The following is an 89742-nucleotide window of genomic DNA, read 5'->3' as shown; positions in this document are numbered from 1 at the left end:
CACATCACCGCCGCGATCGCGGAGCGTGACCGGAACCGGTCCGCCTGACCGCCCGCCCGGGGTGCTAGCGCTCGCGGGCCCACCCCGCTAGCGCTAGCACCCCCGCTAGCACCCCAAACCCCGCCCCACCAGTGCGCTAGCGCATAGCACCCCACCTGCACAAACCCCCGAAACCGGCCCCGGAGGCCCCCCGTGACCCTCCTCTTGCTCGCTCTCGCCTGCCTGACCGTCGTCACGCTCGGTTACGCCGGGCTGTGTGCGGTCCAGCCGTTCGGCCCCTGCCGCGCCTGCCACGGCATCGGCTTCCAGACCACCACCGACCGCAAGGGCCGCCTCAAGCGCGGCAAGGACTGCCGCCGCTGCAAGGCCACCGGCCACCGCATCCGCACCGGCCGCCACCTCTACAACGCCTGGCGCCGCACCTACCACGCCGGCACCCGCTGACCCCCCGCCCGCCCACTGCCTTCGGGAGCACCCGCCCATGATGCTCAGCATCTCCGCCGTCGCCCTGCTCGGTGCCGCCGCGTTCTTCCTCCTCAAGTCCCGCGCCGTCTCCGTCGGCGCCGCCGCGGTGCTGTTCCTCTTCGGCTTCTTCGCCGCCGGAACCGGCGCCTACGGCCCCATCACCCAGCTCTGCGCCGCCCTCGCCCACTCCCTCGCCGGCCTGCGCCCCTGAAGGAGGAACCCACCATGCCCGCCCTGCCCGCTCGGCCCACGCCGCCCAGCGTCCGGCCGCTGGCCGCCGCCCACTTCAAGGACGCCCTGCGCGCCCTGGAGAGCGGCAACCGGCCCGCCGCCGTCCGCGCACTGCTCGACATCGACCCCGAATCCTGGACCGGCATCGAACACCGCCTCGCCCTGCTCGGGGAGGACCTCGCCGTCCTGCTCACCCTCGCCGCCACGGACGTGACCCGGTGACCGGCGACGCGGTGTTCCTCGCCGCCGCCACCGCCCCCGCCGTCCTCCTCCTGCCCCCGCTTGCCGTTGCCTGGCGGCGCTCCGCCCGGCAGGGGGACGCGGTGCTGGCCATGCTCGCCGACGAGCGCGCCAAGCGCGCCACCGGCCCGGACGACGACGGCCCGCCGCCCCCCGACGGCGGACAGCCCCAGGGGGCACCCGCGCACCTGGCCCCGGTCATCCCCCTGCACACCCGCACCGCCCCTGTGGCTGCTCGGATGCGGCGCGCGATCTGAAGGCAGCCCCCGTGTCCGGTAGGGGAGGACCGGGGTGCTCGGTGGCTCAGTGCAGCGTCCGTTGCCTCCACCACCGCCCTATGTCCCACCCGTTCACCGTGCCGATGAACGGGCTTGTACGCCGCCGTAGCCGATTGTCCAGAGGCTCCAGAAGACGTCCGAGGTCTGTTCTGGCCCGCGGTGGCAAGCGGTGCAGCACTACGTCCAGTCGGTCTCGCGCTGTGAGCCAGTCACACCCCGGACACGGACAGGGAAAGAGATCCATACGGCCGGGCTCGCAGACCGCTTCCCGGTAGCGGGCCAGGTCTGCCGCGACGTCACCCGGCAACAGGCCGTCGCTCTGCAACTCGACACGTCGGATGGCCACTCTGGTGGCGGCAGACACCCCGGCGACCTGCCGTAGGGGTCTGCCAAAGCTCAATCTCCGCTGCTGAGCGCGGAGCAGGTCCGGGCGCCTACGCGGCATAGCCCTTTCGGTTCGCAGTCACAGCGTCATCCTTCCACGCTCACCGCAACCCCCGCTGCTCGATTAACCCCGTCCACGCACGAGCCCCGGGACCGGTCGGCGTCTCCCGCCAAGGTTCCGCCGCCCGCCCCGGGGCCCTACCTGATCCCGCAGCAACGAGACAGGAGATCCCAGGATGCACCCGCCCGCGCTGCCCGCGCAGCGTCACCTGCCGGCCATCCTCGCCGCGAGTGTGCCGCTCGCCGGATGGGCCGCCACCACCACCGTCCTGGCCCGCCGCCTGGACGCCGCCCGCCGCGACCCGCTCACCGGGCTGATGACCCGCGACGCGTTCACCGCCCGCGCCACTCGCCTGATCGCCCGCCGGCCGGTGCTGGTGGTGCTGGTGGACCTGGACGGCTTCAAGGCCCTCAACGACACCCGCGGCCACGCCGCCGGAGACGCCGTCCTCGCCCACACCGCCCACCGCCTGGTCGCCGCCGTCGGCCCCACCGGGGCGGCCGGCCGGTTCGGCGGGGACGAGTTCACCACCGCCCACCCCTGTCCTCGCGCCGAGGCCGCCGCCGTGCACCTGGCCCGGCTGCATGACCGCCTCACCGAACCCGTCCCGTTCGGGCCCGACCTGCTGCCGCTGGGCGCCTCGCTCGGCGGCCACCTCGCCACCCCCGGCACCCCGCTGGCCGACGCCCTGACGGCGGCGGACGCCGCGATGTACGCGGCCAAACGTGCGGGCGGCGGATGGGAGCTGTCCGAGCACCCCGCTCGCACCTACGCCGCCGCCCCCCGCCGCTGGCGCCGCCACCGCCCCGCCGCGGCCGCCTGACGCTCGCTCCGGTGCCGCCGCTACCCAGCAGCGGCACCCCCCTCTGCCCCTCACCGAAGGGAGCCCCGCCCGCATGACCGCACCCCCCGACCCCGCCCTGACCGCCGCCGCGCTGGCCTGCGCCGGCCGCGGCTGGCACGTCTTCCCCCTCACCCCCGGCGCGAAGAAGCCCGCCGTCCGCGACTGGGAGCACCGCGCCACCACCGATCCCGGCCGCATCCGCCGCTGCTGGCAGGCGGGCCCGTTCAACATCGGCCTGGCCTGTGGCCCCTCCCGGCTGCTGGTGGTGGACCTGGACACCCCCAAGCACCCCGGCGACACCCCGCCCGAGGCGTGGGCGCTGCCCGGCGTCACCGACGGCGCGGACGTGCTCGCCGTGCTGTGCGAGCGCGCGCACCTGCCGTTCCCGGACGCCACGTTCACCGTGCGGACCCGATCCGGTGGGCTGCACCTGTACTTCGCCGTCCCCGAGGCGGTGCCACTGCCGCCGTCCACGGTCGGCACGCTCGGGTGGAAGGTGGACACCCGCTGCCGCGGCGGCTACGTCCTCGCCCCCGGCTCCGTGGTGGACGCTGTCCCCTACCGCGTGGAGCGCAACGATCCGCCCGCGCCCCTTCCCTCCTCGCTGATCAGCAAGGGGGCCCCGGCCCGGCAGACGCCGCGCATCACCCCCGCCCGGTGGCGGGACCGGATGAGCGACGCCGACGCCTACAGCCGCGCCGCCCTGGACGGCGAGACCGCCCGCGTCCGCACCGCCCCGGAGGGGCAGCGCAACCACACCCTGTTCCGCGCCGCCGCCGCCCTCGGGCGCTTGGTGGCTGCTGGCACCCTGCCGCGGGAGGCCGCCGAAGGCGCTCTGGCCGAGGCCGCTACTGCGGTCGGGCTGGGGGAGGCGGAGATCCGCCGCACCCTCGCCTCCGGCCTCGCCCGCGGCGCCCAGCTCACGATCCCGGGAGTCGCGGCATGACCATCCCCCACCCCCTGGACGCCTCTTCGTCCCTGTTCGCGGACTGGGACAACACGCTCCCCCCGCCCCCGGAGATGCAGCCCGAGGCAGAGGTGTGGGAGGACCCCATCCCCCTCGGACAGGCCCGCGCCCTGCCCCCGTTCCCCACCGACGCCCTGCCCGAGTGGCTGGCCGACATGGTCGCCGCGGTGGCGGAGGAGACCCAGACCCCGCCGGACCTGGCCGGCTGCGTGGCCCTGTCGGTGCTGTCCACCGCCGCCGGCGGCCGCGCGCAGGTGGCGGTGCGCGGTCGGTGGCGGGAGCCGGTGAACACCTTCATCGCCGTCGCCCTGCCGCCCGGCAACCGCAAGAGTGCCGTCTTCTCCCTGATGACCGCCCCCCTGCTCGCGGTCGAGAAGGCCATGGTCGAGACCTCCGCCGCCACCCGCGCGGAGGCGGAAACCACCGCCCGCCTGGCCCGGGCCGCCGCCGACAAGGCCGCCGCCAAGGCCGCGAACGCCGCCCCCGACGAGCGCGACGCCCTGACCGCCGAGGCGATCGCCCTGGCCCAGGCCGCCGAGGCGGCCACCGTCCCCGAGCGGCCCCAACTGGTGGCCGACGACGTCACCCCCGAAGGGCTCGCCACGCTGCTGGCCGAGCAGGGCGGCCGGATGGCCGTCCTCTCCCCGGAGGGCGGCATCTTCGACATCATCGCCGGCCGCTACTCCGGCACGCCGAACATGGACGTCTTCCTCAAGGGCCACGCCGGGGACGTGCTGCGGGTCAACCGGCAGGGAAGGGACCGCCAGTACATCGAGGCCCCCGCCCTCACCATGGGCTTGGCCGTGCAGCCGTCGGTGTTCACCGACATCGCCAAGGTCAAGGGGTTCGAGGGCCGCGGCCTGCTCGCCCGGTTCCTCTACTGCCTCCCCGCCTCCCTGGTCGGCTACCGCAACCTCACCCCCGACCTCATCCCGGAGGCGGTGGCGGAGGCGTACACCCGGCAGGTGGCGGCGCTGACCCTGGCCCTGGCCGGCTGGACCGACCCGGCAGTACTCACCCTCACCCCCGAGGCGGACGCCGCGATGCTCGCCCACCAGCAGGACACCGAACCCAAGCTCCGCAAGGGCGGCGCCCTGGCCCACATCGACACCTGGGCCAGCAAACTCGACGGCGCCGTCGCCCGCCTCGCCGGACTCCTCCACCTCGCCGCCCACCCCACCGACGGCTGGACCCGCCCCATCCACGCCGACACCATCCGGTCGGCCGGCCGCCTCGGGCACTACTTCACCGCCCACGCCCTGGCCGTCTTCGACGCCATGGGCTCCGACCCCGCCCACACCGGCGCCCGCACCGTCCTGGACTGGCTGCGCGCCAACCCCGCCGACCGCATCTCCCGCCGCGAGCTGTTCAACAAGCTGCCCCGCGGCGAGTTCCCCACCGTCGCCGACCTCGAACCCGCCCTGACCCTGCTCGAAGAACACGGCTGGATCCGCCAGGAACCACCGCCCCCGCGCACCTCCCGCGGCGGCCGGCCACCCGCACCCCGCTACACGCTGCACCCCGCCATCACCCACCCCGGCCCCTGACCGGACCCCAGGAACCACCCGCACAACCCGCAGAACCTGCAAAACCCCACACCTGGCCGCTGACCAGCACCGACGCCACCGGTCGCACCCGCCGCAGAACCTCCGGAAACTCCCGCACAACCCCACCCGCCCACGGCCCGCCCTGGCGGCCGGGAGGTTCTGCGGGAGTTTCCCCCAGGTTTTGCCGCACCCCACCGCAGACCCGAACCTGCAGCTCAGCCGCCACGCCCCGGGGTTCTGCAGGTTTTGCGGGTTCTGCAGTGCCACTCCACGCCCCTAACCATCTGGAGCCGCCCGTGCGCATTCGCCTGCACGGCACCGAAGACGAGTGCCGCCGCACTGCCGACACCCTTGTCACCGTCTTGGACGTGCTCGACGTCAGCCGTCCCTACCCCTACCGGTCCCAGTCCCGGCTGGTCCGCCTCTACCTCACCGCCGCCCTGCCCGACGCCACCGAGGAGAAGCCGCAGTGACCATTGCCAAGCCCAAGCTCCGCCTCCGAGGAATGCTGACGCTCCCGGAGGTCTGCGAGGAACTGCAGATCTCCCGATCGACCTTCTACGACTGGCGACAGAAGAAGCGGGCGCCCCGCTGCATCAAGCTGCCCAATGGAGACCTACGGGTGCGTCGAAGCGACCTGGACGACTGGCTCATGGAGCACGAGGACGCCGCCTGATGACGACCACCTACGACGTCCGCATCTGGAGGATCCGCCCCTACAAGGGCAAGCGGGGCACGACCTACACCGTCCGGTGGGTCGTCGCCAGCGAGGAGAAGCGGGAGACCTTCGCCACGGAGGCACTCGCCGACTCGTTCCGCTCGGAACTGGTCAGTGCCGCCCGGAAGGGTGAGGCGTTCGACGTGGAGACGGGTCACCCGGTCTCCCGAAAGCCGAAGGGCGCGGGATTGAGTTGGTACGACTTCGCAGTCCAGTTCGTGGATGCCAAGTGGGCCCGCGCGTCCGCCAACAACCGCAAGAACATCGCGAAGACGCTCACCGCAACCACTGTGGCCCTGTTCCGTAGGGAGCCGGGGGAGTTCGAGCCGGTTGAGGTCCGCACCGCGCTCCGGGAGTACGCCTTCAACCGCAACCGCCGGGACAGTGCGCCGCCGGACGTCGCCGCAATCCTGCGGTGGGCGCAGCGGAACACCCTCCCCATGACGGCGTGGGCGGACACGGCGTGGGTGGACGCGGTGCTGAACGCCCTTGCCACCAAGCTGAACGGCAGGCCCGCCGCTGCGTCCACGGTGAAGCGGCACCGCAGAGTACTGAACATCGCCCTCGACCATGCCGTGAGGCATGGAATCCTGTCGGCCAACCCCTTGCCGAAGGGCAGGGGGAGCAGCCCGAAGACGGCGGCCACAGTGGACCGGCGGTGCCTGCTCAACCCGGAGCAGGTCGGGCGGTTGCTCGGGTGGATCCACCCCCGCCCGCGGACCGGGACCCGGCTGCACGCCTACTTCGCCACCCTCTACTACGCGGGGCCTCGTCCCGAGGAGGCAGTGGCGATGCGGGTCCGGGACGTCACGCTGCCTGCCGAGGATGCTGCGGACCAATGGGGGGAACTGGTCTTTCACACCGCTACTCCGGAGGTGGGTAAGCACTGGACTGACTCCGGAGAGATCCACGACACCCGGCACCTCAAGGGCCGGGCTGAGGGGGAAACTCGGATCGTGCTGGCGCATCCCGCCCTGGCGAGGATCCTCCGGGAGCACATCGCGGCCGAGGAGTTGAAGCCCGGCGACCTGCTGTTCCCGGGGGAGAAGGGCGGCCGGTTGTCGGGTTCCGTCTTCCGCCGGGCGTGGGACAAGGCTCGGCGGGCGGTGCTCACCGATGAGGAGTACGAGTCCCCGGTGGGACGGCGGGTCTACGACCTGCGGCACACCTGTCTCACGACCTGGCTCAACAGCGGCGTGCCGCCGGCGCAGGTGGCCGCATGGGCGGGCAACAGCGTGCCGGTCCTGCTCTCCACCTACGCCCTGTGCATCTCCGGCCAGGAAGCCGATCTGAAGCGCCGCATCGAGGCGGCCATGCAGGTGGGTGGGGAGGTGTCGGCGGGCGGCGGCGCCTGGTGAACTTCGCCGTGTATTCGCCGTGACCGCCCGCAGACCCCCGGTGCCAGCCGGACACGACCGGACTGCCTCGGCGCCCGTACGGACGCCGGGGCCGCCGTTGCCAAACCGAAGGAGTGAGCCGCTGAGCAGCAAAAACGCCCCGGAACCTTCACTGGTTCCGGGGCGTTGCGCGTGGGGGAGAGGTGGTGCCCCCGGCAGGACTCGAACCTGCGACCAAGTGCTTAGAAGGCACCTGCTCTATCCGCTGAGCTACGGGGGCCGGACAGGAGCCGGACGGGCTGCCGTGAGCGGCGCGGGTGCGGCACGCGGCGGCGGTGGCCGGCCCCGGGCGGATGCGCGGTGCACGGGGCGGGCCGTTGTCCTGTCGGGGACAGGATAAGGGTGTCCGGGGTGTCTCCCTGGTGTTCCACGGGTGCGCCGTGCGGTGCGGCGCGGGTGAAGCGGTCCGATAATCGCAGGTGGGCGGCGGGTGCGCATCGGTATTGGCGGGCGTCCCGCCGGACGTTGTGCACTCGTTACGGCCCTGCGGCCCCACCCGTTATGGACCCGGTGGGTATCGGGGGGAGGTGTCCTTTTCGTCCGCACAGGGGATCCGGGCTGGTGGGGGCGTGGCGTCCGGAGAGAGGAATGGCAGGCAAAGAATTGTCATGCACTCAGCGGAATGGTCAACGGGAAGGGGGAAAACCCGCTCGCCCGAGGGATCGGAGTTTTCCCCATGCCGCGGTTGTCCACAGGTTTCCGGGGGCGGCTGGTGCGGGTGCTCCGGTCGGCGGCACTCTCGCCACAACGCAACCAACGACGGGGAGTGTCCGTGAACGAGACCCTGGTGACGATCGTCGGCAACGCCGCCACCGGCGTCCGCTACTCCACCACGTCTGCCGGAGTGCCGCTCGCCAGCTTCCGGCTCGCCTCCACCGAGCGCCGCTACGACCGGCAGCGGGGCTCCTGGGTGGACGGTGAGACCAGCTTCGTGACGGTGTGGGCATGGCGGTGGATGGCCGAGAACGTGGTGAGCTCGGTGAGCAAGGGTGATCCGCTGGTCGTGACCGGCAAGATGCGGGTGCGCGACCGCGAGCAGGACGGGAAGCGGACGATCACGGTCGATGTCGACGCCTGGGCCCTGGGTCACGACCTGGCGCGCGGCACCTCCGCCTTCCGGCGGGCGGTGCGGGCCCGGCCGGAGGCGGCGGGAGGTCCGGCCTGGGGGCCGTCCGAGGTCGTCGGCGGCAGCGGCGGCACCGGCGTCGGCGGGGTCGACGGGGTCGCTCACGGAGGCGGCGCAGCCCGCGGCGGCGGTGCGGTGGTCCGTGAGCGGATGACCGCCCCGGTCTGACCGGCCCGGCGCGGTGGCCGCGTCGCCAGCCGGGGAGGACCGCCGCCGGTGCCCGGATTTGCTGACTTGTCGACAGTCTCCGCTGGTTGAAGGGGGTTTGGTAACAGAAGCGAAACAGGATCGTCCTGGTTCCGTACGGGGGTTTAGGGCCCGTTCTGGATCAATAGGATGCCTCGGGTAAGGAACGGCCGCGCTGGGGGGCTGCGGCAGTGTGCGGTGTCGCGCCGTCGTGCGCGACCGCTCGGAGGAGACATCTATGTTCCGTGTTCGCGGGCGGGTCATACCCCGCGTATCAACTGTCATGCTCGCGTCGAGCATGCTCGTCGTCGGCGGTCTCGCCGCGGCCGGGTCCGCTGCCGCCGAGGACGGCTCGGGTGACGCCGGCGCCACCGCCACCCTGGAGCAGCACCTCTACCACGGGGGTCCCGTGGTGGTCGACGGCAGCGAGCGGGTGGCCGGCGGGCTCTTCACGCTCGACACCGGCAAGGGCAGCGTCTACACCTACTGCATCGACTTCGGCCACTACACCAAGAACGGCGCGAAGTACCAGGAGGCCGGCTGGGACGCCACCTCCCTGGCCAACAACCCGAACGCCGGCCGGATCAAGTGGATCCTGGAGAACTCCTACCCGGCCAAGGGCGTCGCCGAGCTGCCGGTCAAGGGCCTCAGCGAGGACCAGGCCGCCGCCGGCACCCAGGCCGCGATCTGGCACTTCTCCGACGGCAAGGACGCCGTGCCGAAGGACCCGGCCGCGGCCGGGCTCACCACGTACCTGGAGGAGAACGCCGCGGTCCAGGAGGAGCCCAAGCCCTCCCTGGAGCTGACGCCCGACGCCGTCTCCGGCAAGAGCGGCGACCTCATCGGCCCGGTCAACGTCTCCGCCAACGCCACCGTGCAGCTCCGGCTGGACGACGCCGCCGCCAAGTCCGGCGTCAAGCTGGTCGACCGGGACGGCAGGCCGGTGACCGAGGCGTCCAACGGCAGCGCCGTGTACTTCTCCGTCCCGGCCGGCGCCGCCCCCGGCACCGCGACCCTCACGGCCTCCGCCACCACCGAGGTGCCGGTCGGCCGCGCGTTCACCAGCCTCGGCTACACCCCGCAGGAGCACAGCCAGACGATGATCCTCGCCGGTTCCGGCAAGGTCGACGTCTCCGACACCGCCACCGCGACCTGGGCCCGCAAGGGCGCCATCCCGGCCGCCGAGGCCCGCGAGTACTGCCAGAGCGGCAAGGTCGTCGTCACCGTCTCCAACAACGGCGACGAGGACTTCACCGGCACCGTCGCCGGCCGGCCCGTCACCGTGCACCCGGGCGGCAAGCAGGAGGTCGCCGTCCCGGTCGCCGAGGACGCGCACTACGCGATCGAGATCAAGGGCTCCAACGGCTTCTCGAAGACCTTCGAGGGCGTCCTGGACTGCCGGACCAGCAGCAGCACCGGCGGCGGCACCGCGGGCGGCACCGCCCCGAGCGCCTCGCCGAGCCCGACCCCGAGCAGCAGCGCCACGGGCGGCACCACCGGCACCGCGGGCGGCAGCACCACCGGCGCCACCACCGGGGGCGGTCTGGCCGAGACCGGCAGCAGCAGCGCCACCCCCGTGATCGCCGGCGTGGCCGCGGTCCTCGTGGTCGTCGGCGGCGGCGTGGTCTTCTTCCTCCGCAGGCGCCGCTCCTCCTGATCCCGGATTCCGCCGATCACGGATTCCGCCGATCACGGATTCCGCTGATCACGGATTCCACCGGTCCCGGATCCCGCTGGTCCCGGACCGCCCCGGAGCGGCACCGCCCGGCCGTCGGCCGCCCCGCCGGGGCGGTCCCGCCGGACCGGCGGCGCCGCCCGGAGCAGCACCGCACCGGACCCGGTCCCCGTCCGCGGGGGCCGGGTCCCGGCATGCGGGGCGGCGCTCCCGGGTGCGGCACAATGGAGGGTCGTAACCCCGTAAGCCATTCCCGACGACGCCGGAGCGATTTCCTTGGCTGAGTTCATCTACACCATGCGCAAGGTGCGCAAGGCGCACGGCGACAAGGTCATCCTTGACGACGTGACGCTGAGCTTCCTTCCGGGAGCGAAGATCGGCGTCGTGGGCCCCAACGGCGCCGGCAAGTCCACCGTGCTGAAGATGATGGCGGGCCTGGACCATCCGTCCAACGGCGACGCCTTCCTCTCGCCCGGCTACACCGTGGGCATGCTCCTCCAGGAGCCCCCGCTCGACGAGTCGAAGACCGTGCTGGAGAACGTCCAGGACGGCGTCCGCGAGACCAAGGCCAAGCTCGACCGGTTCAACGAGATCGCCGAGCTCATGGCCACCGACTACTCCGACGAGCTCCTCGACGAGATGGGGAAGCTCCAGGAGCAGCTGGACCACGCCAACGCCTGGGACCTCGACGCCCAGCTGGAGCAGGCCATGGACGCCCTGGGCTGCCCGCCCGGCGACTGGCAGGTCACCAACCTCTCCGGCGGTGAGCGCCGCCGCGTGGCGCTGTGCAAGCTGCTGCTGGAGGCCCCCGACCTGCTGCTGCTCGACGAGCCCACCAACCACCTGGACGCCGAGTCCGTGCAGTGGCTGGAGCAGCACCTGGAGAAGTATGCCGGCACCGTCGTCGCGGTCACCCACGACCGGTACTTCCTCGACAACGTCGCCGAGTGGATCCTGGAGCTGGACCGCGGCCGCGCCTACCCGTACGAGGGCAACTACTCCACGTACCTGGAGACCAAGCAGGCCCGTCTCAAGGTCGAGGGCCAGAAGGACGCCAAGCGCGCCAAGCGGCTCAAGGAGGAGCTGGACTGGGTCCGCTCCAACGCCAAGGGCCGCCAGGCCAAGTCCAAGGCCCGCCTCGCCCGGTACGAGGAGATGGCGGCCGAGGCCGAGAAGATGCGGAAGCTGGACTTCGAGGAGATCCAGATCCCGCCGGGCCCGCGCCTGGGCAGCATCGTGGTCGAGGTCAAGAACCTCCACAAGTCGTTCGGCGACAAGGTGCTCATCGACGACCTGTCGTTCACCCTGCCCCGCAACGGCATCGTCGGCGTGATCGGCCCCAACGGCGCCGGCAAGACCACGCTCTTCAAGATGATCACCGGCGACGAGAAGCCCGACTCCGGCGAGATCAAGGTCGGCGAGACCGTCAAGATCTCGTACGTCGACCAGAACCGCGGCGGCATCGACCCCAAGAAGACGCTGTGGGCCGTCGTCTCCGACGAGCTGGACTACATCAACGTCGGCCAGGTCGAGATGCCCTCGCGGGCCTACGTCTCCGCCTTCGGCTTCAAGGGCCCGGACCAGCAGAAGCCGGCCGGCGTCCTCTCCGGCGGCGAGCGCAACCGCCTCAACCTCGCGCTCACCCTCAAGCAGGGCGGCAACCTGCTGCTCCTCGACGAGCCGACCAACGACCTCGACGTCGAGACCCTCTCCTCGCTGGAGAACGCGCTGCTGGACTTCCCCGGCTGCGCCGTCGTGGTCTCCCACGACCGCTGGTTCCTGGACCGGGTCGCCACCCACATCCTCGCCTACGAGGGCGAGAGCAAGTGGTTCTGGTTCGAGGGCAACTTCGAGTCGTACGAGAAGAACAAGGTCGACCGGCTCGGCGCCGAGGCCGCCCGGCCGCACCGCGCCACCTACAAGAAGCTCACCCGCGGCTGAGACGCCGCACCAGGCCGCCGGGCCCGCGGGACACACCGCGGGCCCGGCGGCACCCGGCCCGGGGGGCCGCCGGTGCGGCGGCCCGCCGGGCCGGTGCACGTAGGCTTGCGGGACGACGGGGCTCCGGTACGGCTGCGGGCCTCCCGTAGGACGAGGACGAGGAGAGCACCACCCGTGGCACGCCACATCTACGCATGCCCGATGCGCTGGTCGGACATGGACGCCTTCGGCCACGTGAACAACGTGGTCTTCCTCCGCTACCTGGAGGAGGCCCGGATCGACTTCATGTTCACCCAGGCCGCCGAGGCCGGGGCCGGGGAGTTCGCGGGCGGATCGGTGGTGGCCCGCCACGAGATCGACTACCTCAAGCCTCTGGTCCACCGGCCCGAGCCGGTCACCGTCGAGACCTGGGTGACCCGGCTCGGCGCGGCCTCGCTGCACGTCTCCTACGAGGTCAAGGACACCGACGCCGCCGGCCGCGAGACGGTGTACGTCCGGGCGTCCACCGTGGTCGTCCCCTACGACCTGGCGGCCGGCCGCCCCCGCCGGATCTCGCCCGTGGAGCGTGCCTTCCTCAGCCGCTTCATGGACGGCGCCGACGACGACGCCGGCGTGCGCGCCGGTGCGGCCGAGGGGGCGGCGGCCTGAACACCGCACCGGCCCCCGCCGTGTCCGACGCGCGCACACCCGCCGCCTCGGGCGCCGCCGCCTCCGCGGAAGCCCCGCGGACGGGCGGCAGGCCCGCCGTGACCGCACTCCGTCTCGCGGACGCCGGGGAGGGTGCCGACCTGGCGTCGTTCCTCCAGCGGCTGCTCCGCTACGACCGCGCGGCGGTGGTGCGGCTGCAGGCCGCCCCGGTACCGGCTCCCGGGCCCGTGCCCGGTCGTACCCCCGTCCCCGGTCGTACCCCCGCCCCCGCTCCCGGGTCCGCCCCCGCTCCCGGGTCCGCCCCCGCCCCCGGGTCCGGCTCCGCACCGGGCGGGGACGCCCGCCCCGGCGCCGCCGGAACGCCCACCGGAACGTCCGCCGGCGTGCTCGCCGTCTTCGGGCGCCTGCCCCTGGGGGCCTCGGGCACCGTGGCCGTCCGCGCCGTCCGCCTCTCCGGGCCCGTCGAGCCGCTGGACGCCACCGTCTCCGCCGGGCAGCTGCTGGAGGCCGTCGACGAGGCCGGCGCCTCGCTGGCCGTCCCCCCGGGCGTCACCGGACCGGCCTGGGCGGGCATGCTGCCGCCCCGCGGCGGCTGGCGGCCGCTGGGCGGTCCGCTGCCCGGTGAGCGGATCGCCGCGTCCGTCGCGGCCGCCGTCGCCGAGTTCCGCGCCCGCAGCGAGGCCCTGGCCCCGGAGGACCGGACCCGCCCGGCACTCGACGCGCTGGCCGACGAGATCTGGTCCCGCCCGCTGGAGGACGCCCCCGAGCTCCCGCTGCGGGCCGCACACGCCGCCCGGGTGCTGGGCTTCGTCCGCCCCGGGGCCCCGCTCGGCGCCTTCGCGTCCGGCGCGTGGCTGCGTCTGAGCGCCCCCCACGGGTCGGTCGCGCTGCGCCGCGCCCCCGCCCCGGGCAGCGGCCTGGGCCTCACCCCGCTGGGCTGACCCCGCCGTCCCGGCCCGCAGTCCCGTCCCTCTCTCCCGCCCGCCGTCCCCCGCCTGCTGGAGCCGCCGGGTGCCGCCGGGTGCCGCCGGGGGAGGGCCGAGGGTGCCGGGGCCGCCCCGGCGCCCGGCTCGGCCGGCCGCACCCGCCCGCTCCGACCGGCCGCCGGGCGGGTCCGGGCGGCCCGGTGCGTCAGCCGGGGGTGTTGACCATCGAGGCGGCCGCGTAGGTGAGGTAGTCCCACAGCTGCCGCTCCTGCTCCGGGGCGAGCCCGAGGCCGTCGAGGGCGGTGCGCATGTGGCGGAGCCAGGCGTCGTGGGCGGCGCGGTCGACGCGGAACGGCACGTGCCGCATCCGCAGCCGCGGGTGGCCGCGGCGCTCGCCGTAGGTGCGCGGGCCGCCCCAGTACTGCATCAGGAAGAGGGTCAGCCGCTCCTCGGCCGGGCCCAGGTCCTCCTCCGGGTACATGGGCCGGAGCAGGGGGTCCTCGGCGACGCCCTGGTAGAAGCGGTGCACGAGGCGGCGGAAGGTGTCCTCGCCGCCGACCGCGTCGTAGAAGGTCTCCTCGCCGGTGGTGCCGCGCCCGATCTCTGTCACCCCACCATGGTCGCAGAAGCGCCGGGCGGGCTGGCGAGGGCGTCCCTCCCCGGCCCGCCCGCCCGTGCGGCGGTACCGGTCAGGCGTCCTCCCAGCTGAAGAGGCGCCAGGCGATCCCGGTGAGTACGGCCGCGAACAGCAGCAGGCCTCCCATGGTGGGCAGGGCGTCGCCGAAGCCGCCGCCCCGGGTCAGCACGCTCTGCACCGAGGTGACCAGGTGCCGCAGCGGCAGCACCTCGGAGATCCCCTTGAGCCAGGAGGGGGCGTCGTCCATGGAGAAGAACGACCCGGACAGGAACGACATGGGGAGCACGATGCTCTGCGCCATGCCGTTGGCCGCCTCCTCGGTCTTGGCCACCGCGCCGACCACCAGGCCGATCGACATGAACGCGATGATGCCGCAGACCACCAGGGGGACCGCCAGCCACCAGTGCCCGGTGAGCCTCAGCCCGAAGAAGGGCAGCGTGGCCACCGAGATGAAGATCGCCGTCTGCACCAGCCCGGTGAGCAGGCTGACGCCGACCCGGGAGGCGACGATGGCCCCCGCGCTCACCGGGGCGAGCCGGAGCCGGCGCAGCAGCCGCTTCTTGCGCCAGGAGACCAGGGTGAGCGCGGCGCTGAAGACGGCGCCGGTGGCGATCGCCCAGCCCAGCAGGCCCGGGGTGAAGAACTGGATCGCCTTGATCGACTCGTCCTCGACCTGCGCGCTGCGGAGCCGGTACGCCGGGGGCCTCCCGCTGGCGTCCTGGTTGGCCTGCTGGACGAGGGCGTTGACGACGCCCTGGACGGCGCCCGCGCGGACCTGGTCGGCGGCGCTGAAGCGGAGCACCACGGTGCCGGAGCCGTCCTGCTCGATCAGGGCGTCCAGGTCGCCCTTGCGGACCTTGCGCAGCGCCTCCGCCTCGTCCGGCATGCGGGTCACGGTGAAGACCTTGTCCAGGTCGTCCCTGGCCGGACCCTTCAGCGAGTCGACCACGGCCACCGGGCCGACCTGGGCGACCTTGGCGTGGGGGCTGGAGGCGCTCTTGAAGAGGGTGCCGAAGAGCACCAGGAACATGAGCGGGAAGAGCACCACGAAGAAGAGCGCCGACCGGTCCCGCAGGAAGGCGACGACCATCACCTTCGAGAGGCTCCCGAAGGCGCTCACGCCACCGCGTGAGGCGCGCGGCGCGTGCGGGTCGCGCGGGGCGGGCGGGGTCGGGGCGGCGGTCCGGCCGTCGGGGGCGGGCGCCCCGGGGACGGGCGCCCCGGGGGCGGTGGCGGCGGGTGTGCGCGCGGCCGGGAGGCCGGCCGCGCCGCGGGGGACGGCACCTCCGGGGGCGGCGCCGTCGGGGGTGTCCCCGCCGGGCGCCGTGCCGTCGGGGGCGGCCCCGTCGGGCGCCGTGCCGTCGGGGGCGGCCCCGTCGGGCGCCGTGCCGTCGGGGGCGGCCCCGTCGGCGGGGCCCCGTACACCGGTCCGGTCGTCGGTCATGCCCGGTACTCCCGTCCGGTGAGGTGGAGGAAGACGTCCTCCAGGGTGGCGCCGCGGACCTCGAGCCCGCGCAGGGCGTTGCGCTCGGCCAGGGCGGAGAGCACCGGTGCGGGGGTGCGGGTCGAGGCGGAGAGGGTCGTGCCGTCGTCCTCGACGGTGACGTCCCCGGCGCCGGCCGCGGCCAGCGCCTCGCGCAGGGCGTCGGCGCCGACCACCCCGGACTCCACGCTGACCCTGACCTTGTCGTCCAGCTCCCGGACGAGCGCGGCCGGGGCGCCGGTCCGCAGGATCCTGCCGTGGTCCATGACCGAGACGCGGTCGCAGAGGATCTCGGCCTCGTCGAGGTAGTGGGTGGTGAGGACGACGGTGCGGCCCTCGGCGTTGATGCCCCGCAGCAGGTCCCACAGGTTGCGCCGGGCCTGCGGGTCGAGGCCCGTGGTGGGCTCGTCCAGGAAGACGAGTTCCGGGTCGTGGACCAGCGCGCAGGCGATGGAGAGGCGCTGGGCCTGGCCGCCGGAGAGCTTCTCGGCGCGCACGCTCCCGAACCCGGCCAGCCCGACGCGGTCCAGCATGGTGTCCGCGGTCCCGGCCCCGACCCCGTAGAGGGAGGCGAAGGTGCGGATGGTCTCACGCGCCGTCAGGCGCTCGAAGAAGGCGGAGGCCTGGAACTGCACGCCGATGCGCGGCAGCAGGCGCGGGTTGCGCGGCCACGGGCTCTCGCCCAGCAGCTCGACGCGGCCCTCGTCCGCCTCGCGGATCCCCTCCAGGATCTCCAGCGTGGTGGTCTTCCCCGCTCCGTTCGGCCCCAGGATGCCGTAGAACTCGCCCGACTCGACGGTGAGTGACACACCGTCGACGGCCTGGATGTCCCCGTACCGCTTCCGGATTCCCTCGGCGGCTATTGCAGCTGTCATGACACACCACCCTAGGGGCGCGAAGTGACCACCGATGGCTTTTTGCCCGGCCTTCGGGACCACTTCGCGGCAACGCGCCGCCGGGCAGCGCGGCGGGCCCCCGGAGGTGCAGAGTAGGGCCCATGAAGCAGCGGTCAGGGGAGGCCGGCGGGGTGCGGGAGCCGTGGGCGGGGCTGGTGGCGGAGCTGGCGGCGCAGGGCGCCCTGGACGATCCGGCGTGGCGCACGGCGTTCGAGGAGGTGCCCCGCCACGCCTTCGTGCCCGCCTTCCACCGGCCCCTGCCCGGGCAGGGCTGGGTCCGGGCCGCCGCGGACGACCCCGACCCGCGGCGGCGCGCCGACTGGGCGCGGGGGGTGTACGAGGACACGGCGCTCGTGCTGCGCCTCGACGGGGGCGCGGCGGCGGCGTGGTGCCGGAGGCCCTCGCAGACCGCCCGGCTCCTGGACGGCATGCAGGCCGGGGAGGGGCAGCGGGTGCTGGAGGTCGGCACCGGCAGCGGGTACGGCGCCGCGCTGCTTGCGCACCGGCTCGGCGCGGAGCGGGTGTTCACCGTCGGCCCCGGGCCGGCCGAGGAGCCGGCGCGGCGGCTGGCCGACGCCGGGTACGGCGGTGTGACCGCCGTGTCCGGGGACGTGGCCAAGGGGTGGCCGGCCGGCGCCCCGTACGACCGGGTGGTGGTCGCGGGCGACGTGTCCGGGCCGGCGGCCGTCTCCGCCGACTGGGTGGCGCAGTGCCGCCCCGGGGCCGCCGTCCTGGTGCCGGTGGGCGGCGCGCTCGTCCGGCTGCGGGTGGCGGCCGACGGGACGGCCGCCGGGCGCTTCCTGCCCGTACCGGTGCGGCTGGGGCCCCTGCACGGACCGCCGGGTGCGGGCGGCGGCGCGGGTGCGGGCGGCGGCCGCGACGGAACGAGGGCGGCCCGCCGGACCGGCTGGCTGCGGGCGCGGCGCTCGCGGACCGGCATCCGCCCCGAGGGCCCGGCCTTCCTCTTCGCCCTGGCACTCGCGCTGCCGGAGCTGGAGGTGTGGGCCGCGTACGACCGCGGGCGGCGCAGCACCTGGCTCACGGTGGCGGCGCCCGACGGCTCGACGGCGCGGGCCGCGCCGGACGGCGCGGTGAGCCGGACCGGCCCGCAGGAGGTCTGGCCGGCCGTGGAGGAGCTGCACGACCGGTGGACGGCCGAGGGCCGGCCCGGGTGGGAGCGGTTCGGGCTCACCCTGGCCGGGGACCGGCAGTGGGCGTGGCTGGACCGGCCGGACCGCGCGTGGGCGGCCCCGGAGCGGCCCGGGGCGCCCTGAGGCGCCCGGGCTCCCCGCCGTCCCCGGCCCGTCCCGTGCCCCGGCCGTCCCCCCGTGGCCCCGGTCCGTCCCGTGCCCCGGCCGGCCGGGGCACGGGGCCGGTCAGACGCGGTGGACGGTGATGGTCGTCCAGGCGCCCACGTGGATGCGGTCGCCGTCCCGGAGCGGGACCGCGGTGTGGGGGGACACGGGATCCGCGCCGCCGTTGACGGTGGTCCCGTTGGTGGAGTCCTGGTCGACCAGGATCCAGCCGCCGTCGGGCTGCTCCTGGAGCAGGGCGTGCTGGTGCGAGGCGCCCGGGTCCTCCGGCGGCACGGAGAGGTCGATCTCGGGCACGGTGCCGCGGTGGTGGCTGCGGCGGCCGATCCGCAGCTGCCCCCGGCCCGTCATCGGGATGCGGCGCTCGGGGCAGTAGGGCGGGAAGTACAGGCCCTGCGCCTCGGGGCCGCTGCGGGCCATCATCTGCTCGAAGTACTCGCGGTCCGCGCTCACGACCGCGACCCACGCGGTCCTCGCGGGCTGCGGGGGCTCGGGGGTGTGCGCCGGGCGGTCCGGGCGGGACGCCTCCCGGGGCTGCCCGTACTGCCCGTAGCCGTCGGACTGCCCGTACCGGTCGGACTGCCCGTACGGCTCCGGCCGCCCGTACGGCTCCGGCCCGCCGTACGGGTCGGCCTGCCCGTACTCCCCGGGCCGGCGCGTGGGCGGGACGAGGCGGAAGTCGGTGTCGTGGCCGCCGTAGGAGGGGGCGGGCCCGGGCGCGCCGGGGCCGCCGGCCCCCGGGCCGCCCCGGGATCCCGCGCCGGGCGCCTGCGCCGGTGCGGCCGGCGCGCCGCGGTCCGCGTAGGGGGCCGCGCCGAACGGGTCGGCGGCGGGGTGCCCGGGCTGCCCGGGCTGCCCGGGGTGGCCGGGCTGCCCGGGGTGGCCGGGCTGCCCGGGGTGGCCGTAGCCGTACTCCGGCCGCTCCTGCCGCCGCGGGGGTTCGGCGGCGGGCTGCCGCGGCGGCGAGGAGAGGTCGTAGTCGTAGCCGCACTCCTCGCAGTACCGGCCGCTCTGGGGCGTCCGGCAGATCGGGCAGGTGGCGAGGACGTCGGTGGCCTCGGGCTCGGCGAACGGAGGGGGCGCCATCGCCCCGGCGGACGGCTGCGGTGCGGCCGCGTAGGACGGCCCGCCCCGGCCGCCCTGGGCCATGGGGAAGCCGCAGACGTCGCACCAGTCCTCCGCGTGCGAGTCGTGGCCCCGCGGGCAGATCGGCATCAAGGCCCCCTGTTGCTTCTTCACACGTACGGTCTTCGTCGAGCGGATGCCGGGACCCCCGACCGGTCCCGCCCGCATGCTTCCGGAACCGAACGGTACCTTCCCGGCCCCCGGCCGCGCCGACCAGCTCGGACGGTGGGTGGAAGGCGTGCCCGCCGCCCGGGGCGTCGCCGGGCCCAACCCCTCCGCCCGCAGGGCCGGTTGGCGGATCCGGGCCACCGCGCCCGTGCGGCCCGGCGCCCCGCGGACGCCGCCCCGGCCGGGACCCCGTCCCGGGTCCCGGCCGGAGTCCGTCCCGGGCCCCGGCCGGGGCCGCCGCTCAGGCGGTCGGCGGCTCCGCGACGGGGAGGTCCACCAGGGTCGGCTCCGGCGGCGCCTCGGGACGGCGCCCCGGGGCGGGCGGGAAGGGCAGGACGGCCACCGTGATGTTGTCGTGCCCGCCGCCCGCGAGGGCGAACCGCACCAGCTCCCGCGCCGCGTTCAGCGGCTCGGTGCGGGCGTCGGCGGGGACGGCGTCGGCGAGGTCGGTGGCGGCCTCGGCGTAGTTCCACAGGCCGTCGGTGCAGACCAGCACCACGCCGGGGACGTGCGGCGTGAAGCTGACGGTGTGCGGGTCCGGCTCGCCGGCGTCGGCGCCGAGCCAGCCGGTGATGGCGTGGGCGCGGGGGTCGGCGTACGCCTCGGCCTCCTCCATCAGCCCGGCGGCGACCATGCGCGCGGCCCACGAGTCGTCCTCGGTCAGGCGGTAGGGCTCGGCGGACTCGCGGTCGTCCGGGATCCAGTAGGCGCGGCTGTCGCCGACCCAGCCGATCGTCACCGCGCCGCCGGCGGCGACGGCGCTCACGCAGGTGCAGGCGGGGGAGTTGCGGCCCGGTTCGGGCGCGCCGCCGTCACGGGCCAGGGCGTCGACGGCGCGGGCCGCGTCGAGGAGCGCGTCGTGCATGGCGCGGACGGGCCCGGTACCGGACTCCAGGGCGGTGAGCAGGGACTCCGATGCGGTGTCGGCCGCGGTCCGTGACGCCTCGTCGGGGCGGGTGGCGGAGGAGACGCCGTCGCAGACCACGGCGACCACGGCGGAGCCGCCGTCGGGCAGCGAGGTGGCGGCGACGGCGAAGGAGTCCTCGTTGCGGTGGTGCCGCAGGCCGCGGTCGCTGACCCCGGCCACGCCGTCCAGCGCCTGCTCCGTGCGGTCCCCGGAGCTGCCGGGCGCGGTGCCGCAGGTGCCGCACCGGCCGTCGGCGGCGGCGCGTCCGCCGCACCGCGGGCACGGCGGCCCGTCCGCGGCCTCCTCCCGGTCCGGACCGGGCGCCGCGGCCCCGCCGTCCTCCCCGTGCGCGGCCTCGCCGTGCGCCGCCTCGAGGTCGCGGTCGTGGTCCCCGCCGCGGCCGCCGTCATCGTCGTCCTCGTCGTCCTCGTGGTCGAGGAGCAGCCGGGCGGGCGCGGCGAGGACGAAGTCCCCGGTGCCGCCGCCCCGGGGCGCGGCCGGGGGCGCGGACGGAGGCGCGGCGCCGGCCAGTTCGGCTCCGCACGCGCCGCAGAACGCGTCGTCGGGCTCCAGCGGCTCCGCGCAGGAGGGGCACACGGTCATCTGCGGCATCCTTGTCACACCCACGTCCTGGGCCGGGTACGGTCCGTGCGCTCCACGAGGACGGACCGGGTCTCCTGCCGGTCCGCCAACCGGGCCGGCACCCGGTAGGAGTCCTCCGGGGCCCTGCGCAGTTCCCGCCGCGGGGCGGAACCTCCCCGCAGAGCGGGGGGCGTGCCCCGGCCGGGGGCTGCCGGAGGCGCGGCCGCCGCACCGGCGGCGGCCCGGCCCGCGGCCCGGGCCGGATGCCCGATGCCGGGGTGCCCCATGCTGTGGTGCCCGGTGCCGGGGTGTCCTGTGCCGGGGTGTCCTGTGCCGGCGTGCCCGGGGCCGCCGCGCACGGCGCCCCGGGGGGCAGGCCCGCGCCCGGTGCGGCACCCGTCCGTGCCGGCCCCGTGCGTGCGGCCCGCCCCTGCTCCTGTCGCGCCCATGTTCTCCTTCCCCCTGTTCCCCCTGGTCCGGGCGGTTCCCCTGCCCCGAACGCCGTGCGGCCAGTCCCGTGCGCGGCCGGCCCCCCGGGTGCCGTCAGTCCGCCGGCCCGCCCGCACCGTGCTCCGCGACAGGCTCCGCCCTGTGCTCCGCGGCGGGCTCCGGCACCGGCCGCAGCGCCTGCTGGTAGCGCGCCACCGCCGACTCGGCGGCCCGCAGGTCGCACGGCGCGCTCCACAGCAGCCGGCGCGCCTTCTCGTACCGCTCCACGATCTCCGGGTCCCCGGAGAGCCCGAGCCGGGCGGCCACCGCCCGGTACGCGTCCAGCCGCCCCCGCAGCTCGGCCCGGACCGCCAGCGGCCCGGTCACCGCCGTCAGCGCGTGGCGGGCCCGGACCAGCTCCTTGGCCGCCGCGTCCTCCAGCGCGTCGAGGAGCGGCGCCAGCCGGTACCACTGGCCCTGGCGGCGCAGTCCGGCCGCTGCCGCCACCCGCTCCCGGAGCGCCGACGCGGGGCCGGGCACCGCGGGCACCTCGGCCCCCGCGATCCGGGCCAGCACCTCGCCGCGCGCCCGGCGGGCCTCCGCCAGCGTCGCGTCCGCGCGGACCAGCAGCTCGGCGACCTGCTGCAGGCGCTCGTCGGCCTCGTCGCGCACCCGGAGCAGGCCCTCCAGCTCCACCCGCAGGTCGTCCAGCGCGCGGGCCGCGCGGTCGAAGCGGGAGGTGTCCACGGTGCCCGGGAGGGCGCTGCGGGGGTCCCCGGGCCGGGGGCCGCCCGGTGTCCACAGCGCCAGCGGGTCGCGGGCCACTTCCGCCCGCAGGGAGGCGAGTTCGGCGCCGAGGCCGTCCAGGGCGTCGCCCGCGGGGTGCGTCCCCGGCAGCACCCCCACGGAGCGGGCCAGCGCCTGGACCCGCTGCAGCTCGGCCGCGAGGAGGTCGATGCGGGCGGCCAGCGCGGACCGGACGGCGTCGGCCGCGGACACCACGTCCGCGACGGCCGCACACCAGGCGTTCATCCGCTCGACCAGCCCGTCGAGGGTCAGCTGCTCGCTCGGCCGGGCGGAGCCGGCCAGGGCCCGCGCCGCGTCCGCCGCACTGCCGGGCGGCACCTGGCCGGCCGGGACGGCGACCCCGGCGCCCCGGAGCAGTCCGGTGAGCTCCACCAGTTCGGCCTGGCCCGGCCTGCCGCGGCGCGAGCGCACCGCGCGTGCGGCGGCCAGCGCCTCCGCGTACCGGTCGAAGAGCGACCAGAGCAGGACCAGTCCCTGCTCGGCGACGGCCCACCGCTCGGCGGTGCGGCCCTCCAGGACGGCGCCCTCGAGCAGGCGCCTGCCCGGATGGTCCTGCAGCGCGAGCAGCGCCGCCTCGACGGCGTCGCGCTCCGCGCCGAGCCGCACCAGGGCGCGGTCCGCCTCCTCCCGGTTCATCACCGGGCCCGCAGGTCCCGTCAGCGCCATGCCCCGCCTTCCTCGTCCGTCCGTCCGACCCGGAGCCGTCCGGCCCTACGGACGGTACCGTGCCGCCGGCGGCACGGCGGACGGCCCGGGCGGGGAGGGGGCGCCGGCGGGACACGCCGACGGCCGTGCGCGGTCCGCCCCCGCCCCCGCCTCCGTGAGTGAGGACCGGTCGGGCCCGCCGGCCGCCCGCAGGAGGGCGCCGGCGTGCCCGAGGGCATCCTTCTCCACCGCATCCCGCGCCGTCGAGCCCCCGGGCGGGGCGTCCGGCCCCCGCCGGACGCGCGGGGCGCCCGGCGGGACGCGGACGGCCGGCCGCGGGTCGCCCGGTTGCTCAACGGAGCCGGGAGGCCACCCTGCCCCCGGCGATGTGCGACAGCTTCGCGATCTCGTAGGCGCTGTAGGAGCCACCGGCGAGCAGGGAGAACTTCACGCCCTCCCGCCCCTCGGGCCGCCGGTGCCCGGCCGGCAGGTACCGCCGGTGGTGGTCGGCCGCCGCCCGGAAGAACGCCTGCCGGGACGCCCGCGGCACGCAGCCGCCGAGCTCCAGGACGAACAGGCAGTGCCGGACCATCCGGTCGAAGAGGTGGACGCGCACCGGCTCCGCCGCCGGACCCAGCGCCTCCACGTGGGCGAAGGCGCGCTCGTACTGGCCGAAGATGTCGAAGTGGCTGCTCCCCGGCGACCCCGCCGGGTGCAGGGTGTGCCGCCGGTGGAGCTCGACGCACTCGCGGGGGAGGACCGCGGCGCTCCGCGCGGCCAGCATCGCCCGCACCACCACCGGCACCTCCTCGTACAGGCCCTCGGGGAAGCGCAGGCCCTCGCGCACCCACAGCTCGCGGCGGACGAGCCGGTCCCAGCTGTGGGCGGGCGCCCCGAACAGCTCGGGCCGCTCCAGCGGGGCGAACGTGCCGGACGCCGCCGCTTCCAGCAGTTCCGCGGCGGCTCCGGGCCGGCGGCCGGCGTGCAGGTGGGCGTGGCCGAACAGCAGGACGTCCGGGTCGCCGGCCTCCCGCAGCCGGTCGGCCAGCGCCTGCAGGGCGCCGTCGGCCAGGGTGTGGTCGGCGTCGAGGAAGAGCAGGTGGCCGCCGCGCGCCCGGTCGGCGCCCGCGCTGCGGGCCTGCCCCACGCCCACCGCCGCACCGAGCCTGAGCACCGCCACCCGCGGGTCGCGGGAGGAGGCGGGGAGCGTCTGCGGTGTCTGGGGGGAGCGGTCCTGCACCACCAGGACCTCGACGTCGGCGAAGGACTGCCGCAGGACGGATTCCAGGCAGTCGCCGAGCCGTCCGGACTCGTCGTGGGCGGGGACGACGATGCTGATCAGCGGTGCGTGCACGGTCGACGACCGTAGGCCGAGGCCCGCCGTCGGGCAAGTGCGCGCAGGCCGGCGGCGGGCGTTCCGCGCCGAACGTGCCAGCGGCGGGCACGGGACCTTCACCGGTGGCGGGGCGCGGGGGCGGGGGGAACCGGCGGCGGGCCGGCCCCCGCCGAGGCGGAAACCGGCCCGTGAGGTGCCGTCAGGTGCGCGGGCGGCAGCCCGCGCCGCCCGGTCACATGTGCCAGTACAGACCGTTGCCGCTCATGGCGGCGATGCCGACGATCGCCAGCACGGTGGCGATCGCGCCCAGCACCAGGCCGACCACGGCCATGGTGTGGTCGCCGCCGCGCGCCCCGCGGGTGCGGTTCATCGCCAGGTAGCCCGTGACCACGGCCACCGGGCCGAGCACGATGCTGAAGACGATCAGGCTGAGGATGCCGGTGATGAGACTGGCGAGGGAGAGCGCGTGCGCGTTGCCCCGTGTGACGTGGTTGCGGTGCCCGTAGCCTGCCATGTCGTGCTCCTCCCGGAGGTTCTGCGGGACCGGGCCGCCGGTGGGGCGCCTGATCCGCGGTCAGGTGGTGTCCTCCACGCGGCTGCCCCGGGAGCGCGGCCGTATGCCTGCGCCGCCGCGCCGGCCCCGGCCCCCTGCTCCTCCCGGCCGCCCCGCCCGCCCCCGCCTGCGCCGCCCGCCCGCCGCTCCGCCTGCCCCGGCCGCCCCGTCCGCCCTGCCCCGCCAGCCGCCGGAGGCTCCCCGTGACCACCCGGCGACGCACGGTGAAAATGTGCCGCGGGTCACACTCGCTGACTCTCCGTCACGCATCGCGTGCGGAGGGTGCGGAAAATGCGGGGAGAAGGCATTCGGGAGCGCATTCACCGCTACCCAACGTCATGGATTCTTCAGGATTGAACATATGACCAGGAAGGTCGGTTTGACGGGGGACCGTCAGCAGTGAAGGATCTCCGTTGTGCCGCCCGCCGGACCAGTCCGGAAGCGGCACGAGGAGTGCGGACGGTCGTACGGGAAAGCCCCTCGGGCCCCCGGCCGCGTGTATCCCCGGGCAGTTTCCGGCCTGCCCGGTGACAGCGCGGTAAATACGGCAGACCGCATATCCGGGAACCGGCGCGGCGGAACCCGGGAAAGGGGTGGATACGGCTGCCGCCGCCGCTCCGCACTCCGACCGGTCGCGCGGCGGTCCAGTTCCGGGCCCGCCGCACGGCCGGCGCGGCGCCGACCGGGGGGCCGGGCGGCGCCGCACGCCTCCCCGCTCGCATCGAGCGGACAGCACGCGGCCCCGGACCCCTCCACGGGGTCCGGGGCCGCGTCGCACGCCTCCGCACGCCTCCGCGCGCCTCTCGGGCCGGCCGGGCTCAGCCCTTGCCCGCCTCCTGGCCCGCGGACGACTCCGCGCGCGGCACGGGGGCGTCCCCCGCGGGCACCGCCTCCGTGACCGCCACCGCCGCCGCCGCTGCGGCGGCCCCGTCCGCCGCGTCCGCCGCCGGCACCGCGGTCACGCCCTCGTCCTTGAGCCGGATGCCCGCCGCGTCGAAGGCCGCCTTCAACCGCGCCCGCAGCGTGCGGCCGACCAGGCCCGCCCGGCCCGGCATGGTGCGGGCCTCCACCCGCAGCACCACCGAGTCGGCGGCCACCTCCTCCACGCCCAGCACCTGCACGGGCTCCCAGAGCATCTCGTCCCACGGCGCGGACTTCGCCATCTCCTCCGCCGTCGCCAGGATGACCGCCTGCACCCGGTCCAGGTCCTCGCGGTAGCCGACCTGCACGTCCACCGCGGCGGTCGACCAGCCCTGGCTCATGTTGGCGATCCGCTTCACCTCGCCGTTGCGGACGTACCAGATCTCGCCCCCGGCGCCGCGCAGCTTGGTCACCCGCAGGCCCACCTCCAGCACGGTGCCGCTGGCCACGCCCGCGTCGATCTCGTCGCCGACGCCGTACTGGTCCTCCAGGATCATGAAGACGCCGGAGAGGAAGTCGGTGACCAGGTTCCGGGCGCCGAAGCCGATGGCGACGCCCGCCACGCCGGCGCTGGCCAGCAGCGGGGCGAGGTTGACCCCCAGGGCGGACAGCACCATCAGCGCCGCGGTGCCGAGGATGGTGAAGGACGCCACGCTCCGCAGCACCGAGCCGATCGCCTCGGACCGCTGCCGCCGCCGCTCGGCGTTGACCAGCAGCCCGCCCAGGCGCCCGGCGCCCGCGGCGCTCTCCTCGGCGCCCCGCGTCATCCGCGCGATCAGCTGCGTGATCATCTTGCGGACCACGGCCCGCAGCACCAGGGCCAGGACCACGATGAAGATGATCTTCACGCCGCCCGCGACCCAGCCCTGCCAGTTCTGGTCCACCCAGCTCGCCGCCTGGTCGGCGCTCTGCTGGACCTGGGTCAGGCTGGGGGAGGTGTTGCCGAGCGGCCCGCCGGAGGAGGGGCTCGGGGACGGGGACGGGGACGGGGACGGACCGGCGCCTGCGGCGAGAAGGCCGGCGCTACCGGACGGTGGCACGGTGGAGACCCTTCGGTTCGGGGGCGTTGGGACCCCTCACCCTACCGGCGCAGCCCGCACCGCCCGCCCGGACCGGGACGCTCGGTGAGCGTCCGGGTGCGGAACGGCGCCGGTCGGGGGCGATCGGGGGTGAACCGGGCCGCCCCGCGGGGCATACCGCCTGTGGGAGAACACACACCTGGTCCGTTACACGGGATTGGTGGCGCCGTGGCCAGGCATGCGGCGACACTGAGGGGAGATCGCGCAGCGATGCGCGACACCCGCTCGTCCCGGCGCGAGCCACGCGCCGTAGGCGTACAAGGAGGCATCCGTGCCGCATGTCCTCGTCCTCAACGCGTCGTACGAGCCGCTCGGCGTCGTCTCGATGCGCCGCGCGCTCATCCTCGTCCTCAACAACAAGGCCGTCAGCCTGGAGGACTCGGGGATCACCCTGCACAGCGCCACCAGCGCCGTCACGGCGCCGTCCGTCGTCCGGCTGACCCGCTTCGTGCGGGTCCCTTTTCGAGGTCCCGTCCCGCTGACCCGCCGCGCGCTCTTCGCCCGCGACAACGGCCGGTGCGTCTACTGCGGGGCCGCCGCCACCAGCGTGGACCACGTGGTCCCGCGCAGCCGCGGCGGCCAGCACCGCTGGGACAACGTGGTGGCGGCCTGCCGCCGCTGCAACCACGTCAAGAGCGACCGCCACCTCTCCGAACTCGGGTGGCGGATGAAGCGACCACCCGCGCCACCCACGGGCCTCGCCTGGCGCATCATCGGCACCGGGCACCGGGACCCGAGGTGGCGCCCCTACCTGGAGCCGTACGGCGGCCGCGAGCAGTTCGACGCGCCCGACCGCCCCGGCCTCCCCGACCGACCCGACCTCCCCGGCCTCGCCGACCCCTCCGGCCGGCCGGCCGTCCCCCTCGACCGCTCCCCCCACGGGCGGACCCTCCACGACCACCGCGGCGAGCCCGCACAGCAGCTCTCCGCCTGACCCGCTGCCGTCCCCCCGCCCGGCGGGTCACGGCACGGCACGCCTCATGGGCCGGCGGCGCGTCCCCGACGGACGCGCCGCCGGCCCTCCGCGTTCCGGCCCGGTCCCGGTCCCGGGCTGCACCCCCGGCCGCTACGGCGTCCGCGGCAGCTCCGTCGCCTCCGGCGACGGCGCGTCCGCGTCCGGCGACACGGAGGCGAACGGCGAGGCGGGGACGGACGGCGTGGCCGCGGCGTACGGGGGCGCGGGCACCGCCGGGGGAGCGCCGTCCCGCTCCGGGGCGGCCGGCTCCCGGCCGGCCGGCGCCGCGGCCCCGTACACCTCCACCGAGGAGAGCGAGCAGCCGAACCGGTTGGCGGCCAGCACCCCCTGGACCCGTACGAAGCGGGCGTCCGAGGCGTCCAGCCGCACGGTCTCGGTGCCGCCGTGGCCGTCCTCCACCGAGGCGGCGGTGGTCCAGGAGACACCGTCGGGCGAGGTCTCCACCCGGTAGGCGACCGCGTAGGCGTTCTGCCAGCGGAGGACGGCGTCGTCCTGCCAGTGCAGCACCACCGAGCCGAGCCGGGCGGCCTGCGGCAGCTCCAGCTGCAGCCAGGAGTCGTCGCCGCCGGAGGAGGCCCAGCGGGTCGCGGGGTCGCCGTCGACGGCGGCCGAGGCCGGGTGGCCGTCGCGGTCGCCGGACGAGGTGGCCGCGGCGCCGCGGGCCAGGTCCGGGCCGGAGACCGGTGGCACCACCCTGACCTGCAGCTCCTCGCGCACCGTGCGGCCGTCCGCGGTGAACTCCACCGGCACCCGGTACACCCCGCTCGGCGTGTCCGCCGCGGCGGACACCGCCAGCGGCACGGCCAGCCGGCCGCCGCGCGGCACCGTCACGGTGGCCGGCGCGGAGGCGGTCAGCCCCTTCGCCCCGGCCGGGAGCCGCACGGTGAAGCGCCCGGAGGCCGCACCGGCCCGGGTCGCGCTCAGGACGGCGCCCGCCGTGGCCGGCCGCGGGTCGCCCGCCACCACGTCGAGCGCGCTGCGGGACACCTCCAGCCGGGCGACGGGCGTGTCCGCGTACCAGGGCACGATCTCGTTGACGACCGGCGCCTCGCTGCCGTCGGTCCAGGTCAGCCGGACCGCGTCGGCGCGCTCGCCCCCGGCGGCCAGCTCGGTGTAGCCCGGCCGCAGCGACCCCAGCCGGGTCCAGGCGCCGCCCGGCCGCCGCACCTCGACCTCGGCCTCCGCCCGGACGGAGGGGTCGGTGAGCACCGAGACCCGGTCCAGCGGGCGGTCGGCGCCGAGCTCCACCACCAGCCGGCGGTCGGCGGGGGTCGGGGCCGCGGCCGCCCGGTAGGCGGTGTCCGGGTCGCCGTCGACGGCGGCCGAGGCGGGGGAGCCGGGCACGGCGGGCGGGCCGCCGTCGGCGGTCGGCTCGCCTGCGCCGGGCGCCGTCACCGTGAACTCGCGGACCGCCACCGTCGCCTCCTGGCCCTCGGTGGCGCGCAGCCGCACGTAGCGGGCGACGGTCCCCGGCGGCAGCGCCGCCGAGACGGTGCGGGCGTCCGAGACCTCCGTGACCCGGTGCCAGCCGCCGTCGCCGTTGGAGTACTCCAGCACCGCGTGGTGCAGGTAGCCCTCGTCCACGTCCTCCCCGGCGGCCGAGTCGGCGTCCGCGTCGGAGGACGGGTCGCCGGACGGGTCGCCGCCCGGACCTGCGGCCGCGCCACCGGACGGGCCGGCGGAGGGGGCCGCCGCGCTTCCGTCCGCGCCCCCGTCCGGGTCCGCGGAGCCCATCCGGACCGTGATCCGCCCCACCGGCCGGTCCGACCCCAGGTCCACGCCCACCGAGTCGTCCCGCTGGGGCGGCGCGTCGCTCCAGAAGAAGGTGTCCGGGTCGTCGTCGGTCATCATCGCCGCGCCGTGGCCGGGCTCCGGGCCCATGGTGGTGGTGGCCCGGCCGCCCGCACCGCCCGTGCCCGCCCACGCGTCGCCGGTCCGCAGCACCCGCCTGAGGAACGGGTCCAGCACCCCGGCGCCGACCGTGGCCGACCCGCGGGCGATCCCCGCCGTCAGGCCGCGCAGCTCCAGGCGGGCCCGCCAGGCCGCCGCGCCGTCCCCGCCGCGCTGCGCCAGCAGCATGTCCACGGCCGCCCGCCCGGCGCGGCCGTAGCGGGCGAGCTGCTCCAGCCACGGCCCGGCCTCGTCGGCGAGCGCGCCGCCCGCCACCGGCCGCAGCGCCTGCGGGGCCCGCTCCATGGCGCCGAAGGCGTCGCGCAGCGCCCCGGCCGCCCGTGCCAGCTCCGCGTCGCCGCCGTTCCGCGCCGGCGCCTGCGGCCCGGCGGCGGCCTTCCCGGCGGCGGCCTTCCCCCCGGGGGCCCGCCCGCCGACGGCCCTCCCCGCGGCGCCGGCCCTCCCGCCGCCGGGCCGCCGCTCGTCCGACGCGGCGACGGTGGGCTCCAGGGCGGCCCAGAAGCGCTGCAGCAGCGGCTGCAGGTACGCCGACTCCCGCCCGTCCAGCGGCGAGGAGGCGCTGTTGGCCGCCAGGGTCCGCAGCGCGTCGCCGGCCGCCGCCCCCGAGCCGTCGGCCAGGGTCCGCAGCGCGCCGCGCCACGAGGCCGCCGGGTCGTACCCGGCGGGGTTCCAGGCGTAGTCCGCGGCGGTGGACAGGGCGATCCGGGAGGCGACGGGCTGCTCCATCGCGTTCACCAGCAGCGCCGCCGAGCCGGTGGCCACGCCCGCCTCGCGGCCGGTGTACGGGCCCAGGTAGAGCCGGTCCTCGGACCAGTCGTTGACCGGGTAGTTGTCCATGGTGACCAGCGGGTGCGCCAGGACGGCCGCGGTCTCCCGCAGCTGGTCCGCGCCGATCCGCCGCGGCACGACGCCGACGCCCGTCCACGCCACCTGCACGGACGGCGGCAGCTCCTTCGCCAACGCCCTGCGGTACGGCGTCGCGCCGACCTGGTGGTACTCGGTCGGCATCACCGTCAGCGGCGCCGCCCCCTGCCCGCCGTGCGCCGCCGCGAGGCCGTCCAGCACCCGCCGCACCAGCCGGCCCTGCGCCCGGGCCGCCGCCTCCGGGCCGGTCCCGTAGGCGGAGCGGTCGGCGCGGCAGTGCCACTCGTCGTACGACACGTCCGGGAACTGCAGCTGGAACGACCGGAAGCCCAGGCCCCACAGCGACTCCAGCTTGGCGACGAGCGCCCGCACGTCGTCGTCGGAGGTGTAGCAGAGGGACTGGCCGGGCGCGAGGGCGTACCCGGGCACCACGTGGTTGCGGGCGGCGCGCTCCGTGAGCGCGCGCAGCTCCGCGGCGCGGGCCGCCGGGTAGGGCTCGCGCCAGCGGGAGACCCGGTAGGGGTCGTCGCCCGGCGCGTAGAGGAAGGCGTTCTGCTTGGTGCGGCCCAGGAAGTCGATCTCGGAGAGCCGCTGCTCGGCCGTCCACGGCTGCCCGTAGAAGCCCTCGACGGTGCCCCGCACCCCCGTTGACGGCCAGTCGCGGACGGTGACGCCCGGCAGGCCGCGCCCGGTGCCCCCGTCCCGGCCGCCGGAGGGGACCGCGGTCACCAGCTGGCGCAGGGTCTGGGCGGCGTGGAAGGTGCCCTCGGCGTCGACGCCGGCGAGGACCACGGCGCCGTGGGAGCCGCCGCCGGGCAGGGGCAGGCGGCCCGCCGACAGCACGTAGCCCCCCGCGGGCAGCCCGGCGGGGGACGGCGCCTGCGTGTCGGGGCGGCCCGCGGCCGCGGCCAGTTCGCGCAGCGTCCGGTCGGTCGCGCCGTCGGCGCCCTCGGCCGTGCCGCCGACCAGCACGGTCAGCCCGCCCGCGACGGGGGCGGGCGCCTGCGGCACCACGCGGACGTCCCGGGCCCCGGCCCCGAGCAGCACCTCCCGCACCGCGTCCACGGCACCGGGGTCGGCCGCGGGCGCGGCGACCAGCACGACCCGGCGGGGCACCGGCACCGCCTGCCCGCCGGCCCGCACGTCCTGCGGGCGGGGCAGGACCTCGGGGACGGCCGGCGCGGTGTGGCCCTCGCCGGTGACCACCGCCGCGCCGTCGGCGGCGACGGCCGCCGCGCCGCCGTCCCGCCCGGCCGCGGCGGCGGGCTGGGCCCCCGCCACCAGGCCGCCCACGACGGCGGCCGCCGACAGGGCGGCGGTGGCGCGCAGGGTGGCCCGTCGGCCGCCCGCGCGGGAGCGGGGGAGGGGCCGGCCGGGCGCGGTCGCGGCACGCTCCGCGCGGACCTCCTCCAGCAGCGGGTCGGTGCCCTTGAGGTCCGCGATGAGCCGGTCGGCGGTGAGCGGCGCGATCCGGCGCGCGGTACGGGCGGTGGTGCGGCGGGCGGCGAGCGCCGCGGGGTGGTGGACCACGTCGCGCAGGACGGCGCTGCGCTCCAGTCGGCGGCGGAGCTGGACCCCGGCCGCGGCGGGCACCGAGAGGCGGGTCTCCACGGGTCCTCCTACCAGCGGGTCGTCCGGCGGCCGGTGAACCCGGCCACGGCTGACCCCGCGGCCTCGCGGGCCGCGTACGCGCCGTGCGGATTCGGCACGAGCCCACCATTCGGACGGCGGGGGTGTCAACGTCTCCGGCACGTATGCCCGTTTTGTCGCCACCGATCGACCGGCCGCGCCGCCCGCCCCGCCCCGGCCGCGCCGCCCGCCCCGGCCCCCGGCGGGCCCGGGCCGCTCCCGGCCGTTGGACCGGAGCGGCGAAGAAGCGCCGGCGGCGGGCGCGCCGGAGTGCCGCAGGCGGGCGGGCGGGGTAGGTGTCTTCCCGTCACCCGTTCCCGCACGGCGTCGCCGACCCCCGAGGAGCCCGACGTTGTCCGCATCCCTGGACAGTGCAGCAGCAGGCAGTGCAGCAGCCGACGGGGCGGCGTCCGCCGGCCCCGGCGCCCCGCCGCCCGACGGTGCGCTCGCCGAACTGGCCGCCGCCCACCGGGTCGACACGGAGTACGACCCCGGCAGCGGCCCGGTCGCGGTCTCCCGGGACACCCTGGTCGCCGTCCTCGCCGCGCTCGGCGTCGACGCCTCCACCCCCGAGGCCGTGCGCGCCGCCCTCGAGGAGCACCGTCGCCGCGCCGCCGCCCGCCTGCTGCCGCCGTGCGTGGTCGCCCGCGCGGGCCGCCAGGTGTCGGTGGCCGTGCCCGCCGGGGCCGAGCTGTGGGTGGAGCTGGAGGACGGCGGCGTCCGCCGGGTCGCGGCCGGCGCGGGCACCCCCGCCCGGGTGCTGCCGCCCGACCTGCCGCTGGGCCGCCACACCCTGCACGCCCGGCTGCCCGACCGCACGGCCGCCGCCCCGCTCGTCGTCGCACCCGCCCGCCTGGAGCCGCTCCCCGGCCGCAGCTGGGGCTTCCTGGTGCAGCTCTACTCGGTGCTCTCGGAGCGCTCCTGGGGCATGGGCGACCTCGCCGACCTCGCGGACCTCGCGCAGTGGTCCGGCCACGCGCTGGGCGCCGGGTTCGTCCAGGTCAACCCGCTCCACGCCGCCCTGCCGGGCACCCCCTCCGACCCCTCGCCGTACCGACCGTCCTCGCGCCGGTTCCCCGACCCCGTGCACGTCCGGCCCGAGGCGGTGCCGGAGTACGCGTACCTGCCGCCGAAGGAGCGGGAGCGGGCCGACCGGCTCGCCGCCCGCGGCGCCGCGCTGCGCGACGCGGTCCTGCTCGAGGAGGGCCTCGTCGACCGCGACGCCGTCTGGGAGCTGAAGCGGGAGGCCCTGGAGCTGGTCCACCGGGTGCCGCGCCCCGTCGGCCGCGAGGCCGCCTACCGGGCGTTCCTCGCCCGCGAGGGCGGCCGCCTGGAGGACTACGCCACCTGGTGCGCCCTCGCCGCCCTGCACGGCGGCGACTGGCACCGCTGGCCGCAGGAGCTGCGCGACCCCGCGGGCCCGGCCGTGGCCCGTGCCCGGGAGGAGCACGCCGAGGCCGTCGAGTTCCACCGCTGGCTGTGCTGGGTGGTCGACGACCAGCTCGCCGCCGCCCAGGACGCCGCCGCCGGCGCCGGGATGCCGGTCGGCCTCGTCCACGACCTCGCCGTCGGCGCGCACCCCGACGGCGCCGACGCCTGGGCCCTGCAGCGGGTCCTCGCCGAGGGCATCTCGGTCGGCGCCCCGCCGGACGCCTTCAACGCCCACGGCCAGGACTGGGGCCTGCCCCCGTGGCGGCCCGACGCCCTCGCCGAGGCCGGCTACGCCCCCTACGCCGACCTGCTGCGCGGCGTCCTGCGGCACGCCGGGGCGCTGCGCATCGACCACGTCATGGGCCTGTTCCGGCTCTGGTGGGTGCCCGCGGGCCTGCCGCCGACGCAGGGCACCTACGTCCGGTACGACAGCGAGGCGATGCTCGGCGTGCTCGCCCTGGAGGCGCACCGGGCGGGCGCCGCCGTCATCGGCGAGGACCTCGGCACCGTCGAGCCGGGCGTGCGCGAGGAGCTGGCCGACCGGGGCGTGCTCGGCACCTCCGTGCTGTGGTTCGAGCGCGACTACGCGCCGGACGGCTCCGGCGGCCCGCTGCCGCCCGAGCGGTGGCGCGAGCAGTGCCTGGCCACCCTCACCACCCACGACCTGCCGTCGACCGCCGCCCGCCTCTCCGGCGAGCACGTGGAGCTGCGCCACCGCCTCGGGCTGCTCGCCCGGCCGCTGGAGGAGGAGCAGGCCGCGGACGACGAGGAGCGCGAGGAGTGGCTGGGCGAGCTCGCCCGCGAGGGCCTGCTCTCCGTGCCGCCGTACGGGGAGGGGCCGGCCGCGGACGAGGACGCGCCCGGCACCGGCCCCCACCTCCCCGACGCCGTCGCCGCGCTCCACCGCTACCTGCTGCGGACCCCGGCGAAGCTGCTGGGCGTCTGGCTGCCGGACACCCTCGGCGACCCGCGTCCGCAGAACCTGCCGGGCACCTGGGACCAGTACCCCAACTGGCGGCTGCCCGTCGCCGACGCCGCCGGACGGCCCGTGACGCTGGAGCAGCTGGCGGCCGCGCCCCGCACCGCCGAGCTGGCCGCGGTCATGGCGGGGCTGCGCGGCGGCGGGGACGGGGGGACACGCTGAGCCGCGGGGCGACCCCGGCGCGCGGCGCCGGCCGCGAGGGGTCTACCTTTAGGGGCGTGGACAAGAGGAATGCCCTGCGTGCCGGTGCGGTCTCGGCCGTCGCCACGCTGATGATGCTGATGTCGTCCCCCGCCTTTGCGAACATCCGGGACGACGGCGACGACCCGGGCAGCGGCCTGAGCGTCGTCGAGACCGTGGGCCTGTACGTGGTCATCCCGGTGGTGGCGTTCCTGGTGATCGCCGGCCTCGTGATGCTCCCGTCGGTCAGCGGCCGCAAGAAGCGGTCCTGACGGACCGCGACGACTGCGGCGGAGCGCCGCCGGGCACCCGCCCGGCGGCGCTCCGCCGCATCCGCGTCCGCCCGTGCGGGGCGGCCCGAACCGCGCTGTCCCGAGCCGCGCTGTCCTGAATTGGGCTGTCCTGAACCGGGCTGACCCGGACCGGACCGCCTGCACCGGACCGCCCGTCCGGGCCCCGCACCGGCCCGCCCGCTCAGGCGGCCCGCCCGGCCCCCTCGGCCTCCGCCGCGGCCCCGGTCCCGGCCTGCGCCGGTCCGACGAGGCCGCGCAGCACCTCGGTCCGCCGCTGCGCCCCGTCCTCCGCGAGGAGCGCCGCGAGCACCGCGATCCGGGCCTGCCCGGCACGGAGCGTGCCGGTGAGGACGGCGCCCGCCGCCGCGAGGTCGACCGCCCCGCCGCCGGTGTAGAGCGGGACGACCGGACCGGCCGGCACCCGCGTGGTGACCGCCACCAGCACGCCCGCCCGCACCGCGCGGGCCACCGCCTCCGCGAACTCCGGGGTGGCGTTCCCCGCACCCGTCCCCACCAGCACCAGGCCCTGCGCCCCGGCGGACACCGCCGCCTCCAGGAGCAGCGGGTCGGCGTCGCTGTGGTGCATCACGATGTCCACCCGGGGCGCGGCCGCGTCCGCCGGGGGCAGCGGCAGCCGCGTCCGGCGCTGCGCCGGCGGCAGGGGGCTCACCGCACCGAAGCCGACCTTGCCCAGCGGGGTCCCTGACGGGTCGCAGAACGCGTCCGCCGCCACGGTGTGCGCCTTCACGGTGCCCCGGGCGGCGTGCACCATCCCGTCGAAGACCACCAGCACGCCCGCGCCGCGCGCCCGCGAGGCCGTCAGCAGCGCGTCGTGGAGGTTGCCCGCGGCGTCGCCGTCGGCGTCGTCCAGCGGGCGCTGGGCCCCGGTCAGCACCACCGGGCGCGGGTCGTCGTGGTGGAGGTCCAGCAGGAAGGCCGTCTCCTCCAGGGTGTCGGTGCCGTGGGTGACCACGACGCCGTCGACCCCGGGGTCCGCCAGCGCCTCGTGCACGGCCCGCACCACCGCGAGCTGGTGGGCGGTGGTCAGCCGCGGGCTGTTGACGGTGAAGAGGTCGACGACGCGCACGGCGACGCCGTCCGGCACCGGGGCGGAGGAGAGCACCTCCTGCCCGGGGGCCTCGGCGGCGTACCCGGTGCCCTGCCACCGGCTGGCGATGGTGCCGCCGGTGCTCACGACGACGACGGTCTTCTGGTCCACGTGTTCCACATGGGCAAGAATATCCGTTTCCTCCTGGCATAGGCTTGCGGGAGGAGCCCCCTGCGGGCCCGCAGCGTGGCAGAAGGGTGCGTCGTGGACGCGATCGACAGAAGGATCCTGCGCGAGCTCCAGGCCGACGGGCGGCTGACCAACCAGGAGCTCGCCCACCGGGTGGGGCTGTCGCCGTCCCCGTGCCTGCGCCGGGTGCGCCGGCTGGAGGAGTCCGGGGTGATCCGCGGCTACCGCGCGGAGGTGGACCCGGCGGCGGTGGGGCGGGGCTTCGAGCTCTTCGTCACCGTGGAGGTGCGGCGCGACCGCGAGGCGGTGGAGGCCTTCGAGGCGGAGGTGGCGGCCATCCCGGAGGTCGTCGAGGCGTACCGGCTCTACGGGGCGCCGGGCTGCCTCCTGCGGATCGCGGTCGCCGACAGCGACGCCTTCGAGCGGTTCTGGATCGAGCGGCTGACGGCCCTGCCGGGCGTCCACGAGGTCAACTCGCAGATGATCATGAAGCGGATCAAGGAGCCCTCCGGCATGCCGGTGGACTGAACCGGTCCGGCCCGGCCCGGCCTGTCCTGATCCGCGCCGGACCACCCGCGCACGCCGGACGCCCCGCCCCGGGGCCGCCCTGGCCGCCCTGGCCGTCCCGGCCTCCCGCACCGCCCGGCCCGCACGCCGGAGGGGCGGGAGCACGCACCGTGCTCCCGCCCCTCCGGATGCGCCCGCAGCCCGCAGGCCGCAGCCCGAGCGGGCCCGCGGACCGAGCCCGCGGACCGACGCGTCAGCGCCCGCCGGCCGCCCGGTCGGCGGCCTGCGCCCGCAGCGCCCGCTCCACCCCGGCCCGGGACTCCACCACCATGCGCCGCAGCGCCGGCGCCGGCTCGGCGGAGGCCAGCCAGGCGTCGGTGGCGTCCAGCGTGGCCTGCTCCACCTGCAGCGACGGGTACAGGCCCACGATGATCTGCTGGGCGATCTCGTGCGACCGGGACGCGAAGACGTCCTTCGCCACGGCGAAGTACCGCTCGGTGTACGGGGCCAGCAGCTCCCGCTGGTCGGTCTGGACGAAGCCGCCGATCACCGCCTCCTGCACCGCGTTCGGCAGGGTGTCGGACTCGACGACCGAGGCCCAGGCCTCCGCCTTCGCCTCCGCGGTCGGGCGCGAGGCCCGGCAGGTGGCGGCGTAGCGCTCGCCCGCGGCCGTCCGGTCGCGCTCCAGCTCCGCCTCGACCGCCTTGTCGTCGGCGGTGCCGGTGGCGGCGAGCCGCTGGAGGAGCGCCCAGCGCAGCTCGGTGTCGACGGTGAGGCCGTCCACCGTCTGCGACCCGTCGAGCAGCCCGGCCAGCAGTGCCAGGTGCTCCTCGGAGCGGGCGACGGCGGCCAGGGCCCGCGCCCACGCGAGCTGGTGGTCGCCGCCGGGGGCGGCGGCGCGCAGCTGCTCCTCGCAGGCCGCGGCCCAGCGGGCGAGGCCCTCCTCGCGCCACGCGGGGTCGGCGTACAGGTCCAGCGCCAGCTTCACCTGCCGCTGCACGGTCTGCACCACGCCGATGTCGGACTCGCGGCCGAGGCCGGAGAGCGCCAGCGCCAGGTAGTCCCGGGTCGGCATCTCGCCGTCGCGGGTCATGTCCCAGGCGGAGGCCCAGCACAGGGCGCGCGGCAGGGAGTCGGCGAAGTCGCCCAGGTGCGCGGTGACGGCCGCCAGCGACTCGGCGTCGAGACGGACCTTGGCGTACGACAGGTCGTCGTCGTTGAGCAGGAAGACCGCGGGCCGGGCGCGGCCGGCGAGCTGCGGGACCTCGGTGCGGGCGCCGTCCACGTCCAGCTCGACGCGGTCGGTGCGGACCAGCCGCCCGTCCTGGAGCTCGTAGCAGCCGACCGCGATGCGGTGCGGGCGCAGCACGGCCTCGCCGCGGGCGCCGGCGGGCAGGGCCGGGGCCTCCTGGAGCACGGCGAAGGAGGCGACGGTGCCGTCCTCGGCGAGGGTGACCTCCGGGCGCAGGACGTTGATGCCCGCGGTCTCCAGCCACGCCTTCGACCAGGCCTTCAGGTCGCGGCCGGAGGTCTCCTCCAGGGCGCCGAGCAGGTCGGTGAGGCGGGTGTTGCCCCAGGCGTGGCTGCGGAAGTACGCCTGCACGCCGCGGAAGAACTCGTCCTTGCCGACGTACGCCACCAGCTGCTTGAGCACCGAGGCGCCCTTGGCGTAGGTGATGCCGTCGAAGTTGACCTGGACGTCCTCCAGGTCGTTGATCTCCGCCATGATCGGGTGGGTGGACGGCAGCTGGTCCTGCCGGTACGCCCAGGTCTTCATGGAGTTGGCGAAGGTGGTCCAGGCGTGCGGCCAGCGGCTGCCCTCCGCCTCGGCCTGGCAGATGATCGAGGTGAAGGTGGCGAACGACTCGTTCAGCCACAGGTCGTTCCACCACTCCATGGTGACCAGGTCGCCGAACCACATGTGGGCCAGCTCGTGGAGGACCGTCTCCGCGCGCAGCTCGTAGGCCGCGTCGGTGACCTTGGAGCGGAAGACGTACTGGTCGCGGATGGTGACGGCGCCCGCGTTCTCCATCGCGCCGGCGTTGAACTCCGGCACGAAGAGCTGGTCGTACTTGGCGAACGGGTACGGGTGGTCGAACTTCTCCTCGAAGTAGGCGAAGCCCTGCTTCGTCACCTCGAAGATCTGGTCCGCGTCGAGGAACTCGCGCAGCGAGGGGCGGCAGTACACGCCCAGCGGCACCGTCCGGCCGCCGTCCTCGTAGGCGTCGAAGACGCCGACGTAGGGGCCCGCGATCAGGGCGGTGATGTACGAGGAGATCCGCGGGGTGGGCTCGAACGCCCACACCTGGGTGCCCTCGGCCGCGCCGGGGGACGGCTCCGGCGTCGGCGCGTTCGAGACCACGGCCCAGCCGGCCGGGGCGGTCACCGTGAAGCGGAAGGACGCCTTGAGGTCCGGCTGCTCGAAGGAGGCGAAGACGCGCCGGGCGTCCGGGACCTCGAACTGCGTGTAGAGGTAGGTCTCGCCGTCCACCGGGTCGACGAAGCGGTGCAGGCCCTCGCCGGTGTTGGTGTAGGCGCAGTCCGCGACCACCCGCAGCTCGTTCTCGGCGGCCAGCGACGGCAGCGCGATCCGGCTGTCGGCGAAGACCTCCGCCGGGTCGAGCGCGGTGCCGTTGAGCACCACCTCGTGGACGGCCGGGGCCACCAGGTCGATGAAGCTCGACGCCCCGGGCTCGCGGGAGGTGAACCGGACCACGGTGGTGGACCGGTAGGTGCCCCCGTCCCGGGCCCCGCCCAGGTCGAGCTCGATGTCGTAGGCGTCCACGTGGAGGAGCTGGGCCCGGGTGCGGGCCTCCTCACGGGTCAGGTTGGTGCCAGGCACGTCGCGTGACTCCTTCGTCGTCGTTCCCGGGCATCCTCCCACGCGGGCCCCGCCCGGCCGGGCCCCGCGCCTCCGCCCTCCGCGAACGCGTCCGGCCGCCCCGCCCGCCCGGCCCGCGCTGCGGGGACCGGGCACGCGGGGCGGCCGGGGCGGGTGCGCCTATGCGGCGGCCGCGTCGCACTCCTGGGCGCGCAGGGCGCGGGCCAGGTCGTCGCGGGCCTCCAGGACCAGGCGGCGCAGCGCCGGGGCGGCGTCCGGGCGGCCCTCCAGCCACGCGTCTGCGGCGGCCAGCGTCTGCGGCGTGGTCTGCAGCCGGGGGAAGAGGCCGCTGACGATGCGCAGGGCGATCTCGATCGTCCGCTTCTCCCAGACGTCCTCCAGGACGGCGAAGTACCGCTCCGCGTAGGGCGCCGTCAGCTCGCGCTGCCCCGCCTGCTGGAAGCCGCCGATCTGGGCCTCCACCAGGGCGTTCGGCAGCTCGTCGGACTCCACGACGGAGCGCCACGCCTCGGCCTTGGCCTCCGCCGTGGGGCGGGAGGCCAGGGCGTGGAGCTGCAGCCGGCGGCCGCTGGCGGTGTCGTCGCGCTGCAGTTCCGCGGCGAGGTCGGCCGCGGTCGCCGCGCCCGCGGCGGCCAGCGTCTGCCACAGCGTCCAGCGCAGCTCCTGGTCGACGTCGAGGCCGTCGACCGCCTGCGTGCCGTCGAGGAGGCCGCGGACCAGCCGCAGGTGCTCGGGGGAGGCGGCGACCCGGGCGAGGAACCGGGCCCAGGCCAGCTGGTGGTCGCCGCCGGGGGCGGCGGCGCGCAGTTCCCGCACGGCGCCGTCGGCGAGCTGCCGCCCGGCCTCCTCGCGGTGCTCCGGGGCGACGTACACGTCCAGCGCCGTCGCGGCCTGCTGGTGCAGCGACTGCAGCACGCCGATGTCCGACTCGCGCCCGGCGAAGCGCAGCACCAGGGCCAGGTACTCGCGGGCGGGCAGCACGCCGTCGCGGGTCATGTTCCACACCGCGGACCAGGCCAGGGCCCGGGCCAGCGGCTCGGCGACGTCGCCGAGGCCCTCGCGCAGGGCCGCGAGCGAGGCGTCGTCGAAGCGGACCTTGCAGTACGTCAGGTCGTCGTCGTTGACCAGGACCAGCTCCGGGCGCGGCTGCCCGGCCAGCTCGGCGACGACGGTCCGGGCGCCGGTGACGTCGAGCTCGGCGCGGGCGGTGCGGACCAGGGCGCCGGAGGCGTCGCGGCCGTAGAGGCCGACGGCAACCCGGTGCGGGCGCAGCCCGGGGTGGGAGGCGGCGGCCTCCTGGACGACGGCCAGCTCGGTGATCCGGCCGTCGCCGTCCACCGCGACCTCGGGGGTGAGGGTGTTGACGCCGGCCGTCTGCAGCCAGGCCCGGGCCCACTCCGCCATGGCGTCGGCGCCCCGCCCGGAGGTCTCGCCGAGGACCGCGAGCAGGTCGCCGAGCACGGTGTTGCCGAAGGCGTGCCGCCGGAAGTAGCGCCGCGCGCCCTCGAAGAAGGCGTCCCGGCCGACGTACGCCACCAGCTGCTTGAGCACGGAGGCGCCCTTGGCGTAGGTGATGCCGTCGAAGTTGAGCTTGGCGTCCTCCAGGTCCCGGATGTCGGCGGTGACCGGGTGGGTGGTGGGCAGCTGGTCCTGCCGGTACGCCCACGCCTTGCGCCGGTTGGCGAAGGTGGTCCAGCCGGCCTGGTACCGGGTGGCCTCCACCAGCGCGAAGGTGCCCATGAAGTCGGCGAAGGACTCCTTGAGCCACAGGTCGTCCCACCACTGCATGGTGACGAGGTCGCCGAACCACATGTGCGCCATCTCGTGCAGCACCACGGTGGCGCGGCCCTCGTACGCGGCCTCGGTGACCTTCGAGCGGAAGACGTACTCCTCGCGGAAGGTGACGCAGCCGGGGTTCTCCATGGCGCCGAGGTTGTACTCGGGCACGAACGCCTGGTCGTACTTGCCGAAGGGGTAGGGGTAGTCGAACACGTCGTGGAAGAAGTCCAGGCCCTGCTTGGTCACGGCGAAGACCTCGTCGGCGTCGAAGTGCTTCGCCAGCGACCGGCGGCACAGGGCGCCCAGCGGGATCTCCAGGACGGTGCCGTCCGGCAGCTCGCGCCGGTAGTGGTCGCGCTCCACGTGGTAGGGGCCGGCGACGACGGCGGTGATGTAGGTGGAGATCGGCAGGGTCGGGGCGAACCGCCAGGTCCGCAGGCCCTCCCCGTCGGGCCCGCCGTCCTCGGGGTCGCCCTCGGGGGCCGAGTTGGAGAACACCTCCCACCGGGCCGGCGCGGTCACGGAGAAGGTGAAGGGCGCCTTGAGGTCGGGCTGCTCGAAGGTCGCGAAGACCCGGCGGGCGTCGGCCGGCTCGTACTGGGTGTAGAGGTAGGTCTCGCCGTCCACCGGGTCGGTGAAGCGGTGCAGGCCCTCGCCGGTGCGGCTGTAGGCGCACTCGGCCTCCACCGTCAGCTCGTTGGCCTCCGCCAGGCCCTCCACCGCGATCCGGGAGCCGTCGAAGACCTCGGCCGGGTCCAGCGCGCGGCCGTTGAGGACGACGGAGTGCACGGCGGGGGCGAGCAGGTCGAGGAAGGTCCCGGCGCCCGGCTCGGAGCAGCGGAACCGCACCGTCGTGCGGGAGCGGAACGTCCCCGCCGTCCCGTCGTCCACCGGCACGGCGGCGGAGCGCAGGTCGAGGTGGACGTCGTACGCGTCCACCGTCAGGATCCGGGCCCGCTCGCGGGCCTCCTCGCGGGTCAGGTTTCGTCCCGGCACTGCGGTACTCCCTCGTCCGTGTGCGGCTTGTCCGGCTTGCGGCGGTCAGGTGAGGTCTGGGCAGGTCGCGACCGGTGGGCCGCCCTCCCGCATCCTCCCACGCGGCCCCCTTCCCGGTGGTGCCCCCGGCTCCGGCACCGCCCCCGCCTCCCCCGGGGGGCCGCCCGCCGCGCCCGGGAGCGGCCCGCTGCCGCCGCCGGGTCCCGGGCCGGGTCCCGCGGCCGGGGAATGGTCCGCGGGCGTGCCGCGTTGGGCGTCCTGGACACCGCCGTGCCGACGAGGATGGGAACCGTGACCGCAGAGACCGCGCACACCGCCGAGACCGCAGAGACCGCAGACGGGGCCACGACCGCCGACTTCTGGTTCGACCCGCTCTGCCCCTGGGCGTGGATCACCTCCCGCTGGATGCTGGAGGTGGAGCAGGTGCGCCCGGTGCGCACCCGCTGGCACGTGATGAGCCTCGCCGTGCTCAACGAGGGCCGCGACCTGCCCGAGCAGTACCGGTCGTTCCTGGACGAGGCGTGGGGCCCGGTCCGGGTCTGCATCGCCGCCGCGGCGCAGCACGGCGACGACGTGCTCGGCCCGCTGTACACGGCGCTGGGCACCCGCTTCCACCACCAGGGCCTGCCGCGCGACCGCGCGACGATCGAGGACGCCCTGGAGGAGGCGGGCCTGCCCCGCGAGCTGGCCGCCGCGGCCGACGGCGACGCATACGACGAGGCGCTGCGGGCCTCCCACAAGGAGGGCATCACCCTGGTCGGCGAGGACGTCGGCACCCCGGTCATCGCGGTGCCCGGCGCCGACGGCGAGCAGATCGCCTTCTTCGGCCCGGTGGTGACGCCGGTGCCGCGCGGCGAGGCCGCCGGCCGGCTGTGGGACGGCACGCTCCTGGTCGCCGGCACCCCCGGCTTCTACGAGATCAAGCGCACCCGGACCGTGGGCCCCTCCTTCGAGTGACCCCCGTCCTCCCGTGGCCGGGCCCCGGACCGCACCGCGGTCCGGGGCCCGGCCCGTGCCGTGCCCCGCTCGGGCCCGTGCCGCTCAGTCCCGGTCGGCTCGGGCCTGGTCGGCTCGGGCCCGGGCCGCTCAGTCCCGGGCGCGCCGCCGTCCGCGCACCGCGCCGACCAGCGCCAGGGCGGCGGTCAGGCCGCCGGTGGCGTACAGCTGCACCCGGTCGGCCGGGTCCCCCGCCATGAGCAGCAGCACCCCCGCGACCCCGGCCAGGGCCAGCCAGGTCAGGTACGGGAAGGCCCACATGCGGACCACCAGCCGCTCCGGGGCCTCCCGCTCCAGCCGCCGCCGCATCCGCAGCTGGGACACCGCGACGAAGGCCCACACCACCAGCACCCCGGCGCCGACCGCGTTCAGCAGCCACCGGAAGACCGTCTCCGGCCACCAGCGGCTGAGCAGCACCGCGGCGAACCCGAACGCGGACGAGGCCAGCACCGCCCGCCGCGGCACGCCGCCCGCCACCGGGGCCAGGGCGCGCGGCCCCTGCCCGCGCCGCACCAGGGAGTGCGCCATCCGCGAGGCGCCGTAGATGTTGGCGTTCATCGCGGAGAGCAGCGCCACCAGCACCACCACGGTCATCACCCGCCCGGCGGCCGGCACGCCCAGGCGGTCCAGGACGGCGACGTACGGGCCGTGCTCGACCACGGCCGGGTCGCTCCACGGGACCAGGGTGACGACGAGGGCCATCGAGCCCACGTAGAAGAGGCCGATCCGCCACACGGCGGTCCGTACGGCGGTGCCCACGCCGCGCACCGGGTCGTCCGACTCGGCCGCCGCGATGGTCACGGTCTCCAGCCCCCCGTACGCGAACACCGACGCCAGCAGCCCGGTGACCAGGCCCGCCGCGCCGTGGGGCAGGAAGCCGCCGTCGCCGGTGAGGTGGGCCGCGCCGGGGGCGTCCGTGCCCGGCAGCACGCCGAGCACCGCCAGCACGCCCAGGGCCAGGAAGGCGGCGATGGCCGCCACCTTGAGGGCGGCGAACCAGAACTCGAACTCGCCGAAGCTCCGCACCGCCGCCAGGTTGGTGCCGCAGAAGAGCGCCATGAAGACCGCCACCCACGCCCAGGAGGGCACGGCCGGCAGCCAGCCGGAGGCGATGTCCGCCGCGCCGATCGCCTCCACGGCGATGCCGACGCAGAGCAGCGCCCAGAACGTCCAGCCGACGGTCAGTCCGGCCCAGGGACCGATCTCCCGCTCGGCGTGCACGGAGAAGGAGCCGCTGGAGGGGTGGGCGGCGGACATCTCGCCGAGCATCCGCATCACCAGCGTCACCAGCAGGCCGGAGAGGGCGAAGGCGACGACGACCGCCGGTCCGGCGGCGGCGATGCCGGCGCCGGAGCCGACGAAGAGGCCGGCGCCGATGACGCCGCCCAGGGCGATCATCGACAGGTGGCGCTGCCTGAGGCCCGGTGCGGGCGCCTCCCCGTGCGCCGCGTCCGCCGGGGCTGCCGAGTCTGCCGGGTCCACCGGTCCTGTCGGGCTCGCCGGGCTTTCCGGGGTCGTCGGGGTCGTCGCGGGGGAGTGGGGCATCGGGACGGGTCCAGACGTGGTCGACTGCAGGGCAGCGCCCCATCCTCCGGACGCCCGGCGGCCCGGCGCAAGGACGAACCGCGCATGCCCGGCATCCGGGACACCCGCTCACGCTCCGTGGCAGTGCGGAGTGCACAACGCACCGCCCCCCGGCTCTGTCGGCACCTGCATGGGAGCCGCCGCGACCGCCCGAGTACGTTCACAGGTGTCCGCGTGCGCCCCCGCGTCCGCGGACGCGCCCCCCGACCCCCACCACCGGAGACCCGCGCATGAGCACCGCCACCGCCACGACCCGCCCCGGCGCCGTCCTCGCCGACCTGCTGCCCGCCGCCGAGGGCGCCCGCGCCCTGGCCCGCGACGCCGCCCTGGTGGTGGGCGGTGCCGCCCTCACCGGCCTGGCCGCGCAGCTGAGCGTCCCGGTCCCCGGCTCCCCGGTGCCGGTGACCGGCCAGACCTTCGCCGCCCTGCTCGTCGGCAGCGCCCTGGGCGCCCGCCGCGGCGCCGCCTCGCTCGGCCTGTACCTGCTGGCGGGCGTGGCCGGGCTGCCCTGGTTCTCCGAGGGCGCCTCCGGCGCCGGCCTGGCCACCCTCGGCTACGTCGTCGGCATGGTGCTGGCCGCCGGCCTGGTGGGCGCGCTCGCCCGCCGCGGCGCCGACCGCGGCCCGCTGCGCACCGCGGGCGCGATGGCCCTGGGCAACCTCGCCGTCTACGCCGTCGGCGTGCCGTACCTGGCGGCCTCGCTGCACGTCTCCCTCGGCCGCGCCGCCGAGCTGGGCCTGTACCCCTACCTGCCCGGCGACGCCCTGAAGATCGCCGTCGCCATGGGCGCCCTGCCGCTCGCCTGGCGGGTGGCCGGCCGCCGCGGCTGAACCGTCCCGCAGCACGCCGGAGGCCGGCGGCCGACCCCCCAGGTCGGCCGCCGGCCTCCGGCGTGCGTGCGCCCGTCGCGGACCGGGCGGGCTCAGCGCGCCGCGCCGGCGCCCGCCGCGGACCCCGCGGCCTCCGCGGCCTTTGCGCTGCCGCGCCGCCGCCGCTGCACCACCGCCGAGGCGACCAGCACCAGTGCCGCCGCCGCCAGCGAGAGCACCATCTGCGTCCGGCCGTCGTGCGTGGTGAACATGTAGACCACGACGAAGCCGATCAGGCCGATGGTCGCCCAGGTCAGGTACGGGTAGAGCCACATCCGCACGGTGAGCCGCGCCGGGTCCTCCCGCTCGTGGATCCGCCGCATCCGCAGCTGCGAGAAGCAGATCACCAGCCACACGAAGAGCGCGACCGCGCCGGAGGAGTTCAGCAGGAACTGGAAGACGGTGTCCGGCGAGGTGTAGTTGAAGAACACCGCGACAAAGCCGAAGACCACCGACGCCAGGATCGCCACCCGCGGCACGCCGCGTCCGCTGACGCTCGCGAACGCCTTCGGCGCGTCGCCGCGGCGGCCCAGCGAGAAGGCCATCCGGGAGGCCGTGTACAGGCCCGAGTTCAGGCAGGACAGCACGGCGGTGAGCACGATCACGTCCATCACCTGGGCGGCGCCCGGGATGCCGACGTGCTTGAGGACCGCGACGTACGGGCTCTCCGCCACCGAGGAGGAGTCCCACGGCAGCAGGGTCACCACGATGGCGATGGAGCCCAGGTAGAAGACGGCGATCCGCCAGATCACGCTGTTGGTGGCCCGGCTCACGGCCTTCTCCGGCTCGGCGGACTCGCCCGCCGCCAGGGTCACGATCTCGCTGCCCATGAAGGCGAAGACCACGGTGAGCATGCCGGTGAAGACGGCGCCGACGCCGTTCGGCAGGAAGCCGCCGTGCCCGGTCAGGTTGCTCGCCCCGACCGCGTGGGTGCCCGGCAGCACGCCGAACACCGCCAGCGCGCCCACCACGATGAAGGCGACGATCGCCACCACCTTGATCCCGGCGAACCAGAACTCGAACTCGCCGTAGGACGACACCGAGAAGAGGTTGGTCGCGGTCAGCACGCCCATCACGGCCAGGGCGAACACCCACTGCGGCACCGCGGGGATCCAGTGGTTGAGGATCGTGGCGCCCGCGGTGGCCTCCACCGCCAGCACCACCACCCAGAAGAACCAGTACAGCCACCCGATCGAGAAGCCGGCCCAGCGGCCCAGCGCCCGGTCCGCGTACGCCGAGAAGGACCCGGACTGCGGGTCCGCGGCCGCCATCTCGCCCAGCATCCGCATCACGAGGACGACCACCAGGCCGGCCAGTGCGTAGGAGAGGAGGATGCCGGGGCCGGTCGCGGCGATGCCCGCGCCGGAGCCGACGAAGAGGCCGGCGCCGATGACGCCGCCGATGGCGATCATCGACAGGTGCCGGTTCTTGAGCCCGGCCTGCAGGCCGCCGTCGCCGGGGCCGCCCTGGGCACCCCGGCCGCCGCGGCCCGCGGGCGCGGTGCCGGACGTGCCGGGGGAGGGGGGTGCGCCGGCGTCGGCGCGGACCTGCTTCCCGGGGGTCGTTTCCGTGCTCATCTGCTGACTGCTGCCTTTCCGCGCGGTGGGGACAGCCCTCGGCAGCGGTTGCCCGAGGGCGGGGGACGGGACCGCGCAATTCGGGCAACCTAACCGCTCTGTCCGATTTTCGGAACCCCCTCACCGGAAAGGCGCAGCTCAGCGGTGCCCCACCCGGCCGACCCCGGGCCGCCCCTGCCCCGTGCTCCGTGTCACACTCCTGTACATGCGCGTGTACCTGGGATCCGACCACGCCGGATACGACCTGAAGCAGCACCTCGTGCAGTGGCTGAAGGCCGCCGGCCACGAGCCCGTCGACTGCGGGCCGCACCTCTACGACGCCGAGGACGACTACCCGCCGTTCTGCCTGCGGGCCGCCGAGCGCACCGCCGCCGACCCCGAGGCCCTGGGCGTCGTCATCGGCGGCTCCGGCAATGGCGAGGCCATCGCCGCCAACAAGGTCAAGGGCGTGCGCGCGGCCCTCGCGTGGAGCGACGAGACCGCCATGCTCGGCCGCGAGCACAACAACGCCAACGTCGTCAGCGTCGGCGCCCGCATGCACACCCAGGAGGAGGCGACCCGCTTCGTCGAGGTCTTCCTCAGCACCCCGTACTCCGGGGCCGAGCGCCACACCCGCCGCATCGCGATGCTCAGCGAGTACGAGACCACCGGGGCCCTCCCGCCGATCCCGGCCCACCACCCGCAGGAGTCCTGAGCCCCGAGGACGGACCGGTGCCCGAGGGCCACACCATCCACCGGCTGGCCGCCGCACACCTGCGGGTGTTCGGCGGCCGGCCCGTCCGCGCCTCCAGCCCCCAGGGCCGCTTCGCGGAGAGCGCGGCGCTCGTCGACGGCCGGGTGCTGGAGGAGGCCGACGCCCACGGCAAGCACCTCCTCCTCGGCTTCGGCGCCGCCGGCTGGGTCCACATCCACCTCGGCCTGTACGGGAAGGTCGCCTTCGGCGGCGCGCCCGCGCCCGCGCCGGTCGGCGCCGTCCGGCTGCGGCTGGAGAGCGAGGACGCCCACGCCGACCTGCGCGGCCCGGCCGCCTGCGAGCTGTACACCCCCGCCGAGAAGGACGCCCTGCACGCCCGCCTCGGCCCCGACCCGCTGCGCCCCGGCGACTCCCCGGACCGCGGCTGGCAGCGGGTCTCCCGCAGCCGCACCTCCGTCGCCGCGCTGCTCATGGACCAGAAGGCCGTGGCCGGCGTCGGCAACATCTACCGGGCCGAGGTGCTCTTCCGGCAGGGCATCCACCCGCACCGGGCCGGCCGCGACCTCGACCGCGCCGAGTGGGACGCCCTCTGGGACGACCTGGTGCTGCTGATGCGCGACGGTGTCGCGGCGGGCCGCATCGACACCGTCCGCCCCGAGCACACCCCGGAGGCGATGGGCCGCCCGCCGCGGCTGGACGGCCACGGCGGCGAGGTCTACGTCTACCGCCGGGCCGGGCAGCCCTGCCTGGTCTGCGGGCAGCCCGTCCGCACCGAGACCCTGGCCGCCCGCAACCTCTTCTGGTGCCCGGGCTGCCAGCGCCGCTGACCCTGCTCCCCGGCGTATCCCTGCCCTCTGCGTATTCAGCCCCCGGCGTACCGCCGACCCGGCCCCCGGCGCGCCCTTTCCCGAGCCGGCCGCCCCCGGCCGGTACGCCCGGCCGCGGGCCGGCCCCCCGGCGCGTGCCGACGGCACGCACCCCCGCGCGCACCCGTGCGCCGCCGCGCCGCCGCAACCCCCCGAACGTCCCGGAACGGCCGAAGACGGGCCTTCCGCCGGCGCCGGACATCGACGCGTGCGCGGCGGCTGGATAAGGTCGTGCCCCATGGCAGGCAGCAGGCCGGGCACCGCACCCCGGACGACCGCGACGGCCCGGGTGCGCAAGGCGCTCCGCCGGGCCTACCGCAGGCTGCGCCGCACCGGGGTCGACTACTTCCGCGGGGACGCCTCCGACTGGCTCGCCTTCGGCGTCCTGCTCGCCCTCTGCCCGCTGCTGGTCGTCCTCAACATCCGGCAGCCCGTCTGGTGCCCGCCCACCGCCCTGGTCCTGCCCATCCTCGCCGGCGCCTTCCTGCTGCGGCCCAGCAGCCTGGTGCTCCTCTACGCGGCGGCCGCCGCCGGGCTCTCCGTCGAGTCCGTGGTGCACGCCGCCGAGCGCGCCGCCTCCGGAGGACCGGGGTCCTACCAGGCCGGCGTCACCCCGGGCGCGGCGCTGGTCGTCGGCGCCGTCGGCATCGCCGGGCTGCTCCTCGCCCAGTTCCGCAGCCGGGTCGGCGTGCCCTGGCGGCGCGGCGGCTCCATGCTCTTCGACCTGCGCGAGCGGCTGCGGGTGCAGAGCCAGATCCCGCCGCTGCCGGCCGGCTGGCACGCCGAGGTGGCGCTCAAGCCCGCCGGCGGCCAGTCCTTCTCCGGCGACTTCGTGGTGGCGGCCCGCACCGGCCAGGACGGCAGCGTCCTGGAGGCGGTCGTCGCCGACGTCTCCGGCAAGGGCATGGACGCCGGCTCCCGCGCCCTGCTCCTCTCCGGCGCCTTCGGCGGCCTGCTCGGATCGCTGCCGCCGCACGACTTCCTGCCCGCCGCCAACGGCTACCTGCTGCGCCAGGAGTGGGAGGAGGGCTTCGCCACCGCCGTCCACCTCGCGCTGGACCTCGACAGCGGCGAGTACGAGCTGCTCTCGGCGGGCCACCTCCCGGGCATGCAGATGTGTGCGGGCGCCGGCCGCTGGGAGGTCAAGGAGGCGGCCGAGGGGCCGCTGCTGGGCATCTACGACGGCGCCAAGTTCGCGGGGGTGCGCGGCCGCCTCGACCGGGGCGACGTCCTGATGCTCTGCACCGACGGCATGGTCGAGGTCCCCGGCCGGGACCTCTCCGAGGGCATGGACCGGCTCATGGGCGAGGCGGACCGGATGGTGGCCGGCGGCTTCCGCGGGGCGGCCTGGCGGCTCATCGAGACGGTGGCCAAGGACGTCAACGACGACCGGGCCCTGCTACTGGTCTGGCGCGCCTAGCGGACCGGCGGACCGGCGGGCCGGCGGGCCCGACGGCGGCTCCGGGCCCCGCACGACGCCCCGGTGGCGGCGGGTCAAACGGCCGAGTCGATCTTCGGACAACCTCGGAGCCGTCCGGGACCCCTGCCCGGCCCGGCTCCTCCGTGCACCGCACGCCGCCGGAGCCGATCAACGGCACCTCGCTGATCGGCGCGTTTTCGCCGTGGTGGACGCCGCGTGATGTGATGTGAGCGGTGGGTCCTTTACGGGGCGGGTGCGGCGGACCAGACTGGGTTGCGGGCGGGACCGGTCGGGAACTCGGAAGGGGGGCGTCGCATGCGAACCGGCGGGCGGCGTACCGAGGGAGCGTCACCGGTCGTCCCTGCCCGGGACCGTCGGCACCAGGCCCTGAGCAGTAGCGACCGAGGAAGTGAATCCGGGTGATCTTCTCCGTCTCCGCGTTGGTCCTGTTCGCGATCATTCTGATCATTCTGATCAGGAACAAGTCGATGAAGCTCGGGCACGCCATACTCGGCGCCCTCTTCGGCTTCTTCCTCGCGCAGTCGTCCGCGGCGACGCCGATCCAGCACTTCCTCACCGAACTCGCCAGAACGCTCAACAACCTGACGAGCTGACGGCTGAAGGCTGACGGCTGAAGGCCGGCGAGCCGGCGAGCCGGCGAACCGGCGGGCTGGCGGGATGACGGGCGGCTCCGTCCGGCCGCCTCCGGTCCGGCCCGCGCCTACCGGCCGGCCCGCCGCGCCCCCCACCACCGCCGCAGCCCCGAGGGCCGCCCGGCGGCGGCCCGCACCCCGACGTCCTCCACGGGAGGCGGCCCCGCGGGCACGGGGGCCTCCTGCTCGGCCGCGCGCACGTCCGCCGCGTCCGCGCCCTCGGCCAGCAGCAGCACGAACAGCCGCGCCCAGGCGAGGCGTTCGCCGCGCGGCCAGTCCAGCGCCCGCAGCGCCGCCGACGCGCCCTCCGACACCTCGCCGTTGACCCGCACCTCGGCCACGTCGTCGCCGGTCCGGCCGCCCAGGAACAGCTTCACCCCGTTGACCAGCGGGTGGTCCAGCTCCGGCGCCAGCGCGGCCGCGAGCGCCGGGAGCACGTGGTTGCCGCCCAGCCACTCCGCCAACTCCCCGGCGCCGAAGCCGAACACGCACGCCGGGCCCTGCACCGCGTGCCACCCCGGCATGCCGCCCGGCCGGTCCGGGCCGTAGTGGTCGCCGTGCTCGCCCCGCCGGTCCAGGAGCTCCACCACCGTGGCCGCAGTGGTCGTCGCCCACATGCGGACCGCGTTGTCCAGCTTCTCCTCCTCGGTCTTGCCGAGGCCCGCCGCGCAGTCCCACAGCACCGGCACGTCGGCGCGGCCCAGACGCAGCACGAACCCGAGGTCCACATGGCCGCCGCCCGCGTCCGGGTGCTCCCGCACCGCCACCGCCGTCGTCCCGGGGCCGCGCACCACCGCGCCGTCCACCGTGAACTCCCGCCCGAACCGGGCCATCTCCCGCACCACGCTGCGCTGGATCACGTCCAGCCGCTCCTGGGCACGCACGGCACGCTCCTCCGGACTCCGAAGCCCTCGTCCACCCGTCGGACACCTGTCCGACACCCGTGAGGCTATCGGCGTCCGGCCGTCCCGGGAAACCGCAACGGCACCCCGTCGGCACCGTTCCCCGCGACGCCCCCGGGCGGTCCGGGGGAGGCCCTTCGACACCCCCTCCGGCGCCCCCGTGCCGCACGCGCACCCGGACGGCGGCCGCGGGCCCGCCCGGGGCGCCCTGTCCCGGGCCGGAGGGACACCCCGTCGCCCGGCGCCGGCCGTCGCAGCACCCCTGGTGCGGGCGGGGAGCAGGTGCAGGCAGGGCCGCGGGCCTCCGCCGGAGCGGGTGAAGGAAGCCGAGCCCGCGTGGCCGGTGCGGAAGGGTGGGACAGGAGATCGGGCCCGACCTGGGGGACCGCCGACCCGGGGCCGTCATCCGACCTGGCCGCGTGTCACCGGGGTTCCCTGTGGAGCCCCCTCCGACCTGGCACGGGTGTGGCACAAGCATCTTGATGCGAGCTGTCCGGCGGCCCCCGCTCCACACGTTCGATCGTGCTCTGGGACGACCTCCCGGAACGGGCCCTCGTGGCTGCCCGGCGCTCGAGCCGACGCTGTTGCCGCCCCCTCGTTCCGGATCGTTGATGTCAGCCGTACGCCCTGCCCTTTCACCCCTCGGGCCTGGGGGAGGACGCACTGCGGGCGCTCTGCGGGTCCCTCCAGGAAGGCCGTCCGGAGCCCGGTGACGTCGGCGCAGACGTCAGCGCGCTGTACGGATTCCACGGGCATGACCCGCAAGGGCCTGATGCTGCAGAGCAGGAGGCGGAGCTGGTCAGAGCCGTGGAAGTCACGGGCCCGCCGCGCTTCTCCCGACCGGTCCCTGACGGTTCACTGATCCAGCGCGAGGAGGTCGCCGCGACCCGAACCGACTCCGGTCGTGCGCCCGTACTTTCACGTTCTGCGGTCGCGGAGCCGTTGCAGGGTGAGAGGGTCGTTCGAGAAGAAGGGCCACGGCGCTCACGGCGGTTGAGCCCGGCCTCCGCGCCCTGCTCTCCTTCGGCACGCTGCAGGGCGAGCGGGCCCAGACCTTCGATGGCGAGGGATGACAACGACACGGCTACAGCAAGCGGCGTACAACGCGCAGTGGGCGGCAGGCCTGCCGACGAGCGACCTGGCCCGTGAACTGTTCACGCACAGAAGTCGCTTGGTCAGCCATCGCCGATGCGCAATCTACATTCATTCCCTGCAGGAGGCGGAGTGGTTCCTCGCGGCATTCGCATCACACGCCCGGCCGATCACCGTGGTGGGCGGCAGGGGGGTCAGCCATGCCGACGCCGCTCTGCGGAGGGTGAAGATCGGCGCGAATGACCGGTTGGACGCCGCCAGATGCGAGCATGCCTGCCTTCATGAGCTGGCGCACATCGTGACCCCTGACGTCGGGCCGGGAGGCGGGCTGCGCGAGCCGGCGCGCGGCAGGGGCAGCAGCAGGGGCCATCACCATGCGTGGCGGGTCAACTTCGTCCTCATCACAAGAAAGGCGCTGGGAAAGGAGGCGGCTGTGCGGCTCAGGCATGAATTCGATCACTGGGGGCTGCCGACGCGCAAGTGAACGACTGTCCGGCACCGCCCCTCCTGCAGGACGGTGCGACCCCATTCTTCCCGTGGAAGTCCGCGCATCCGTCGTCGGCGGCCACCGGGGACGTCACGGGACGCCGGAGGGGAGGGCAGTCACCTCCCGGCATCTGGGCATGGTCCGCCTCGCACGGCCCGACGACGGCTCCGGGGCGCATCGCTGCGCGTCGGCCGGGAGCGCGGCCCCGGGGGCTTCGCTCGGTTCTGCGTGCACCGTGGAGAGACACCTTCTGCCGAGGGCCAGGGCGCCCAGGACACTGCAAGCGGCCGCCCGATGCCGGCCCGTGTGCTGAAGCACCGTGCCGACCACGGCAGAGCCGAGCGATGTCCCGGATGCGGAGAGGGTGACCAGCCGGGCGAACGCCCCGGACGCGGTGCTCGGCGGAGCCGGCTTGCCGACGAGCAGGAACGTGACGGTGAGGAGAGGAGCGGGGGACACTCCGGTGAGCAGCGTCGGGGCGTGCATGCAGGGGGGCGGGAGCAGGGTCGGAAGGCCGTAGCCGGTGACCATGCCGACGGCGAACAGGCGGGCGTGCCGGGTCGGCTGCGGGCGCCGTGGATCAGGACGCCGATCAGCGGGCCGCCGGCGTTCAGCGCGAGCAGGACGGGTCCTCCGCCCGGCGTCGACCGGTGTTCGGCGTAGGAGACCACCAGGACGTTGAGGATGCCGACGGCAGAGCCGGTTCCGGCGAGGGCGGCGGGCAGAGTGACCAGGAGGGGTCTGCGCAGGGGGCCGAGCCGGTGGCCGGCGCGGGCGCAGGCCTTCCGGTGGCGCGAGGCTGCGGCGGTGGCGAAGGTGCCGGCGGCCGTGCCCGCGGATCCGTGGCCCCGCCCCGGCCTTGCGCAGGGCCCCGCGTCGGCGAAACGCCTGCTGACCCGGGGTCCTGCTGTCGGAGCGAGTGACGGGAGCCGATCCCGCGTGGCCGGTTCGGAGGACGGCGTATGCGGGTCACTGTCGAACGGCGGAGTCCCCAACCTGGGCAGCAGGGCGGTCGGCGCCGCTGTTCCCGGTGAGCCCCCGTCGCGCCCCGCAGGAACGGGCGCGAGGCGGGCGCGGGGCCTCTTCGTCCCGCATTGCGGGCAGTGTGGTCGGCGTGGTCGTCTGCGCAGTTCAGAGGTGGTGGAAGGAGTGTTGACGGCCACTGCCGGACGGCATGGCCGCCGCCCTTCGCCGCCGGACGGCAGACGCTGTGCCGACGCTTCGCCCCGAAGGCGGCGCACCCCCCTCTGATCCCCCATGGGGCGGGTTACCCCCCGGTGGGGCGGGGTCAGGCCGCGGTCGCCTCGCGCCGTGCACGGCTGCGGTTCTCCTGCCCCACGACACGCCGGCGCCGGGACGGGACGCCCAGGGTCGGGTTGGCGACGCCCCAGGCCGCGCTCCTGCAGATCAGTTCCTTGTAGAGGGCGGCCACGCGGCCCGTGAGGGCGCGGTCGACCGCTCGGTCGTCGGCGGTGACGAACTGGATCAGACCCTCCTTGCGGCCGAGGGAGACGCACTGCTGGAAGTAGCGGATGGTGACGCCGGGGACCTCGGTGCCGGTGAGGCGGGCGGCGATGGCGTCGGCGGCCTGCCAGGCCATGGGAACGCCCGAGGCGCACGACATGCGGAGGGGCTTTCCGCCCGGGCCGACCGCCATCGCCGCGTCGCCCACGGCGTACACCTCCGGGTGGGAGACCGAGCGCATCGTGGAGTCGACCACGATCCGGCCGCCGGGGGCGAGCTCCAGGGCGGTGGCGCGGGCGATCGGGTGGACGGCGAAGCCGGCGGTCCAGACGGTGACCTCGGCGGGGATGGTCCTGCCGTCGGACGCCGTCAAGCCGTCCGCCCCCACGGCGGTGACCGCCGTGTGCTCGTGGACCTCGATGCCGAGCCTGTCCACCACCTTCCGCAGGTGGGCGCGGCCCTTCTCCGAGAGCCAGTCCCCGAGGCCGCCGCGAGCCGCCAGGGCGACGTCGAGGTCCGGGCGCGCCTCGGCGATCTCGGTCGCGGCCTCCAGGCCGGTCAGGCCGCCGCCGACCACGACCACGGGCCGGCCGGCGTCCAGGGCGGCCAGGCGCTCGCGCAGGCGGAGGGCTCCGGCGCGGCTGGAGACCTCGTGGGCGTGGTCGGCGGCGCCGGGCACGCCCCCGTCGTTCCAGCCGCTGCCGAGGGCGTACACCAGCGTGTCGTACGCGAGTTCCTCCTGCGCGGGGCCGTCCACGGCGGTGATCGCCACCGTCCTGCGGTCCACGTCCACAGCGGTGACCTTCGCGAGCCTCAGTTCCACGCCCGTGCCCGCGAACATCTCGCCGAACGGCCGGGGCGCGAGGTCCTGGCCGGCCGCGAGCTGGTGCAGCCGGACACGCTCGACGAAGTCGGGCTCGGGGTTGACGAGGGTGATGGCGACGTCCTCGCGGTGCAGGCGCCTGGCGAGGCGGCCGGCGGCGACCGCTCCGGTGTAGCCGGCTCCGAGGACGACGATGCGGTGCTGCATGGGCCTGCTCCTGTCTGCGCGGGGTCCGCCGTTGTCGTGCGCGGGTTCGCCCCTTGAACCGGGCAGCCCGGCGTTTCCTGACAGGGTCGGGATGTGAAGCACGTCACAGCGTGCGTCGTGCCGGACCGGAGGGCTCAGAGGGTGTGGAGCGGGGCTTCCCGGTGGCCCGCGGCGGCCCACCGCCCGGTCGCGCGGACGAGCTTGTCGGGGTTGACCTGGCTGCGGACCGCGGCGATGCCCTCCGCGGTGACCTCCAGGCACGTGATCCCGACGACCCGGCCGTCCACGACCGCGACGACGGCGGGCCCGCCGTTGGCGGTCGTGGCGTGGATCTCCGGCGCGCCGCCGACGTAGGCCCGCTTGGCCTCGCTGGGCTTGAACAGGCCGCGCAGGAACCGGGCGACCGCGAGCGCGCCCTCGAACGCCTTCGCGCGGGCCGGGACCTTCCCGCCGCCGTCGCCGACCGAGACGGCGTCCTGGGTGAGCAGGCGTACGAGGGGTTCGGTACGGCCGCTGGTCGCCGCGGCCAGGAACTCCTCGACGATCCTGCGGGCGGTGGCCCCGTCGATCTCGGTGCGCGCCTTGCCGCCCGCGACGTGCTTCTTGGCCCGGTGGTAGATCTGCTGGCTGGCGGCCTCGGTGAGGTCCAGGATCCCGGCGATCTCCCGGTGCGGGTAGTCGAACGCCTCGCGCAGCACGTACACCGCCCGCTCGTTGGGCGACAGGCGCTCCAGCAGGACGAGGACGGCGTACGACACCGACTCGCGCTGCTCCGCGGTGTCGGCCGGGCCGAGCATCGGGTCCCCCGCGAGCAGCGGCTCGGGGAGCCACCTCCCCACGTACGTCTCACGCCGGGCGCGTGCCGAGGTGAGCTGGTTGAGGCAGAGGTTGGTGAGGACCTTCGTCAGCCAGGCCTCGGGCACCTCGATGCGCTCGACGTCGGTCGCCTGCCAGCGCAGGAACGTCTCCTGCACGGCGTCCTCCGCCTCGCCCGCCGAGCCGAGCAGGCGGTAGGCGAGGGCCTCCAGCCGGGGCCTGGCTGCCTCGAACCGGTCCACGTCGCTCATGCTCAGGGCCATGCCCGCGGATCGTACTCGCCCCGGCGGCGCAACGGCAGGCGCGACAGCGCTCCCCGGCCGGCCTCCGGGGCCGGTCCGGCCGTCCTGCGGCCGGGCGCCGGCCGTCGATCGACTCCCCGGCACGCCCCGCAGGAACGGGCACGCGGCGGGCACGAGCCCTCTTCGTCCCGAAGCAACTCGGGTGGTGGCCCGGCCTTGGGCTGGTGTGCCGCTCACCCGCGCTGACGGTCCGCAGACGTCCGTACTCGTCCGCCTCTGTTCGTCGGCGTCGCCACGCAGTCGGACACCCGGCCGGGCCGGTGGCCGGGTGTCCTGCCCTGGGGGTCAACTCGACGCGGGGGGGCGAAGACATTTCAGCGAAGGCGTCTGCTGCCCGGGTGGCCGGCGACGAGCCACCGATGAGTTTCGCCGGCCGGGCCGGTCCACCAGGACGTACGCCGTCGAGCCACTGACCGGAGACTCATCATGACCACGTCCGCACATCCCGGCCGCAGCCTGTTCGTGAACATCCCTGTGGCGGACCTCGAGCGCAGCAAGGGGTTCTTCGCGAATCTCGGATTTGGCTTCAACCCGAAGTTCACCGACGAGACCGCCGCCTGCATGCTGGTCGGCGAGCACGCCTTCGTCATGTTGCTCACCCGCGAGAAGTTCGCGGAGTTCGCAAAACTGCCGACGGCCGATCCCACCACGCACACGCTGGCGCTGTACTGCTTCAGCGTGTCGTCCCGCGACGAGGTCGACGCGGTCAGCGCCGCTGCACTCGCGGCGGGCGGGTCCGAGGCGGATGGCGCCGAGGACCACGGCTTCATGTACTCACGCAGCTTCTACGACCTCGACGGCCACGGCTGGCAGGTCATGTGGATGGACCCGGCGGCGGCGGAGCAGGGCCCCGAGGCGTTTGCGGCCTCCGTGCAGGACGCCGACGCCCGGGCCTGACCCACCGCCGCGCAAGGCACGTGGTGGGTGGTGCGGTGTGCGCGGGGCGTACACCTGCGTCGGTGGGCAGCCGACCGGCCGGGACGGATCCTCGGCTGCGACCCACGGGCAATCCCGCCCGTTGTGCCACTGTCAAAGCGGTCGTCGACGCCAGCCCCACCACCTGAGGGCCCCGGACCATGATCGGTCCGGGGCCCTCGCCCTGGTGTCCCGGCAGGATTCGAACCTGCGACACCCGCTTGACCGGGCGTTTCGTTCCAGACTTCTGTGGTCAGGCTCCGCGCCAGGCGGGAGTGGTTTCGCCGGTGGGGCGGCGGGTCATGACGTTGATCATCGACATGTGGATCACGGCTTCGGGGCGGGCCGGGAGGGCTTCGTGGTCACGGGTCAGGCACCGGTGGTGCATGAGCCGGCCGAAGGTCCGCTCGACCACCCATCTGCGGGGCTGGATGACGAATCCCCTGATGGCAGGGTCGCGGCGGACGACCTCCACGTCGATGCCCGGAGTGGCGCCGTGTTCGACGACGACGTTCTTGTAGCCCGTGTCGGCCCGGGCTTTGTGGACGGTCGGGTGCTCGGTGGCGACCGTGGTCAGCATCTCTCGGCCGGCGGCGCCTGGATGCCGGCGGCGGTGACCAGCACCGCCGGCAGCAGGCCGGGTGTGTCGACCATGATGTTGCGTTTCCGGCCCACGATCTTCTTTCCGACGTCGACGCCGGGGCCGGCGGCGGGGACGTTCGTGGAGGTCTTCACGCTGTGGGAGTCGACGATGCAGGCCGTCGGCTCCGGGTTGCGGCCTTCGGACGTGCGGACCAGGCGCCGCAGGAGACCGCCTGGCTGCTCGAACACCCCCTCCTTCTGCCAGCGGGCGAAGGAGTGCGCAGACGGTCTCCCACGGCGGGTAGTCGTGGGGCAGGTGGCGCCAGGGGATGCCGGTGCGGTCGACGCAGAGGACGGCGTCGCTGCCCCTCGCCGGCCAGGACGCCTCCCAGCGTGCGGGCCGGGTGCGGGTGCGGGTGCGGGTGCGCGGCGCGGACGACACCCGTACCGTCGCCTATCCGCCGGCCCGCGTCCCGGCTACCGTCGCACCGGCGGCGAATCCGTCCGGTGCAGGTGTCCATTCCGGCGCCGGCCGTTCGTCCGGGAGTGAAGCCGGCGAACGGCGCCGGCCCGGGACTGCGCAGGAGCAGCCATGCCCATGTACATCGCGCTCACCTACACCCCCGACGTCGACTGGACGCAGCCGGAGTACGCCGAGGAGATGAAGGAGTACGCCGCCTTCGGCGAGGCGGCGGCCGCCGTGCTCAGGGGCGGCCACGCCCTGTACCCGACCGCCACCGCCACAACCGTGCGGGTCCCCGGCGGCAAGGGGGGCGAAGCGGTGACCACCGACGGGCCCTACACCGAGACCAAGGAGGCGCTGACCGGCTTCTACCTGCTGGAGTGCGCGGACCTGGACGAGGCGGTGGCGGTGGCCGCGAGGATCCCCGCCGCCTGGAACGGCGCGGTCGAGATCCGGCCCGTCATCCGGTTCTGAGCCCGGCGGCGGAACATGGCTGCCGGTGACGCGGTGGCGCTGCTGGTGCGCGAGGAGCGCACCCGCGTCCTCGCCACGCTCATCCGCGTCACCGGCAGCGTCGACCTTGCCGAGGACGCGGTCCAGGACGCCGTCGAGCGCGCCCTGCTCACCTGGCCGCGCGACGGCGTCCCCGCCGAGCCCCGGGCGTGGCTGTTGGTCACCGCCAAGCGGCGGGCGATCGACGTCATCCGCCGGGAGGCGCGGCGCCCCGCGAAGGAGTGGGACGCGGTGGCCCTGCACGACCCCTCGCCCGAGTCCCCCGGTGTGGTCCGCGACGACCTGCTCCGCCTGGTCTTCACCTGCTGCCACCCGTGTCTGTCGCTGGAGACGCAGGTATCCCTCGCCCTGCGCACCCTGGCCGGCCTGTCCACGGCGGAGGTCGCCCGCGCCCTGGTGGTTCCCGAGGCCACCATGGCCAAGCGGCTCACCCGGGCGAAGCAGAAGATCGCCCGGGCCGGCATCCCCTACCGCGTCCCGGCAGCCGAGGAACTGCCCGGCCGGCTGGCCGGGGTCGCGGCCACGGTCTACCTGGTCTTCAACGAGGGCTACGCCCCGGGGGAGGGCGCCGACCTCGTGCGCGGCGCGCTCGCCGACGAGGCGGTGCGGCTCGCCCGGCTGCTGGCGGGGCTGATGCCGGACGAGCCCACCGTGCTCGGCCTGCTGGCCCTGCTCCTGCTCCAGGACGCCCGGCGAGGCGCCCGCACCGACGCCGAGGGGCGTCCGGTACTGCTGGCCGACCAGGACCGCACGCGGTGGGACCGGGCCATGATCAGAGAAGGGGTGAGACTGCTCGGAGCGGCCCTGCACCGCACCCCGGACCGCCCCGACCCCTACGTCGTGCAGGCGGCCGTCGCAGCCTGCCACGCCCTGGCGCCGTCCTGGGCCCAGACCCCCTGGGACGCGGTGGTCTCCTGGTACGACGTGCTGCTCACCGTGCACGACACCCCCGTGGTCCGGCTCAACCGCGCGGCGGCCGTGTCCGAGCGGGACGGGCCCGGCGGGGGCCTGGCCCTGGTGGAAGCCCTCGACGGCCTGGAGGTCTACCCGTGGTGGCACGCCGGACGCGCCGAACTGCTGCACCGCCTGGGGCGTGCGCAGGAGGCGCGCGCGGCCTGTGAGCGGGCGGCCGCCCTCGGCATGAGCGCGCCGCAGCTCGAGCACCTGCGGCGCCGGGTGTCCGCACCGCCCGGCTGATCGCGCCCCCGCTCGACCTCGCCGTCGCCGTCGCGTTCGGCGCGCCCATCGCGGTGGCCGGCACCGCAGTGGTCCCCGCAGTGCGGCCGGGCGGCTGCGCACTGTTGAGGCGCTCGCGGTCGGGCCCGCCCCGAGCGCCGCACACGGCCGGATGGGAGCCGCCGGGAGTGAGCGGTGTGGCACGGGTCTGGCACGACCGCCTGAACACCCGTCGGAACGCGCAGGGCCCCGGGTCGGCGAAACACTCGCTGACCTGAGGCACTGCTGTCGGAGCGGGCGACGGGAATCGAACCCGCGTAGCCAGTTCGGAAGACGGCGTATGCGGGTGACCGCTGACCTGGCAACTCCCCGACCTGGGCCGGAGCGCGATCGGCGCCGTTGTTCCCCGTGAGCCCCCGCCACGTCCCGCTGGAACGGGTACGCAACGGGCACGAGACCTCGTCGCCCCGAACGAACCTTGCTGGGCGCTTGACCTCGTGCTGGTGTGTCTCCCACCTGCAGCGACGGTCCGCAGACGTCCGCGGTTGTTCACCGCTGTGCGTCGGCGTTGTCACGCAGTTAGACACTCACCCCCCGTCGGCCAGCGCTGGCACTTCATGCTCGGGGAACAAGCCGCTGGCTCGCATCGCCTCGGCGGCTCGCGGGTCCATCAGGAAGATGAGTCCCTCATTGCCACCTGCGTAGAGGGTGTGAGCACGCAGCGCGCTGCGCCCGGCAGCGGCGAGCAGCTGGTTGACGACAGCCAAGGGACGGATGGTCGACAAAGCCCACGGATCCCCGCCCTCCCAGTCCTCGGGCCTCAAAACCATGCAATCGATCCCGTTGATCGAAACTGTGTAGTCGTCGACATCCGGGGCCGTCTCGACCTCCAGCACCACGCCGTATCGCACCAGGGCCGGTGCCAGCGCTCGAAGGAACTTCTCGACCCCGCCTTCGGCCAGTTCCTCTCCGTCCGCGAAGAACTCGATCTGCTCGAAGAGAAGGTCGAAATGCAGCGGATAGCAGCCGGTCGCGACCTCGGTCATTGCGGACTCACGCAGCTCCGCCGACAGGTGATCCCACAACCCGTAGCGGTTCAGCGCCTCGGCCATCACGCGATGACGCTCATCACCTCGCCACCGATCACCGCCCGCGTCCCTGGGTTGAAACCGTCTGGCCGTTTCGCCGTCAAACGTCATGGGCCGACGGTACCGTGATGATCTGACATTGCCGCTGGTGCCAAGTAGGTAGGCCAACCGGTGTCAGACATGAAGTCACACTTTGATCCGGACCCCAGGTCAGGCGCCCGAGCTCAGGCAATCAGATCTTCTGGAAGTGATGGCCCCGCTTTCCGACCTGCGACGACGTGGGCGATCGGACATCTGACCTGTGGCTGAGCCGTTGACGGCTGTCGTCGTTGGTCGGCTTCGGCCCACTGCGGACGGCCCAGAGGCGGCCCGGCACTACCTGGTCGCTACTGCGCGGGGGAGGGGATTGGGTTGGCGTCAAGCGCCGTAGGCTTGCAAATCGCAGCGCGGACACACACGAAGGCATCATGAGGAGGACCGTGGTTCATCCCATCAAGGCCGAGTACATGAGCACACACGCGATCAAGAGCGAGCTTCGCGGCCTTATCGGCGAGTTGGCGCCCGGGGTCGTTTGGAGTAAGCGCGTGACCGTGACGGAGCTGGCCGGGTGGGCAGTCTCCCAACTGGATGCCGACTCGTGTGATCCCCGAGTTCAGCGTGCACGCGAGCTCGCGCAAGTGATCTACGGAAGCGAGCGTCGGTAGGAGTGGTCAGACGCCGGCGTGCCTCGCAACGTCGGAGATCCCGCTTTACCTTCGGCGCTCTTCCTTATCGGTGATTCCGTAGACGCCCATCACAGCTGGCTCCGAGCGCACTGCCTGGGGGTCCAGTCCGTCCACGTTCGAGGTCGTCACCTTACGTCCGGGGGTATTGCTGTCACCTGTTGCTGTCAGCAGTGCCCCTGCCTGTGGCCGCAGCCCAGAGAGACTGAAGGGTCGCCGCCGACTCGGCGAAGCCCGGGTTTTCCCCTCCGCTCCAGCTGATAGGAGCTGGTAGCTGGAGCTTTTTGCCATCTATGGTATCAATCTGCACGAACTGGTGGATGCCGTCATTAGTGACAACTTTCCGTGCGCTGATCATTGCAATGTCTGCCCATCGCAACGAGTGGCTCCGACGAAGGGGGCGGCCGAACGTGAGCGCGCCTGCGTCAGCGGTGGTGCCCTCAACGGCACCTCCACCGACGTATGCGGCCAGCAGGCCGAGGAGCAGGGCCACGGATACCTCGACAAGTGAGACGGAAGTCGGTATGGATCCTCCGCGTACGTCTGCGACAGCAGAACGGACGAAGCCAACGGCAACGAGAGCGAAACAGCCGCCGAAGATGAGGGACAGGATCCGACTGCGCCACTCCACGTAGTACCGAACCTTCTCCGAAACCAGAGCCGGAGTGGCGGACTCGCCGTTGGGTTCCACTTTTCCCCCTAGCAGTACGGTGCGGGCAGGTGATCAAGCCATTCGCACCGCCATCCTAGGGAACCGGAGGGGGAGCCATGTCGCACGGGCGTTGGCGCGATCTTTAGCCGGTGGCCTGCTCGGGCTGGGGTCGGGCATGGCCAGGGAGCCTTACCCTTGCCCGCGGATCGGGCTGGCTCCTGCCTGCCCGCATTTAGAACTCCTAACGGAATGACTGTCTGGGCTCGGCTGCCGGCGTGGAGTGTCGTCGGGCAGCATGGGGCGATGCACTTCGATCAGCCGCTGCCTCGCGAGGTAAAGGTCATCGATTCAGCCTCGCTGTTCAGGCTGGAGGAGCGCGCGTGTGCCCTCAGCCTGAACCAGCGGTTGGACCCGGCATGGGTGCAAGCGAATGCGGCGCCCGACGGAACTCACTTCCTCTGGCCCGCCCTGTGGAACAGCTTGTCCCACCGCCCTGACGTTCCACGCCAGCTGCGGTGCGAGCTGCTGATCACGCTGCGTACCGGAGGCTGCGTGCTGAGCCTGCTGGACGTGCTTCCCGACGACTTCAACCCGCTGCCGAGGGTGACCTCACGCGAAGAAGGCATGCAGGTCAGCCAGCTGCTCGACTGCGCTCCTTCGGTCAGGGAATGGCTACTGCGGGAGAGTGACGACTCAGACCGGCTGTGACAGGCGTCGCCAGCAGATGAGCGCGCATCCGAGGGTGAGGAAAGCTTCGTGGATGTCGCCGCGGATCTCCCAGCGGATCCGCAGGCGGCGGAACCAATGCCGGTGGGCGAAGGCACGCTCGACAACCCAGCGTTGAGTGCCGAGTCCAGAGCCGTGTTCGGTGCCACGTCGCGCGATCAGTGGCTTCACACCGAGGGCGCGGACCAGGCGACGGTACTTGTCGTGGTCGTAACCGCGGTCGCCGAGCACGACATCGGGGCGGCGCCGGGGTCGGCCGCGCTTGCCTCGCACGGGCGGCACTGCTTGGAGCAGCGGAATGAGCTGGGTGACGTCGGCAGCGGTTCACCATCTACCTGCGCCGCGAGATCGGCGCCGCCGCCGGCCTGTCCCAACGGGCCTTCGCCGACGCGGCCCGGCTGTCGTTCGCGAAGGTCGCCGAGTACCAGCGCCGGGGCGCCGTCCACTTCCATGCCGTGATCCGCCTGGACGGCCCCGGCGGGCCCGCCGACCCCGCCCCGCCCTGGGCCACCGTGGAACTGCTGGACGCCGCGATCCGGGCCGCCGCCGCCCGCGTCGCCGTGCCCGTCCCGGCCTCCGGACCGCACCCGGCCCGGTCGCTGGCCTGGGGCGAGCAGGTCGACGTGCAGCCCATCACGTCCGGTCTGGACGGGGAGCTGACCGAGCAGGCCGTCTCCGCCTACGTGGCCAAGTACGCCACCAAGGCCGCCGAGGCGACCGAGACCGTCGACCGCCGCATCGGCGAGCGCTCGGAGCTGGACCGGCTCACCCTGCCGCCGCACACCCGCCGCCTGATCGACGCCTGCTGGGACCTGGACCCGCACTACCCCGACCGGCTGTTGGCCCACTGGTCTCACATGCTCGGCTTCCGCGGCCACTTCTCCACCAAGTCCCGCCGCTACTCCACCACCCTCGGCGCCCTGCGCCAGGTCCGCGCCGACTACCGCGCCCGCCAGGAGCACCGGGAGGCCGGACTCGCCGGTGACGGCGACGACCCGCCGGAGGGCTCCACGCTCGTGCTGGCCCACTGGCGCTTCGCCGGGGTCGGCCACACCCCCGGGGAGTCGCTGATCGCCGCCCAGATCGCCCGTGACAGGAAGACCAACCGCGACACCGCGAGAGAGGAGCTGCCCCACGTGCTGGCCTGAGAGGAGGAGGACGCCGCATGGATCGCCTGCTGACCGTCGCCGAGGCCGCCGAACGCCTCGGCACCACCGAGCGCTTCCCGCGCCGCCTGATCGAGGAGCGCCGGATCACCTTCGTCAGGGTCGGCCGCCACGTCCGCATCCCCGAAGCGGCCCTCGCCGACTTCGTCGCAGCCCACACCGTCCACCCGGCCGGGCGTCGTACGACTCGTCTGGCGGTGGCGTCCTGATGGCGGGGAAGCGTGTCTTCGGCCGGGTGCGCAAGCTGCCCTCCGGGCGCTACCAGGCCCGGTACCCGGGGCCCGACGGCGTCGACCGCCCGGCCCCGCGCACCTTCGGGACCAAGCGGGAGGCGGACGACTGGCTGGCCGAGAAGCAGACGGAGCTCCGCCGCGGCGACTGGTCGGACCCGGACGCGGGGAAGGCGGCCTTCGGGGACTTCGCCCGGGCGTGGATCGCGGAGCGCGGACTGAGCCACAGGACGGTCGAGCTGTACGAGTCGCTGCTGCGCCTGCACCTCGCCCCGACCTTCGGCACGGTCGCGGTCGCCGACGTGACCCCCGCCGGCGTCCGGGCCTGGCGGGCGGCCCGACTCGCCGAAGGGGTCGGCCCCTCGACCGTCGCCAAGGCGTACGCGCTGATGCGCGCCGTGTTCGCCACGGCGGTGGAGGACCGGTTGATCCGTCGGAATCCCTGCCAGATCAAGGGCGGCAGCAAGGAGAGCACCCCGGAGCGCCCGATCGCGACGGTGGGGGAGGTGTTCGCCGTCGCCGACGCCGTGCAGGAGTGGTACCGGGCCCTGGTCCTCCTCGCAGCCTTCCTGGGGCTGCGCTGGGGTGAGCTTGTCGCGCTCCGCCGCCGTGACGTCGACCTGGACGGGGGAGCCGTGCGGGTGCGCCAGGCGGTCGCCGAGCTGAGGAACGGCCAGCGGATCCACAAGCAGCCCAAGAGCGATGCGGGCGTGCGCACGGTGGGGCTCCCGGAGGTCATCGCCGCCGACCTCCGGCGCCACCTCGAACGCTTCGCCGAACCGGGCCCCGACGGGCGGGTGTTCGTGGGCGCGAAGGGCACCACGCCGCGCCGGAACCACTTCAACCGGCTCTGGCACGCGGCCTGCGCCCGGGCGGGCGTCTCGGGGCTGCGCTTCCACGACCTGCGGCACACCGGGAACACCCTGGCGGCCTCCACCGGCGCCAGCACCAAGGAGCTGATGGCGCGGATGGGCCACAGCACCGCCAGAGCGGCGCTGATCTACCAGCACGCCACCGCCGAGCGGGAGCGCCTGATCGCCCAGTCGGTGAGCGACCTGGTGACCCGCGCCCGCACCTCCGGCGGCCGGCCTCTCCCCGCGCCGGACGGGCACGGCACGGGCACGCCGGGCTGACCGGCCCGGTACGCGACAGGGCCCCGGGTCGGCTGGCATGCCGCTGACCTGGGGCCCTGCTGTCGGAGCGGGCGACGGGAATCGAACCCGCGTAGCCAGTTTGGAAGACTGGGGCTCTACCATTGAGCTACGCCCGCACGTGCACACCCGGGTGCGCACAGGCGCCCCGCGGCCGGTGCCGACCCGGGGCGGGCCCAGCCTACCCGGTCGGGTCGGGCGATTGCACGCGGCCCGCGCGCGGCCGTCCGGGCGGCATCCCGTTAATCCTGCGGAACGGCCCAGGTGAGCCTGTACGCTACGTGTCGTTGCGACGGGGTGTGGCGCAGGTTGGTAGCGCGTCCGCTTTGGGAGCGGAAGGTCGTCGGTTCAAATCCGGTCACCCCGACAGCGAGTGAGGGCCCCCGTCCGTCCCCGGGCGGGGGCCCTCGTGCGTCCGTTCCGGCGACCGCCGGAGCCGTCCGCCCTCGCCGCGGGCTCCGCCCTGCTCACGCGGTCCGCTGTCCCCGTCCATCCTGCTTTGTGGTACCGGTAGGATGGACCGCTGGAGACCGCTCGTGTGGCATGCTCACCGTTCGGCCGTCCGAGGGCGAGGAGCACGCTCACCGTCCATCCTGCGGGAGATGCCGCTCCATGTGGCCCATCACCCGTCTCGCCGGCCGCCCAGCCCCCACCAGGCCCCGCCCGGCGGACAAACCGACCGCAAAGCCCCAAGGAGACCCAACCGTGAAGAGCGCCGTGGAGACTCTGAACCCGACCCGGGTTCGACTCACCGTCGAGGTGCCCTTCGAGGAGCTCAAGCCCAGCCTCGACGCGGCGTACAAGAAGATCAACCAGCAGGTCACGGTTCCGGGTTTCCGCAAGGGCAAGATCCCGGCTCGCGTCATCGACCAGCGCTTCGGCCGTGCCGCGGTGCTGGAGGAGGCCGTCAACGACGCCCTTCCGCGCTTCTACACGCAGGCCGTCGACGAGGGCAAGATCGAGGTCCTCGGCCAGCCCGAGATCACCGACATCGCCGGTGTGGAGAACCTCGGTGACGGCGGCGACCTGAAGTTCACCGCCGAGGTGGACATCCGCCCGGAGATCACCCTCCCCGAGTTCGGCGAGATCGAGGTCACCGTCGACCCGGTCGAGGTCACCGACGAGGACGTCGAGAAGTCGCTGGAGCAGCTCCGCGAGCGCTTCTCCTCCGTCAAGGCCGTCGAGCGCGCCGCCGCCGCGGGCGACGTCGTGGTCGTCGACCTGGAGGCCAAGGTCGACGGCGAGGTGCCGGAGGACGGCACCGCCACCGCCGTGTCGTACGAGATCGGCTCCGGCCGCCTGCTCGACGGCATCGACGACGCCGTGATCGGCGTGGAGGCCGGCGGCACCGCCACCTTCACCACCGAGCTCAAGGGCGGCACCCAGGCCGGCAAGGAGGCCGAGGTCACGGTCACCGTCACCGCCGTCCAGGAGAAGGAGCTCCCCGAGCTCGACGACGAGTTCGCCCAGCTGGCGAGCGAGTTCGACACCCTCGAGGAGCTGCGCGAGGACTCGCGCAAGCGCCTGGCCCGCATGAAGGAGTTCGACCAGGCCACCCAGGCCCAGGAGCGTGTCCTGGACGCCCTCCTGGAGAAGGTCGAGATGCCCTTCCCGGAGAAGCTGCTCGCGGACGAGATCGAGACCCGCAAGCACAACCTGGAGCACCACCAGCTGGCGCAGATGGGCCTCGACCTCGACACCTGGCTGAAGACCCAGGACAAGTCGCTCGAGGACTTCGAGAAGGAGACCGAGGAGCAGGCGAAGAAGGGCATCAAGACCCAGTTCGTCCTGGACCAGATCGCCTCGAACGAGGAGCTCTCCGTCAGCCAGGAGGAGCTCACCGAGCACCTCGTCCGCCGCGCCGCCGGCTCCGGCCTCACCCCGGACCAGTTCGCGCAGCAGGTCGTCCAGGGCGGCCAGGTGCCGCTGCTGGTCGGCGAGGTCGTCCGCGGCAAGGCGCTGGCGCTGGTCGTCGAGGCCGCCAAGGTCGTCGACACCGAGGGCAACGTCGTCGACTTCGAGGACGACGAGGAGGAGACCGAGGCCGCCGTCGAGGCGGTCGAGGCCGCCGAGGGCAAGGCCGACGCCCAGTCCGGCGACGAGGCCTGAGCCTCCCCCCTCCGCTGAACCGCCCGGCAGGCCCGGGTACGGCACCCCGCGTGCCGTACCCGGGCCTGCCGCGCGTTCGGCGCCCGTGGTGGGGGCCCCGTCGCCGGGCCCGCGCCGGCCCGGCCCGGGCGGCCCGTCACAGCCTGTGCAGCCTGCGCTCACAGCGAACAGCTCTGTGTGGGGGATGGCCGGGCCCTGGCCGCGCGTTAGGGTCCATGAGAAGGAACAATCAGCACAGCAGACGCGCGACGGCCGGGCGGCCGGCCGTCCGATTCAACTGAGCAGGTGGCTACGTGACGACTCCCCAGATCGCGACCCCGGGCCTCATGGCGCCCCGCGCCGCCGGTGACATCCCCGGCGTCGGCCTCGGCGACCAGGTGTACAACCGTCTGCTCGGCGAGCGCATCATCTTCCTCGGCCAGGCGGTCGACGACGACATCGCCAACAAGATCACCGCCCAGCTTCTGCTCCTTGCCGCCGACCCGGAAAAGGACATCTACCTCTACATCAACAGTCCGGGCGGCTCGGTCACCGCAGGCATGGCGATCTACGACACCATGCAGTACATCAAGAACGACGTGGTGACCATCGCCATGGGCCTGGCGGCCTCCATGGGCCAGTTCCTGCTGACGGCCGGCGCCAAGGGCAAGCGGTTCGCGCTCCCCAACGCCGAGATCCTGATGCACCAGCCCTCGGCCGGCCTCGGCGGCTCGGCGACCGACATCCGGATCCAGGCCGAGCAGCTGATCCGCACCAAGCACCGGATGGCCGAGCTCATCGCCTTCCACTCCGGCCAGTCGCTGGAGCAGATCACCAAGGACTCCGACCGCGACCGCTGGTTCTCCGCGGAGGCGGCGAAGGACTACGGCCTCATCGACGAGGTCATGCACCACGCCGCGGACGTCCCCGGCGGCGGTGGCACGGGCGCCTGAGCCGCCCGGCAGCCGTTCCCCCAGAGAGTCCGCCAGCGACAGTCCGCACACACGGAGGCCCAGAAACCATGAACATCCCCAGCCTGATGGGCGAGGCCCAGGAGCGCCTGCGCGCCGAGGGCCGGTACATCGTCCCCCGCTTCGTCGAGCGCACCTCCCAGGGCATCCGGGAGTACGACCCGTACGCCAAGCTCTTCGAGGAGCGGGTGATCTTCCTCGGCTCCCAGATCGACGACGTGTCGGCCAACGACATCATGGCCCAGCTGCTCTGCCTGGAGTCGATGGACCCGGACCGCGACATCTCGGTGTACATCAACAGCCCCGGCGGCTCGTTCACCGCGCTGACCGCGATCTACGACACCATGCAGTTCGTGAAGCCGGACATCTCGACCGTCTGCATGGGCCAGGCCGCCTCCGCCGCCGCCGTCCTGCTGGCGGCCGGCACCCCCGGCAAGCGCATGGCGCTCCCCAACGCCCGCGTGCTGATCCACCAGCCCTACACCGAGACCGGCCGCGGCCAGGTCTCCGACCTGGAGATCCAGGCCAAGGAGATCCTCCGGATGCGCGAGCAGCTGGAGACCCTGCTGGCCAAGCACTCCAAGAAGGAGATCGAGCAGATCCGCGAGGACATCGAGCGGGACAAGATCCTCACGGCCGAGGAGACCCTGGAGTACGGGCTCGTCGACCAGATCATCTCCACCCGCAAGAGCTCGCTGCTCGACTGACCGGATGCGCTGCCGCGAGGCCGCGGCCCACCCCCCGTCTTCCGGGCGGGGGCCGCGGCCTGGCACCATCTGACAGCAGGGCGGTGCTCGTGCACACGCCCGGTGGCACCCGCCGTTCCCCTCCGACCCCCCGGCCCCCTCGGTCACGGATTCGCCCAGGGCGTACGGCCAAGCTGCCGAAGTCGGCCGATCGGCGGGCCCGACGGAGTACCGTCGGATACCAAGCACCAGGCTCCGACCCCCACGGGGCCTTTGGCGAAGGGGAAGCACCTCGTGGCACGCATCGGAGACGGTGGCGACCTGCTCAAGTGCTCGTTCTGCGGCAAATCACAGAAGCAGGTGAAGAAGCTCATCGCCGGTCCCGGCGTGTACATCTGCGACGAGTGCATCGACCTCTGCAACGAGATCATCGAGGAGGAGCTCGCCGAGACCTCCGAGGTGCGTTTCGAGGAACTGCCGAAGCCGCGCGAGATCTACGAGTTCCTGGACCAGTACGTCGTCGGCCAGGACATCGCGAAGAAGGCGCTCTCGGTCGCCGTCTACAACCACTACAAGCGGGTGCAGGCGGGCGAGAACGGCCGCTCCGGCGGCGGCCGGGACGACGGCATCGAGCTGGCCAAGTCCAACATCCTGCTGCTGGGCCCCACGGGCTCCGGCAAGACGCTGCTGGCGCAGACCCTCGCCCGGATGCTCAACGTGCCGTTCGCCATCGCGGACGCCACCGCGCTCACCGAGGCGGGCTACGTCGGCGAGGACGTCGAGAACATCCTGCTCAAGCTGATCCAGGCGGCCGACTACGACGTCAAGAAGGCCGAGACCGGGATCATCTACATCGACGAGATCGACAAGGTCGCCCGCAAGAGCGAGAACCCGTCGATCACCCGCGACGTCTCCGGCGAGGGCGTGCAGCAGGCCCTGCTGAAGATCCTGGAGGGCACCACCGCCTCGGTGCCCCCGCAGGGCGGCCGCAAGCACCCGCACCAGGAGTTCATCCAGATCGACACCACGAACGTGCTGTTCATCGTGGGCGGCGCCTTCGCGGGCCTGGAGCGGATCATCGAGGGCCGGGCCGGCAAGAAGGGCATCGGCTTCGGCGCGACCATCCGCTCCAAGCACGAGATCGACTCCAGCGACCTGTTCCGCGAGGTCATGCCGGAGGACCTGGTGAAGTTCGGGATGATCCCCGAGTTCATCGGCCGCCTCCCGGTCATCACCTCGGTGCACAACCTGGACCGCGAGGCCCTGCTGCAGATCCTCACCGAGCCGAAGAACGCCCTGGTCAAGCAGTACCGGAGGCTCTTCGAGCTGGACGGCGTGGAGCTGGAGTTCTCCCTCGACGCGCTGGAGGCCATCGCCGACCAGGCGATCATGCGCGGCACCGGCGCCCGCGGCCTCCGCGCGATCATGGAGGAGGTGCTGATGTCGGTGATGTACGAGGTGCCGTCCCGCAAGGACGTGGCCCGCGTCGTCGTCACCGGCGACGTCGTCTCCAAGCACGCCATCCCGACGCTGGTCCCGCGCGACATGATCAAGCGCGAGCGGCGCGAGAAGAGCGCCTGACCGGCATCCGCCCCGGCGGACGCACGACGGCGGACGCACGACGGCGGACGCACGACGACGAGGGCCCCGCACCGGATCCGTCCGGTGCGGGGCCCTCGTCTGTGCGGTCGAGGCCGCGGCGGAGGCTACCGGGGGATCTCGACGGCCAGCCGCATCGCACGGGCGTCGGTCGCGACCGCACCGAGGTCGATCCGGTGCCGGCGGCCGGTGTCCAGGTAGAACCCCAGGACGCTGTCGTCCGCCCAGGCGCAGACGGCGAGGACGGCCCGCTCCCGGAGGCTCACCGGAGCGCACCGCATGGCGCCGCCGAGCGGACCCGGCTCCTGGTCCTCCCACCGTCCGAGGGTCGGGCGGGGCCCGCCGGCCTTTCCACCCCCCACCAGCCGCGACCACCGGTCGTCGTCCAGCGCCCGGTCGAGGACCGTGTCCGGGGCCATCGGCACCCGGCTGCGGAAGGAGGCGCCCGAGAGGGCCGCCGTCCGCCCGTCCGCACCGCCCTGCTGGTACGCGGCGACCACGGGGGCGAAGACCCCGAGCTGCTCGGCGGCTCTCCCGAGACCGCCGGCCTCCTTCTCCCCGCCTTCGCGCATGCTGCGGACCATGCCGCTGTCCTCGGGCAGCCGGGCCATGTCCTGGAACGAGGACACCGGCACCAGCTGGTGCGTGGCGTCCCCGTGGAGGTGGCCGCGGACGAATCCCTCGGCCCACGGCCCGAACCCGCTCAACGCCCCGGCCGCGAAGCCCGCCACCAGGCCGAGCGTGAGGAAGAGGCCCCGGCGGGCCTTCGGCGGCTCCGGGACGAGGACGTTGAACGGCCGGGGCTGCTGCGCGGCCGCCGCGTCCTGGGAGCGGGCCGTGGCCTCCGCCGCGGCGCGCGCCGCGGCCGCCTGGGCCGCGGCAGCCAGCGCGGCGGCTTCGGAAGCCGCGCGGGCCGCCTCCCTGGCGGCGGCCTGGGCGTCCCGGGCGCCCTGCGCACCCCCGGATGCCGGCTGCTCCGTCCGCACCGGGCCGCCGTCCTCCGCCCGCTCGCGGGCCTCCCCGGACGGTGCCTGTCCTGCGCCCACCACGCGCTCCCTCCCCGGACCTGCGCCCGGTGTGCTCGACGTGCGCACATCAGAGCGGGTGCGGGGCCGCCGCGTCAAAGAGGTTCCGCCGCAGTGCCCGGACGCAGTGCCAGGGCGCAACGCCAGGAGCCCCGCCGCCCGGTCGGGCGGCGGGGCTCCGGACGGCCGGGCTCACTTCGGCTGCACGACGCCGTCGCGGATGGTGCGGGTCTGCTGCGCGGCCTGCTCCGGGTCCACGGGCTGCGCCTGGGCATCGGGGGAGGTGGGCACGGTGGTGAAGAGGACCGAGGCCAGGGTGGCGTGGTCCACCCAGTAGCAGGTGGTCATCGGCCCCTTGGAGGTCTGGAGCTCCCCGCAGCGCAGCACGGCGCCGCCGTCGTGCGGGTCCTTGGCGGGGAAGTCCCGCATCGGCTGGGCGTAGCGGGCCTTCCGCTGCGCCGCCGCGGCCTCGTACTGGGCGCCCGCGGCCTTCGGGTCGGCGATCTTCCCGTACGCGCCGAACACCGTCAGCAGCGAGCGCGGCGTGCCACCCACATAGGTGGCGACCACGCCGGTCATCTCCTTGCCGACGCCGGCGGTCTGGGTGTCGTCCGCCGCCTGCTCCTTGTGCGTGTTCAGCGCGTAGCCGCCCGGCAGGGTGGCCGGGGTGGCGATCCGGTACCGCCCCGCCATGGCCGCGCCCTCGTCCCCGCCGCCGCCGCGGGTCGCCACGAACGCTGCCACGCCGCCGAGCACCAGCACGCCGGCGACGATCCCGATCACCAGCCCCCTGCGGCTCCGCCGCCCGCCGGCCGGGGCCGGCGGCGGGTAGCCGCCGGGGGCGCCGTACGGCTGCTGCTGCGGGTAGCCGGGCTGCTGGGGATAGCCGGGCTGCGGTGCGCCGTACGGCTGCTGCGGCTGCCCGTACCCCTGCGGGGGCTGCCCGTACGAGGGCGGTGCGGCGGGCGCGCCGTACGGCGGCTGCTGCCCGTACCCCTGCGGGGCGGGCGGCTGCCCGTAGGGCTGCTGCGGGGGAGGGGGCGGCGGGTAGCCGCCGGGGGCGCCGTAGGGCTGCTGCGGGGGCTGCTGCCCCGGGGTCTGCGGATACTGCTGGCCCTGCCCGTACATGCGGTGCCTCCCCCGGCCGCCCGGGGCGGCGCTTCGTCTCGTCGGCGTGTCGTCTCGTCGGGCGGCACGCTATCCCAACGCCGCCGCCCGCGTCGCCCGGCGACCTGGGGCGTAGGCACCCCCGTCCGGCGGTGCGTCACCGGTCCCCCGGCTTCCGTAGACTGTCCGTCGTGACCGACATGACGAACCAGCGCCCCGAGGCCGACCAGGCCGGGGACCACAGCGCCGCCGCCACCCTGCCGACCCAGTACGCACCGGCCGAGGTAGAGGGGAAGCTGTACGAGCGCTGGGTGGCCGCGGGTTACTTCGAGGCGGACGCGAAGAGCGACAAGCCCCCGTACACCGTCGTCATCCCGCCGCCGAACGTCACCGGTTCGCTCCACCTCGGCCACGCCTTCGAGCACACGATCATCGACTCCCTCACCCGCCGCAAGCGGATGCAGGGCTACGAGACGCTGTGGCAGCCCGGCATGGACCACGCGGGCATCGCCACCCAGAACGTGGTGGAGCGCGAGCTCGCCAAGGAGGGCAAGTCCCGCCACGACCTCGGCCGCGAGGCGTTCGTCGAGCGGGTCTGGCAGTGGAAGGCGGAGTCCGGCGGCCAGATCTCCGGTCAGATGCGGCGCCTCGGCGACGGCGTGGACTGGTCCCGTGAGCGCTTCACGATGGACGAGGGCCTCTCGCAGGCCGTCCAGACCATCTTCAAGAAGCTCTTCGACGACGGCCTGATCTACCGCGCCGAGCGCATCATCAACTGGTGCCCCCGCTGCCTGACCGCCATCTCCGACATCGAGGTGGAGTACCAGGACGACGAGGGCGAGCTGGTCTCCATCCGCTACGGCGACGGCGACGACGCCATCGTGGTGGCCACCACCCGCGCCGAGACCATGCTCGGCGACACCGCCGTGGCGGTGCACCCCGACGACGAGCGCTACGCCCACCTCGTCGGCCGGGAGATCGAGCTGCCGCTGACCGGCCGCCGGATCCCGGTCGTGGCCGACGCCCACGTCGACCCGGAGTTCGGCACCGGCGCGGTCAAGGTCACCCCGGCCCACGACCCCAACGACTTCGAGATCGGCCGGCGGCACGACCTGCCGTCGATCGCGGTCCTCGACGAGCGCGGCGTCATCACCGTCCACGGCCCCTTTCAGGGCCTGGACCGCTTCGAGGCCCGGTCGGCCATCGTCGGCGCGCTGCGCGCCGAGGGCCGGATCGTCGCCGAGAAGCGCCCCTACCTGCACTCGGTGGGGCACTGCTCGCGCTGCAAGACCACCATCGAGCCGCGGCTCTCCCTGCAGTGGTGGGTCAAGGTCGGCCCGCTGGCGCAGGCGGCCGGCGACGCGGTGCGCGACGGCCGCGTGGCGATCCACCCCAAGGAGATGGAGCCCCGCTACTTCGGCTGGGTCGACAACCTCCACGACTGGTGCATCTCGCGCCAGCTGTGGTGGGGCCACCGCATCCCGGTCTGGTACGGGCCGGACGGCGAGGTCGTCTGCGTCGGTCCCGACGAGGAGCCGCCGAGCGGCGAGGGCTGGACGCAGGACACCGACGTCCTCGACACCTGGTTCTCCTCCGGCCTGTGGCCGTTCTCCACGCTCGGCTGGCCGGAGCGGACCCCCTCGCTGGAGAAGTTCTACCCGACCTCCGTCCTGGTCACCGGCTACGACATCCTGTTCTTCTGGGTCGCCCGGATGATGATGTTCGGCCTCTACGCGATGGACGGCACCCCGCCGTTCCACACCATCGCCCTGCACGGCATGGTCCGCGACCAGTTCGGCAAGAAGATGTCGAAGTCCTTCGGCAACGCGGTCAACCCGCTGGACTGGATGGACGCCTACGGCTCCGACGCGGTGCGCTTCACCCTGGCCCGCGGCGCCAACCCGGGCACCGACGTGCCGATCGGCGAGGACTGGGTGCAGGGGTCCCGCAACTTCTGCAACAAGCTCTGGAACGCCACCCGGTTCGCGCTGATGAACGGCGCCACCGTGGCGGGCCCGCTGCCCGAGGCGGCGGACCTCTCCGCGGCGGACCGCTGGATCCTCTCCCGCCTCAACGCCACCGTGGCCGAGGTCGACGCCCTCTACGACGACTACCAGTTCGCCAAGCTCTCCGACGCGCTCTTCCACTTCGCGTGGGACGAGGTCTTCGACTGGTACGTCGAGCTGTCCAAGACCACGCTCGCCGCCGGCGGCCCCGCGGCCGACGCCTCGCGCCGGGTGCTGGGCGAGGTGCTGGACGTGACGCTGCGCCTGCTCCACCCCGTGGTGCCGTTCGTCACCGAGGCGCTGTGGACGGCGCTCACCGGCCGCGAGTCCGTGGTCGTCGCCGAGTGGCCCGCCGACAGCGGCTTCCGCGACGCGGCCGCCGAGGCGGAGATCACCACGCTCCAGCAGGTGGTCACCGAGGTCCGCCGGTTCCGCGCCGACCAGGGCCTCAAGCCGGGCCAGCGCGTCCCGGCCCGCCTGGACCTGGCCGGCACCCCGCTCGCCGCGCACGAGGAGGCCATCCGCTCCCTGCTGCGCCTGCAGCCGGCCGGCGACGGCTTCACCGCCACCGCCTCCCTGCCGGTCGCCGGCGCCACGGTGGCGCTGGACCTCTCCGGCGCCATCGACGTGGCGGCGGAGCGCAAGCGCCTGCAGAAGGACCTCGCGGTCGCCGAGAAGGAGCTGGCGCAGACCACCGCCAAGCTCGGCAACGAGGGCTTCATGGCCAAGGCGCCCGAGCAGGTCGTGGCGAAGATCCGGACCCGGCAGGCCACCGCCGAGGCCGACATCGCCCGGATCACGGCGCAGCTGGCGGCCCTGCCGCAGGCCTGACCCGCACCGCCGGGCGCGCGCACCGCACCGCCACCGCACCGCCACCACACCGCGGGCCGCCCCTCCCGGGCCCGTACGACCGGACCGCCGGCCGTACGGGCCGCCGGGCGGGCGGCCCGCGGCGCTGCTGCGGTCCCACGGCGGCCTCGCGGCGGTCCCGCGGCGCCCGGCGGTCCCGCGGCTCCGTAGACTGGGTGCGTGAGCGACAAGACCAGCAGGAACCCGGACCGATCCGCCGCCGACGAGGCCCTCGCCGGCCTCCGCGAGGTGGAGGCCGAGCTGCTGGCCCGCTGGCCGGAGAACAAGCTGGAGCCGTCGCTCACCCGCATCGCCCGGCTCATGGACATCCTGGGCCAGCCGCAGCGCTCCTACCCGGCGATCCACATCACCGGCACCAACGGCAAGACCTCCACCGCCCGCATGGTGGAGCAGCTGCTGCGCGCCTTCGACCTGCGCACCGGCCGCTACACCAGCCCCCACGTGGAGTCGGTCACCGAGCGGATCAGCCTGGACGGCGAGCCCATCACGCCCGAGCGGTTCGTGGAGACCTACCGGGACATCGAGCCCTACATCGGCATGGTCGACCAGGAGCTGCCCGTCCCGATGTCCTTCTTCGAGGTGCTGACCGCCATGGGGTACGCGGCGTTCGCCGACGCCCCGGTGGACGTGGCCGTGGTCGAGGTCGGCATGGGCGGCTCCTGGGACGCCACGAACGTCATCGACGCCGCCGTGGCCGTGATCACCCCGATCTCGCTGGACCACACCGACAAGCTGGGCACCACGCCCGGCGAGATCGCGGTGGAGAAGTCCGGGATCATCAAGAAGGGCGCCCTGGCGGTCGTCGCCCAGCAGCAGCTGGACGCCGCCGAGACGATCCTCCGCCGTGCGGTGGAGGTGGACGCGACCGTGGCCCGCGAGGGCATGGAGTTCGGCGTGCTCCACCGCGACCTGGCGGTCGGCGGCCAGCTGGTGACCCTGCGGGGCCTGGGCGGCCACACCTACGAGGACGTCTTCCTGCCGCTGCACGGCGTCCACCAGGCGCAGAACGCGGCGCTGGCGCTGGCGGCCGTCGAGGCGTTCTTCGGCGTCGGCGGCGCGAACGGCGAGTCGCTGGACGACGACAAGGTGCGGCAGGCCTTCGCCGGCACCACCTCGCCGGGCCGCCTGGAGGTCGTCCGGCGCAGTCCCACCGTGCTGCTGGACGCCGCCCACAACCCGGCCGGGGCCAGGGCCACGGCGGAGGCGATCAGCGAGTCCTTCGGCTTCACCCGCCTGGTGGGCGTGGTCGGCACCAGCGCCGACAAGGACGTCCGGGGCGTGCTGGAGGCGTTCGAGCCGATCCTCGCCGAGGTCGTCGTCACCCGGAACTCCACCCAGCGCGCCATGGAGGCCGACGAGCTGGCGTCCCTCGCCGTCGAGGTGTTCGGCGCCGACCGGGTGCAGGTCGAGCCGCGCCTGGACGACGCCATCGACGCCGCCGTCGCCCTCGCCGAGGAGGAGGGCGACCTGGGCGGCGCGGGCGTCCTGGTGACCGGTTCGGTCATCACCGTCGGCGAGGCCCGGATCCTCCTCGGACGGAACCGGCGCGGGAACTGAGACGCGGGAACGAGAGAGGCCGTCACCCATGCGCACCCTGTGCTCCTCCACCCTCATCGGCGAGGCGCTGGTGATCATGTTCGCCGCGCTGGTCGCCATGCAGCTCTCCGACGTGCCGCACGGCACCCTGTGGGCGGTCAGCGGCACCGCGATGGCGCTCTGCGTGCTGCTCTGCGGCATGGTGACCCGGCCGGGCGGCGTCGCCCTGGGCTGGGCGCTGCAGATCGGGCTGGTCGCCGCCGGCGCCGTCGTCCCGATCATGTACGGGCTGGGCGCCGTCTTCGCCGCGCTGTGGTGGTGCTCGGTGCACTACGGCCGGCGGATCGACGCCCTCAAGGCCGCCCGGGCGGCGGCGCAGGTCTGACCGCCGGGTAACCTCCTCGCGAGACCTTCCCCCACACGCAGTACCGCCCGTACCGCAGTACCGCCCGTACACGCACCGTCCTGCGCGCATCCGCATCCGCGCGCCGGCGCCCGTCCACCGACCTCCCTGGAGCCGCCCCGTGTCGCAGCGCACCCTCGTCCTGCTCAAGCCCGACTGTGTCCGCCGCGGTCTGATCGGTGAGATCACCAGCCGCATCGAGCGCAAGGCGGACTGGACCGTCACGGCCCTGGAGCTGCGCACCTTCGACCGGGCCGTGCTGGAGCAGCACTACGCGGAGCACGTGGGCCGCCCGTTCTACGAGCCGCTGCTGGAGTTCATGGCGTCCGGCCCCTCCGTGGCCATGATCGTCGAGGGTGAGCGCGTCATCGAGGGCGTCCGCGCGCTGGCCGGCGCCACCGACCCCATCGCGGCGGGCCCCGGCACCATCCGCGGCGACTACGCGACGATCACCCGCGAGAACCTGATCCACGCCTCGGACTCCGAGGCCTCCGCCGAGCGCGAGATCAAGATCTTCTTCCCGGCGCACGCCTGATCCCCGGGATCCTCACCGGATCTGCACCGGCGCCCCGTCCGGTGCGGATCCGGCGCTCCCCGGCCCCGGCGCCCGCCCCGCACCCCCCGCCCCCGCCCTCTCCTCCCGCCCCCGGGTCCGCAGCGGTCCGCGGGGGCGCACCGGCACGCCCCCGCCGCGGCCCCCGCGGCGGCCCACCTGCCGGAACGCCCGCCCCAACCCCCACCGCAGCCTCCGCCGGGACGTCCGCCGGACCGGGAACCCCGGGCACCGACACGGCGTCCCAATCCCGGGAGAACACGCCCCGCGCAACGAGAATGGGTGCACGGTGTGCGTGGGCGTCCCCGGAGCGGGCGTGGCTACGATGGGGGACGGCTCACGGGCTGCCCGCCCGGTGCGGCGAAGCCGGTGACTCAGCACGTCGGCACGGCTGGCCGTCCTCTCCAGCCACCCCCACCCTCGAGTTCGGGAAGGCCCCCTGATCCCATGGCGAACAACATGTCGTTCATCGGCCGTGACATGGCTGTCGACCTCGGCACCGCCAACACGCTGGTGTACGTCAGGGGCCGGGGCATCGTCCTCAACGAGCCATCCGTGGTGGCGGTGAACACCAACACCGGGGGCATCCTCGCGGTGGGCGCCGAGGCCAAGAAGATGATCGGGCGCACCCCCGGCAACATCGTGGCCATCCGGCCGCTGAAGGACGGCGTCATCGCCGACTTCGAGATCACCGAGCGGATGCTGCGGTACTTCATCCTGAAGATCCACCGCCGCCGCTACCTGGCCCGCCCCCGCGTCGTGGTCTGCGTCCCCAGCGGCATCACCGGTGTGGAGCGGCGCGCCGTCATCGAGGCGTCCTCGCAGGCCGGCGCGCGCCAGGTGCACATCATCGAGGAGCCGATGGCCGCCGCGATCGGCGCCGGCCTGCCGGTCCACGAGGCCACCGGCAACATGGTCGTCGACATCGGCGGCGGCACCACCGAGGTCGCCGTGATCTCGCTCGGCGGCATCGTCACCGCGCAGTCCATCCGGGTCGCCGGCGACGAGCTGGACAACGCCATCGTCCAGCACATCAAGAAGGAGTACTCGCTCCTGCTGGGCGAGCGCAGCGCCGAGCAGATCAAGATGTCCATCGGCTCCGCCTACGGCAGCGAGCTGGAGAAGGACGAGCACGCCGAGATCCGCGGCCGCGACCTGGTCAGCGGTCTCCCCAAGACCGTGGTGATCTCCGCCGCCGAGGTCCGCGAGGCCATCGACGAGCCGGTGAACTCGATCATCGACGCGGTGAAGACCACCCTCGACCAGTGCCCGCCCGAGCTGGCCGGCGACATCATGGACCGCGGCATCGTGCTCACCGGCGGCGGCGCCCTGCTGCGCGGTCTGGACGAGCGTCTGCGCCGCGAGACCGGCATGCCGATCCACATCGCGGAGAACCCGCTGGACTCCGTCGCGCTGGGCTCCGGCAAGTGCGTCGAGGAGTTCGAGGCGCTCCAGCAGGTCCTGGACTCGCAGCCGCGCCGCTAGCCGCACCACCGGTCCCGCCAGAACCGGCGGCCGCCACGGCCGGGCCCCTCCGAGGGCCCGGCCGGCGCCCCGGGCCGACCCCGAGAGACGAAGGGCTCGTCCGAGCACCGTGAGGGACACACGAGAGAGCCGGCTGCTGCTCATCCTGCTGGTGGCCATCGCCTTCGCCCTGATCACCGTCGACATCCGGGGCGGCGACGAATCGCCGCTGAACGGTGCCCGCGACGCCGCCTCGACCGTGCTCGGCCCGGTCGAGAAGGGCGTCGCGTCCGCCGTCAACCCGGTCGCCGACGGCATCCGGGCGGTCCGCGACGCGGGCTCCCACCAGGACCGCATCCGGCGGCTGGAGCGGCAGAACGCGGTGCTCAAGCAGCGCCTGGCCTCCTCCGACATGGCCGGCAGCCGCGTGCGGCAGCTGGACGCCCTGCTGAAGACCGCCGGCTCCGGCCAGTACGCCATCAAGGCCGCGCAGGTCATCGCCATAGGAGCGGCCCAGGGCTTCTCCTGGACCATCACCATCGACGCCGGCAGCGACGACGGCATCACCCGCGACATGACCGTCATCAACGGCGACGGCCTGGTCGGCCGGGTCACCACCGTCGGCCACACCACCGCCACCGTCCTCCTCGCCTCCGACCCCGACTTCACCGTCGGCACCCGGATGGAGGGCGGCGACGAGATCGGCTTCGCCACCGGCCAGGGCACCCGCCCCATGAAGGTGCAGCTGCTCAACGGCCGCGCCCAGGTGAAGCGCGGCGACCGCCTGGTCACCTTCGGCTCCGAGAAGGGCCGCCCGTTCGTTCCGGGCGTCCCCGTCGGCACCGTCGCCTACGTGGAGCCCACCCCGGGCGAGCTCACCAAGACCGTCCTGGTGCAGCCCTTCGTCTCCTTCACCAAACTGGACCTGGTGGGCGTCGTCGTGGAGAAGCCGCGCACCGACCCGCGCGACACGGTGCTGCCGCCCCGGCCCAGGCCGGCCGCCAAGCCCGCCGCCACCCCCAAGCCCGTCTCCACCACGACGAAGAAGGGCTGACGATGCGTCCCAAGCGCGTACTGCTCTCCGCCGCGCTGATCGTCGTGGCGCTGGTCGTCCAGGTCAGCGTCCTGGCCCGGCTCCAGCTCCCCGGCGCCGTGCCCGACCTGCTGCTCCTGGTGGTCCTCGCCCTCGGCCTGGTCTACGGGCCCACCGGAGGCTGCATCACCGGCTTCGCCGCCGGGCTGCTCGCCGACGTCGCCCCGCCGTCCGACCACGCGGTCGGCCGCTACGCCCTGGTGCTCTGCCTCCTCGGGTACGCCGCCGGCCTCGCCCGCCCGGAGAGCGGCCGCCTGCGGTCGGTCACCGGCCCGCTGGCCGCCGTCGCGGTCGCCGCGATCGCCTCCACCCTGCTGTACGCGGCCGTGGGCGCCCTGGTCGGCGACACCGCCGCCCGCCACGTCGGCCTGCTCGGCCTGGTGCTCACCGCCCTGCTCTACGACGTGCTGCTGGCGCCCTTCGTGGTGCCCGGCGTGATGGCGCTGGCCCGCCGCACCGACCCCGACCCGATGGTCGCCGCCGGCGGCGGGGGCTCGCTGCTGGGCACGGTCTCCCACTACGCCCGCGCCGCCTCGTACGGCAAGAAGGCCGCCTCGTACGGCAAGAGGAAGAACCGCTCGCCCGGTCTCGTCAAGCGCCCGTGAGCACCGCAGCAGCCCCCGGGGCGGCGCGCCCGCACCGCCCCGGCACCCGCCGGACCCGCCGCACCGACCGCACCACCCCCGCAGCACGGACAGGAGCGCCCGCGTGACCAACATCCCGGAGACCGGCCGCACCCGGCGGGTGACGATCCGTCTGGTGGTGCTCCAGGTCCTCGTGCTGTCCCTGCTGGCCACCCTCGGCGGCCGCCTGTGGTACCTGCAGATCCGCAACGGCCAGGAGTACACGGCCGCCGCCTCGCAGAACCACATCCGCGAGGTCGTGGAGCCCGCCGTGCGCGGCGAGATCCTCGACGCCTCCGGCCGGGTGCTGGCGGGCAACACCACCAAGCTCGTCGTCTCCGTCAGCCGCACCTCGCTGCTCCAGCAGAAGGACGGCGGCAAGGGCGTGCTCACCCGGCTCGCCGGAGTGCTCGGCATGTCCGAGAAGGACGTCCACGACAAGGTGCGGCTCTGCAACGCCACCACCCCGCAGCCCTGCTGGAACGGCTCCCCGTACCAGCCCATCCCGGTGACCACGGACGCCACCACGCAGCAGGCCATGCAGATAATGGAACGCCGCGAGGACTTCCCCGGGGTCACCGCCCAGCCCACCGCGCTGCGCCAGTACCCGGCCCCGTCCGGCGCCAACGCCGCCCAGGTCCTCGGCTACCTCTCGCCGGTCACCGACGAGGAGGTCAAGCGGACCGAGCACAGGACCGGCCGTGAGAAGTACCAGCCCGCCGACCAGATCGGCCGGGCCGGCCTGGAGTCCGTCTACGACGACGACCTGCGCGGCACCAGCGGCGTCAACCGGCTGGAGGTCGACAACCTCGGCCGCGTCATCGGCAGCGCCGGCACCACCCCGGCCGTCTCCGGCAACAACCTGGTGACCAGCATCGACGCCCGGGTCCAGGCCCTGGTGGAGAAGCAGCTGCTGGACGCCATGGCGGCCGCCCGCAAGGTCTACGACACCAACACCCACAGCTACTACAAGGCCGACTCGGGCGCCGCGATCGTCATGGACGTCCACACCGGCCGCGTCGTCGCCATGGCCAGCGCCCCCAACTACGACCCCAACCTGTGGGTCGGCGGCATCTCGGCGAAGGACTACAAGGCGCTGACCGAGAAGAAGTCCAACTACCCGCTGCTCAACCGCGCCATCCAGGGCCTGTCGGCGCCCGGCTCGACCTTCAAGGTCGTCTCCACCTCCGCCGCCGTGCAGGCCGGGTACTCCCTCGACGGGCGCTACCTGTGCTCGCCCGCGATGACCATCGGCGGCCGCGTGTTCAAGAACTTCGAGGGCGAGAGCTTCGGCCCCATCTCCCTGGAGAAGGCGCTGGAGGTCTCCTGCGACACCGTCTTCTACGGCCTCGCCTACGACCAGTGGCTCAAGGACGGCGGCACCAAGCCGAAGAAGAAGCCCGCCGACTGGTTCTACCGGACCGCCCACCAGTTCGGCCTCGGCGCCCGGACCGGCATCGACCTGCCCAGCGAGGTCCCGGGCCGCGTCCCGGACCGCAAGTGGAAGCAGGACTACTACGACGCCAACCACGACGCCTGGTGCGCCCTGAAGGACAGCCCCAAGACCGACCTGGCGACCCAGATCGCCAAGGAGAACTGCATCGACGGCTACGTCATGCGCGCCGGTGACTCGGTCAACTACTCCATCGGGCAGGGCGACACCCTCGTCACCCCCATCCAGATGGCCCGCATCTACTCCGCGCTCGCCAACGGCGGCACCCTCTACCGGCCGGCCGTCGCCAAGGCCGTCGTCGGGCCCGACGGCAAGCTGGTCCGCGACATCAAGCCCGTCGTCGACGGCCGCCTGCCCGACGACCGGCGGACCCTGCAGTACATCAACCAGGCCACCGCCGGCGTCGTCACCGAGGGCACCGCCGCCTGGAAGTTCACCAGCGCGGGCTGGCCGCAGGACAAGATCCAGCTGCACGCGAAGACCGGCACCGCCGAGGTCGCCGGCAAGCAGACCACCTCCTGGCTGGACACCTACAGCAAGGACTACGCCGTCGTCATGACGATCTCCCAGGGCGGCACCGGCTCCGGCGGCTCGGGTGACGCCATCCGCAAGATCTACGAGGGCCTGTACGGCGTCAAGGACGGCAAGGTCGACCCGAAGCTGGCCCTGCTGCCCAAGCCGCAGTCCTCGCTGCCGAGGTTCAACCCCGACGGCAGCGCCGTCGTGAGGACGGACTCCGCCGGCTCCCCCGACCCCGCCGCGGGCACCGGGGCCCCCGGCCCCGCCGCCGATCCGGGCGCCGTCGTGCAGGCCGCCCTCACCGCCCCCGTGGCCCCCCCGGCCGGCACCGGCCTGCCGGCCGGGCAGGCCGCCGCCCTGCCCCCGGTCCGCCACGACCCGTGGGCCGACCCCCGCCGGCTCCACCGGAGGCCCGCATGAGCAGCCTGTCCTCCTCCTACCGCACCGTGCGGCTCGCCCCGCGGCGCAGCTCCCTCCAGCGGCTCCTGGACCGCGACTCGCCGCTGCGCCGCATGGACTGGGTGCTGCTGCTGTGCGCCCTCGGCCTCTCCGTCGGCAGCTCGCTGCTGGTCTGGTCGGCCACCCGCAACCGCACCGACCTCAACCACGGCGACCCGCAGTACTTCCTGCTGCGCCACCTGGCGAACACCCTCATCGGCCTCGTGCTCTTCGCCGTCGTCATCGGCATAGGGCACCGCCGGCTGCGGACCGCCGTGCCGTTCCTCTACGTCTTCTCGCTGCTGGTGCTGCTCTCGGTGCTGACGCCGCTCGGCGCCACCATCAACGGCAACCGCAACTGGATCGTGCTGGGCGGCGGCTTCTCCATCCAGCCGTCGGAGTTCGCCAAGGTCGCCATCGTGCTCGGCATGGCGGTGCTGCTCTCCGCCCGCGTCGACGCCGGCGAGCGCGAGACCCCGGACCACCGCACCGTCCTGCAGGCCCTGGCGCTGGCCGCCGTGCCCATGGGGATCATCATGCTGATGCCCGACCTGGGCTCGGTCATGGTGATGGTGGTCATCGTGCTCGGCGTGCTGCTCGCCTCCGGCGCCCCCAACCGTTGGGTGCTGGGCCTGATCTCGGCCGGGGTCGCGGGCGCGCTCGCGGTCTGGCGCTTCAAGCTCCTCAGCCAGTACCAGATCGACCGCTTCGCCGCCTTCGCCAACCCGGCCCTCGACCCGGCCGGCGTCGGCTACAACACCAACCAGGCCAGGATCGCCATCGGCTCCGGCGGCCTCGTCGGCAAGGGCCTCTTCCACGGGACCCAGACCACCGGCCAGTTCGTGCCGGAGCAGCAGACCGACTTCATCTTCACCGTGGCGGGGGAGGAGCTCGGCTTCCTCGGCGCGGGGCTGATCCTGCTGCTGCTCGGTGTGATCATGTGGCGGGCCTGCCGCATCGCCCGCCAGGCCACCGACCTGTACGGGACCGTGGTCGCGGCCGGCGTCGTCGCCTGGTTCGCCTTCCAGGCCTTCGAGAACATCGGCATGACCCTCGGCATCATGCCGGTGGCCGGCCTGCCGCTGCCGTTCGTCAGCTACGGCGGGTCGTCGATGTTCGCCGTCTGGACGGGGGTCGGCCTCCTCCAGTCGGTCCGGATGCAGCGGCCCGTCTCGGTCTGACCCGCATCGGCGGCCCTCCGGACGCCTGCCCCGCCCCCGGCGGGGCAGGCGTCCGGTATGACGGAGACGGTGCGGGAGACGGAGCGGAAGTACGAGGCGCGCGGCGCCGGGCCCGCGCTGCCCCCGCTGGACGGCGTCCCCGGCGTCGCCCGGGTCGCCGACGGCGGCACCGCCACCCTGGACGCCCTGTACTACGACACCCCGGACCTGCGCCTCGCCGCGCACGGCACCACCCTGCGCCGCCGCACCGGCGGCGCCGACCCCGGCTGGCACCTCAAACTCCCCCTCGCCCCCCACGTGCAGGGCAACCGCGACACCCGGGAGGAGGTCCGCCTGCCGCTCGCGGCGGGCGACGCCGTCCCGCCGGACGCCCCGCCCGAGGTGCCGCCCGAGGTGCCGCCCGAGCTCGCCGCCCTGGTGCGGGCCCGCACCGGGGACCGCCCCCTGCGGCCGGCGGCCCGCCTGGTGACCGTCCGCCACCTGCACCTGCTGCTGGACGCCGAGGGCCGCACCCTCGCGGAGGTCGCCCGCGACCGGGTCGCCGCCCACCGCCTCACCGCCGACGCCCCCGAGGCCGCCGTCACCCAGTGGTCCGAGGTCGAGGTCGAGCTCGGACCCCTGGGTGACGGCGGCACCGCCCTCCTCGACGCCGTCGAGCAGCGCCTCGCCGCCGCCGGGCTCCGCCGCAGCGCCGCCGCCTCCAAGCTCGCCCGCGCCCTCGGCCCCGACCTCCCCGCCGCCCCGGCGCCCCCGCCGCTCCGCACGGGCCGCACCACCGCCGCCGACGCCGTCCTCGCCCACCTCGCCGGGCACACCGAGCGGCTCACCGCCCTGGACGCCGCCGTCCGCCGCGACCTGCCCGACTCCGTCCACCGCATGCGGATCGCGGCCCGGCGGCTGCGCAGCGCCCTGAAGACCTTCCCCGGCGTCCTGGACCCCGCCGCCACCGGCCCCCTCGCCGACGAGCTGCGGTGGCTCGGCGCCGAACTCGGCGCCGACCGCGACCGCGAGGTCCTCGACGCCCGCCTCCACGGCCGCGTCGCCGCCCTCCCCGCACCGCTGGTCGTCGGCCCCGTACCGGCCCGGCTGGAGCTCTGGTCGGTACGCCGCGCCGCCGACACCCGGCCCCGCGTCCTCGCCGCCCTCGACAGCCCCCGCTGCGCCGCCCTGTACGACGCGCTGGAGGCCCTGCTCGCCGACCCGCCGACCGGCCCCGACGCCGGCCGCCCCGCCGCCCGGGTGCTGCCCGCCGCGCTGCGCCATGACTGGCGGCGGCTGGCGAAGCGGGTCGGGCCCGCGCTCGACGCGCCGCCCGGCCCCGGCCGCGACCGGCTGCTCCACGAGGCGCGCAAGGCGGCCAAGCGCGCCCGCTACGCCGCCGAGGCCGCCCAGCCGGTGCTGGGGAGGCCCGCGAAGCGGTTCCGGGACAGGATGAAGGAGCTCCAGGAGCTCCTGGGCGAGCACCAGGACGCGGTGGTGGCCCGGACCGTCCTGCGGGAGCTGGCCGCGGCGGCCGACGCCGCCGGCGAGCCCTCCTTCACCTGGGGCGTCCTCCACCAGGCCGAGCAGGACGCCGCCGACGCCGCCGAGCGGCGGCTGCCCCGCGCCTGGCGGCGCGCCTCCCGGCCGGGCCTGCGCCGCCGCCTCTCCCGCTGAGCGCCGCCCGGCCGCGCCGTCCCGCCGGGCCTCCCCGGACTCGGGACGCCCCCGGGCGCCGCCCGCTCACGGCACGGCGGGGTCCGCGGCCGCGTTACCCTTGGGGGTCACCCCGCCCACGTCACGAAAGACCTGTGCCTGATGCCTGTCGAGTCGGTCTTCCCGCGCCTGGAGGCCCTCCTCCCGCACGTCCAGAAGCCGATCCAGTACGTCGGCGGCGAGCTCAACTCGACCGTCAAGGACTGGGACGCCTGTGACGTGCGCTGGGCCCTGATGTACCCCGACGCCTACGAGGTCGGCCTGCCCAACCAGGGCGTCATGATCCTGTACGAGGTGCTCAACGAGCGCGAGGGCGTGCTCGCCGAGCGCACCTACAGCGTCTGGCCCGACCTGGAAGCGCTGATGCGCGAGCACGGCGTGCCGCAGTTCACCGTGGACGCCCACCGGCCGGTGAAGGCGTTCGACGTCTTCGGCCTGAGCTTCTCCACCGAGCTCGGCTACACCAACATGCTCGCCGCCCTCGAACTCGCGGGCATCCCGCTGGAGGCCAAGGACCGCACGGTCGACGACCCGATCGTGGTCGCCGGCGGCCACGCCGCCTTCAACCCCGAGCCGATCGCCGACTTCCTGGACTGCGCCGTCGTCGGCGACGGCGAGCAGGCCGTCCTCGACATCACGGAGATCGTCCGCGCCTGGAAGGCCGAGGGGCGCCCCGGCGGCCGCGACGAGCTGCTGCTGCGCCTCGCGCGCACCGGCGGCGTGTACGTGCCGAGGTTCTACGACGTCGAGTACCTGCCGGACGGCCGCATCGGCCGCGTCGTGCCCAACACACCCGGCGTGCCGTGGCGGGTCTCCAAGCACACCGTCATGGACCTCGACGAGTGGCCCTACCCCAAGCAGCCGCTGGTGCCGCTCGCCGAGACGGTCCACGAGCGGATGTCGGTGGAGATCTTCCGCGGCTGCACCCGCGGCTGCCGCTTCTGCCAGGCCGGCATGATCACGCGCCCCGTGCGGGAGCGGAGCATCACCGGCATCGGCGAGATGGTCGAGAAGGGCCTCAAGGCCACCGGCTTCGAGGAGGTCGGCCTGCTGTCGCTCTCCTCCGCCGACCACACCGAGATCGGCGACATCGCCAAGGGCCTCGCCGACCGGTACACCGAGGACAAGGTCGGCCTGTCGCTGCCCTCGACCCGCGTCGACGCCTTCAACATCGACCTGGCCAACGAGCTCACCCGCAACGGCCGCCGGTCGGGCCTCACCTTCGCCCCCGAGGGCGGCAGCGAGCGCATCCGCAAGGTGATCAACAAGATGGTGTCGGAGGAGGACCTCATCCGCACCGTCGCCACCGCCTACGGCAACGGCTGGCGCCAGGTGAAGCTGTACTTCATGTGCGGCCTGCCCACCGAGACCGACGAGGACGTCCTGCAGATCGCCGAGATGGCGAAGAACGTCATCGCCAAGGGCCGCGAGGTCACCGGGCAGAACGACATCCGCTGCACCGTCTCCATCGGCGGCTTCGTGCCCAAGCCGCACACGCCCTTCCAGTGGGCGCCGCAGCTCGGCGTCGAGGAGACCGACGCGCGGCTCGCCAAGCTGCGCGACGCCATCCGCAGCGACCGCAAGTACGGCAAGAACATCGGCTTCCGCTACCACGACGGCAAGCCCGGCATCGTCGAGGGCCTGCTCTCGCGCGGCGACCGCCGCATCGGCGCCGTCATCCGCGCCGTCTACGAGGACGGCGGCCGCTTCGACGGCTGGCGCGAGCACTTCTCGTACGACCGCTGGATGGACTGCGCCGACAAGGCCCTGGCGGGCTCCGGCGTCGACGTCGACTGGTACACCACCCGCGAGCGCTCCTACGAGGAGGTCCTGCCCTGGGACCACCTGGACTCCGGCCTGGACAAGGACTGGCTCTGGGAGGACTGGCAGGACGCGCTGGAGGAGGTCGAGGTCGACGACTGCCGCTGGACCCCGTGCTTCGACTGCGGCGTGTGCCCCCAGATGCAGACCGAGATCCAGATCGGCCCGACCGGGAAGAAGCTCCTGCCGCTGACCGTGGTCAACCAGGGCTGACCCCCGGCGACCCCCTCGGAGGGCCCGGCCCCGCACGGCGGGGCCGGGCCCTCCGGCCGCCCGGCGGGGCGCGCCCGGCGGCCCCGGACGCCCTGTCGGCCGCCCGGGGCCGCGGCAGGG

General features: G+C 74.7%; 71 protein-coding genes, 3 tRNA genes and 3 pseudogenes. 52 read left to right on the top strand and 25 right to left on the bottom strand.

Features of this window, described 5'->3' with window-relative positions:
• Positions 1-192: 192 nt before the first annotated feature.
• The 10 genes from LO771_RS10410 (at position 193) to LO771_RS10365 (ending at position 7093) form a co-directional block, all read left to right on the top strand.
• Complete coding sequence (locus LO771_RS10410; RefSeq protein WP_230650181.1) at positions 193-444, top strand: hypothetical protein; 252 nt, start codon at positions 193-195, stop codon at positions 442-444.
• A gap of 37 nt (positions 445-481) precedes the next feature.
• Complete coding sequence (locus tag LO771_RS10405; protein WP_230650178.1) at positions 482-676, top strand: hypothetical protein; 195 nt, start codon at positions 482-484, stop codon at positions 674-676.
• Positions 677-690: 14 nt separating this feature from the next.
• Positions 691-918, top strand: a complete 228-nt coding sequence (locus LO771_RS10400; RefSeq protein ID WP_230650175.1) for a hypothetical protein — start codon at positions 691-693, stop codon at positions 916-918.
• Complete coding sequence (locus LO771_RS10395; RefSeq protein ID WP_230650172.1) at positions 915-1193, top strand: hypothetical protein; 279 nt, start codon at positions 915-917, stop codon at positions 1191-1193. Before LO771_RS10400 ends, LO771_RS10395 begins: the two co-directional genes overlap by 4 nt.
• A 641-nt stretch (positions 1194-1834) precedes the next feature.
• Positions 1835-2482, top strand: coding sequence for a GGDEF domain-containing protein (locus tag LO771_RS10390; protein WP_230650168.1), 648 nt, complete (start codon positions 1835-1837; stop codon positions 2480-2482).
• Positions 2483-2555: 73 nt separating this feature from the next.
• Entirely contained in the window at positions 2556-3449 is an 894-nt protein-coding gene (locus LO771_RS10385) for a bifunctional DNA primase/polymerase (protein WP_230650166.1), read from the top strand.
• Entirely contained in the window at positions 3446-5017 is a 1572-nt protein-coding gene (locus LO771_RS10380) for a YfjI family protein (protein ID WP_230650164.1), read from the top strand. The genes LO771_RS10385 and LO771_RS10380 overlap by 4 nt, the downstream gene beginning before the upstream one ends.
• Before the next feature lie 296 nt (positions 5018-5313).
• Positions 5314-5490, top strand: a complete 177-nt coding sequence (locus LO771_RS10375; RefSeq protein ID WP_230650162.1) for a hypothetical protein — start codon at positions 5314-5316, stop codon at positions 5488-5490.
• Between the two features lie 32 nt (positions 5491-5522).
• Positions 5523-5693, top strand: a complete 171-nt coding sequence (locus LO771_RS10370; RefSeq protein ID WP_230650159.1) for an AlpA family transcriptional regulator — start codon at positions 5523-5525, stop codon at positions 5691-5693.
• Positions 5693-7093 (top strand): site-specific integrase, encoded by a 1401-nt coding sequence (locus LO771_RS10365; protein WP_230650156.1) that lies wholly within the window; start codon positions 5693-5695, stop codon positions 7091-7093. The genes LO771_RS10370 and LO771_RS10365 overlap by 1 nt, the downstream gene beginning before the upstream one ends.
• A 183-nt stretch (positions 7094-7276) precedes the next feature.
• Here LO771_RS10365 and LO771_RS10360 read toward each other — a convergent pair.
• A tRNA-Arg gene (locus LO771_RS10360) sits at positions 7277-7352 on the bottom strand.
• A 552-nt stretch (positions 7353-7904) separates the two neighbouring features.
• Between LO771_RS10360 and LO771_RS10355 the strand changes: the two genes are divergently transcribed.
• The 5 genes from LO771_RS10355 (at position 7905) to LO771_RS10335 (ending at position 13649) form a co-directional block, all read left to right on the top strand.
• Positions 7905-8426, top strand: coding sequence for a single-stranded DNA-binding protein (locus tag LO771_RS10355; protein WP_230650152.1), 522 nt, complete (start codon positions 7905-7907; stop codon positions 8424-8426).
• Between the two features lie 301 nt (positions 8427-8727).
• Positions 8728-10101, top strand: coding sequence for a thioester domain-containing protein (locus tag LO771_RS10350; RefSeq protein ID WP_308188872.1), 1374 nt, complete (start codon positions 8728-8730; stop codon positions 10099-10101).
• A gap of 294 nt (positions 10102-10395) precedes the next feature.
• Positions 10396-12060, top strand: coding sequence for an energy-dependent translational throttle protein EttA (ettA, locus tag LO771_RS10345; RefSeq protein WP_230650146.1), 1665 nt, complete (start codon positions 10396-10398; stop codon positions 12058-12060).
• A gap of 174 nt (positions 12061-12234) precedes the next feature.
• Entirely contained in the window at positions 12235-12708 is a 474-nt protein-coding gene (locus LO771_RS10340; protein ID WP_230650143.1) for a thioesterase family protein, read from the top strand.
• A 98-nt stretch (positions 12709-12806) separates the two neighbouring features.
• The gene (locus tag LO771_RS10335) at positions 12807-13649 is read left to right on the top strand and encodes a hypothetical protein (RefSeq protein WP_230650140.1); all 843 of its coding nucleotides are present in this window, start codon (positions 12807-12809) and stop codon (positions 13647-13649) included.
• 190 nt (positions 13650-13839) lie between these two features.
• Here LO771_RS10335 and LO771_RS10330 read toward each other — a convergent pair whose 3' ends face one another.
• The 3 genes from LO771_RS10330 to LO771_RS10320 form a co-directional block, all read right to left on the bottom strand.
• Positions 13840-14244 carry a globin gene (locus LO771_RS10330; RefSeq protein WP_230650138.1) on the bottom strand — a complete coding sequence of 135 codons (405 nt, stop codon included), beginning with the start codon at positions 14242-14244 and terminating at the stop codon, positions 13840-13842.
• Positions 14245-14323: 79 nt separating this feature from the next.
• The gene (locus tag LO771_RS10325; protein ID WP_230650135.1) at positions 14324-15715 is read right to left on the bottom strand and encodes an ABC transporter permease; all 1392 of its coding nucleotides are present in this window, start codon (positions 15713-15715) and stop codon (positions 14324-14326) included.
• Positions 15712-16629, bottom strand: a complete 918-nt coding sequence (locus tag LO771_RS10320) for an ABC transporter ATP-binding protein (protein ID WP_230650132.1) — start codon at positions 16627-16629, stop codon at positions 15712-15714. The genes LO771_RS10325 and LO771_RS10320 overlap by 4 nt, the downstream gene beginning before the upstream one ends.
• 122 nt (positions 16630-16751) lie before the next feature.
• Between LO771_RS10320 and LO771_RS10315 the strand changes: the two genes are divergently transcribed.
• Positions 16752-17924: a methyltransferase gene (locus tag LO771_RS10315; protein WP_230650129.1), complete on the top strand. Its 1173-nt coding sequence runs from the start codon at positions 16752-16754 to the stop codon at positions 17922-17924.
• 102 nt (positions 17925-18026) lie between these two features.
• Here LO771_RS10315 and LO771_RS10310 read toward each other — a convergent pair whose 3' ends face one another.
• The 6 genes from LO771_RS10310 to LO771_RS10280 all read right to left on the bottom strand — a co-directional run bounded on the left by LO771_RS10310 (position 18027) and on the right by LO771_RS10280 (position 26476).
• A complete protein-coding gene (locus LO771_RS10310) occupies positions 18027-19178 on the bottom strand; it encodes an FHA domain-containing protein (RefSeq protein WP_230650125.1) in 1152 nt (383 codons plus the stop codon).
• Between the two features lie 319 nt (positions 19179-19497).
• Positions 19498-20775: a PP2C family serine/threonine-protein phosphatase gene (locus LO771_RS10305; RefSeq protein WP_230650122.1), complete on the bottom strand. Its 1278-nt coding sequence runs from the start codon at positions 20773-20775 to the stop codon at positions 19498-19500.
• A 513-nt stretch (positions 20776-21288) separates the two neighbouring features.
• Entirely contained in the window at positions 21289-22647 is a 1359-nt protein-coding gene (locus LO771_RS10295; RefSeq protein WP_230650119.1) for a hypothetical protein, read from the bottom strand.
• Positions 22648-22978: 331 nt separating this feature from the next.
• A complete protein-coding gene (locus LO771_RS10290) occupies positions 22979-23980 on the bottom strand; it encodes a glycosyltransferase (RefSeq protein ID WP_230650116.1) in 1002 nt (333 codons plus the stop codon).
• A 214-nt stretch (positions 23981-24194) separates the two neighbouring features.
• Positions 24195-24476 (bottom strand): DUF4190 domain-containing protein, encoded by a 282-nt coding sequence (locus LO771_RS10285; protein ID WP_230650114.1) that lies wholly within the window; start codon positions 24474-24476, stop codon positions 24195-24197.
• 857 nt (positions 24477-25333) lie between these two features.
• The gene (locus LO771_RS10280; RefSeq protein ID WP_230650112.1) at positions 25334-26476 is read right to left on the bottom strand and encodes a mechanosensitive ion channel family protein; all 1143 of its coding nucleotides are present in this window, start codon (positions 26474-26476) and stop codon (positions 25334-25336) included.
• A gap of 310 nt (positions 26477-26786) precedes the next feature.
• Here LO771_RS10280 and LO771_RS10275 point away from each other — a divergent pair, with 310 nt between their 5' ends.
• Positions 26787-27449, top strand: a complete 663-nt coding sequence (locus LO771_RS10275) for an HNH endonuclease (RefSeq protein ID WP_230650111.1) — start codon at positions 26787-26789, stop codon at positions 27447-27449.
• Between the two features lie 132 nt (positions 27450-27581).
• On the opposite strand, the gene LO771_RS10270 is transcribed toward LO771_RS10275, so the two are convergent.
• Positions 27582-31877, bottom strand: a complete 4296-nt coding sequence (locus tag LO771_RS10270) for a beta-N-acetylglucosaminidase domain-containing protein (protein WP_230650108.1) — start codon at positions 31875-31877, stop codon at positions 27582-27584.
• A 370-nt stretch (positions 31878-32247) separates the two neighbouring features.
• Here LO771_RS10270 and malQ point away from each other — a divergent pair, with 370 nt between their 5' ends.
• Both malQ and LO771_RS10260 read left to right on the top strand, forming a co-directional pair.
• Complete coding sequence (gene malQ / locus LO771_RS10265; RefSeq protein ID WP_374228123.1) at positions 32248-34470, top strand: 4-alpha-glucanotransferase; 2223 nt, start codon at positions 32248-32250, stop codon at positions 34468-34470.
• A 56-nt stretch (positions 34471-34526) separates the two neighbouring features.
• Positions 34527-34760 (top strand): hypothetical protein, encoded by a 234-nt coding sequence (locus tag LO771_RS10260; protein ID WP_230650105.1) that lies wholly within the window; start codon positions 34527-34529, stop codon positions 34758-34760.
• 202 nt (positions 34761-34962) lie between these two features.
• Here the strand turns inward: LO771_RS10260 and LO771_RS10255 are convergent, their stop codons facing one another.
• Entirely contained in the window at positions 34963-36009 is a 1047-nt protein-coding gene (locus LO771_RS10255; protein ID WP_230650102.1) for an asparaginase, read from the bottom strand.
• Positions 36010-36093: 84 nt separating this feature from the next.
• Between LO771_RS10255 and LO771_RS10250 the strand changes: the two genes are divergently transcribed.
• Positions 36094-36546 carry an Lrp/AsnC family transcriptional regulator gene (locus LO771_RS10250; RefSeq protein WP_230650100.1) on the top strand — a complete coding sequence of 151 codons (453 nt, stop codon included), beginning with the start codon at positions 36094-36096 and terminating at the stop codon, positions 36544-36546.
• A gap of 232 nt (positions 36547-36778) precedes the next feature.
• On the opposite strand, the gene pepN (LO771_RS10245) is transcribed toward LO771_RS10250, so the two are convergent.
• Positions 36779-39367 (bottom strand): aminopeptidase N, encoded by a 2589-nt coding sequence (pepN, locus tag LO771_RS10245; protein ID WP_230650097.1) that lies wholly within the window; start codon positions 39365-39367, stop codon positions 36779-36781.
• Between the two features lie 159 nt (positions 39368-39526).
• Complete coding sequence (gene pepN, locus LO771_RS10240; protein WP_230650095.1) at positions 39527-42142, bottom strand: aminopeptidase N; 2616 nt, start codon at positions 42140-42142, stop codon at positions 39527-39529.
• A 291-nt stretch (positions 42143-42433) separates the two neighbouring features.
• Here pepN (LO771_RS10240) and LO771_RS10235 point away from each other — a divergent pair, with 291 nt between their 5' ends.
• Complete coding sequence (locus tag LO771_RS10235) at positions 42434-43099, top strand: DsbA family protein (RefSeq protein WP_230650092.1); 666 nt, start codon at positions 42434-42436, stop codon at positions 43097-43099.
• 129 nt (positions 43100-43228) lie between these two features.
• Here LO771_RS10235 and LO771_RS10230 read toward each other — a convergent pair whose 3' ends face one another.
• The gene (locus tag LO771_RS10230; RefSeq protein ID WP_374228122.1) at positions 43229-44683 is read right to left on the bottom strand and encodes an amino acid permease; all 1455 of its coding nucleotides are present in this window, start codon (positions 44681-44683) and stop codon (positions 43229-43231) included.
• Positions 44684-44952: 269 nt separating this feature from the next.
• Between LO771_RS10230 and LO771_RS10225 the strand changes: the two genes are divergently transcribed.
• A complete protein-coding gene (locus LO771_RS10225) occupies positions 44953-45552 on the top strand; it encodes a biotin transporter BioY (protein WP_230650089.1) in 600 nt (199 codons plus the stop codon).
• Between the two features lie 92 nt (positions 45553-45644).
• Here the strand turns inward: LO771_RS10225 and LO771_RS10220 are convergent, their stop codons facing one another.
• Positions 45645-47168 (bottom strand): amino acid permease, encoded by a 1524-nt coding sequence (locus LO771_RS10220; RefSeq protein ID WP_230650085.1) that lies wholly within the window; start codon positions 47166-47168, stop codon positions 45645-45647.
• A 205-nt stretch (positions 47169-47373) separates the two neighbouring features.
• Between LO771_RS10220 and LO771_RS10215 the strand changes: the two genes are divergently transcribed.
• From LO771_RS10215 to LO771_RS10200, 4 genes are all read left to right on the top strand, one after another.
• Complete coding sequence (locus tag LO771_RS10215; protein ID WP_230650083.1) at positions 47374-47862, top strand: ribose-5-phosphate isomerase; 489 nt, start codon at positions 47374-47376, stop codon at positions 47860-47862.
• 17 nt (positions 47863-47879) lie between these two features.
• On the top strand, positions 47880-48689 hold the full coding sequence (locus LO771_RS10210; protein ID WP_230650082.1) for an Fpg/Nei family DNA glycosylase: 810 nt from the start codon (positions 47880-47882) through the stop codon (positions 48687-48689).
• A gap of 277 nt (positions 48690-48966) precedes the next feature.
• Positions 48967-50148 carry a PP2C family protein-serine/threonine phosphatase gene (locus tag LO771_RS10205; protein WP_230650080.1) on the top strand — a complete coding sequence of 394 codons (1182 nt, stop codon included), beginning with the start codon at positions 48967-48969 and terminating at the stop codon, positions 50146-50148.
• 419 nt (positions 50149-50567) lie between these two features.
• Entirely contained in the window at positions 50568-50762 is a 195-nt protein-coding gene (locus LO771_RS10200) for a hypothetical protein (protein ID WP_230650078.1), read from the top strand.
• A gap of 107 nt (positions 50763-50869) precedes the next feature.
• Here the strand turns inward: LO771_RS10200 and LO771_RS10195 are convergent, their stop codons facing one another.
• Positions 50870-51685 carry a DUF6348 family protein gene (locus LO771_RS10195; protein WP_230650075.1) on the bottom strand — a complete coding sequence of 272 codons (816 nt, stop codon included), beginning with the start codon at positions 51683-51685 and terminating at the stop codon, positions 50870-50872.
• Between the two features lie 645 nt (positions 51686-52330).
• Between LO771_RS10195 and LO771_RS31625 the strand changes: the two genes are divergently transcribed.
• Entirely contained in the window at positions 52331-52852 is a 522-nt protein-coding gene (locus tag LO771_RS31625; RefSeq protein ID WP_374228128.1) for a hypothetical protein, read from the top strand.
• Positions 52773-53279 (top strand): hypothetical protein, encoded by a 507-nt coding sequence (locus LO771_RS10190; protein WP_230650072.1) that lies wholly within the window; start codon positions 52773-52775, stop codon positions 53277-53279. Before LO771_RS31625 ends, LO771_RS10190 begins: the two co-directional genes overlap by 80 nt.
• Positions 53280-54570: 1291 nt before the next feature.
• Here LO771_RS10190 and LO771_RS10185 read toward each other — a convergent pair.
• Both LO771_RS10185 and sigJ read right to left on the bottom strand, forming a co-directional pair.
• Entirely contained in the window at positions 54571-55776 is a 1206-nt protein-coding gene (locus LO771_RS10185) for an NAD(P)/FAD-dependent oxidoreductase (protein WP_230650069.1), read from the bottom strand.
• A gap of 134 nt (positions 55777-55910) precedes the next feature.
• The gene (sigJ, locus tag LO771_RS10180; protein ID WP_230650066.1) at positions 55911-56855 is read right to left on the bottom strand and encodes an RNA polymerase sigma factor SigJ; all 945 of its coding nucleotides are present in this window, start codon (positions 56853-56855) and stop codon (positions 55911-55913) included.
• Between the two features lie 465 nt (positions 56856-57320).
• On the opposite strand from sigJ, the gene LO771_RS10175 reads away from it, so the two are divergent.
• The gene (locus tag LO771_RS10175; RefSeq protein ID WP_230650063.1) at positions 57321-57791 is read left to right on the top strand and encodes a VOC family protein; all 471 of its coding nucleotides are present in this window, start codon (positions 57321-57323) and stop codon (positions 57789-57791) included.
• Between the two features lie 271 nt (positions 57792-58062).
• Here LO771_RS10175 and LO771_RS31305 read toward each other — a convergent pair.
• Positions 58063-58833 (bottom strand): annotated as a pseudogene (locus tag LO771_RS31305) (IS5 family transposase).
• Between the two features lie 150 nt (positions 58834-58983).
• Here LO771_RS31305 and LO771_RS10160 point away from each other — a divergent pair.
• Positions 58984-59328, top strand: coding sequence for a YciI family protein (locus LO771_RS10160; protein ID WP_230650054.1), 345 nt, complete (start codon positions 58984-58986; stop codon positions 59326-59328).
• A gap of 15 nt (positions 59329-59343) precedes the next feature.
• Positions 59344-60564 (top strand): RNA polymerase sigma factor, encoded by a 1221-nt coding sequence (locus LO771_RS10155; protein ID WP_230650051.1) that lies wholly within the window; start codon positions 59344-59346, stop codon positions 60562-60564.
• Positions 60565-61130: 566 nt separating this feature from the next.
• Here the strand turns inward: LO771_RS10155 and LO771_RS10150 are convergent.
• Positions 61131-61742, bottom strand: coding sequence for a hypothetical protein (locus LO771_RS10150; protein WP_230650048.1), 612 nt, complete (start codon positions 61740-61742; stop codon positions 61131-61133).
• Positions 61743-62735: 993 nt separating this feature from the next.
• On the opposite strand from LO771_RS10150, the gene LO771_RS30625 reads away from it, so the two are divergent.
• Both LO771_RS30625 and LO771_RS10145 read left to right on the top strand, forming a co-directional pair.
• Complete coding sequence (locus tag LO771_RS30625) at positions 62736-62864, top strand: hypothetical protein (RefSeq protein ID WP_255744035.1); 129 nt, start codon at positions 62736-62738, stop codon at positions 62862-62864.
• 444 nt (positions 62865-63308) lie between these two features.
• Complete coding sequence (locus LO771_RS10145) at positions 63309-63713, top strand: hypothetical protein (protein ID WP_230650045.1); 405 nt, start codon at positions 63309-63311, stop codon at positions 63711-63713.
• On the opposite strand, the pseudogene LO771_RS10140 reads toward LO771_RS10145, so the two are convergent.
• A pseudogene (locus LO771_RS10140) lies at positions 63699-64046 on the bottom strand (transposase); the annotation flags it as partial. The gene LO771_RS10145 and the pseudogene LO771_RS10140 overlap by 15 nt on opposite strands.
• Before the next feature lie 2 nt (positions 64047-64048).
• On the opposite strand from LO771_RS10140, the pseudogene LO771_RS10135 reads away from it, so the two are divergent.
• From LO771_RS10135 to LO771_RS10125, 3 genes and pseudogenes are all read left to right on the top strand, one after another.
• A pseudogene (locus tag LO771_RS10135) lies at positions 64049-64879 on the top strand (replication initiator); the annotation flags it as partial.
• Positions 64880-64896: 17 nt separating this feature from the next.
• On the top strand, positions 64897-65106 hold the full coding sequence (locus LO771_RS10130; protein WP_230650042.1) for an excisionase family DNA-binding protein: 210 nt from the start codon (positions 64897-64899) through the stop codon (positions 65104-65106).
• Entirely contained in the window at positions 65106-66260 is a 1155-nt protein-coding gene (locus tag LO771_RS10125) for a site-specific integrase (protein ID WP_230650039.1), read from the top strand. The genes LO771_RS10130 and LO771_RS10125 overlap by 1 nt, the downstream gene beginning before the upstream one ends.
• Positions 66261-66326: 66 nt before the next feature.
• Here the strand turns inward: LO771_RS10125 and LO771_RS10120 are convergent.
• Positions 66327-66397: transfer RNA gene (locus LO771_RS10120), tRNA-Gly, on the bottom strand.
• A gap of 174 nt (positions 66398-66571) precedes the next feature.
• On the opposite strand from LO771_RS10120, the gene LO771_RS10115 reads away from it, so the two are divergent.
• From LO771_RS10115 to clpX, 5 genes are all read left to right on the top strand, one after another.
• A tRNA-Pro gene (locus LO771_RS10115) sits at positions 66572-66645 on the top strand.
• A gap of 338 nt (positions 66646-66983) precedes the next feature.
• Positions 66984-68387: a trigger factor gene (tig, locus tag LO771_RS10110; RefSeq protein WP_230650036.1), complete on the top strand. Its 1404-nt coding sequence runs from the start codon at positions 66984-66986 to the stop codon at positions 68385-68387.
• Positions 68388-68713: 326 nt separating this feature from the next.
• Complete coding sequence (locus LO771_RS10105; protein WP_230650271.1) at positions 68714-69319, top strand: ATP-dependent Clp protease proteolytic subunit; 606 nt, start codon at positions 68714-68716, stop codon at positions 69317-69319.
• Positions 69320-69387: 68 nt separating this feature from the next.
• A complete protein-coding gene (locus tag LO771_RS10100; protein WP_304944785.1) occupies positions 69388-70044 on the top strand; it encodes an ATP-dependent Clp protease proteolytic subunit in 657 nt (218 codons plus the stop codon).
• Between the two features lie 273 nt (positions 70045-70317).
• Positions 70318-71604, top strand: a complete 1287-nt coding sequence (gene clpX, locus LO771_RS10095; RefSeq protein ID WP_230650033.1) for an ATP-dependent Clp protease ATP-binding subunit ClpX — start codon at positions 70318-70320, stop codon at positions 71602-71604.
• Between the two features lie 125 nt (positions 71605-71729).
• Here clpX and LO771_RS10090 read toward each other — a convergent pair whose 3' ends face one another.
• Complete coding sequence (locus LO771_RS10090; protein ID WP_230650030.1) at positions 71730-72668, bottom strand: hypothetical protein; 939 nt, start codon at positions 72666-72668, stop codon at positions 71730-71732.
• Positions 72669-72839: 171 nt separating this feature from the next.
• Positions 72840-73775 carry a hypothetical protein gene (locus LO771_RS10085; RefSeq protein WP_230650027.1) on the bottom strand — a complete coding sequence of 312 codons (936 nt, stop codon included), beginning with the start codon at positions 73773-73775 and terminating at the stop codon, positions 72840-72842.
• Between the two features lie 179 nt (positions 73776-73954).
• On the opposite strand from LO771_RS10085, the gene LO771_RS10080 reads away from it, so the two are divergent.
• From LO771_RS10080 to LO771_RS10030, 11 genes are all read left to right on the top strand, one after another.
• A complete protein-coding gene (locus tag LO771_RS10080) occupies positions 73955-76591 on the top strand; it encodes a valine--tRNA ligase (protein WP_230650265.1) in 2637 nt (878 codons plus the stop codon).
• Between the two features lie 198 nt (positions 76592-76789).
• A complete protein-coding gene (locus tag LO771_RS10075; protein WP_230650024.1) occupies positions 76790-78187 on the top strand; it encodes a folylpolyglutamate synthase/dihydrofolate synthase family protein in 1398 nt (465 codons plus the stop codon).
• Positions 78188-78215: 28 nt separating this feature from the next.
• A complete protein-coding gene (locus LO771_RS10070) occupies positions 78216-78551 on the top strand; it encodes a DUF4233 domain-containing protein (protein WP_230650021.1) in 336 nt (111 codons plus the stop codon).
• Between the two features lie 139 nt (positions 78552-78690).
• The gene (ndk, locus tag LO771_RS10065; protein WP_230650018.1) at positions 78691-79104 is read left to right on the top strand and encodes a nucleoside-diphosphate kinase; all 414 of its coding nucleotides are present in this window, start codon (positions 78691-78693) and stop codon (positions 79102-79104) included.
• 477 nt (positions 79105-79581) lie between these two features.
• A complete protein-coding gene (locus LO771_RS10060) occupies positions 79582-80607 on the top strand; it encodes a rod shape-determining protein (protein ID WP_230650262.1) in 1026 nt (341 codons plus the stop codon).
• 109 nt (positions 80608-80716) lie between these two features.
• Positions 80717-81640 carry a rod shape-determining protein MreC gene (gene mreC, locus LO771_RS10055; RefSeq protein WP_230650016.1) on the top strand — a complete coding sequence of 308 codons (924 nt, stop codon included), beginning with the start codon at positions 80717-80719 and terminating at the stop codon, positions 81638-81640.
• A gap of 2 nt (positions 81641-81642) precedes the next feature.
• The gene (gene mreD / locus LO771_RS10050) at positions 81643-82284 is read left to right on the top strand and encodes a rod shape-determining protein MreD (protein WP_230650014.1); all 642 of its coding nucleotides are present in this window, start codon (positions 81643-81645) and stop codon (positions 82282-82284) included.
• A 103-nt stretch (positions 82285-82387) separates the two neighbouring features.
• A complete protein-coding gene (gene mrdA, locus LO771_RS10045) occupies positions 82388-84694 on the top strand; it encodes a penicillin-binding protein 2 (protein ID WP_230650012.1) in 2307 nt (768 codons plus the stop codon).
• Positions 84691-85893, top strand: coding sequence for a rod shape-determining protein RodA (gene rodA / locus LO771_RS10040; protein ID WP_230650009.1), 1203 nt, complete (start codon positions 84691-84693; stop codon positions 85891-85893). Before mrdA ends, rodA begins: the two co-directional genes overlap by 4 nt.
• Before the next feature lie 57 nt (positions 85894-85950).
• On the top strand, positions 85951-87549 hold the full coding sequence (locus tag LO771_RS10035) for a CYTH and CHAD domain-containing protein (RefSeq protein ID WP_230650005.1): 1599 nt from the start codon (positions 85951-85953) through the stop codon (positions 87547-87549).
• Positions 87550-87690: 141 nt separating this feature from the next.
• Complete coding sequence (locus LO771_RS10030) at positions 87691-89622, top strand: TIGR03960 family B12-binding radical SAM protein (protein WP_230650002.1); 1932 nt, start codon at positions 87691-87693, stop codon at positions 89620-89622.
• Positions 89623-89742: the final 120 nt, after the last annotated feature.

It is taken from the genome of Streptacidiphilus sp. ASG 303 (genome assembly GCF_020991365.1).
Taxonomy (GTDB): Bacteria; Actinomycetota; Actinomycetes; order Streptomycetales; family Streptomycetaceae; genus Peterkaempfera.
The sequence above is the reverse complement of the archived record's forward strand: the minus strand, read 5'-3'. Positions and strand labels throughout refer to the sequence as shown.

Excerpts from the sequence above, each read along its gene's own strand:
- LO771_RS10105 (WP_230650271.1), top strand. The coding sequence starts at position 68,714 with ATGGCGCCCCGCGCCGCCGGTGACATCCCCGGCGTCGGCCTCGGCGAC.
- LO771_RS10325 (WP_230650135.1), bottom strand. The coding sequence starts at position 15,715 with ATGACCGACGACCGGACCGGTGTACGGGGCCCCGCCGACGGGGCCGCC.
- LO771_RS10215 (WP_230650083.1), top strand. The coding sequence starts at position 47,374 with ATGCGCGTGTACCTGGGATCCGACCACGCCGGATACGACCTGAAGCAG.
- LO771_RS10160 (WP_230650054.1), top strand. The coding sequence starts at position 58,984 with ATGCCCATGTACATCGCGCTCACCTACACCCCCGACGTCGACTGGACG.
- LO771_RS10225 (WP_230650089.1), top strand. The coding sequence starts at position 44,953 with ATGAGCACCGCCACCGCCACGACCCGCCCCGGCGCCGTCCTCGCCGAC.
- mreD (WP_230650014.1), top strand. The coding sequence starts at position 81,643 with ATGCGTCCCAAGCGCGTACTGCTCTCCGCCGCGCTGATCGTCGTGGCG.
- LO771_RS10230 (WP_374228122.1), bottom strand. The coding sequence starts at position 44,683 with ATGCCCCACTCCCCCGCGACGACCCCGACGACCCCGGAAAGCCCGGCG.
- LO771_RS10190 (WP_230650072.1), top strand. The coding sequence starts at position 52,773 with ATGACAACGACACGGCTACAGCAAGCGGCGTACAACGCGCAGTGGGCG.
- LO771_RS10125 (WP_230650039.1), top strand. The coding sequence starts at position 65,106 with ATGGCGGGGAAGCGTGTCTTCGGCCGGGTGCGCAAGCTGCCCTCCGGG.
- LO771_RS10285 (WP_230650114.1), bottom strand. The coding sequence starts at position 24,476 with ATGGCAGGCTACGGGCACCGCAACCACGTCACACGGGGCAACGCGCAC.
- rodA (WP_230650009.1), top strand. The coding sequence starts at position 84,691 with ATGAGCAGCCTGTCCTCCTCCTACCGCACCGTGCGGCTCGCCCCGCGG.
- LO771_RS10080 (WP_230650265.1), top strand. The coding sequence starts at position 73,955 with ATGACGAACCAGCGCCCCGAGGCCGACCAGGCCGGGGACCACAGCGCC.
- LO771_RS10175 (WP_230650063.1), top strand. The coding sequence starts at position 57,321 with ATGACCACGTCCGCACATCCCGGCCGCAGCCTGTTCGTGAACATCCCT.
- LO771_RS10370 (WP_230650159.1), top strand. The coding sequence starts at position 5,523 with ATGCTGACGCTCCCGGAGGTCTGCGAGGAACTGCAGATCTCCCGATCG.
- LO771_RS10070 (WP_230650021.1), top strand. The coding sequence starts at position 78,216 with ATGCGCACCCTGTGCTCCTCCACCCTCATCGGCGAGGCGCTGGTGATC.
- LO771_RS10310 (WP_230650125.1), bottom strand. The coding sequence starts at position 19,178 with ATGCCGATCTGCCCGCGGGGCCACGACTCGCACGCGGAGGACTGGTGC.
- LO771_RS10030 (WP_230650002.1), top strand. The coding sequence starts at position 87,691 with ATGCCTGTCGAGTCGGTCTTCCCGCGCCTGGAGGCCCTCCTCCCGCAC.
- LO771_RS10035 (WP_230650005.1), top strand. The coding sequence starts at position 85,951 with ATGACGGAGACGGTGCGGGAGACGGAGCGGAAGTACGAGGCGCGCGGC.
- LO771_RS10295 (WP_230650119.1), bottom strand. The coding sequence starts at position 22,647 with ATGGCGCTGACGGGACCTGCGGGCCCGGTGATGAACCGGGAGGAGGCG.
- LO771_RS10320 (WP_230650132.1), bottom strand. The coding sequence starts at position 16,629 with ATGACAGCTGCAATAGCCGCCGAGGGAATCCGGAAGCGGTACGGGGAC.
- LO771_RS10305 (WP_230650122.1), bottom strand. The coding sequence starts at position 20,775 with ATGCCGCAGATGACCGTGTGCCCCTCCTGCGCGGAGCCGCTGGAGCCC.
- LO771_RS10085 (WP_230650027.1), bottom strand. The coding sequence starts at position 73,775 with ATGTACGGGCAGGGCCAGCAGTATCCGCAGACCCCGGGGCAGCAGCCC.
- LO771_RS10380 (WP_230650164.1), top strand. The coding sequence starts at position 3,446 with ATGACCATCCCCCACCCCCTGGACGCCTCTTCGTCCCTGTTCGCGGAC.
- LO771_RS10185 (WP_230650069.1), bottom strand. The coding sequence starts at position 55,776 with ATGCAGCACCGCATCGTCGTCCTCGGAGCCGGCTACACCGGAGCGGTC.
- LO771_RS10100 (WP_304944785.1), top strand. The coding sequence starts at position 69,388 with ATGAACATCCCCAGCCTGATGGGCGAGGCCCAGGAGCGCCTGCGCGCC.
- LO771_RS10400 (WP_230650175.1), top strand. The coding sequence starts at position 691 with ATGCCCGCCCTGCCCGCTCGGCCCACGCCGCCCAGCGTCCGGCCGCTG.
- LO771_RS10145 (WP_230650045.1), top strand. The coding sequence starts at position 63,309 with ATGCACTTCGATCAGCCGCTGCCTCGCGAGGTAAAGGTCATCGATTCA.
- LO771_RS10315 (WP_230650129.1), top strand. The coding sequence starts at position 16,752 with ATGAAGCAGCGGTCAGGGGAGGCCGGCGGGGTGCGGGAGCCGTGGGCG.
- LO771_RS10150 (WP_230650048.1), bottom strand. The coding sequence starts at position 61,742 with ATGACGTTTGACGGCGAAACGGCCAGACGGTTTCAACCCAGGGACGCG.
- LO771_RS10390 (WP_230650168.1), top strand. The coding sequence starts at position 1,835 with ATGCACCCGCCCGCGCTGCCCGCGCAGCGTCACCTGCCGGCCATCCTC.
- LO771_RS10205 (WP_230650080.1), top strand. The coding sequence starts at position 48,967 with ATGGCAGGCAGCAGGCCGGGCACCGCACCCCGGACGACCGCGACGGCC.
- LO771_RS10060 (WP_230650262.1), top strand. The coding sequence starts at position 79,582 with ATGTCGTTCATCGGCCGTGACATGGCTGTCGACCTCGGCACCGCCAAC.
- LO771_RS10130 (WP_230650042.1), top strand. The coding sequence starts at position 64,897 with ATGGATCGCCTGCTGACCGTCGCCGAGGCCGCCGAACGCCTCGGCACC.
- LO771_RS10220 (WP_230650085.1), bottom strand. The coding sequence starts at position 47,168 with ATGAGCACGGAAACGACCCCCGGGAAGCAGGTCCGCGCCGACGCCGGC.
- LO771_RS10385 (WP_230650166.1), top strand. The coding sequence starts at position 2,556 with ATGACCGCACCCCCCGACCCCGCCCTGACCGCCGCCGCGCTGGCCTGC.
- LO771_RS10350 (WP_308188872.1), top strand. The coding sequence starts at position 8,728 with ATGCTCGCGTCGAGCATGCTCGTCGTCGGCGGTCTCGCCGCGGCCGGG.
- LO771_RS10155 (WP_230650051.1), top strand. The coding sequence starts at position 59,344 with ATGGCTGCCGGTGACGCGGTGGCGCTGCTGGTGCGCGAGGAGCGCACC.
- sigJ (WP_230650066.1), bottom strand. The coding sequence starts at position 56,855 with ATGGCCCTGAGCATGAGCGACGTGGACCGGTTCGAGGCAGCCAGGCCC.
- LO771_RS10365 (WP_230650156.1), top strand. The coding sequence starts at position 5,693 with ATGACGACCACCTACGACGTCCGCATCTGGAGGATCCGCCCCTACAAG.
- LO771_RS10405 (WP_230650178.1), top strand. The coding sequence starts at position 482 with ATGATGCTCAGCATCTCCGCCGTCGCCCTGCTCGGTGCCGCCGCGTTC.